A 115,343-nucleotide genomic window follows, 5' to 3' on the forward strand; every position below is an offset into this window, starting at 1 on the left:
GCTAAAACCCTGTAACCTTTACTCCTGTTACAGAGGGAGTACCTCTGTGCCGCCCCTTTCCCGCGGCATCTACAAAACTGACAACCACTTTTCAGTGGCGATCCCCTACCGCGTCAATAGCGGCGATTAATTTATAGGCAGTTCCCCACCCCCGTGCCAGTAACACAAGGAGGAGGCTGTAGAGTTTTTTGTTGGGAAATGAAATGGGAATATTTCAGTTAGTTATGCAGATTTTTGCGCCTGCACCGATAGCAGGTATTTCAAACAAAATAGATAACAAAGATGGGAGGGAAGATAGCGGGACTTATCAGAAGTGCATATAAAGCCCCTTGCGGGGCTTATGATACTCAATCGCTACGTTATGAAAGAGTTATCAAACAGGTTACACAGCTTCGCTACCGGTTTCACCGGTACGGATACGAATGACTTCTTCGAGAGCCGTGATAAAGATTTTGCCGTCACCGATTTTGCCGGTTTGCGCCGCCTTGGTGATTGCCTCAACAGCGGAGTCCACCATCTCATCATCAACAGCAAGTTCCAATTTTACTTTCGGTAGGAAGTCCACCACATATTCGGCGCCACGATAAAGTTCTGTATGGCCCTTTTGACGCCCAAAACCTTTTACCTCGGTGACGGTCATTCCTTGCACGCCCACTTCAGACAGGGCAGTGCGTACATCATCCAATTTGAAGGGCTTTACTACAGCCGTAATCAATTTCATCTTGAGTATTTCCCCTGATTCGTCCTCGTCGAGAGAACCTTACCCAGGCCACTGCCCCGCCTATGGGGCAGCACCGACACTGTTAACTTACTTGTTCATAAATTCCGGGTAAGCTTCCATTCCGCATTCGGTCAAGTCAACACCCTCTTGCTCCTCATCTTCGCTCACACGGATACCAGTGACGAGCTTGAGCAGGTACCACACTGCGAATGAACTGACGAATACCCAGCCGAAGATGGTCAGTGCACCAATCAATTGCCCGCTGAAACTGGAATCATTGTTAGTCACAGGTACCAATAGCAAACCGAGCAAGCCGACAACGCCGTGTACAGAGATAGCGCCCACCGGATCATCAATTTTCAGCTTATCCAGGGTGATGATAGAGAAGACCACCAACACACCGGCGATCATACCGAAGAGGGTTGCCTGCAATGCAGTCGGGGTTGAAGGCTCCGCAGTAATTGCTACCAGACCGGCCAAGGCGCCATTGAGCAACATGGTCAGATCCGCTTTACCGAACAGGATACGGGCGGTGATCAGTGCAGCAATAGCACCACCGGCAGCAGCGGTATTGGTATTCACAAAGACCATGGCGACGGAGTGTGCACTGGCAGCATCGCCCAGCTTCAGTACGGAGCCACCATTGAAGCCAAACCAGCCCATCCACAGGATAAAGGTACCCAGGGTTGCCAACGGCAAGTTAGCACCGGGAATGGCATACACTTGGCCGTTGGGGCCGTATTTGCCTTTGCGCGCGCCCAGTAGCAGAACACCAGCAAGCGCAGCCGCTGCACCCGCCATATGCACGATACCGGAACCGGCAAAATCAGAGAAACCGAGATCGCCCAAGTTATACAGGCCGAAAACCTCTTTACTACCCCAAGTCCAGGCACCTTCCAGTGGATAGATGAAACCGGTCAAAACTACTGCAAAGGCCAGGAAGCTCCACAGCTTCATACGCTCGGCAACCGCACCGGATACAATGGACATAGCGGTAGCTACGAAAACCACCTGGAAGAAAAAGTCTGAAGCTCCGGAATAAACGGAGTCACCCTCAAAACCATTTTCTGCAGAATCGCTGAGTACGCCTTCCAGACTAAACGCCTCAATACCGGACAATGCCCAGCCACCATCGTACATAATGGCGTAGCCAGTCAGCAGATACATAATGCAGGCAATCGCAAACAGGGCCACATTCTTGGTGAGAATTTCCGTGGTGTTTTTGGAGCGCACCAAGCCGGCTTCCAGCATAGAAAAGCCGGCGGCCATCCACATTACCAAGGCGCCGCACATCAGAAAGTAAAAAGTATCAATTGCATACTGCAATTGAAAAATTTGGTTCTCCATATTCCTCTCCGTTCAAATCTGGATATTTATTAAAATTATGTTTTCGGTTTTTAATTAAATTGCTGCATTACCGGTTTCTCCGGTACGTATGCGCACGACCTGCTCAAGCTCTGCGACAAATATTTTTCCGTCACCGATCTTGCCACTCTGCGCGCTGGAACCAATTGCTTCGATAACCGCATCCAGTTGCGAATCTGCCACCGCTATTTGCAGCATGGTTTTCGGAAGAAAATCCACCACATACTCTGCGCCGCGATACAACTCCGTATGCCCTTTTTGGCGACCAAAGCCCTTCACTTCAGTGACCGTTACACCATTAACCCCCGACTCCCGCAGGGCATCTCTCACAGCATCCAGCTTGAAGGGTTTAATGATTGCAGTGATTAATTTCATGGTATTCCCCTAAAGAAAAACGAGCCCTCGCATTAACGAAGGCCCTTTTGTATTACCAGGTATAAGCCGCGCCGGCGAGCAATGTAGGTTCGCACCAGTCGGTCTCGTAGCACTCTTTATCGCTGACATCGGTGCCCACGAAAGAAGCGCTCAGGCTCAAGCCGCCAAATTCTTTACTGAGGGAAACGGAGTAATCGATATAGGAATCAGATCCATCGAGAAAACCTTCTTCTTCAAAAAGGTTTAATCCCAGATGTAGATCGAGAGAAAGATCTGAGGGAAGAGCGAAACTATATTCCGCATAAGGGTAATAAAACTCACCGGTATCCGCCCAATAATCATCGGAATAGGCAAACCCCAACGTTAAGTCTGAAAAACTCAGGCTGCCGTATATTTCCTGATAATCTTCATCTTCACTTCCGCCGTGATAGGCGTAATAAATGTAGCCAACATCAAAGCTAACGCTGTCATTGATATCCGCACTATAACCGCCGTAAAAATCCTGTTCGTAGTCGGTTTGATCAGTCTCGTAATCAAAATCCACTTGGGATGCCCAGGTGCCAATATAAATGCCGTTTCCAAAATCGACATCGACACCACCCTGTAATGCGGGGCCTCCATCAGTCTGGCTAATACCACGGAATCTATAGTCAGAAACTAGACCCACATTGGCACTAATGCTGGGACCGCCCTCGGCAGCCATCGATAAATTTGCAGCGCCCAGTGCGAGAACGGCACCGGTGACGAGAGTGGCAACTTTATACATTTTATTTTCCACTTTGATCCTCCAAGGCTTTTGAAGCTGTTTTTTCGAGTGCTTTTATGGCGCCGCCTGCAATCAGTCCTTCACTGTCGGGTGTGACAGAGGGTCGCTTGCGTCTCGTGAACTGCTACTTTCCCAGACTCCCAATGATCGTTAATGGGACACCTGCACAGATTGTTTGCAGACTTGATGCCAACACTGCAACCGCAAGCAAAATCAATAAGTTAGGAGTAATTGAATTAGTAAAATTCGTACGAATAGAAACTCGGAGGCAAAGTGCTGCACCAACATGGAACTGCCTTTCTTCCTTTGCACTGAAGTGGGGAGGTAAAGATTAAGGTGCGCTCAGAACGGTGCGCTGTTAGGCTGCTTTTTCCAAAAAATGCACTGGGTTACAATCCCGTGCTATTCAAATCCATCTTATTTAGCGAGGAAATGCCCGTGGCAGCAGATAAACTGCAACAGCTGCTGAAAGAGCTACAACAACAGGGCGCCGTGGTGACCAGTGACTTGCGCAGTGCTCTGGAGGTATCACTGGATAAATTGCCATTGGTCTCCCAGCGAGAGTTCGACACTCAGGTGGAGATACTGCGCCGGACCCGGGAAAAGCTGGCACGACTCGAAGATAAGGTCGAAATGCTGGAGCAAGCCCTGGCGCAGAGAGACAGCGCCGCCAAGGACTAAGCCCAGGGAGCCACTTCAAGGATGAAATCGTGAGCCTCTCAGTCACCTACTCCCGAGCTCAGCTCGGGGTCTCTGCACCTCTGGTTACCGTAGAAACCCACCTGGCAAATGGCCTCCCTGCTTTTCATATTGTGGGTTTACCGGAAGCGGCGGTGCGGGAGAGCCGCGATCGTGTCCGCAGCGCCCTAATCAACAGTCATTTCGACTTCCCCCAGCGCCGTATTACCGTGAACCTCGCCCCCGCCGACTTACCCAAGGAAGGTGGCCGCTACGATCTGGCCATCGCCATCGGCATTCTCAGCGCCTCGGGACAGGTTCCCACCGAAACTCTGGAACGTTATGAATTTATTGGCGAGCTAGCACTCACTGGCGCCTTGCGGGAAGTAAGTGGTAGCTTACCGGCAGCCGTAGCCTGCACCAATGAAGACCGTAAACTCATTGTGCCTACCGAGAACGGTGCGGAAGCCGCGCTGGCTACCGGCGAAGTCAGCATTGCCAACTCCCTGCTGGAAGTTTGCGCCGAACTTCATGGGCGTGAATCTATGCCCAAAGCTGTTGCAGAGCCTATTGCCGAAGAGCACCTTTGCGCAGACTTAGCCGATGTGCGCGGCCAACTAAAGGCCCGCCGCGCTCTCGAAGTGGCAGCAGCCGGGAGCCACAATCTGCTTTTTTACGGTCCGCCCGGCACCGGCAAAACCATGCTGGCCAGCCGCCTGCCAGGAATATTGCCCCCGCTGACAACTGAAGAGTCATTAGAGGTAGCGAGCGTTTACTCCAGCGCAGGCCTCCCTCACCAGAGCCTGCGCCCTTTCAGGGCCCCGCACCACAGCGCCTCACCAACAGCGCTGGTCGGTGGTGGCAGCACCCCAAGGCCCGGTGAGATATCCCTCGCGCACCGGGGAGTACTTTTCCTCGATGAAATGCCCGAATTTCCCAGGCACGCTCTGGAGATACTGCGAGAACCCCTGGAGAATGGTGAAGTGCGAATCTCCCGCGCCCGAGCCCAAGTCACCTACCCCGCCCACTTTCAGCTGGTTGGGGCTATGAACCCCTGCCCTTGTGGCTATTTAGGCGAGCCCCGCTGTCGCTGTACCCCAGACCAAATAGATCGATATCGCAACAAACTCTCTGGCCCCCTGCTGGATCGTATCGATATGCAGGTGGAGGTGGGCACTATGAATGCTGTGCAATTACAGGATTCAGCTCCCGGAGAAACTTCCGATACCGTGAGAGAGAGAGTTTGTGCCGCACGCCAGCAACAAATACAGCGGCAAGGTAAGACAAATAACCTGTTAAAAGGCGCAGAGCTGGAAAAGCACTGTGCCTTGGGGGAAAAGGAAAAGCACCTCTTACGACAGTCGGTGGAAAAACTGGGGCTATCCGCGCGTAGCTACCACCGTATTCTTAAAGTAGCTCGAACCCTGGCAGACCTCACTAATTTTGAACATATAAGTACTACTCAAATTGCTGAGGCACTAGCCTATAGAAATCTCGACCGAAGAAACATTAAGTCTCTAATAAATTAATGGAACAACTAAATACTGAGTGATATTTCTTATCAAAAAAATAAGTTGAGTGACTCGCTTATATTACCGTATCTTATCCAACTAAATTTATTTTTGTGAGCACGCTATACCGAGCAATTAAGATTGCTATTGCAATAAAATTCAAAAAATATATTTACCATTATAACTCTCCTAAGAGCACAATTAAAATTTTAAACTCCATCTATTTACACATACAAAACGTTTACTTCGCTAAACAAAAGAAGGATAATTTTTTTGATAGATAGTCGAAAATTATCTTTTATCGGAAAATATGTATGGTTTGAGGAAAATACAATTCCTCCAAATTTGTGGGCTCATTCTTCAATTATTCATACTTTTAAACAGTCTTTCGGTATAGTTATCCTGTAATTCAGTAAGATATTCTGCTACATAGGCGCCTTTTATGTTGCTATATGCAAAGCTACTGGTATGATTGCGAAAATTTTCTATAACGACGCACTATAAATGACTTCGGCAAATGAACTGGAACAGTTTGTCGCAGATAACTTTGGCAATGAAGCACTAACTAAGCTAAAAAATCAATGCCAAGGTGGCGGCAACAACTCTAAAGGAAATAGGCACGAAGAGCGTTTCGCAGCGTTCAAGATTGCCAAGTTTTACGGTGAAGCTAAAAATGACGCTCCCAACATTAAAGTAGGAACACAGAAAAAAGCATTTGTCGATGATTTTGTATTACACAATGAATCCACAGGCGAAAAGCGTAGCTATCAACTAAAGGATGCCAATGAAGTTTATTGGCAGGGAAATAATGGTATTGCCACGCCCTTTCAACGTCAATATAAAATCGATCGTGAATTTAATAAGTTAATCGACCCAAAAACAATATTGGTACTAGCCAATAAAAGCGTGTACGAACGTCGCAAAAGTGACATTCCAGATGAAATTAATAGCCACACTAACTGCCTACACTTCAGCAATCCTGAGTCCATTAATAGATTATTTTTGGAGCAGCAAGAGTTTCGTGATGCAATAACGCAGCTATCTACATCTCCAGAGCTTGATAAACTTTCTGTGGTAGTTCAAAACCTACTTGGAGCCTGGAAGCTACTTAGTACAAGTGACTCAGTAAGCATCGAAGAAGTGATTGACAGGGCTAGAGAAGGTGCAAATCCAGACTTCTTCAAACGAGAAGACGAAGTGGATCTCGATATTGATGATGAATTAAAGGCTGTACTTGACAATATTGATGGGTTAGATTACGAAGTAGTTGAGGGATATCTTAAATATTCGTTTCGCGGCAATATGTTTAGCGGTATCGTTAAGCCCAGGTTGCGGGACGAGAAATTTTGCGCCATAAAACAAGAAATAGTTGAACAACAACCCGTCACTATTATTGATCTTGCTAAGATCTTAATGAGTACAGGGGAATAAGCATGAGAAGAAGCTTTAAAGATAACAATGACTTTCGTGCAAAAAGTCTACTCGAACAGCTGTTAAAAGAAGATCTAGAAGCCAAAGATTATCGGCGTGTAATGCATGATATTGGCGAGCATCTCGGCGCTCGATTTGACGATGCGCAGATGTCTCAAAAATCCTACTGCTTAGTCGTTACAGCAGAAGATGCAGACTTCCTCGCAAAAGGAATTATTGAGTCACTATCAAGTAGAGTAAAGAATGTTTATTTAGTGTGCTTATGGAATCAACGCTCTACGGTAAATGATGTTAGCGTCGCACCAATTTACAATCGTTTTTATGAAAAGGGTTATGAAAAAGCTGATGAATTTATAATTGTTAAGTCAATTATATCAGGGTCTTGTGTTGTAAAAACAAATATAACAGAGCTATATCAACACATTAACCCCAGATCAATTCATATAGTTGCGCCAGTAATACATGAAAAGTCAGAAGAAAAATTAAAGATCGAATTTTCAGAAGATATTTCTAGAAAATTTGATTTTATTTATTTTGCGAAAGACTATACTCGAGATGAAGCATCGGGAGAGGTCAAACCTGGTGTTGGTGGAAATGTATATCAGCGATTAGGCTTTAGGGACCAGCTTGATAAAAATACATATCTCCCTGAGATTGTTATGGAACGAATGGCTGCCTCCGCATAAGAGGCAGCTTAAAATATGCATGATAACTGCAGCGCCTATAAGCCATATAGCCTATTATATTTACCCCAAGGTCCCCTGAAAGTCTTTATAATACCTCTGTACCAGTGGCAAATTTCAAGCAAATCTTAATGTTAAAAAACCGCTTTGTGAGTTAAAAATCTCTTAAGAGTCACTTATTATACTCCAAGCACTGACGTAAATGATCGAAGCTAAACTAACCAGTAAAAAGCAAATATTGCTTAGGTTAATTTCACTATAGTGTTAGAAATTTTTATATCAGAGCAACCTCCTCAGAAACCTAAATCGAACTTAACTAAACACAATCTTGCTGTTAAATAACTACTGTTTACCTCTACAAAATCCGCAGTCACTAGAAAAGTTGACAAAACCGTCTTTGTAGTTATCATGATAACCATTATTATTTAGGGCACTATCTATGGAGCACTTGTTCATTATTGCCAAGATTTCTCCCAAAACAGAGTTCTTCGACCAAGCCAAGTGGGCCATTCTTTCTATAGTGGCTGATACGTTGAAGGAGGAGGGCTGCCTGCAGTTTGTTGTGCACGAGGATAGGGAAAACCTGTTTTTATACGAGGAGTGGCGCAGCCAGGAAGACTTAGACAAGCATTACGTTATGCCCTATATCGCTCCGATATTCGAAGCCTATCAAGAGTGGCTAAAAGAGCCTGTGGAGATCAATAAGCTGGAGAGGTTGGCTTAATACTCTTATGTTTTTTCTCAAAGAACTTCCCTCACAACAGATGGTTGAGGGATATTCCAAGCGATTTTCTGTAAAAGATCCCACTGCCGTTCAGGGCGCCCTTACCATGATGCGCAATGCGAGTCTGTTATTGCGGGAGCTGGAGGGGTATTTTTCTGAACACGGAACCTCCCAGCTGCGCTTCCTGGTAATGATCGTTATCGACCGGGAGCCTCAAAGAGATAGTTTGCTGGCTTCAGAAATCGCAGAGCGCATCGATGTTTCTCGACCGGTAATGACGCGAACCCTCAAAAGTATGGTGGAAGATGAGCTCATCGTTATGGAAGCAGACTCCAGCGATGGTAGGGCAAAATGTGTAGCACTATCCAAGAGTGGAAAACAATTTTTACAGAAAATCTTACCCGGGTATTTTAAGACAATTTCTAAATTTATGGAGGAATTGAACAAATGAAGAAACCGATACTGCACGCCCTGTGCATCTGGGCATTGGTTTACCCTATTGTCACTCTATTACTTCTAGGGATGCGGGCACTGGAATTGCAAATTGCAATTAGTTTAAAAGCGCTAATAATGACCGTTATTCTGGTCCCACTAATGTATTTCTATCTTGTGCCAAAGGTGCATCAATTTTTGGCCCGGCATTAATATGCCGAGCCATGTTTTGTAGCGCAAATATCTAGTCAACTGGATCTTTCTCAGCTTCCAGCTTTTCACTTAATTTTTCTTCCGCTTTCTCTGCATATTGATGACAGCTTACTGATTTTTTCTGTATAGCTTTGTTTTTAAACTCCCAGCCGCTGGCAGGTGCATGAGGGGTAAGTAGTAAATCACAAGGTAAATCCCGCACACGGGCAAAGCTTGTGCGGAAGTCCTCGACGATATTTGGATAGCGGCGATTATCAATCAGTTGATAACCGGGCGCTGTAAGGCTATCCACATAAGCTATATCTTTAGTTTTACCATCAACTTTGTCTTCCCAGGTCCAGGCCATACTGCCTGGTGTATGACCTGGGATAAAATGTACGCGTAGACGCAAATCCCCTAGAACCACTTGCTCGCCATCGTGCAGGATACGATCCGCCTTTATTGGCGGATATAAAAGTTCGTCGGCAAAATGAATATCATTGGCACCACCGCGAGCCATTAACACCGCTGACTCGGCATTGGTTACCACCTGTGCACCAGTTACGCGTTTTAGCTCCGCTAAGGAACCTATGTGGTCTGCATGGGCCTGACTGTGCAAGATTAATTTGAGATCCGAGGGGGCGACTCCCAACCTGCGCATATTCTCCAATAAATGCTCAGCCGTTTGTTCCATGCCACCGTCAATTAGAATTGATCCCTCTTTGCCTTTTAACAACAGTGAGGTAATTCCCTCGGTACCTATTTGCCACGTGTTACCTGCAATCTTTAGAGGCGCTACTGGCTGACGCCAGGATTCTGGTACTTTGTAGGTTTCCAGTTGTGGTAAGACAGCATAGTTTTCCGCTGCCGAAAAACTGGAATAAGCTGCCATTACTATTGCGGCTAATTGGATTCTTATATTCATTGATCAGTCTCAACTTTTACCGGCACCAGAGATACACCCGGGAGCTCCATTTAGTGCAGTCTTTTTGATCCATCCAGAAATTCTTTCAAAGACTTCTCCCCGGTGATTTACGCCATCCCTATCTGTCATATAGTGATCGTAACCGGAGTACTCCCAATAAGTCAGCTCACAACGTCCGGCTGATACATAGGCATCTCGTGCTGCTCGGCCGGAACTGACCGGGGCAGATTTATCTTCTGTGCCCTGGATCAATAATATGGGGGCATGGCTGTTCAATAAATCGTTGACCGGTACCCGATCGACGACATCGGCCCACCAGCGCATAGAGTTTCCACCCCAGACTTCCGCGCTTTCTGGGTTAGCTCGGGCATAGGCGAGTTTGGCATCTACCTCTTTAGCTACGTGGGGCGGAACCAAACTCTTTAGCACTTGAGCAAAGGATTCCCCCAATCCACTTGAAAAGACCACAGCCGCATCGGGATTTAGCCTCGGCGCCAGTCGTGCAACAAGATCACCACCCTCGGAACCGCCGAACAAAACCAGCTTGCCATTCCACCAATCAGCGCCGCGCAGCTCCTCAACAATTTGCTCTACATCTACCGCACGCTGCTCAACGGTATGGTTAGCTACATACGCTTTTGAACAATCCTTTAATTGCTCTTCCGGGCTGTCAGAGTGAGTTACACCATATTTTTCTACCAGCAAAACAGCATATCCTGCCGTCATCTCTTTAGCCTGTTGAATAGTAGTATTTTTAACAGCAGGTAGGCAGCCAGATCCCTGGGCTATCAGGAACAAGCCATATTTCCCTTTATTTGATGGTTGCTCTAAAGACCAGTAAAGCGCTGACCCATCTGGGCGTTTACTGACTTTAAGTAGTGGTTCGGCGGACACGCCGATATGCAAAGCCGCTAGCAGAAAACCAGTTGCCGTTATAAAGGCCGATTTAAGAAAACCCATAGCGAGAACTCCCTGCCCTCACCTGAAATTAATGATGGGGCGATATTTGCTTGGTTATTGTTGGTGAGGGGGTGAACCTCATATTCACCCCCCTATCCGAACCCAAGAAAAAGTAATGGTTCCCGAGCTAACTGAAGCTAATCACATCAAGATTTTTTCCAATCATCAGCACTTAAGCGATAAAGGCAGTGCCGCTGTAGATGGCTTTCGCTGGGGACCAGTGGATGTTCAAAGACGAGAGAATCCCGCCGCATACCCAGTCGCTCCATCACCCGCTGGGAACGAAGGTTTTGTAGTGCAGTAAAGGAAACGACTTCGCTGAGATTCAGGGTATTAAAAGCTACATCCAAAGAGGCTTGTGCAGCTTCACTGGCATAGCCTTTTCCCCAGTGAGGAAAGGCCAAGCGCCAGCCAATCTCTACCGCTGGAGTGAAGGGCAAATCTTCGGTCACATTTTTCATGCCGACAAATCCAAGAAGCTCTTTAGTCTCTCTCAGCTCCAAGGCCCAAAAGCCCCAGCCGTATTTCTCAATATGCGCAATACTACGATCCACACCGGCGTCGCTCTGTTGTCGCGTCAGCAAGGAGGGGAAGAACTCCATCACCCTGGGGTCGGCATTCATTTCTGCAACTACAGGCTTATCTTCCTCTCGCCACTGGCGCAGCTGTAAGCGCTCTGTCATAGGTTGTATTAATTCAGGCATGGAATATTCGCTATTCAATATTTTGTTTCTGCTGAAAATCTACAGACGGTGCGACCATAAAATCGCACTGACCCAGCCATTTTCGCTGCCCTGGATAAGCTGCTTCCTCAAAACCCAATTTCTGGTAGAGAGTCCGTGCCGCTAGATTAGTACGCAGGACAAATAAAGAGCACTCGATTGCATCCAGGGCTCTGGCTCCTGTTTGTGCAAGCTGTACTACCAGCGCACGTCCTAATCCGGCTCCGCGATGATTGGGGGAGACAATTAAGCGACTTAAGTGGCAGCGACCCAGGTGTTGGTAATACTGCCCAAAAGCCAGCACATCGCCGCTACTGTCCTGAAGTGCGTAGCTGGGCAACTCCGGCCAACGACAATCCTCCAAGAAGGACTTCCCCTCGAACGGAAACCTGAAATCGGGACCACCCCACTGTTGGCACTGCTCCCTATCAGGTAGCCAAGACATCAATGTTGGGAATTGCCACTCTTCCATTGGCTTCAGTCTCAAGTTCTCCACGGCAATTCTCCTTAAAGTTACTTGCGACTCTTTGCCAACCATCGATCTAACTGATCGGCAAAAGCTTTGCGGTCCGCCTGGCTAAGGGCCGGTGGCCCGCCGGTATGCACGCCGCTGGAGCGCAGGGTATCCATAAAGTCCCGCATATTCAGGCGCGCGCGGATATTGGCTTTGGTATAGCGCTCCCCACGAGGATTAAGGGCTTCAGCACCCTTGTCGATCACCTCTGCTGCCAGTGGGATATCGCTGGTAATAATCAGGTCCCCCGCCTCGCAGCGCTGCACTATCTCGTTATCCGCCACATCAAAACCCGCTGTCACTTGCACGGAGCGAATATAGCGCGACGGCGGCACCCGCACCGCTTGGTTGGCCACCAAAGTCAGTTCTGTGGCTGTGCGCTCAGCGGCACGAAACAGGATTTCCTTGATGGCGACCGGGCAGGCGTCGGCATCGACCCAGAGTTTTGTCATGGCTATACAACCTTTTCGAGCGTATCGGGCGGTGCGCCCTCATCGCATTTCTTGCAATTGAGCTGGAATCCCAGCATGGACTCGCGCCCTTGTTCAGTGATCACCCAGGGCCGGTTGGTCCAGGGAGGATTGTGGCGTACATGTTGGAAGTGGCCACAGGCGAGCTCCGCCACCCAGTGATTCTCTTCATCCAGGTGGTAGCCGGCGATGGGTTGTTGCATGGGGTTACACAAGCAGGGAATAAGGCGCAGTTATAGCCAATCCCAAGGGCAAAGTATACGTGTGGCCGGTGGTTCGCACTGGTACTGGGATGATTCGAGCCAAGACTGCTAGAATCTCCCGCTTTTCCGCGACGCGAAGATGCAGCCCCATCTATGACCCAGCTCAATCCCCGCCAATCCGAAGCCGTGAAGTATGTCGATGGCCCCTGCCTGGTACTGGCCGGCGCCGGCTCCGGCAAGACCAGCGTAATTACCCGCAAGATCGCCTACCTGATCGAGCAGTGTGGCTACGCCGCGCGCAATATCGCCGCCCTCACCTTCACCAACAAGGCGGCACGGGAGATGAAAGAGCGGGTCAGCAAACTGCTGGCAGGCCCGGATGGCAAGCGCTCCAAGGCGAGTCACGGTCTCACCGTATCCACCTTTCACAACCTTGGGCTGAATATCCTGCGTAAGGAATACCGCGCCGCCGGCTTTAAGCCCGGTTTCTCCATCTTCGATGCGGAAGACGCCCGCGCCCTGATCAAGGAGCTGATGCTCAGGGATGGCGACCTGGATACAGACCTGTTGGATCGGGTACAAAACCAGATCTCCAACTGGAAGAACGATATGCTCACCCCGCGCCGTGCCCTAGAGCAGGCACAGAGCCCCGGTGAGCAGGCCATCGCGGTTGCCTACGATCGCTACTGTGAAGCCCTCAAGGCCTACAATGCCGTCGACTTCGACGACCTGATCCTGCTGCCGGTACAGTTGTTCGACAAAGATCCAGAGTTGCTGCAACGCTGGCGCAAAAAGATTCGCTACCTGCTGGTGGACGAATATCAGGACACCAACAACTCCCAGTACCTGCTGGTGAAGCTGCTGGTGGGTGGGCGCGGCGGCCTCACAGTGGTGGGAGACGATGACCAGTCTATCTACGCCTGGCGCGGCGCGCGCCCGGAGAATATGAGTGCGCTGAAGACCGACTTCCCCAACCTTCGCCTGATCAAACTGGAGCAAAACTACCGCTCCACCAGCCGCATCCTCAAAGTGGCCAACCACCTGATCGCCCACAATCCTCACGAATTCGACAAAGCATTGTGGTCCGATCGCGGCCTGGGTGAGGAGATCCGCGTGCTCAAGGTGGCCAATGAAAATGAGGAAGCGGAGCGGGTCGCCAACGAGATATTTCTGCAGAAGAGCCGTCGCGGCTGCAAGTTTATGGATTTTGCCGTGCTCTATCGCGGCAACCACCAAGCGCGCCTGATCGAAATGAAACTGCAGGAACACCAGGTTCCCTACCAGATGTCCGGCGGTACTTCCTTCTTCGCCCGCGCTGAAATCAAGGATGTGATGGCCTACCTGCGCCTGTTGGTAAATCCGGATGATGACAACGCATTCCTGCGCATTATCAATACCCCGCGCCGCCAAATAGGTACCAGCAGCCTGGAAGCCCTGGGCAACTACGCCAAGGGCCGCGAGATTTCCATGTTCAAAGCCTGCTCGGAATTGGGCTTTAAGGAGCATATCAACGAGCAGGGCTACGAACGCCTGAATCGCTTCGCCCTGTGGCTCGAAGGGGTACAGCGCAACTGTCGCGATACCACCGCCAATGGTGCCCTGCGTGAAATGCTGGAAGATATCGACTACGCCGGTTGGCTCTCGCAAAACGCCAGCAGCGAGAAGGTGGCCGAGAAGCGCATGGAGAATGTGTATTGGCTGCTGGAGAGCCTCAACAAGATTATGGAGGGCACCGACGATGAGCTGGAGCAGGATATTCGCCTGGAACAGGCCATCTCCAAACTGATCCTGCGGGATATGCTGGAGCGCCAGGAAGAAGAGGAAGCCACCGATAAGGTCAGCCTGATGACCCTGCACGCCGCCAAGGGCCTGGAATTCCCCCACGTATTTATGATCGGTATGGAAGAGAACTTACTTCCCCACCGCAACAGTATTGAAGACGACAATATCGAAGAGGAGCGCCGCCTCACCTACGTAGGCATTACCCGCGCCCAGCGCACCCTCACCATGACTTTGGCAGGCAAGCGCAAACAGTTCGGCGAAACCCAGGACACCACGCCCAGCCGCTTTATTGACGAATTGCCAGAAGAAGATGTGTTGTTGGAAGGGTTTGGTAAGGCGACGCCGGAGCAGAATCAGGCGAAGGGAGAGGAAACTTTGGGGTCGTTGTTGAGTATGTTTGATTAATTTCTTATTGATTAAATATTTTCAAATATTGCCGTAACTGCAAAAACAGATACTAAAAACAAAAAAGGCCGCTCAATGAGCGGCCTTTTTCCAATAGTGAAACAGCTTACTTGCTGTTATCCACCATGTAATTCACAGCAGCTTTGATCTCGTCATCGCTACAGTCCATACACAGGCCTTTGGCCGGCATGGCATTGATACCGTTAATGGCATTGTTGTAGAGAGTGTCCATGCCCTTGGCAATGCGGGGTGCCCAAGCTGCGGCATCACCGAATTTAGGCGCACCTGCAACACCCATTGCGTGACAAGTCTGGCAGCTTGCATTGTAGATATCCTGACCACTGCGAGCAGCGCCGCCGCTAGCACCCTCAGGAGCTGCCGCTACTGCCGCTGCACACTCTTCACCTTTCATGCAGGTTTCACCTGCCGGAGCAATTCGCTCTGCGATTTCTTCATTAACAGACTGCTGGGCCACTGCCGTAGCCGCACTGACGGCCAATGCCGCCACAATACCCAAAATACGCTTCATCATATTCCCCCAAAAGGACCGAAGTGAGTTGGCCCACAAACGTTCAAAATATCGTCGCAAACTCCTACGCCGCGCATTATAAGCACTGCGCCGCCACCTGCCAAAGACTATATAAGCCAACAGAATGTCCTTTAACCCGCCCCCCAGCTTCTGTATAATCCGCCTCCCATTGGCACTGATAGCCAATTAAACCGCCCGTAGCTCAGCTGGATAGAGCGTCGCCCTCCGGAGGCGAAGGTCAGAGGTTCGAATCCTCTCGGGCGGGCCATATACAAAAAAAGCCCGCTTATGCGGGCTTTTTTTGTATATGGCTAACTCCCAGGGTTTTGTTCGAACTCAGGTTCGACTCGAAGGCAGCAAAGCTGCCGTAGAGCAGCGAGCCCAAAGGGCGAAGCTAATCCTCCCGCACACCACCCACTCATGCGGGCCTCTTTGTATATGGCTAACCCCCAGGCTTTGTTCGAACTCAGGTTCGACTCGGAGGCAGCAAAGCTGCCGCAGGGCAGCGAGCCCAAAGAGCGAAGCTAATCCTCCAGCACACCACTCGCAGAAGCGGGCTTTTTAATATAGCGAACTCTCTAATTCACAATATTCTATGCAGTCGATCCTATTTATATTCACCTACTTCATGATCTACTTGAACACAGATTCAACTTGGAAGTAACTCAGCGGCTAAAGATTCGCCTACCCACAGGGAGAAACGACCTACTTAAAACACAACCGTAAATATTTTCTCTTTATATTAATACTGATGAGGAATCGGTCATCTCTATACAATGAGAAAAGGAACCTTATCAAATTAAAGAGGTTTCATAGCTGGCTTAGTCCTTAAGTTAGCCTCATACTTAGATTTATATAAAGCAACAATTTTGTAAATCAGAGAGGAGCATTATGCATCGGAAAGTAAAATTCGGTCGCACTATGCCTTTAAGCGAGTTCAAAACTAATCCAAGTGCCGCATTACACGAAGCAGAAGGTGACGCCATAGCGGTGACTTCAGATAATAAAGTCCAGTTTTATGCTGTACCCAGTCAACTGTTTGAAGACATGACTGAGTTCTGTGAAGTCGCCCAGCGTGGAACCATGGAAATGAAAGATTTACCTCCCCAAGCGACGGGAGATGCAATGGACATGGAAAAAGTGACTCGTAAAATGGCGAAGAAACTGAAAGATTCGAAGCCAAAAGATATAGGAAGTTTTGAGGAAGAGTAATGAATAAAGACTCAAGACATACCGAAGGTCGAAACCTAAATTTTCAATCTACTGAGTTCTCTGAAGAGATTATCGAGCCAAGTACTCGAAATTTCGAAATTCAAGAAAGTGAATTGAAGAAAATAGCACAGAAAACAACCCAGCACGCAAGGCTACGTCAACCCAAAAAGGATACTGGCTGGTGAAAGAAATTAGAGTCTTCACCCATACTTGGTTACGCGAGTCCATGGATGAACAAAAAAGAAAGGCACTAGTTGCGGAGTTTAAATCATATAAAGGGGAGGAAGGGATGCTTCCCCGTTCCTTTGGCCGTGATGTACCTTATGATCGCACCTTTAGGCGCTCTTCCTTAGAACTGATGCATCTCCATTATAAAGAGCAAGGCTTTCCCGTGAGACTATTACAGTACCGCCGTACTAGTGGTTATGTTCTGGCCTACTGCCCTGGTTTTATGGAACCGGATACTTATCTCCTTATTGGGATAATAAAGCATTTTGATCCAAGAAAACCTGAAGAAGTAATAAATACAGATAGAGACAATAATTTGATGGCAAAACTAGAGGATATTGCTGAAAATTTTCGAGAACAGTATTAGAAATTATTCAGTCTAATTACTTTACATAGCTTGGGACCTATTACGCAATACTATTTACTACTGCCAATTGAATTTCATCAGGAAATGTTATATCCCATAATTACTTAATATTTAAAATAATTATGGGATGCTTAACTTTACCTCTCTCAAGATCAGCCTCAACTGTTCAAGCAGCTTAACTTCACTCTGTATATTTACTCAACCCAACGGCACCCTCAAAGGCTCAATCACCACCTGCTCCCCAGCCTCTACACTGCCACTCTCTCGCGCCAAAACGATAAAGCAGTTAGCAGCAGCCAGGCCGGAAAGAATATGGCTCCCTTGGGTACCAACCGGTTCTACTACCAATACCCCGTTTTCATCACTGCGATATACACCCCGCTGGAAATCGGTACGGCCCGGCTTTTTCTTCAGCGGTTTTAACAGTTTTGCCTGTAAGGTCTGCGGGCCAGTCCACTGATCGCCTTTCATCACACTCAAGGCGGGAACGGCCAGTTGGTAGAAAGTTACCAGGGCGGAAACCGGGTTGCCGGGTAGGCCGAAGAAGGGCGTTCCCTGTAGGAAACCAAATGCAAAAGGTTTGCCGGGCTTCATCGCCACTTTCCAGAAGCCGATCTCTCCCAGTTCTTCCAACACTTCACGGGTGTAATCCGCTTCACCAACGGAGACTCCACCGGAGGTAATAATTGCATCGGCCTCTTCGGAAGCACGCTGCAAGGCATCGGTAATAGCCTGTTTGTTATCGGGCAATATACCCAAATCCAAAATATCCAGGTCCAGCTGGTCCAGGGCTGATAACAGGGCAATGCGGTTGCTATCGTAAATATCGCCCTTACCCAGGGCGTCGCCGGGCTGACGCAATTCATCGCCGGTGGAGAAAAGTGCGATTACCGGTTTGCGCACTACAGTCACTGTGCCCACACCGGCAGCGGCGAGCAGGGCAATATGTGGAACGCTGATGCGCTCTCCGGCCTTGAGCAGGCTAGCTCCTTCAGCCACATCTTCACCGCAGCGGCGAACATGGTCGCCAGCGCGAACTTCACAATTTATTCGTATCGACTCCCCTTGGGCATCGACATTTTCCTGCATCACTACCGTATCGGCACCTGCGGGTACTGCGGCTCCCGTCATAATGCGCACGCAAGTGCCGGGGTTCACCACACCGTCAAAAGGTGCACCGGCAAAAGATTTGCCGATCAGTTCCAGCGGCAAGCCACTGGCCAGGTCTTCAAAGCGCAGGGCGTAACCGTCCATTGCGGAGTTGTCGCAGGGCGGTAGGTTTACTGTGGAGATAACATCCTCAGCCAATACTCGACCGGCGGCTTGTGCCAGGGGCAAAGTCTCAGTGCCACTGATTGGGCTCAGTGCCTCGAGAAGTTTTTCGCGGGCGCTTTCGATGGGCATCAGGCCCGGTTGGCTACAGCAGTCGATAGTGGGCATGGACAATATCTCTTACTTCATTCCTTTGCGGTTGGGACAAACTAGTGGCTGCGGTTTTGGGATTCCGGTCGCTTCTGATTAACCATCCACACAGCAGCTTCCACCCGGGAGCGCATGCCCAACTTTTTCAATAAGTGTTTAACGTGAACCTTTACAGTGGCATCACTGATATCCAATTCACGGGCGATTAACTTGTTACTGAGGCCATCGGCGATCAATTGCAAGATCTGGTATTCGCGACTGGTGAGCGTCGACAGGGTATCCGCACCGGAATTGTCCGGTTTGCGCAGAGCGGAGGCGAGGATCTCGGTAAGGCGCTGGCTGATAGCGAGCTTGCCGTGTGTGGCCTGGATAACCTGATCGAGAATATCTTCCGGCTCCATATCCTTGAGCAGGTAACCATCGGCACCGGCACGAATACAGGAAACTACGTCCGCATTGTTATCGGAAACCGTGAGTATCACGATACGTGAGGCTACATCGGCTGCACGCATTGCCCTCAGGGTATCCAGCCCGTCCATACCGCGCATATTCAGGTCCAATAGAATAAGGTCCGGCTCGTGCTGTTTGGCCAGCTCCAGCGCTTCCTCCCCGCTGCTGGCCTCGGCTACCAACTCCAGGCTGGGCTCCATAGCAAACAATTGCTTGAGACCTTTACGAAACAGAGGATGGTCATCAACCATCATTACCGTGGCAGAAGAAGTCATGGGGTGTCCTGCTTCATTGCTGTAAGTTGTACTAATTCTGAACAGTGACTTTAACACAGGGCTCAGTGCCTGCGCTTACCCCCAAATGGGTAGCTATTACGCGCGGGGGCAAAGGGGTTACTTACTGTTGGTAATTGAGCAGGGATAAGCACCGGCCCATAGTGGCCGGACGAATCATTTCGAGGAGGAGTGGCCGCCGTGTCTGACATCTACGAGTGGGCCCCAGAGGACAGCAAGTTCTGGCAGTCCAAGGGCAAAAAAATCGCAAACCGGAATTTGTGGATATCCATTCCCAGTTTGCTGTGCGGCTTCGCCGTGTGGCTCTACTGGGGCATTATTACCGTTCAAATGCTCAACCTTGGCTTCCCCATTGCCAAAGCCGACCTGTTTACCTTGATGGCAATTGCCGGCCTCACCGGCGCCACCCTTCGAATACCCAGTAGTTTCTTTATTCGATTATTCGGTGGGCGCAACACCATTGTCTTTACCACGGCCCTATTGATGGTCCCTGCCCTAGGCACGGGTATCGCCTTGCAAAATCCTGAGACCCCATTGTGGGTATTCCAGCTGCTGGCTCTGCTGTCAGGTATTGGCGGTGGTAACTTCGCCTCTTCCATGTCCAATATCAGCTTCTTTTTCCCCAAGGAAAAACAAGGGTTGGCGCTTGGCCTGAATGCGGGCTTGGGTAACTTCGGTGTTACCACCATGCAGATCCTGGTACCGCTGTTTATGACCTTCGGTGCCTTCGGCGCTGCCGGCGGCGACCCCATGATCCTGGTGAGCAGCTCTGGCTCCCTGATTGGCAAAGTACCAGCCGGTTCTGAAGCGTGGATTCAAAATGCCGGTTTTGTATGGCTGCTATTCCTGATTCCACTGGCCTTTGTAGGTTGGTTCGGTATGAACAACCTGCGCACCGATGAAGTCACCCCGGATGTGGGCAGCTCTATCGGCGCGATGTTGAAGATGACCATGATGTTGGGAATCGGCCTCTTCACCGCAGTTACAGGTCTGTGGCTGTTGCTTCCCGAAGCGGCCAATGGTTCAGGCTGGGGCGTGCCCAAGGAAATCGTGCTGGTGCTGGTAATCACTGCTACCGTGTTCGGCTTGAAGCTGCTGCCCGGTGAGATCAAAACCAGCTTGCAGCGTCAGTACCGTATCTTCAACAACAAGCACACCTGGGTGATGAGTGTCATTTACACCATGACCTTCGGCAGCTTTATCGGTTTCGCAGCGGCCTTCCCCCTGGCTATCAAGGTGATCTTCGGATACAGCCACGTAATGGTGGATGGAGTTATGACTCACGATACCATCAACAACAATGGCCCCAGCGCCCTGATGTACGCCTGGATGGGCCCGTTTATCGGCGCTCTGATTCGCCCGGTAGGTGGTTGGATCTCCGACCGCATCGGCGGAGCCCTGGTTACTCAAATCTGTGCTGCAATCATGGTGGGTAGTGCCCTGGGTGTGGCTTACTACATGAAGGCCGCCTACGGCTCAGCCACTCCGGAAGAGTTCTTCCTACCCTTCTTCCTGCTGTTCCTGGTGCTGTTCGCCGCTACCGGTATCGGCAATGGCTCTACCTTCCGCACCATCGCCATGGTGTTCCCGAAAGAACAGGCAGGCCCGGTATTGGGATGGACTTCAGCAGTTGCCGCCTACGGTGCCTTCTATATCCCCAAGGTCTTCGGCGAGCAGATCAAAGCCACCACTCCGGAATACGCTCTGGCAGGCATTGCCATCTTCTACGCAGTTTGCCTGGTAGTTAACTACTGGTTCTACCTGCGCAAAAACGGTGAATTCTACAATCCATAATTTGGTCTCACGGGCGGGGAACCGCTGTTGCGGGGAGGTTTAACCTCCCCTTTTTTATTTCACCTGAACCAATATCGGCGTTATATCCGAACCTTCAAGCAGGCTGGAAATCAGCTGCCTATCAGTATCCCTGCGATAGTAGATCGTCACTTCATCCAAGTCTTCAACGGTCGGCATCGTCGGGCATAGATGCCTGGCAATAGCCATACACATCTGCTCATAAAAATCTAAATCGTGCAGCTTATCCAGATAGATATGGCCCCCTGCGATATCCTCAGCACTAACCGTATGGTTGTAACCTACGGGAGCCTGAAAATAGTAGGCCTGCACAGTAATAGATCCATCTGCACTTTCAGTGACTTCGTATTGGACAGGTCTGCCGCAGATACTCTGTTGGTACCCAATAAGATCCTCCGCAACTGAGGCAAGACTGTCATCCGTCTCAATGGTGCTCTCAATTTCACTGTAGGCTTGATGAATAGCTTCAAAGCAGCTCAAGCAAGACTTAACACCCGCTTCTTGCAGCTCTGGCAGCAGTTCTGTCGCCATATCTTCTAGCAATTGCACCAGCTTTTCTGCCGAGATAGCGTCGCGAAAATAGTAAGAGCCTTCTCCCTCAATCGCCGACTGGAAGATTTTTAGCTTGCGCTCCGGGCAATAGAAATCGAGGTGGTAGAGAGGCTGTTCTGGATCGGAAGTGTGGTTACTCAGCTCTACCTTGCCCAAATACGGAATAAAGAAGGTAAAGGACCAATACTCCGGGCAGTGTATAAATCGCCGGCAGTGCTCTTCGATATAACCTGGCAAATATTGAAGGTCGAAGAAATTGGCCAGATGGTAGTTACCACCCTGGTATTCCGCTATGGAGTCATAGTTATAAAACGGGTGCTCGCCGTGGAAATCTATCTTAACGCTCTGCCCACTGGCTGCGCGGCAAGCCAGATGAAAGTACAAGGCATCGTCTTTGTAAGTAGAGTGGATAACGATAGCGTCGCCCTTTCGGCGAAGCTGATAACGGAAAGCATCGACCCGGTAGGGCTCACAATCCTCAAGTAGCTCGGCAATTTCCAGCTCACCCGATTCCAGGCGGCTTACTCGATAGTTGTGCCCGCCTTCTTCTATGCAACGAGTAAGTACTGGATGTAGATCCTCAATGGTCACAGCTTTCGCTACAGGTAAGCCCTCGACCTGTGCTTTTTCCCGGTAAAACTTATCGCCCTCGTTGAAGAGGGAAATTCCCAACACAACGCCCATAGGAGCACCAATTATTAGCTAGTATTCAAACTTAGCAAAAAAATTGCTGGGGTTTTAGGGGGCGAAGAAATGCACTTTCAGAAATTGCCCTGGAACTACTTACAAACCGGCAAGACTACCAGCCTTAAACTGGGCAAAGTAGGTAGTGCCTTCACGCAGTTCTAGGCGCTCGCAGGAGAGACGGGAAATATCTGCGTAGAACACCTGATCAGCAGCGGCTAACTGTAAACGAATGCGGCCATCGGTAAGGTTCTGCTTGGCAACTAAAGTTACCGGCAGGCAATTGAGGATACTGGACAGGCCCGGCTTCTCTACACTGAGGCTGATATCTCCGGCTTCCAGCAGAAAAGCGGCGGTATCGCCTTTTCGATAACGGCCTGCCACCCTATCTGCAAAGATGGAAATCCCACCTAGATCCAAAGTGAGCAGACCATCGCTTAGGGATTCCACTCGCGCTTCAATCCGGCTGCGACAGCTATCCCCTACGCCGTGGCTATCCAGGCGCTGGGCAACTTCAGGTAAAGAAAGTGGTGCAGTCAAATTGGCAGAATCCATCCACAAACAGCGCTGGGCCAGCAGCTGGATTTCATCAAAGTCGTGACTGGTCCAGATTACCAGTGCCGGATATCGGGCCCAGAAATCCCGTAGGGTCGGCAATAGGCGCCGCAGTACTTGGGCGCGGTCAACCGCTGAAAGCGGCTCATCAAATAATTGCAGCGGCGCATTGTTAAAAAGCTGGCGTAATACAGCCACACGCTGCGCTTCTCCGCCAGACAATAGCTCTACCGGCTGATGGAGTAGCGGATCAATACCAAAAGCCTTTAGCAGCCGATCACACTCTTCCTCGGGCAGTGGCCTGCGGCTGTAACGGCGGGCCAGTGCCAGGTTATCTGCCACCGACTGACCGGCAAACAAGCGGCTATCTTGAAAGCCTAAAGAAAGCGTTCTTTTGTGGGTAGCCAGGGCGCGGCGTCCGCGCTGCCAAACTGTATTAGCAAAAGTGATATTGCCACGGCAATGGCGCTGGCCCGCCAAAGCAGCCAGTAATGTGCTCTTGCCGCTGCCGGAAGGACCGGTAAGGCCAAAAACTCCAGAAGCAGGCAGCTCTAATTGCCAGGGATTCGCAGCGTTAAGCGGAGTCACCAGCCCTGCAACACTCAGTCCGGTGGAATCAGAAGTGGTAGACGCAGTACCGAATAGGGGTAAGGTGATTTCCATTAGCCCAGCACCCCCATTACCGGTTTAGCGCGCTCACTGTTTAATCCACGCGGGGCCAATCTATGTCCCAGCCAACGGGTAGCGAGTAGCAGTACCGTAGTAATTCCCATCAACATCAAGGCCAGCCGGTGCGCCGCACCGTATTCCATCGCCTCCACATGTTGATAAAGAGCGATAGAAACCACCTGGGTCTCACCGGGAATAGAGCCACCAATCATCAGCACTACCCCGAACTCACCCAGGGTATGGGCAAAGGTTAAAGCGCAGGCACTCACAATAGCGGCGCGACTCGCCGGCAAAAGAACTTTTAATAGTGCCGCCCAGGGCGGTATACCCAGTGCTGCGGCAGCCTGGGTCAGGCGCTGACCATTGGCATTAAACGCGGCTAGCAGCGGCTGCACCATAAACGGTAGGGAATAAATTACTGACGCAAATACCAGGCCAGTAAAGGAAAACACCAAAGGGCCATCAAAAAGTTGTGACAGCCACTGCCCGGGGGCATAGTTGGGGGAAAATAAAAGCAGTAAATAAAAACCCAACACCGTGGGTGGCAGTACCAGCGGCAGGGTAATTAATACCTCTATGCCATGGCGCCAGCGGCTCTGCCATTGGCTCAATTTCCAGGCCAAGGGCACGCCGATAATAAACAGGAGTAAGGTGGTTAATCCGGCCAATTTTAAAGTTAGCCACAAGGCCTGCCAGTCGGCAGTGGCGATATTCATAAGCCACTCCCTCCATCTCTACTTCGATCTTGAGTCGGCAAAACACCGTAACCCAAGTGCTGTAGCTGCACCTGCACTTCCGCTGAACGCAAATAGTCAGCGAGGGACTGCGCTTCTTTAGGCCGACGGCTCTGGGTGGGAATCAGCAGCTGCTGTTCAATGGGTTTGTACAAATGCTGCGGCAACAGCCAATAGTTGTCGCGGCCGGCTGCTTGCATCTGGCTGGCGGCGACAAAGCCCAGCTGCGCATTGCCGGAATCCAGCATTAAATAGGCTTGGCCTGCATTGTGGGCCCGGGCTAATTGAGTTTGTTTTTTCTTCCACAAATCCAGGCTTTGCAGCGCTTGCCGTGCGGCACTGCCGAACGGCGCTACTTTCGGATCGGCTAATACAATTTTATCGGGCCAGGTTTGCAGTAACTGCTCGATATTCGATTCCGATTTTGGGTGCCAGAGAGCCAGTAAACCCAGGGCGTAAGTCTGACGACTGTTGGCCAGTGCCCCACCCTGCTTTTCCAACAGTTCAGGTCGCTCACGATCCGCAGACAGGAATAAATCGAAGGGCGCGCGGTGCGCTATTTGTTGGTAGAGCACCCCGGAGCTGCCGCTACTGATTTGCACCACACAGGCATGGCGACGCTCAAATTCCGGCAGTACCTGTTCCAGTGCCGGTCGGAAGCTGGCCGCTACCGCCACCCGCAAGGTGCAGTTATCCGCATTAACCGGCAGCACGATGGCCACCAGTAAAGCGGATAGCAGCAGGCTCAGCCGGCGGACCACTTTTCCATCTCCGCAGCATCACTGGCCCGAGCTTCGACCCAGCGCTCTGAAGGCTTACCGGACTCATCCGCAACCGCTTCGCGCTTCCAGAAAGGCGCCTCAGTTTTGAGGCGATCCATGATGTATTGGCAGGCGGCAAAGGCAGCCTGGCGGTGGGGGCTGGTAACGCCGACAAAAACAATCTCATCATTGATCTGCATGGGGCCAATCCGGTGGACGATAGTCACACGCCCCAGGGACCAGCGATCGCGGGCATCATTGATAATCCGTTGCAGGCTTTTTTCGGTCATGCCCGGATAGTGTTCCAGGGCCAGGCCGCAGACATCACTACCGGCATTGAAATCACGCACCGAACCCACAAACAGGGCGCAGGCACCATCACCACTGTTGCCTTGCAGCGCAGTATATTCAGCCGCTACGTCGAGGGGCGTTTCACAGACTTCAATACGATCAACGGCTTTCATATTGGCACCACTAACCGCCGGTAACCGGCGGGAAAAATGCAACTTCATCCCCAGCCTTCACCTGGGCTCCGGTTTCTGCCAGCTCCTGATTCAGGGCCATACGAATATCGTCTCTTTGCAGATGCGGGCTCCAATCCGGGTGCTGTTCACATAGGGTTTTGCGCAACTCGCTGAGACTGCCGGAAAAGCCCTCCAGGGTAATCTCGCCCATGCCCAATTGCTGGCGCAGACGCGCGAAAAACAGAACCTTTACCATCGCTTTACACCTCTGAAATTTTTACGCCTTGTCCGCAGCATCGCCGCGCCAGTGGCCGCGCTTACCGCCGGTTTTTTGCAGCAGGCGGGTCGGGCCGATTTCCATCGCCGGGTCCACGGCTTTACACATATCGTAAATGGTCAGCGCCGCTACCGAAGCTGCGGTTAACGCTTCCATCTCTACTCCGGTGCGACCGGCCAAGCGGCAGAAAGCGGTGATATGCACACTGTGCTTTTCCGGCTGTAATTCGAAATCCACCGCTACTTTGGTCAATGCCAGTGGATGGCACAGGGGAATTAAATCCGATGTTTTCTTGGCGGCCTGGATGCCGGCGATACGAGCTACAGAGAGCACGTCGCCTTTTTTGTGCGCCCCTTGGCTCAGCAGTGCAAAAGCCTCTGCACTCATACAGATGCTGCTCTCGGCCAGGGCACTGCGGTCAGTGATGTCCTTCTCGGTAACATCCACCATGCTGGCTTCGCCGCGCTGGTTTAAGTGGGTTAACTGGCTCACAAATTACCCCCGGCTCTCGCAGGGTGCGCTGGCAAAGCGCACATGGGGGATAAAGTTGCAGGGCTTGTGGCGGGCATCCAACTGCTCCAGCAATATGCCTTCCCAAGCTGTGCGGCAGGCTCCGGTGGAACCGGGCATACAGCATATCAGTGTGCGGTTAGCGAGGCCGGCGAGCGCGCGGGATTGCACGGTGGAGCTACCGATATCCCCCAGGGAAATATGGCGGAACAGCTCGCCAAAGCCGTCGACGGTTTTATCGAACAACGGGCTCAGGGCCTCCGGCGTGGAGTCGCGATCGGTAAAACCAGTACCGCCGGTCACCAATACCACCTGCACTTTCGGATCGGCAATCCAGGCGGAGACCACCGCGCGCATCTGGTAAACATCGTCCGGGGTAATGCGCTTATCTGCGAGCTGATGGCCGGCAGTTTTGAGGGCTTCCACCAGGTACTGGCCAGAGGTATCAGTCTGCTCGTTGCGGGTATCGGATACGGTAAGTACCGCGATATTGAGCGGTACAAATTCTTTGCTAGCGTGTGCGGACATAATCAGTGGTCTCTCAAAAAACTGTTTTCTGGAGTTTTATCCGGCGTACTCAAGCCGAGATAATCTGCCGGCGTATTGATATTGCGATGCCAATCGCCGGCACTTTTTATGGGTATGGATTTGGCCCCCAGGTGACGCAGCAGCGCGCCGACAGAATTGCGCGCACTGCCCTCAACGGCACGGCGCAAATAATCCAGGCAGTCGCCATTTAAAGGCAGCCACAGGGGAAAAAAGAAGTTTTCAAAATAACAGGGCCGGCCACTTGCCTGCCCCTCCGCCAATAACTCTGCGAGGTGCTCCCGCCCGAGCAGGGGCATATCTACCGGGATCACCAGGGCTGCATCGGCACCGGTTGCCAGGGCTACCGAATAAAGGCCGCCCAGTGGACCCCGCTCTGGCACCAGGTCTTCAATCGCTCCGGGGCGGGCGCCGCTGGTGACGACTTTTTCCAGCGGAAGCTCACTCAGCAATGCCTCAGCATGCTGCAAGAAATTGCCCTGCTGGGGGTGGGCCAGCAGGGCCTTGTCTCGGCCCATCCGGCTGGAGCGGCCGCCGGCCAGCACCACGCCGATTGTCGATTTACTAACAAGAGCCCTGGCCATAACCCTAGCCCCCCAGCATCGCCAGGTTGCGGGTAGCGCCGGTAAAACCTTCGTGCAGCTGGTGGCCTGCGGTCTTATCCACAATCAACTCGCGGATATGAGCTGCCAGCGCCTCGCTATCGCCATCGGCGATGATTTCGCGCATATCAAAGCCCTGGTCGGCGAACAGGCACAGGTGCAACTTGCCCTGGGCCGATACCCGCAGGCGGTTGCAGCTTGCACAGAAGTCCTTGCCGTAAGGGGTAATCAGGCCGATACGACCGGCGTAATCCGGGTGGAAATACTCCCGCGCCGGACCGGCATCGCGGGTGCGGATCACCTGCTCCCAACCTTCCCGCAGCAGCAGGGTTTCTATATCGCCACCAGAGACATGATTGCTGGCGAAGAACTCGCGGTTATCGCCGGTGCGCATCAATTCAATAAAACGCAGGGTCACCGGAGTCTCGCGAACCCAAGCGAGGAAGTTATCCAGCTCGGCCAGGTTGTACTGGCGCATCAGCACTGCGTTGACCTTGGTATCGATACCCAAGGCCAGAGCGCGATCCAGGCCTGCTAAGGCTTTATCCAGGCGATTGTGGCCGGTGATATGGTGGAATTGAGCCGGGTCGAGGCTGTCGATACTGACATTCACCTGATCCAAGCCCGCGCGGTGCCAGTCGTCAATCTGACTGGGCAGGCGGTAACCATTGGTGGTGATGGCTAAGCGGCGAATCTTATCGCTAGCGCGCACGGCTTCGAGCAGCGGCACCAGGTCTTTGCGCAGGGAGGGCTCTCCGCCAGTAAGGCGTACCTTTTCCGTACCCAGTGAAGCGAAAGCGCGCACTAATGTGCCCACTTCAGCGACTGAGAGAGGATTTTCCCCTTCCAGGGAACGTCCGCAACCGATGCCCTCGGGCAGGCAGTAGTTGCAGCGGTAATTGCAGATGTCCGTCACGGACAGGCGCAGGTAGTAAAACCTACGGCCAAAATTGTCTTGTAACATTAAACGCCTTTCCAATGTCGGGAGGCCGCGCAGTTTCCCGCTAGACCCTGGTGGCCGGTACGGCCACGGTCCCGGCACCTTGCAACGTCAATAAAAAACGACGCGGTTTAGGTAGCGGGACTCGGTGTTTAAACTGATGTCAGTGTATCAAGCTGGTTAATTTATGCTTGGGGCAAAGGTGGTACTCCCTTGGTGCTCGAACTGATGCTCCTCGAGGAGACATCAAAACGTGGAGCTTCAGTCGATTAAAATTTATAAATTATAAAAACAGGTTCAAGGTGCGGGGAAAACCCCGGCCAAAGCCGGGGGCCTCGCTAAGGAGTTCTTTCAGCCGCTTAGAAATTAGCGGTTACCATAACCCAGAGCTTATCGGTGTTAGTAAGCCCTGTGGAGTCATCATCGGCATCAAACGCGGCGTACTTAACCAGGGCGGAAATATCCTTGGTGAGTTTGTATCCGTAGCTCAAGTTCCACTCGTCCCCGTAACTTGTAGAGCCTTCAGCTGCCTCAAAGTTGTGATAGGTCAAGCCCAGGTTGCCGCCGGCAAGTTTAATAGAGCCGCCAACATATAAATCTTCGATACCGTCAGCGGGGGTTGCCAGGAATTTGTCGGCAAAGCCCTGGAATTTGTGCAGGGTTGCCAGCGGGGTTTTAAAACCAACGCCATTATCGGAACCCAAAACTTCATAACCAAGTTTTGTCGCAACCGGACCCAAGTCGGCCCCCAGCTCCGCCAAATAGTAATTAGCGCTATAGTCCAGATTACTATCACCAATTTCAGACTGGTGGGCATAACTGAGGTTGGTTTTTACCGGACCAAATTTACCTTTGTAATCTATTCCATAAGTGCGGCTGGAATTATTGACAGAATCTTCCAAATCCAGATTGTAAACAAAAGCGCTGACTTTGTGATTTTCAGCTACTGGATAAATCGCGTGTAGCAGTTGGATATCACCGCCCATATCGGAATTGGAACTGTCTTCACCAAAAATACGGTTAACGTTGTACACATAGCTGTAATCCAACTGGAAGCTATCGGCACTGCCGTACTGATAACGAACACCATCGTAGGTCTGCTCGTTTTGTCTCCAGCCAACACCGCCGACAAATCGCTGTCCATCCAGATTTATACGCTGGCGACCTGCGGTAATTATGGAGTTCCCACCGCTATAGCGAATATAGGCCTGGTTAATTTCAGTTCCTTCTGGATCAACCACCACCGGGCGGTCGATATTGCCATTGGTGGTGGAGTTGTAACTGTCATTACCAATCGCAGTAACATCATCCATTTCCAGGAAGCCGGTAAAGCCACGGTAGCTGCCACTGCGCCAGTTGAGGCGGGTTCTTAACGTGGATGCAACAGCTTCCTCTTCCATATCATACTGATCGACAGTATCGTCAACTAAGATATCTTGATCGACAACTTCTACTCGGTAACGCAGATTCAATCCGACTTCACCGGATTTCAACGCATCCACCAGAGTGGCATTTTCACTTTCCTGCGCAGCGGCCTGCAATGCAACAGTGCTGCATGCCCCCAACAGTAAGGCACCGAGAATTTTTGGGAATTTGGAAACGGTCATGACGCTTTTCCTTTGCAACAACGGAGTGAACAGTGACAAATTACAATTTTTCAGACTCGACTGAAACCATATATTTTTTCCTGCTTAATTAATCTTTACTCCCTAGCCTTTACTCAGGCGTAATCCCTTATTGGTAGTGGGCACTACCTATCCGGCAAAGCCTCGGTTTCGCTGGTTTCCTCAAGCAGGAAATTATTTTGCTGTGCGTACTGTAAACGCTGCATATAATTTTCTCTTTGAATCGCCAAATACATAACCAACATACAAATAGCGAGCACACCGTAGAGCAGCATAAAGGCCGCACTGTGGATACCTACTAAGTCCTGAGCGATACCAAAAAGAACAGGCAGGGTAAAACCACCGAGGGCACCAATAGTGGCTACGGTACCGCCAACACTCCCCATATGCGCGGGGAAATTATCGTGCAGCGCTTTGTAAACAGACGCGCGGCCAAATCCCTGGGCGATACCGATAACCAGTAGCAGTAAAGTGAACAGCTCAATACCCACTTCAATATTTAAATGCACATCCCGTTCCACCCCGTGAATTGTCATGCTGGTGGGCGGGTAACTGAGGAAGAAAAGACAGACCAGGCAGGTCCAGAAAACACTCCAATTGACGGTGCGCGCACCGTAGCGATCGGCAAACCAACCCCCTAAAGCGCGCAGTGAACTGGAAAGGGCCACAAACAGCAGGGTGAGTGCCATTGCTACTGGTGTGCTGACTTGGTACACCGACAGATAGTAATTCGGCAACCATAATAAAAGCGCGAGAAAACTGCCAAAAACAAAGTAATAGTAGAGCCCATAACGCCAAACCCGGATTTGCGTTAACGGCTTTAAATGACTGCGCAGATCCGGTTTTCCCCGGCTGCGCATATAGCGGGTTTCCTCTGGTGCAAAAAATTCGAATAAAACCATCATCAGGATAATCCCGGCTCCATAAGCCGGCCCTATCCACTCGCGCCCAAACCAATTTTGAATGGCTGGAGCCAATGCCAGGGTAATTGCAGCTCCGGCATTTCCTGCACCAAAAATGCCCATCGCAGTACCCTGCCGCCCTCTTTCGAACCACGGGCTGATATAGCGAATCCCCAAAACAAAAGACACCCCGGAAATACCCAACCACAGCCCCGCCAGCAAATGGGCCCCGTAGCTATCGATAAAGGGCAACAAAAATAGCACCGGCAGCAACAGCAGCATCTGCAATAAAATCAGCTTTTTCGCAGAAAAATATTCCACCAGTAATCCCACCGGAAAACGCAACAGCGCCCCGCTCAAAATCGGCGCAGCCAGTAGAACCCCGTATTCAGTTGCAGACAGATCCAACTGCCCACGAATCTCTACCCCCAATACCGCGTAGAGCGTCCAAACAGAAAAGTTAGCGGCGAACATGGCCGAGGCAAATATCAGCGCGCGCCCGGCGAGTTGCTGTGTATATTGCACGGCAGGCATCTCCAAAATATTGGCTGTCGAAAATTAATTACCACCCCGGTTATGCACCGCATTGAGCCCCCGCCCTAGAAAAGTGATCACAGAAATACAGCGGGGGCGATAAATCTACAGAGGCAAGCTATTGGCAAGATGCACAAAAAATCGGCTAGCGACAATTACTCCCAAAAACCCTTTTTAATCATTATCAATTTCCGCCAACTACCCCCACAGGGGTAGAAACGCACTAAAAACCGCCCCTACCCACTCCGAGCTACTAACCCCAAGGGGTTACTCCCTTCCATATACAAATCGATTTCCCTTCCACTTACCCCTTTTGCGCACTTTCCCTCTGGCGCTGCTCAAATACTATCGGTCATGACCCTATCCACCTCTAAAAATTTCTGAGAAGCCGGAGAAAATAGTCATGAGTCAATCCAGCGGCCTCAATTTATTTAATTGGGGCGATCCCAAAATAAAGACGCTGCACGTTACTTGGTTTGCGTTTTTCCTGACTTTCGTGGTGTGGTTCTCCCACGCTCCGCTGATGGTCTTTATCAAGGAAGCGTTCGACCTCACCAGCCAGCAAGTAAAAGCCCTGTTAATCCTCAACGTGGCACTCACCATCCCCGCCCGTATCATTATCGGTATGCTGGTGGATAAATTGGGGCCGCGCCTGGTGTACAGCGGGCTGCTGATGACCTCATCTTTAATCTGTTTGGGCTTCGCCACCGCAGACAGTTATGAATCCCTGGCCCTGTTCCGCTTCCTACTGGGATTTGTGGGTGCCGGCTTTGTAATTGGTATCCGCATGGTGGGTGAATGGTTCCCAGCCAAACAAGTTGGCCTGGCAGAAGGTGTTTACGGCGGCTGGGGGAATTTCGGTTCTGCTGCCGGTGCCATGACCCTGCCCACCATCGCCCTGCTGTTCGGCGGTGAAGACGGCTGGCGCTATGCCCTGGGCCTTACCGGCATCATCGCCGGCCTCTACGGCTTCATCTACTACCGCGTTGCCCGCAACACTCCTAAAGGTTCCACTTACTTCAAGCCGAAGAAGAGTGGCGGCCTGGAAGTCACCAGCAAGCGGGATTTCTACTTCTACCTGCTGATGAATGTGCCCATGTACCTGGCACTGGCGGCGCTGGCTTACAAACTGTCTCCCAGCGGCGTAGCCCTACTGAGCCAGAATGCCACTTACGTGATGTGGGGACTGCTGGTAGTACTGTTTGCCTTCCAGACCCGCATGATCTGGAATGTAAACAAAGACCACCTGCGCGAAGGTGTGCCCGAGCTGGAGAAATACAACTTCAAGCAGGTAGCCATCCTCGACCTGGCCTACTTCGTCACCTTCGGCTCAGAGCTGGCCGTGGTTTCTATGCTGCCCCTGTTCTTCCTGGAAACCTTTGAAGGATTGAGCCCGGTGAAGGCCGGCCTACTCGCCTCTGGCTTCGCCTTTATGAACCTAGTGGCTCGCCCAACCGGTGGATACTTCTCTGACAAACTGGGACGCCGCCGCAGCCTGATGTTCCTGATCGGCGGCCTGGCAGTGGGTTACTTTGTTCTGAGCCAGATCAACGGCGGCTGGTGGATTCCCGCTGCGGTAGTTGCCACCATGTGCTGCTCTTTCTTCGTGCAGGCCGGTGAGGGTGCCGTATTCGCCGTCGTACCCCTGGTGAAGCGCCGTATGACCGGGCAGATCGCCGGTATGGCCGGAGCCTACGGCAACGTGGGTGCGGTTACTTTCCTTACCGCCCTGTCTTATGTCAGCTACAGCCAGTTCTTCCTGATTATCTGCGGCGCAGCAGCGGTGATCTTCTTCGCCTGCCTGTTCCTGGAAGAGCCCAAAGGCAATATCGCCGAAGTGCTACCGGATGGCACGGTGCAGCTGATCAGCGTGGAGTGATTGGAAAGCAGTTATCCAGCAACAAACGCAAAGGAGGGCCAATGGCCCTTCTTTGTTTTTCGCCGTTGGTCTGAGGGGACGAAAAGAGATAGGAGAAAGCTGTGAGCGAAACCAATTCCGGGGTGCAAACAGAAACCGAGGCAAACCCCGAAGCCCAGACACCGCGATTGAGCCACGGCCTCTGCACCAGTGCCGGCATCAAACCCCAGAACGAAGATGCCGCAATCTATCACTGGCCAGACAACCCGCACTTACAGGAATACCTGGGCGCGGTAGCGGCACTGGCAGACGGCGTCAGCTCTGCCGAAGCCGGCGCCCTCGCCAGCCTCACCGCCACCGAGCAGTTTGTGCGGGACTATTACAAGGTGCCGGATACCTGGTCTGTGGCCCACGCCGGACAGAAAATCCTCGCCTCAATTAACAGCAAGCTATACCGCAAGAGCCACGACTTTCCCCAACAGGAAAAGGGCTTCCTCTGCACCTTCTCTGCCCTGATTTTTAAATCCCGCACTGCCCACTATTTCCATATCGGCGACAGCCGTATCTATCACCTGCGCGGTGACAACCTTAAATGTCTCACCCGGGACCACAACATCACCCTGGCCCACCGCCAGCAGATGCTATCCCGTGCGCTGGGCATGGATACCGGCCTGCAAGTGGATTACGGCCAGCTCAGCCTGGCTAAGGACGATGTACTGCTGATTACCAGCGACGGCGTGCACGACTTTATCAAACAGGATGTGCTGCGCGAGCTGCTGGCAGATACCCAACTAAGCGAACAGGAAACAGCGGAAACCCTGGTGCGCCTCGCCGAGGAAAACGGCAGTGACGATAATCTCTCCGCATTAGTGGTAAAGGTAAAAGCATTGCCACAAACCACCCTGGACGACTACAGCCGCCAGCTTACCCGCCTGCCCTTCCCCCCGGAGTTGGAACCGGGCATGGTATTGGATGGTTACCAGGTGGAACGGGAGCTGTTCTCCTCCCAGCGCAGCCAGCTGTACCTGGTGCGCGACAGTGCCACCGGGGAAATCCTGGTAATGAAAACTCCCTCGATAAATTACGAGGACGATATCCACTATATCGACCGCTTTATTCAGGAAGAGTGGATAGGCCTGCGTATTCGCAGCCCCCAGGTGGTGCGCCTGCACCGCCAGACCCGCCCGCGCACCGCGCTCTATTACCTGATGGAGTATGTGCAGGGCAGCACCCTGGAGCAGTGGATCACCCACAACCGCTTCCCCAAACCCGCAGAGGCGTTTCGCATCCTTAAGGAGATTGCCACCGGGCTACAGGCCTTCCACGATCAGGAAACTATTCACCAGGACTTGCGCCCGGCCAATATCATGATCGACGATGATGGGCGGGTAAAAATTATCGACTTTGGCTCGGTCTATGTCGCCGGCAGTGCCGAGATTTTCCGCCCCCTAGAGCACCCGGAAGCGCTGGGCACCGCCAGCTACTCCGACCCCCACTATATCCTTGGGCACAACAGCGGTATTCGCGGCGATGTCTATGCTCTCGCCACCATTGCCTACGAAATGTTTACCGGCGAACTGCCCTACGGCGAGGAAATTGAAAACTGCCGCTCCCACGCCGACTTCGAACGCCTGCGCTACCGCACCGCCAGTCAGTTTAATCCGGTAGTCCCCATCTGGTTCGACCGCGCCCTGGAACACGGATGCAGTATCGACCTGGAACAGCGCTACTCCACCCTAACGGAATTTATGCGCGATCTGGCCAATCCCAACCCGGATTACCTAAGGGAAGATCCTGCTGAGAAAGGGGATGCTTCTTTGTTTTGGAAGATCCTTTGTGGGATTTGGGTGGCTACTTTGTTGGCGGTGGCGGCGTTGTTTTCGTCTAGCGCATAAAAATCGTGTTTTTGAAACGATAGTTCTAGTTAGGAAATAATCTGACTTAGAATATCCATTCAAGATACTCAACTTAAGCTAATAATCCCCCATTACGAAATATTTTGACTGTTTTCATATACCCTATACCATTGGGTAATCACATAAAAAATTTAAAAACAAATATCAAACACCATTTCCTAGATCTATAAATATGACTCTTAATTCCATTGATTATTATTGACAGGCCTTTAGCCCAAAATAAGATATCTATTACAGAGTCAAAATATTAACAGCGCAACCATATGCCATAAATGACTAATATGCTTATTATTCATGCTCAACAGACTGCCACCCATTACTGGGCCATATTGAGAAGTGATATTATGAAGAACACACTATTAAATAGGCTTTGACAATTTAAAATTTAGGCCAATTAAAAATTATTCAGAAAAATTAATAAGGAAATTACACAGTGTCAACATTAAGAGAACAGGCTTTAAAGTTTGGCAAGATTAAAGAAGTTGATGGAAGTGAGATAAAACTTCATGCTGAATCTCTGGAATGTGAATTTGAAAATATCAAACACTGCGCCGAAGTTGGCGCTTATGTGAACTGTGGCGGCGCACATGGCAATACTATTTGCACAATTAGTAAGGTGCAAATAACTGAGATTGAAAAAACCCAAAGGACAGATTATGGCTTTGATATAGTTAGAGAAGAGAGAAAGGTCGTAACGCTTTCGATATTGGGTTGTGCAGTGGAAGGAAAATTCAAGAGAGGCACCAAACGTCTTCCTACAATTAATTGCGATACATACTTTCTGAGTAGTGATCAAGTAAATCAATTAATAGGTATAGATCAGAGAGAAGATAAGGAACATTTTTGTGTTACTGATGAAATTGATGATAACCAGACATACTTAAATCTGGATAAACTCATGGGTAGACACACTGCAATATTAGGTACAACCGGAAGTGGAAAAAGTTGTACGGTAGCATCGATAGTCCAATCTATATTATCTAGCTATGAGCATCCCCGCATATTGTTTTTTGACATCCACAATGAGTATCCATCGGCATTTGGTTATGGAAAAGATACACAAAATGAGATCTTTAGAAAAAAGACAAGTGCCATCCCCTGGTCAAATTTTTCACTTCCATATTGGTTCTTAGATTTAGAAGAGTTTTTTGGGGTTTACAATCTTGAGCCAGGCTCAAATCAAAAAGCAATAATAAAGAGACTCATAACAAAACTAAAAGAGGATGAAATCAAAAAAAGAAATATTGATGAAGTAGTAGTCTCTGCAGATACACCAATCTTTTTCAATATTGATGCTCTTTTAGATAAACTAATAAATGAAAGAGAATCTCAAGCAAATGCTACTGCCAAGAAACCATATGAAAGTGTCATCCTAAAACTCGAAGCAGTTCGGAGAGATACAAGGTATTCATTTCTGCACAACAAAATTAATAACGAAACGTCAATAGCAGAATATTTCGAATTTTTATTAGGCTTGACTAAAAATCAGAGCTATCTAAATATACTTGATTTAAGTGGATTACCGGCTGAAGTAAGAGCTGTATGTGTTGGAGTTATTTCAAGGCTATGTTTTGATTTTAAGTATTGGGATTTAGATCCTGAAAACATCCCCCTTAATCTAGTTTTAGAGGAGGCTCATACCTACATTCCTGAGGATAGTAGCTCAAAATTCAACATTTCAAAAGAACGTGTTGAACGAATTGCTAAAGAAGGTAGAAAGTATGGTATTGGTTTGACAGTTGTCACTCAACGTCCATCAAATGTTTCTACGACCGTATTATCACAATGTGGAACATATATAGCTCTTAGGCTTACCAATGATCTAGACCAAAACAAAATTAAAAGATTATTACCTGACACATTAGCTGGTCAAGTTGATGTCTTACCTAGTCTTCGAGACGGTGAAGCATTTGTTTCCGGTGACTCTATTTCTTTACCAAGGAAAGTTCAATTTAGGGAGCCTAACCCAATGCCTAAAAGTAATGATGTTAGGTACCATCGATCTTGGAAATTAGGAAAACCTGAAAACTACTCACTTAAAAATCTGATGAACTCCTGGCATAAGCAGGATAAATTAAAATGAAAATTGACTCTATAAAACTTTGTGGCTGGCGATCATATGATTTAGATGGAGTCGATATAAAAGATCTAAAGTCGATAAATCTACTAATTGGGCCAAACAATTCAGGAAAATCGAATTTATCTAAATATTTTAATTATTTGAAAAGTATAGCCCATGAAAAGCTTCTCACTGGAAAACCGATTACAGTTGCCACTGAACTTGATGAAAGCCAAACCTGGAATTGGGGCAAAAATAAAATAGAATGCGAAATTATCCTTTCAAAGGATAATAACTTTACCGAAGATGATAATGTTTCTTATAGAACGAATGAGAGTAAAGTATCTCTAGATTGCTGTCACAACGTTAGCTCCAACACTTCAGTCTTAAATATAAAAATAAATGATAAACCAATCTTCAATGACCGAGATCAAATTTGTTCAAATTTGGAGGCAGATATATGGGTAGATCCCACTGATGATGTGGCCGGCTTTAATGATAACGAATTCTATTGGAGTCGCTTCTTAAATTCCTTAGTATTTGTCGACCCTATCCGACATCATTCGCGCAATTCAAACAATGAAAAAAACTACTATTTTGATGGCGCAAAAATAATTAAGGAATTAGATAAATTAAGACTTAACAGGGCAACCCCATCAAACTGGGCCGGATATAAAAAACAAATTAAACAATGGCTGACCGATATTCTAGCTGAAGAAATAGTCAACATCGATATTGTGGATACAGATTTGAGTATTGAATTCAGATCGGGATTATCTTTTTCATTAGATCAGTTAGGTACAGGTGTTTCTCAAATAGTGATGCTACTATCACACCTTTGGATTAATAAAGATAAAAATTTAAACGTATTTCTGGAGGAACCAGAAGCTAACTTACATCCAGAAGCTGTCGTTAAACTAGTGAACATATTTGAGAATGAACTACATAGTCACAGATTCTTTATTACTACTCATTCCCCATCCCTGATTGACTGTCTTAATGAAAACTGGGCCATATATAGAACTTTAAAATCAGAAAATGGTGCTAGCCTGATTACCCCAAATGATAATGTAATCAAGCACTATGAAACATTAGACTCCCTAGGCGTTAAAGCTTCTCAAATTCTGCAGGCCAATACTGTTATTTGGGTTGAAGGACCCAGTGATAGAGTTTATCTGAAAAAATGGATAGATTTATTTTCTGATGAAAAACTTAAAGAAGGCAAGGACTATTCTTTTTTATACTTTGGCGGAACAAACCTTGCATCTTTTACAGCGCTAGATGATATCGATCAGAACATGATAAACATTTTAAGCACCAGCAGAAAAGCGTACTTAATAGCTGACTCTGATTGTTCCTCTCAAGAAGAACGGGATAATGATACCTTTAAAGCTTATTTAACTTCCATGTTAGGTAGGCTTAAAGAAGCCAATACTGATAACACTGGCCTAGATTCATCTGTTGAAGATTATATCAAAGTTTGGATTACGGAAGGCCGTGAAATTGAAAACTATATTGATAAAAATTTATTATTTGAAGTTCTAACGCAGAAAGGTTTCAAACGTGAATCCATTGGCAGGGGGAATAATCATAAAAAATTAGAATTAAAGGGAACACAATCCTCCGACTTTATTTTTGAAAAATTTTCCTCATTCGATATGGCTATTTCCAATTGCTATCAATACCAAAATGAAACCAAAATAGATAACACCTCAATTAACAATATCGCATTGAGTTATGCAAATAAGAAAGTCTCAATTGCTAAATCTGTCGTTAACAAATTAGATAAAACCCACTGTTCAGTTCTTGACTTGAAAAACAGGATGGAGGAGTTAGTTAATTTTATTAGAAGGTGATTCAGTTAATAATAGTCTTTTTAAAGATTTAAATAAGCGGGCAAATTACTCCAATTTCGACACTGTAATTTGCCACAGCTTCGGTCATACAATAATCGTGATAAGTTTCTTAGAGAATTCTTTTTCTCATGGCCCACTCCTTTTTAATTCGCACATATATTTCTTCACGATGAACGAATAGAGATTTGGGAGCACGTATTCCTATCTTCACCTGATTACCCTTAACTTCCAATACAGTGACTGAAACATTGGCTCCAATCCTTAGGTTCTCACCTGTCCGGCGCTTTAAGATCAACATATTGATTTCCTACTGATACTCAAATCATGGGTAAACCTTCTCTGATGGAAGGCTGAGAAAGTAACGTTGTGAGGAAATACGGGGTGGTGCGCGGGAACGGTAGGCATAGAAGAAGAAAAGGCAGGCACAACGCTTCCAGAGCTTGGGGAATCGCTCCAAGCCGCTGGATGTACTCCACTTTATTGAAGACGAGCGGGGTTCTAGCGTATGATCCATATAGCCAGTGCGTCCTGAGTATTTTTTTTAATTTATTTTTTATAAATAAAAAAAATAAATAAATACGTGCTATCCAGGAGATGGAGGTCGGCCCTCCGTTATCGCTTTGCAGGAAGTGGTAACAAACCGCCTCAAGGTGATCGGAGTAAAGAGCTTTGGTTAGAAGCGCTTGAGGAAAAGGCGTACGAGATACGTCAGGTATGTTGTGTAGAGACGAATGCAAATGAACCGCTGATGAGGTGTCGAAAGCGGATTACCAAGATGATGTCAAAACCCGTGCACTGGCTAAGTGCGGGGATAAGCTTGGAGGTTACCTGTTTACCGACCAAGTGACATCCGGCATAAAGGCGGCGTGAACACACAACAGGCTTTTGGGTGGAACAGGAGAACCTGTCGTCCAGGTGTTAAGGAAGAGCGTCAAGTAGAGGCCCTACAAGACGTTGAGTACCAAGACTGGGCACAGGGGCGGAACAACCCGTAGTAGTGGAGAAGTGACTGTAATGGTCGTGGAGCGAAGGGGTTGTCGTATTCGGCGACTAACCGTGTAATCAACCCAGAGGGGGAGGAATTAACGATTAGCGCAAAGCCATTCAATATTCCCAAACGGGCGGTTTGGGAAGCGTGGAAGCAGATCAAGGCCAATGGAGGCGGTGCGGGGATTGACGGGATAACGATAGAGCAGTACGAATCGAATCTCGCCAGAAACCTGTACAAGCTGTGGAATAGAATGTCATCTGGCAGCTATTTTCCATCAGCCGTCAAACGAGTGGATATTCCGAAGCTCGATGGCAGCCTGCGACCACTGGGTATTCCCACAATCGAAGATCGCATTGCACAAATGGTGGCTAAGCAACTGCTGGAACCAGAATTGGAGAAGGTCTTTCACCCTGACTCCTACGGTTATCGACCAGGTAAGTCTGCTATAGACGCAGTGCGCCGAACTCGACAACGATGCTGGGATAGAATCTGGGTGGTTGATTTAGACATCAAAGGTTTCTTTGACAATATTAATCACGAACTCCTACTGAAGGCATTAGATAAACATAATGATCATCGGTGGGTCAGACTCTATGTGCAGCGCTGGTTGACGGCTCCGGTACAGCATCAGGATGGACAGTTTGAAGAGCGAACACAAGGCACTCCACAAGGGGGCGTAATCAGCCCACTGTTGGCGAACTTGTTTTTGCACTACGCGCTGGACGTCTGGATGGTAAGAACGCACAAAGAAATTCCTTTTGAGCGTTACGCTGATGATGCGGTTTACCATTGTCGTAATCCCCGGGAAGCAGATCGCTTACTGGCAGCGCTGAAGGCACGCCTGACTTCCTGCGGGCTTGAAGCTCATCCAGAGAAAACCCGCAAGGTTTATTGCAAGAACAGCAACCGCAAAGACAACCACCCTGTGATTCATTTTGACTTTCTGGGTTATCGATTTGGTCCCAGGAAAGCAAAGAATCGCCATGGACAAACCTTCACCGCCTTTGGTCCATCAATGAGCCCTAAAGCTTTCAAGAGGATCAAGGATAAGGTTAGGCAGTGGCGTGTGATTAACTGGGTGGATCGATCACTATCTGAAATGGCAAAGGTACTTAATCCCGCAATACAGGGTTGGCTGAACTATTATGGTCACTTTGGGCGGAGATATGGTGTTTATCGGCTACAGAAGTATCTTGATCAAACGCTGATGCGTTGGGCTAGGAAGAAGTTTAAGCATCTGAAGCGAAGCTGTTTCAAGAGTTGGGCCTTTATTGGTAAGGTTCGTCAACAAATGCGCGGCTTGTTTGCACACTGGAGAATGGGAAGATTGAAAATGTGCTGAATACGAAGAGCCGTATGAATTGAGAGGTTCACGTACGGTTCTGTGAGAGGTCGAAGGGGAAGTTCCTTTGGTCTACTCGACTTTTGATAGGTTGCTTATCAATTTGGTCAGCTGGCCCCTGGTGTTGCTGCACCTTGGGTCAGCGCCTTTTACTCTCTCTTACGTCACGCTACCGTTCTCCTGTGAGAAGATGGTTCTTTAGAAAACTCTTAGAGGTCTTGATTCTCTCGAATCCCTTTGGTCCTTGGTCATCGGCCCACAAAAGGCCACCCAATTCCGGCCAAAATACCAATAAATATCAATCGATTTTACGCAGCTTTGACACTAAAACAAACTGAATAAAATCTAATAAGATCATTTTTGTGCCTATATTTTTATGCTCCTTAGCTTAGATAATTTGCGTTATCCATAAGAATGATAGTTTAGGTGGTTACTCTTTACTCGCTTTCACATGAGAAATAAAAGCAATTAATCATAAAACCACCACTCCGTGTGTCATTCTTGTGTCGATAGAAAAGATCCAAATAGCCTAAGGGTTGAAAGTATTGCAGTGAGACACGAAAGATTGTCTCTTTTTAGTCGCGATGCCGTTTTCATAAAGTCTTTAAAATTCCATTTAATCGGTACACTTGTTCCTATCTCTGCATAGGTGTTTTTTCGCCTGTACTGGATAACTTACCGATTGATATATCGGTTCTAAGTATAGTTGTTTGCCATTTTGACATTGGTCGACAAGTGATATGATCCAGCTTCAGTTGAGCACACTATTAAAGCTCTTTGGCAGGAAAGCATGAACTATAGAAATCTACTGTTAAAAAGAGGGTTTGGTTTCCATTAGCAATTCATAGCTAATGGAGATCCATATGGGGTATTTTCGACACCCTAAAACCAAGAACGAGATGAAGCAATACTATGCTTCGTTGGAAAATGAACTAGAGATCCCAATAAAGATTAGAAACCGTCGTCAACCAAAATGTTTACCAAACGCTTGGGATGACTATTTTCCTAGCAATATCTCTAATCATAATTGGAAGCTGTTTCGAAGGAACCAGTGGAAAGGGTAGTTATCCACTTTAACAGGACGCTCCTGCTGAAAATCATAAGCCCCAGCTTTGACTCTACTTATGTTTTCAGCAGAGCTTGGTGCTGTATACAACCATGGTTCAAATTTCGACAACAGCCACCTTGGGCACCATGAACTGTCCGAGTAAATCTAGAAACTGGATCAAACTTTGCGGCATCTTACCAACTAAGAGAAAATAGCTCTTTGAATATAGTGGAAATATTTTGATTTAAGTATAGGAAATACTATGGAAGATTTAACTTTTCACAATTACCCTTCTGTTATTGGATACTACCAAGCGCTCAGAGAAGAGGTTTGGTCTATTACACAGGAATCATGGCCTCAGTCATCAATAAAGGGCATTAGTTTGAAGACAGCAAGACTGGCTGACTCTTGGAAAGAGATGAGAGGAGCAAATCTAAGATCTTCGAGAGCCAGTTGGGACTGGGAGCCAGAATTTAATGCATATCAAAAGAAGCCAAAAAGATATGAAATGTCAGTTTGGTATGAGAATCAACTTTGTGGGCTTTGTTATGGCTTTGCATCCAAGCATGGCACAAAGGTAAGAATGAACCTTATAGAATCCACACCGGTAAGACCAAATCCTTTGGGCGAAGGTGTCTTTCCAATATTATCTTTTGGAGCTACTGTTTATGCCAACTTGATTAGTGCTGATGAGGTTTGGGTTTTAGACCCTGTAAAAGGTGCAATAGATTATTACGAAAGCCAAGGATTCTCAGCGCCTGAAATCTATCACGGAAAAAGAGTCGGAATGAAAAAATTATGAGTGACTATAAATTCTCACAAGAAGAGAAGGATCGAATTAATAAAATCCGCTCAAAGATGAAGAAACATGCTGAAGAAGTGAAAAAGAAATCAAAAGATACAACAATAGAAGAACCATCGGGAAAACAAACAAACCCAACTGAAATCGACCGTATGAGAGATCGAAAAAATGACGATTAAAGACAAACAGATTAGTAAGGAAGATATTAGAAAGTTTGTTGAGAAAAACAAATCTAAAATATTGAAAGAAGCTAAAGAGGTTGAAACGGCCATAAAGTCAAATAGATTAAAAAACCAGAAGAAACTATGAATCTTATATATAGTAGCTCTGTATGACACAAGGTAATAAGCTTGGACATGTATAGATTTGTACTTCAACACCTTGTAAGTACATGAAACAAAAGGTGTAAAATGCCATTTAATTACAAAGATCTTACCTATATTAGAGCTTCTATTCAGGCCTATGAAGGCATTCTAAACCAAACAACAGAAGAAGAATGTGAAGAAGAAAAATTCTCAGAAATTCAAGATGATATTGTGTATTTAGGACGCTTGTTAGCTCTGGTTAATCGAGAAATAGAAGAGGCTGAATCTTCGGGACCATCTTTAAATCCGGTAAGGTCTAAGGGTTGATTTATAGCTATCTATCGCAAAGGTTAGAATCTGTTTCTTAGCTATGATTACTTATAAGTTTCCTGAAGAAAAAGAATACGCAGAGTTCTATGCAAAGAAGTTAGATGACGAACTTAGCCTACAATTCCTTCAAAATGGCATTATTTTAAACAAATCTCAAGCTGAGCATATCTGTCGTTTCTTTTGGGCTATGGTAGATGCATCAATTGAGGACGAAAATAACGGAGTAAAGCTTCAATGGAATGAAGGAGCTGAATTTTGGAACGAAAAATTAATGAACTCCATTTCGGCACACCTTGAAGCCTTAGGCTATGAAGAAGAGTGGGAAAACGAAGTCGATAAGCAATAGACATAGCTAGGAAGGAAGGATAGAGCGCGCGCAGCCGCGATCTATCCAGATGTTGACGTCCTTAGCTCTCCGAGTAGATAGCATCTATGAGTATTAATGATTTTCAATCCTGCTGATATATTTTATAACCAAATGAAGAAGATAATGATCTTATTTTTAATGATTTTAAGTTTGTATACGTTAGGCTTCTTTACTCAAGCCTTAGCTTATTCTCAACTGGGTATTAATCTTAATAAGTATCTATATGCTCCATGGATCAAACATTTAGAAATGGACAACCCTATAAAAGTAACTTACAACAAAAGCGTAGAGTTCTGGTGCTCTCGTCTAGAAGGATGCAGTTATCAGAATCCTAATCTTTGATTGGCCACAGCATTTGAATCCATTTGTCCGTGAGATGTTAATGGTAATTAGGAGTATCCCCCAATGAAATGGAGCAAGCTGAAATCTCTAGTTGAAGAAAAGTTTTCTCCATCCCTGGATAGCCGCATCTCTATTAACAGTACCAGTTATGGAAACTGTTCATGTGGACATGCCTGGTTGACACTTGATAAGGAAGTCATAGCAAATTTCTGTACAAGGGCTTTTTGGAATAGAGCGAGTGGTGATTACTATCGAAAGGATAATCGCTGGGTTACTGATTCCGAAGTGCCTAAGCATGTAAGTGAAAAGCAGAAAATATCCTATGGTGAGATGGAATATGGAGAGTTATCTCGGCAAGATGCCTATCAAGCCTGCTGGGAATTCGTTCATACCCTCAAAATTGATGAAGCTATAAACTCCGAGAATCCATTGATTCAGTCCCTAGCCACACTGGATAAGCGTTTAGGTAAGCGTAGACTCAAAGAGATTGATGCAGTAACTTTGCATCCATTAGCAAAGAAATTATTGAGCATAAGATTGGAGTCTGAAGGTATTAAAGCCCCGGCAATCACAGAACAAACCTCTTCAACGCAACACCCATAGATTATTTAATTATCTAAGTATCCAGCAAGCCATCAAGATAATATTACAATATTTAGATAGCGGGACTGTTTACTCCAACACTTAATACCAAGCATACCCGGTACGATAGTCCACTTTGCAGAAGTGTAGTTCCAAATATGGATCACGCGCTATGATTTAACAGAAAACTTTGGGCGAAGATTATCTATCACACCCCACTTTTGTATTTCTTATACTCTGTGTAATGCTTTGTTATTTCTTGCGTTAGTAGCATCAAGGTTAAAAGGCTTCCAAGTGTATACCTACTATTCACCGTACTAACTTTCTGATTCTTAATGATTTATGTCGGTGATTGATAAATATCAAAAATAGAATATGTGAAGTAGCTCCGTTTTTAGAGCGATATTATCAGCCTAAAATACACTATAACAAACTCAGCAGTACAGGATCTCTATTTTCACTTCCTTGACCCTAATTAGCTATTGTCATCTAATCAAATCGTTCTCGATAAGGAAATTCCACAATAATAACAACTGGGAAGTTAGGTATGACAAAGACATTTTCACAGCATGCTGTAGACAAGATTAATTCTATTATGAATGATCACAGCAATCATGTTGGTAGCCAGCTTAAAATTGGTAACCCCACAAAATATAAAAATCATATTTCTAGCGATTGTATAACAATGGCAATTTGGGTTCTTAAATATAGTTTTGAGAAACTTGGAAAGCTTAATTCCAGCAAGCGAGTGGGTGGACTTGGAGAAAAAGGTACCGAGTTAGCAAAATACTTAATTAATACTCATAACTGGAAAGGAGTATATTATAATCCTGATATTAACCACCCAAGCGATGGTCTGGGTGAACATATTGCAAGCTACTACAACCAGGTAAAGAAAAGCTGTACTTATAGTGTCAGTCGTGTGCCTATAAGCAATACTCTTATTAACTATAATCCGAGTAAAAATAAAGTAACTACTTACTTGAATCTAACAAAGAAAAAAGACGCAGATTACAACACGTTTACAAATATTCCATTTGGTCTGGGAATGTCAAGTGGCGGTAGGCATGTATGGCTTTATTCAAAAGAGTTTGTGTACGAATCACACTGGGAAAAAGAAGCTGGCGATGGATTATATACTAAGACACAATTAAAAATGTTTCCCTGGCTCTCAGGAATTATCGTTGTACCGCCAGACACACACAACCTTTTAACTATTACTTCCACCAACTGTAAGTAATTATATTTATGCTAAAACCTATAAAAATCCTACTACTATTTTTAATGACATTGTCATCCTTCACCTGTGCCAGCACGGAAACGGATGATGTTAAACTAGACAAAGCTCAAGTTGATGTTGTTTTACGAGAGTGGAACAAAAAAGGATTCGGCGATAAGATTGAAACAACTACATTAACGATAATAACAGCTCCAGATTACAAGGGTGATATCGTTATTTTACGTGAAAATGAGCCAAAACGTGGTTTCACTGCGGAAGTTTATAAACCAAAGCCAAATGCACTGAACCCTGAGCTATGGGAATTTGTATCTGGTGATATTGAAAAATCCATAGTAAAACAACCTAACGGTAAATTCCATTTATCCGAGATGGTTGATAAAGGGGTAAGAATAGAAGTTATCGACCTAAGCGATGAAAATAAATAGCTGTGTAATTTAGAGTAGCAACCCAGAACCCCATAGATTTGTTGTTTGCATTACTACTTTCTATGGAATTTGGATAGCTACTCTATTTATCATAGCAAGACTATATTCATCCGGTTTAAGATCAGCTCTATTTCTAGACCATCACAAGTTTCTAATGGTTGGGTACATTATCCAAGAGATAAGACAGAATCATCAGAATCTTCTGTAAATTTGATTTTAACGTAACCAGTTTTAGGAGATATATTTCATTGAGCGATAAGGTGAATATGAGAAATAAAGCACGTAGTTTTGCTATTCAGGCACATGGGGACCAGCAGTATGGTAGCTTCCCATACTCGGTTCACCTTGATGAAGTAGCTAAAATCGCTAGCGAGTATGGTGAAGAGGCCGAAGTGGTAGCATATCTTCACGATGTAATTGAGGATACCAATGTAACAGCTAAAGAGATTGAAGATATATTTGGCGAGCTGGTATCCAGGTGTGTGTGCATACTCAGTGATGAGCCGGGAGAAACCAGGAAAATAAGAAAATCTGCAACATATCAAAAAATGGCCAAGGTATCGGGATCAGAAGAGCTTGCTTTACTAGTAAAGGCCGCTGACCGCCTAGCTAACATGAGAGCTTGTCTTCGATCAGGTGATAAAGCTTTTCTTAATATGTATCGAGGAGAATATGAAGTCTTTCGTCGATCAGCCTATCGGCCAAACCTCTGTGACAAAATTTGGTCAGAAATAGAAGAAATACAAAACTTATAACACAGTAAGTAGGAGAGATGATTTTGAAGATCACAGGGAGATGTATAAGATCATCAAGGTAAAAATATTGTTAATTTACTTACAGTTTATAAATTGATAATACAATCTCAGCAAAAATACTCCTACACGATTTATGATAAAAGGACTTCTAAATGACCCCGCTGATTCATCCTACTCAGCCGCTCTTGGAGCACAATATCATTTCTAGTTTGCTATCCAGCTTAATACGCTAGTTCGTAGGTAGCATGCTGATCTGATATCTGACAGTTTACATTCCTGCTTGCTTTGCCCTTTTCGCTAAGCTATAAGAGAGTTGCTCCTTACTAAGGGCGACTAAGTAAAAGGTCATATGTATCAATGAAAATGCTGCTTAAAATATCAACGTTTGTTAGTTGCTTTGCAGTGTTGTTAGCTGGGGGGGCATTTCTCTTTTCACCCCCCATAGCCTGCAGCACAGATTACGAGTTCCAAAAATCGCTTGTTGTAAAACATATTGAGTCTAAAGGTTGGTCAGTAAAGCATCTGACTCCAACAGATAATCCTAATAACAGTTGCCAAGCAAGCTTTCTTTATAAATCCGATACCCAACATATAAAGTTTGTTGTTGTCGCCGGCACTAAAGTAACATGGTGGGACTTCAGTGAACGCAGTTAATAGAAATTCCAAAACAATGGCACTATTGAATAGCTAAATCTTAATCAGTTATTAACACCAGACCTAAACTAAAGAAAAATGAAATATCTACTCCTGATTCTTATTTTCCTTACCATTGGTGGCTGTACTTCTCAAGAGCCAAAGGAAATTTTGTTACCTAAAATCATGAATATTGATGGTAAGAATTTTATTTCTGCAAATATATTCAAAGAGTATGAATTAGAAATTAGCAGGCCAAATAGTGGCGAATTCTGAGTAAATATACCGGAAAAAGAAGCACCCAATTACTATGCATGTGGTGGAGTTTACTGGGACGATTCCCTATATGCTCAAAAGATTCTAGAAGAAGCAGATTTAGTATTGGATTTTAAGAGCGTGAAAGAAGTTTGGGTCCCAATTGAAGGCGAGCCTAAAAAACTATATATTTTCGAAGTTCGGTAGCATAGCGAGTTCCTGTATCCGATTGTGTATACTCTTTTCGCCATACTGAAGCAGGACGGTTTCATTCCGATAAGGCAAGAAGGAATCAATACGTTATGAGAATAGCCACATTATTTATATTGCTTTTTTTCGCTACATTTAGCTATTCTGAAGAGATTACCAATTGCCCCCAACAACTTCAACGAATTGAAGAATATGACCCTAGTTATCCAATCCGAGAGAACCGACAATCTGTAGATGGATGGGTAGTTCTAACCGCTCGGCTTAATCCGGATGGAGAGTTAGAAGAGATAAACATTGTAGAATCAGTGCCAGATAAATTTTTTGATCGATCTGTTTTAACAGCTGTAAGAAGTTGGAAGTTAGACTGGTCGGGTAGCTGGTGTAAATATAAAACTAAGCTTAGCTTCGTATTTAGTGGCTGACCATTTTATGATTAAGTCACTTACAAGTAAGTTATATAAATTATGAAAAGATACGGCTACAAATTCGCCAAAGATGATGGTGGGCTATCTAGATTGAGTGGGCTCCGCTTCTTTATCGGGCTATGTGCTTTTTTCAGTACAATCGCCAGCTTGATTTTTTCTGGTGAGAGCCACTTAAAGTTATATTTAGCCTCACTCTTCGCTTTTTGGCTTGCGGCCTTCTTGGCAGAAGTTACCCCCAAAGTAAGATCCTACCCAGTAGTATTTTTTGCAACAGTGGCATCTATCATTTTTTGGCGTGATCCGAGAAATGTTTTTATAGTACGTCAATGTGAAAAATGGCAGTGTGTTGATGTTGAAGATTTAAACGGTAAAATAATATATTTGGGTTTTTGCGGATTAGTGATAATTGCTTCTCTGTGGTCTTTGCGACGGCACTCAGGGTAGTTATTTTAGATAGGAGAGTATTACTCTCCTAAGAAGTTAAATCCCAGTCATAATAGCAAGAACGCTTACATGAATTATTGCCACTTATGCTAAGGATGAATGCTGGCACCAATTTGTAAATGATGTATTTACTAATACTTTTGGTACTTCGCACCATAATTCCGCACATTAATTGCAAGGTTATCAAGCCATTCATGAAGATAGTTATACTTTTTATAGCGCTAATAATTTCTATAAATTTATCAGCCGATCAGCCACCTGATTGGCAGGACTATGTTGTTACTTCAAAAAATCGGAAATGGACTGCATTAATAAGTAGAGACCATACTACCCAAGAGCCCTGGAGAGATAACTGGACGCTTTCTGTCTACGAAGGTTTTAAATATCCATTCCCTAGACCAGATTTTGTTCCCGTTTGGTCTAGAACCTATGAGCACCATGGATATTCAGAGGGAACACTGTCAGATAACGGTGAGATATTTGTCTATGTTGAATTTTGGTATAGAGAAAACTACCCCGTCTTAAAGATCTATAAAAAGGACTGTACTTTGTCAAAAAATGGTTCTTTTTTTAATATTGGTGAACATTTAGAAAAAAGCATATCACATCAACTCTGGCTTAATCATGGTGGCAAAATAGAATTCCTTTCTATAGGCTCCAAGCCTTACATTAAAGTTCAGACTTTGGCTGGAGATCGATATGTGTCAACAACCTGTGGGGAGTAGGCTTTATAACCTCAAGCAGGTTAGTTTGACTTTTCAGGGACTTATAATGTCTCGCAATGCTAGTGTAGGCGTTACATATCAATGATCGCGATCAATGTAATAAACAAGTGACAAAATTAGAATGTCCTTGTACGGTTTCTACCCTGGCGGGGGGTAGAAATTGCAGATCGATCATGTTTAGAGGGGTATCGGTGTGGGGTTCTTGGATCGGCCCTCTCCATCTATATTTTAATTCTCAGACCGAATAACAATAATAATTCTTACCTATGCTGTCTTGAGACCATTTCTTATATTCATAGCCTTTCGCTTACCTGTTAGCCGTTTAGATTCACAACACAACTCTTATTATTTTTTATAGAATCTATGTATTAACAGTACCAGAACTTAATTCTGAGACTGAATTAAATGGAACTTTGTATAAATATACCTATAGATATTCCGGTAATATCTTAATCGTTATTCATTTATTATGCGGTCCTTTTTCCGGTGCATTCTTCTTTTTTTGCCTTGTTATGAGTTTCACCTCTAGTCAATTTCTATAACTAATTATATAGATACTGACTAACCATTCAGGCACGGTTTTCAACGCTCAGACTTCAATTGTGCCCAATTCTTGTGCGTTACTTAGAAAAAGTAAAATTTTTAAACTTTTAACCTCTTTTTTACCCCCCCTAATATCATTTTTTTACGTCTTCAATCTGGTTGGGCCCCAAGGAAGGCAGTTTTGGCCTTGAAAAAAAATAATAGTGAGCATAAGAGAGAGAAACTCAGTATGATGATGCGCCTTCGTAAACAAAAAAATTTGATTGCTCAAGCAATCCCCGCCGCAAACTCAAGCGATTATTCAACCCCCTGGTACAGTGTGGCGATTGCCTGTTTGGTAATAAATACTGCATCTGTGGCAGCATTTGCCCAGGAGGGGCAAGGGGACAAGCCCAGTAACTATTCTGGTTCGGCTATTGAAGAAGTTACGGTTACAGCACAGAAAATTGAGGAAAGCATTCAGGATGTTCCTATTGCAGTCTCTGCGCTATCTGGGGATAACATGGATGCTTTAAAGATCGAAGGGGGCAATGAACTGTTGCGAGCCGTTCCCAATGTTAACTTCTCCAAAACAAACTTTAGCTCATACAATTTCTCTATTCGAGGAGTGGGAACTCAGGCAATTTCTGCCAGTAGTGATCCTGCCGTTGCAGTAAGTTTTAATAATGCTTCTTTAATCAGGAATCGTCTGTTTGAGCAGGAATTTTTTGATGTACAGAGGGTAGAAGTTCTGCGTGGCCCTCAGGGCACATTATATGGCCGTAACGCCACCGCTGGTGTGGTTAATATGTTACCAATCATGCCGGAGGATGAATTCGCCTCAGAGATTGAGGTTGAAGTGGGCAATTATAATAGTAAGCGTACCAAGGGTATGTTGAATATACCGCTCGGTGAAACTATGGCTTTCCGCTTTTCTGGAGCCATGACCAAGCGGGATGGCTTTGATTACAATACTTATACCAAGAATGATGTTAACGACCGGGATCTCTATTCTACGCGTGCCATTTTTGAATGGACTCCCAGTGATAAGTTTAATGCTAATTTGATTTGGCAACACTTTGATGAAGATGACAAGCGATCCCGCACTGGTAAGCAGCTTTGTACTACTGACCCCGGTGATGACATGGTCGGGAACACAGAGACAACAAGTCTATCAAAAGGTATGACAAGTCAGGGCTGTTTGCCTGGTTCACTATACAGCGCAGATGCTTTTGATGCACCCAATGGAACGGGACTCGCCTATATACTTTCAGCAGCGGGGCTGATTGACCCATACCTCTTTGGAGGTAGTTTATCAGACTGGAAAGATCCCTACAGCGGTGTAGAGCAGTCGCGAGATTTACGTGAAATATCTACTAGTTTTGACCCAGTATTTCGTGCAGAAAATGACTTGGTACAGCTAAATTTTGAATGGGCTTTATCTGATACCCTCACCTTTTACTCCCAGTCTACCTATGCTAAGGATGATTACTATTCTTCACAGGATTATAATCGGTTTACCACTGGCGCGGTCTTTAATGACCTAGCAGAAATTGGTGATCAGTGGTCATTGGGCCCCACCCCCGGAGGCATTTATACTGACCCACAACTTGGTCCTTCTGACGGTATTTTGGGAGTTGATATCAGCCGTTCCGATAATGAACAGTGGAGCCAGGAATTCCGGTTGCAGACTGCATTTGATGGGCCCTGGAATTTTTCCTTCGGTGCGAACTACCTGAATTTTGAAACCCAGGATGACTACTTTGTCTTTAATAATATGTTCACCATGATTGCTGAATATGTTTACAGCCGGGGAACAGATGAGGATGGCAATAATATTCCGATCAATTGCGTTGACCCCACCACAGATTTAGTTGGGTCAGACTGTATATATATCGACCCTAATTCCCTGGAAAATATTGATGAAATGGGACACAACTACTTCCTCAGTCGTAACTTAGTAGATACCCGTTCCTGGGCTGTATTTGGGGAGGCATATTGGCAAATCACGGACGATGTAAAACTTACCACAGGCCTCCGGTATACTGATGACGAAAAAACTACCACCCCTATATCCAGCCAGTTATTACTTGGTACGTATCATGAAGATGGTATTACTGTTCCAGGTAACAGCTCAGGTGGCTATACGCATATGGGATATCCTGAAGGGGAGAAGTTTTCTCAAAGCTGGAAGGAGTATACCGGACGAGCGGTGCTGGACTGGCGAACAGATACCCCCTTTACCGATGATACAATGTTCTATGTTTCTTTTGCTCACGGTTATAAAGGAGGCGGCTCCAACCCACCACGGGCGGAGATTGACCCTGCGCGGGTTCAATATCAGCCACTAGACAACACTTTTGAGCCGGAATTCGTAAATTCCCTTGAATTCGGCACCAAGAATGTTTTGCTGGATGGCCGCCTAAACTTAAACGCAACTGCCTTCTATTACGACTATACCGACTACCAGGTTTCCCAGATTGTTGACCGTATCGCATTAAACGAAAACTTTGATGCAGAAAGTATGGGATTGGAATTGGAACTCGCCTGGCAGATGACGGATAATACCAGGGTTAATATGAATGTGGGTTACCTGAGGACCCGCGTTGCGGAGGGGGAGGAATCCATAGATGTCATGGATCGTACCCAGGGGAATGAAGATTGGACCGTTCTGCGGCCCTCCTTACAGGTACCCTCCAACTGTATTGCCCCAGTCGAGTATGTTGAAGCTGCTATTGCTTTGGAGCCTATGTTTTTCATGACACCCTTATGGGCATTATGTGCAGGCTCAAGGCAGTGGGGCTCATACTCTGATGCGATTGAAGCTCCCCTAAGATATGATCAAATTTTAGCTCTTTTCGGTTACAATTTGCCCCAATATAACCCCCTAACAGATGCCCCAAATGGCGGGCGTGGTTTTTCTGCTGATCTAAGTGGCAATGAACTACCGAACTCCCCTAATTTAACGTTTAATTTAGCAGTGGAGCATGTTATTCCCCTAGCAGATTGGGAATTAGCTTTACGCGCCGATTACTATCGACAGTCTGAAAGTTATGCACGGATTTATAATACCGAGTATGACCGCTTAAAAGCCTGGGATAACTTCAATGCGTCAGCGACCCTGACCCATCCTACTTCACAATTGCAAATGCAGTTGTATGTGAAGAATATCTTTGATGATGCGCCAATCACAGGCGCCTTTACCAATAGTGATGATTCCGGCCTTACTACCAATGTATTTACCTTAGATCCGCGTATTATAGGCTTTAGTCTAAATAAGCGTTTCTGATTTTTATATTTCCAGTAAGACACTAATAGTTCTATAGTGTCTTACTGGTGTTTCAGACTGGCTATGTTTAAAAATACCTCCATTTCTATTCTTCTTTTCACTCATATAAATCATCGATCAATCGTATAGCGGGCGGTTGATGATTGTTTGCTAGGGCTAGCCACACACCTCCCAATTGTACTTTATTTTGGGAATACCCTAGTCTCCCTACATTGTCTTCTTATTAAGACTTAAAGTAACTTTGAGCCGAAATGCAAGTTTATACATTCTATAGACAAATAGTTTGGCAAGAACTATATATCTGTACATTTGGTAAATTATTAACGTGCCGAGTTAATGAAGCGAACGGGTCAACTAATGGCAGGCATATTAAAAAAAGAGGATAAGAATTTTTTTGCAGATAATGATTGATCTTTAGAAACAGATATCTTGGTTTTTTTATGAATATACAAATGTGGCAAAGTAGAGTAGCCAGTACTTTCTGGCTACTCTACTTTAGATATTGGACTTTTAAAGGTTACTTATGGCACGAAAGATGCCTGGGGATTTGTGGAGATAGTACCGGTTATTTTGCAGTCGCTACCAAAACCTACGCTTGGGAGTACCGCGGCATTAAAAGTAATTTCTCCGGTAGATTGGTTAAAACTACCGGTAATATCACCAAAACAATTGCCGGTAATAGCTGCAACAGTTACATCTTTTAGGGTAACGGTATTCCCTGCATTACCTACCAATGTATAGGGCAGATTGGTAAAGCTAACTGACCCACAAAGGAAACCAGTATTCAGTGACAAGCTGCCCACAGAGGCGTTACCAGATGAATTTGTAGTAGAACTACCAGATAGACCACAAGTAAGGTTTATACCCTTAGATACTTTTATATCACCGACATTGGCCAGGCCAATGGTACCTTGGGGAGACCAGGTGTCAGCGGCTGCGCCGGTGCTAACAATTGCCAGGGCGAGCGCGGTAAGGATCTTTTTCATGTTCATTATTTCCTGTTTTTAGTAATTAGAATAGGTAGAAGCTTGAATACGCTGGGTATTCATCCCTTACGGGTAATGCATCTACATTAATCATCGCTGGAGAAGCAAAAAATTGGGCCCACTTAAACTGCAGTAATATTCAACTTCCAAGTCCTCTTATCTCCACTCCTATAAGACGCTTTTCTCCGTCAGTTCGGAGGGATACAAATTTTGATAAACATGGTATTTGATGCCAGTTTTAGTTATATTTTTTTCGTGAGGATAAATATCGGAAGTGTTTATTAATTTTATGAATTAATAAATTACTTAATGATTTCCATTTATTCGCAAATATATTTATTTATAATAAGTAAGTCACAATCTGGGGGGGGGGGGCGCAAAACTCTTTATCTTTGCCTGCTTATCTTTAATTTCTTGTTACTAAATTTGAATATTTTTTAAATATTGAGCTTTCAGTAATCGAAGGTTTTAAGATAAATCTTTTTGTCTCCTATCGATGTTCGAATTTAGATAGACTTCAGGCGATAAAGTGGCATAGAAAGTAGCGTTTTTAGGAAAAGCAGAGTGCTACGGGGAGGGCAAGCGCAGAGTAGAAGAAAGATAGATTTTAGCGTATGACACACATATCCAAATTGATGTTCAAATGATCAATTTGGTTTTGTACTTCTAAAAGTTGCTCCGCTCGTTCTAGAGTTTAGCCTTCTGTTTTTGCCAACAGATTATCTCCTCACCAAAATCTATCTCTAACTCTTATTACGCCAGTATCTTGTGTGCGTTGGCTTTATTTCGCAGCTTGGGAAGTTCTGCTATTTGAGGGCCCTGTCAGTAATAAACCGCTCTCTATTTATCATATTAGGGATTTAGTCGCTGTGCCTTGCACTCAGTGCAGTATTGGGAATTAGAAGAAATAAAGATAAGCATGAGTCGAACATGTGATTGAGGATAACGGTATTTATGATTACCCTCTTTGCAGCTTGGAAAGACAAGGCGGTATCGCTCCGCCCCACCTGATGCTGATAGCCGTCGGCTTTAGCAGAAGCGAAGTGGAATCAAACGCTGCATTTCTAAAAATATTTAAACGCAACTGCGCTATTTATACTTATGGTCTCGAAGGGAATAAAGCAGTTATAAACTCACCCCTCCTCCTGCACTTCACCATAAACATGATAAATCTCCGGCACCTGGCCGCGATCATCCATCCGCATTCCCAGATCTCTAATCAGGCCATCGCGAATATCATAGATCCAGCCGTGCAGGCTGAGGCGTTGGCCTCGGTCCCAGGCGTGCTGGACTATTTTGGTCATGGCCAGATTTTGTACCTGCGCCATTACATTTAATTCACAAAGGCGCGCTGAGCGGGATTCTTTATCGAGGGATTCCAGCTCTTGCCGGTGGCGGGCGTAGACATCCTTTATATGGCGCAGCCAGTTATCCACCAGGCCACATTCGCTGTGGCCCATGGCGGCCTGTACTCCGCCGCAACCATAGTGGCCACACACCACCACGTGTTCAACCTTGAGTACTTCCACTGCGTATTGCAGCACCGAGAGGCAATTAAAGTCTGTGTGTACCACCACGTTGGCAATATTGCGGTGAACGAACAGCTCCCCCGGTGCCATGCCCACAATCTCGTTGGCGGGCACGCGGGAATCGGAGCAGCCGATCCATAAATACTTGGGTACTTGCAGGCGGCTCAGGCGTTGGAAAAACTCCGGGTCCTGTGCCGTCCTATCCTCCGCCCAGGCGCGATTGCGTGCAAACAGCTGGCGAATTTCTGCCACCTCAGTGGGCCTCCCCCGATAAATCCAGCCCAGAGATTTGCGCGGCCTGCACCATTTTTTGCAGGTAGTCGCTGGTCATCTGGCGGCGGCGTTTTTCGGTCAGGTATTCCTCGATGCGCTCCGAGACATACTCGTATTCCAATGGGCGGCCCGGTTCGCATTGCTCTACATAAATCAGGTGCACACCGTAGGGAGTCTCCACGGGTTCCGCTACCAATCCGGTGCCCTGCTCGAACACTGCGCGCTCGAAGGAGGCGACGGTATCACCGCGCCCTACCTGACCGAGGCTACCACCGGCTTCGGAGGAGGAGCAGGCTGAGTGGGATTGGGCCAAACGAGCGAAAGATTGCAGCGGATTGGAGTCGGCGCGAATCTGTTCCAGCATATTCTCGGCTGCGGTGCGTGCCTTGGCGCAGGCCTCGGAGTCATCCGGTGCGGCCGGGATCAGGATATGGCGCACTTCTGCGAGGGGATCGGAGCGGAACTTATACGGGTGGGCTTCGAAGTAAGCGCGGCACTCGGCATCGGTTGCCGGGTTCACCTGTAGCTCGCCTTTTAATAGATCTGAGACTGCGCGATCGAAAGCCTCACTGTGCAAGTCTTCGTCAGCAGCGCAGAGGCCCTGCCCTGCAGCTCGATCTCGTAGCAGCCAGCCGATAACCAGAGCGCGCGCGGCGCAGTAGATCGCCTGACGCGGAGAATCGGCAGGCTGGTACTGCATCTCTTGGTAGATCAGGTCGGCGGGGATTTCAGTTCCGTTAACGGCCACTACCTCGGCCATCTCAAATTCGCCGCCGGCAGCATCAGTGGCCAGTAATGTATTCATGACTCAACTCCACACTGGGCCCGCTCATGGCGGGCCATTTAATAGTTGCAGGGATTAGCGCGCGGCTTTGGCGCGGACTACCTGGTAATTGCGGCGGAAGTACTGCACCGGAACACTCCATACGTGTACCAGGCGGCTGAAGGGGAACAGCAGGAACAGGGTCATGCCGAGGAAAATATGCAGCTTGTAAATGATGTTCACTCCGCTGATTGCAGCAGCTGCACCGGCACCATCTAGCGTGACAATGGACTGAGCCCAAGCCATCAGTTTGAGCATTTCAGCACCGTCCATATGGCCGGCAGATACCACAATACTGATCAGGCCGAGGATCAATTGCGCGTAGAGCATCAGCAGTATGGCCAAGTCCATTTTGGAAGTGGTGGCGCGTACGCGCTTGTTGGTGAGGCGGCGCTTCACCAGAATGGTGAGACCGATAAAGCAGATCACCCCGAAGAAACCACCGATCCCCATTGCCATCATCTGTTTGGTGGAAGCTTCAATGCCGAGGAAGTGCCACACTGCCTTGGGTGTGAGTAGGCCGACAAAATGGCCCGCGAGAATAGCGATCACCCCGATATGGAACAGGTAACTGCCGATGCGCAATTGCTTGCGCTCCAGCAGCTGACTGGAGCCGGTGCGCCAGGTGTACTGATCCCGGTCGTAGCGGATCAAGCTACCCACCAAAAATACCGTGAGGGCGACAAAGGGGTAGATGGCGAAGAGCAGCGTATTCAGATAGTTCATCTTGTTACTCCTGTGGTGCGGGCTGGGCAGAATTCTGCGCGGCGTTGGCCCAGTTGAGGGGCTGGCCGTCGCGCAGCTGCGCATTGCTGGGCCGCGTTATTGACTGGTCGCAATTGTTGGCGCCGCTAAAGCTAACGGCCTCTTCCTCCCAGATCTTGTCCAGCGCCTCGGGGGTATCGTCACGTTCTTCGTTGGCGACTTCTTCCTTGAGTGCTGTCAGATCGACATATACCCCTGCCATCTGCAAGAGCGCATCCATCAACAGGTGGTAGGGACTCTCACGCTTGGACAAGCGCGCGCTCAACAGGGCAATCACATGGGTAATATCGTGAACCCAGCCGTAGGCTGCGTCCCCCTGGGTGGCACAGAACTCTAAGTAGGTGGGCAGGTAATCCGGCAGTTCGCGCTCATTCAGCTCAAGGCCGGCGCTGCGATAGCGCGCGGTCAGGTCTACCATGGCTTGGCCACGATCACGGGATTCGCCGTGGATATGCTCGAAGATATGCAGGGATACAGCGCGGCCGCGCTCGAACAAACCGTCGTATTCGCTCTGCCAATCGAGCGCATCCATACGCTCGTAATGAGAGATAAATGCCAGCAGCTTGTCGCGCAACGGAGCATCCAGATCCTCTGATTCAGCCAACCAGCTGGTCAGCTCATCCAGGTGCGCCACCAGCTCATCGGACGGGTAATCCAGCAGGCGGGCGATCAGGTTTAGTACTTTCATCGGTATTCTCCGCTCGACCTTAGTCGACTACTTTGGCGGGTATTACTTCGCGCACTGCGTGCTGCTTGCCACCGAAAATATTGGTGCTGTCGTTGCCGGTGCTACAGCCGTTGCCGAAGCTGAAACCACAAGAGGACTTCATGTCGTAGGCGTTTTCGGCGTAGGCCTTATGGCTTGAGGGCACCACGAAGCGATCCTCGTAATTGGCCAGTGCCATGTAGCGATACATCTCTTCTACCTGGGCTACGGTCAGGCCAGCCTCTTCCAGCAATTCGCGCTCCTGAATACCGTCCACATGGATGCCGCGCATATAGGCGCGCATCACAATCATGCGTTCCAGGGCACGGGCCACTGGCTTCTCGTCGCCGGCGGTGAGCAGGTTGGCCAGGTATTGCAGCGGGATACGCAGGGTGGAGAGATCGGGGATCTCGGCGCCGCGACCCACGGTAACGGTTTCCACTTGGCCGGCCTGTACTGCGTTCTGGATCGGAGACAGGGGTGGCACGTACCAAACCATGGGCAAGGTGCGGTATTCCGGGTGCAGCGGCAGGGCGATCTGCCAGTCGATAGCCATCTTGTACACCGGAGATTTTTGCGCAGCTTCGAGCCAGGCTTCGGGGATACCTTCGGCGCGGGCAGCTTCCTGGACCTTCGGATCGCTGGGGTCGAGGAAGATATCGCACTGGGCCTGGTAGAGCGCTTTTTCGTCTTCTACAGAAGCGGCTTCCTCGATGCGGTCTGCGTCATAGAGCAGTACGCCCAGGTAGCGGATACGGCCCACACAGGTCTCGGAGCAGATGGTTGGCTGACCCGCCTCGATACGTGGGTAACAGAAGATACACTTCTCAGATTTACCGGTTTTCCAGTTGTAGTAAATCTTCTTGTAGGGGCAGGCGGATACGCACATGCGCCAGCCGCGACATTTGTCCTGATCGATCAGAACAATGCCGTCCTCTTCTCGCTTGTAGATGGCACCGCTGGGGCACGCAGAAACACAGGCTGGGTTGAGGCAGTGTTCGCACAGGCGCGGCAGGTACATCATGAAGGTGTTTTCAAATTCACCGTAAATGTCGGCCTGCACCTGCTCGAAGTTTTTGTCCTTTTTACGCTTCTCGAATTCGGTGCCGAGAATCTCTTCCCAGTTGGGGCCCCATTCGATTTTTTCCATACGCTCGCCAGTAATCAGCGAGCGCGGGCGGGCTACCGGCTGGTGCTTCTGCTCCGGTGCTTTGTGCAGGTTCTGGTAGTCGAAATCGAACGGCTCGTAGTAGTCGTCGATCTCCGGCATATCCGGGTTGCCAAACAGGTTGGCTAGTACGCGGTGCTTGCCACCGATCTTCGGCTGTAATTTACCGTTCTTCTTGCGGGTCCAGCCGCCGTTCCATTTGTCCTGGTTCTCCCACTCTTTGGGGTAGCCAACACCGGGTTTGGTTTCGACGTTATTGAACCAGGCGTATTCAACCCCCTCGCGGGAGGTCCACACATTTTTACAGGTCACCGAGCAGGTGTGACAGCCGATACATTTATCGAGGTTCAGCACCATGCCTATCTGGGCTCTAACTTTCATTGCTACACCTCCTCTCGCGTCGGCTCTTTGACATCTTCGCCATCCAGCCAATCGACCTTGTTCATTTTTCTCACCACCACAAACTCGTCGCGGTTACAGCCCACAGTGCCGTAGTAGTTAAAGCCGTAGGACTGCTGGGCGTATCCACCGATCATGTGGGTGGGTTTCATCACTGCGCGGGTTACGGAGTTGTGGATACCGCCCCGGGTGCCTGTAGTTTCCGCTCCCGGTGTATTCACGATGCGCTCCTGGGCGTGATACATCATCGCCATACCATCGGGCACTCGTTGAGATACCACTGCGCGGGCAGCAATGGCGCCGTTGACGTTGAAGATTTCGATCCAGTCGTTGTCTTCAATACCTGCCAACTTGGCGTCGTACTCACTCATCCAAACGATGGGTCCACCACGGGACAGGGTGAGCATCAGCAGGTTGTCGGAGTAGGTGCTGTGGATGCCCCACTTTTGGTGCGGGGTGATCCAGTTCAGCAGGATCTCCTTGTTACCGTTGGGCTTCTGGTTCAACACCGGTTGCACGGTTTTCAGGTTGATCGGCGGCTTGTACACACACATGTTCTCGCCGAAGTCACGCATCCACTCGTGATCCTGGTAGAACTGCTGGCGGCCGGTGATGGTGCGCCAGGGGATCAACTCGTGCACATTGGTGTAGCCGGCGTTGTAGCTCACATGCTCATCTTCCAGGCCAGACCAAGTGGGCGAGGAGATAATCTTGCGAGGCTGCGCCACGATATCGGCAAAGCGAATTTTTTCGTCTTCCTTGGGCTTGGCCAAATGGGTGTGATCGCGACCGGTAATCTCACCGAGGGCTTCCCAGGCCTTCACGGCTACCTGGCCGTTGGTTTCAGGGGCCAGTGACAGGATCATCTCCGCAGCATCTACCGCACTGTCGATACGGGCGCGGCCATCGCGAGCAGTCTCATCTTTCCAAGTGCGATTGAGCTTTTTGAGGAAGTCCACCTCGTCATCAGTATTCCAGCTGATGCCCTTACCGCCGTTGCCGAGTTTCTCCAGCAGCGGGCCGATAGAGGTAAAGCGGTTGTAGGTGTTGGGGTAGTCGCGTTCCACCTCAATCATGCTCGGCGCGGTAACGCCGGGGATCAGGTCGCACTCGCCTTTCCACCAAGCCTGTACACCGAACGGCTGGGCGATTTCTCCGGGGGTATCGTGGTGGATCGGCAGAGTCACCAGATCCTTTTCCACCCCCAGGTGGCCATCGGTCAGGTTGGAGAATTCCTTCGCTATGCCTTTGAAAATTTCCCAGTCACTTCGCGCTTCCCAGGCCGGGTCCACCGCCTTGGTGAGCGGGTGAATAAAGGGGTGCATGTCTGAGGTGTTGAGGTCGTCCTTCTCATACCAGGTGGCCGTCGGCAATACGATATCGGAGTAGAGACAAGTGGTGGACATACGGAAGTCCAGTGTCACCAGCAGATCCACTTTGCCCTCGCTGGGGGCGTCATGCCAGGCCACGTCTTCTGGTTTTTTGCCTCCCTCTTCACCCAGGTCTTTGCCCATCAAACCGTGCTTGGTACCGAGCAGGTGGCGCAGCATGTACTCGTGGCCCTTACCAGAGGAGCCGAGCAGGTTGGAGCGCCAGATAAACATATTGCGCGGGAAGTTCTGCGGGTTATCCGGGTCCTGGTTGGCGAATTTGAGCGCACCGCGCTTGAGCTGCTGCACCGTGTAGTCTTTGGCAGACATACCGGCGGCGGCGGCATCTTTAGTCAGTTGCAGAGGGTTGATCCCCAGCTGCGGCGCGGAGGGCAACCAGCCCATGCGCTCGGCGCGGCTGTTGTAGTCGATGATGGAAGCCTGCCACTTGCTCTTGTCGGCCAGCGGCGAAACCACTTCATCCATCTCCAGCTTCTCATAGCGCCATTGGCTGGCGTGGTTATAGAAGAAGGAGGTGCCGTTCATATGGCGCGGTGGACGCTGCCAGTCGAGACCGAACGCGAGTGGGGTCCAACCGGTCTGCGGACGCAGTTTTTCCTGTCCCACATAGTGGGCCCAACCACCGCCGCTCTGGCCGATACAACCGCACATCATCAGCATATTGATGATCCCGCGGTAGTTCATATCCATGTGGTACCAGTGATTGAGACCCGCTCCCAGAATTACCATGGAGCGTCCACGGGTCTTGTCGGCGGTGTTGGCAAACTCACGGGCTACCTGGATGACATTCTCACGACGACAACCGGTCACCTTTTCCTGCCAGGCGGGGGTGTAGGGCTTGTCTTCGTCGTAGCTCTGAGCACAGTTGGGGTCGTCGAGACCGTGCTCAACACCGTAGTTCGCCAGGGTCAGGTCATAGACGCTGGCTACTTTTAGAATCTCGCCATCTTTGTTTTGAACAAGCTTCACCGGCACCTTGTAGTCGATTACTTCATCGTGTTCGGTGTGCTGGAAGTAATTGTGCTCGTGGGTCTGGCCTCCGAAATAAGGAAAGGCGACCTGGGCGATTTCATCAGCGCAGTCTTTAAGGCTGAGCTTCAGCTCCAACTCTTCGCCACTGCGACCATCGCGCTGCTCAATATTCCATTTGCCACGGCCTTCTTTCGCTGAGGGCTCTCCCCAGCGATAACCCATGGAGCCCTGAGGGGAAACCAGCTGGCCATCGTGATTAACACCGATAGTTTTCCATTCCGGGTTGTTATCCTGGCCGAGGTTGTCCGCCAGGTCAGAGGCGCGCAGGAATCGGCCCTGTACCAGCTTGCCGTCGCGCTCTTCCAGGGTCACCAGCATCGGCATATCGGTGGTGGTGCGCACATACTCGGTGAAGTAGGCGCTAGGTTTGTCGACGTGGAATTCTTTCAGGATCACATGGCCAAAGGCCATCGCCAGAGCCGCATCGGTACCCTGGCGCGGTGCCAGCCAGGTGTCGCCAAACTTGGAGCACTCTGAGTAGTCAGGAGTGACCACACAGGTCTTGGCACCCTTGTAACGTACTTCACTGAGGAAATGCGCATCCGGGGTACGGGTTTGAGGCACATTGGAGCCCCATACGATCAAGTAGTTGGAGTTGTACCAGTCGGCGGACTCCGGCACGTCGGTTTGCTCACCCCAAACCTGCGGTGAGGCGGGCGGCAGGTCACAGTACCAGTCGTAGAAACTCAGGCAGTTGCCGCCGATCAGAGACAGATAACGGGCACCAGCGGCGTAGGACACCATGGACATGGCGGGAATCGGCGAGAAGCCGGTCACCCGGTCGGGACCGTATTTCTTTGTGGTGTAGACGTTGGAAGCGGCAATCAGCTCGTTAACTTCATCCCACTTGATCCGCACAAAGCCGCCCATACCGCGGCGCTCTTTGTAGGACTGCGCCTTGGCCGGGTCTTCGACAATACTGGCCCAGGCCTCCACCGGATCGCTGTGTCTCAACTTGGCTTCGCGCCAGAGTTTTACCAGACGTTTGCGGATCTTCGGGTACTTGAGGCGGTTGGCCGAGTACATATACCAGGAGTAGCTGGCACCACGGGGGCAGCCACGAGGCTCGTGGTTGGGCAGGTCCGGGCGGGTGCGCGGGTAGTCGGTCTGCTGGGTTTCCCATGTGACCAGGCCGTCTTTGACGTAGATCTTCCAGCTGCAAGAGCCGGTACAGTTCACCCCGTGAGTGGAGCGCACAATCTTGTCGAACTGCCAGCGACGACGGTAGCCATCTTCCCAGCTGCGGTCGTCATTCGTCTTTTCCCCGTGTCCTCCGGAAAAGGGCTCTTTTTGTTTCTTCAGATATTTCAGTCGGTCCAGGAAATGGCTCATGCGGTACTCCCAGGGCATCGGCATGCGGTTAAAGCATCGGTTTACCGGGAATATAAAAGGGAGGGACGGCGGGATCACCTGACCAAAAAGGGGTAGAAAAGCGACGAACTACCCCCGAATAGGTAGGGAAACGACGCCAGGGGGCCGCTATGGTGGAGCCCTATCCCAGCAATAACAGGGCCTCTGTGCAAAAAACAGGCGTCAGGTTAAATTATGTGCAAAACTGGCGATCTTTAGTGGTACCCACAACTTTGTGCGCCAATGGACGGCACAATAGAGATCAGCCATCCACAACCGCCCCAGGGCGAAGTGAATCCGATATGCTGAACCGAATTCGACAGTCCATCGTCTACCGCATCGGCACCCTGATGCTGCTCACTGTGCTGGTAGCACTGAGCTCTATGGTGGCGTCCTATATTATCTCCGATGCCGCTGAAAATGATGCCGCTGCCGTTAACTTGGCCGGCTCATTGCGGGCTATGAACTACCGACTTGCGGCCACTGCACCCTCTGGGGATGTCGAAGCCACAGCTGAGTTGGCAGACGAGGTGACCGCACGCCTGACCCGGGTGCTCAGCATTTCCGACTTCACTGCCAGCGATAACCTGCCCGCAGCGCGCAATTACCGCAAGGTAATCGAAAGCTGGGAGGGCGAAATCCGCCCACTGCTGGAGTCCATTGCCGCCGGGCGCACCTCCATGGACTCCTTGCAGTTGGCCAACCGCCTAGAGCCCTTTATCGGTGATGTGGATACACTGGTGTTCGATTATCAGACCATCGCCGAGGAAAAAATAAGCCTGCTGCGTTTGGTGCAGGTGGGCTCACTGTTTGCCATTGTGACCCTGGTATATCTCTCCCTGTGTATATTGCACCGCTCTGTGGAGCAGCCTCTCAAGCAGCTGACCAATCGCTCCCTGAGTATCGCCCAGGGAGACTTCAACCAAAACCGCCTGGAGATTAACAGCGAGGACGAGCTGGGGGTTTTAGCACGCACCATCAATTATATGAGCGATGAAATTCATGCGACTCACCGGGATCTTGCCCATCGCGTGGAGTTGAAAACCTCACAGTTACAGAAGAGCCATGAGGCATTGGACTTCCAGTACCGCTTGGCTCGACGGATCAGCGAGGGTCCCCTCTCGGGAGCGGAATTGGGCCAGTGGCTGGGAGAGTTCGCCAATGTCGCCAGCCTGGACAACCTGGATCTGTGCCTGATGACCCCGGAGGGCGAAGCACCCTATGAGCATCTGGTACAGGGGCTCGGCAACACTCAGTGCACGGGTAGTGAATGCCACATCTGCGTAAACACCTGCGGCCCCTCTGATGAAGACCAACAGCGCGTGTACCGATTCCCGCTGGAAGTGGACAAACGCAATTACGGCGTACTCACCTGCACCCTGCCCCGAGGTGAAAGCCTTGATGAAGAACAGCAGCAACGCCTGGCTACCTTTGCCGACAGTGTCACTGCGGCCATCGCCATTAATGAGCGAGAGGCTCAGGAGCGCCGTGTTGCCCTACTAGACGAGCGCGCGATCATCGCCCGGGAGCTACACGATTCCCTGGCCCAATCCCTGTCCTATCTGAAAATTCAGGTTACCCGACTCAACCGCGCCAATCGCAGTGAGCAGGTGGACAAGTCCAAGGTAGAGGAGATTATTACCGAACTGAAAGAGGGACTGGATTCCTCTTACCGCCAGCTGCGCGAACTGCTCACCACCTTCCGCCTGCAAATAGGTCCCGGCGGCCTGCGCAGTATCCTGGAGCAATCTATCCTCGCTTACCGGGAGCAGCACCCGCAAATTAATGTGCTGCTGGATTACCATCTGGACGAGGTGCCCCTAACTCCCCACGAGGAAATTCACCTGTTACAACTGGTGCGCGAGGCCTCGCAAAACGCTGTGTACCACTCCCAGGGCGATATGGTGCAGATCAGCCTGACCCAGGCCGACAACCACTCCCTCAATGTACGCATCCTCGACAACGGCATCGGTATCAGCAACGCGCCGGAGAAACGCAATCACTTCGGTATGTCGATCATGCAAGAGCGCGCCAGCAACCTAAATGGCAATCTGAATATCCGCCGCCGCGACGAAGGGGGCACCGAAGTGCGTTTCAACTTTATTCCCCTCTACGCCCGCGAGCGGGAATTGGTGTGGAAAGACGTGGGGTGATAACTCTCTACCTTTATGAAAGGTCACTTGGGGCGAGCACATAATTGCCGCCCCTATCATTCGAAATCCGCCAGTATCTTTATTACTAAAAAGGGAGAAGGAGAAAATACACCCAAGTAGTAACTATCTTCAACGACCTTATTACCTATCCAAGCGCTCTTCCACCCTGAAGCCCCTCCGACACCCAAGTAGCTATCGTCAAAAATACTGACTCTTAAATTGACCCCCAAGGGCCAATTGCTAGCCCATATGCTACAAGTACTTATCGCTAGCCTATCCCGTGATTCACACCGATTACATTGGTGAATATCAGCTTCCTCGATGGCCTGGCATCCAACCATTCCATCAAGCAATGACTATATCGATTTAATAGAGAGGAGAGGTTTATGAAGCTGAGTTCATTGCCCAGAGCCACTTTCTTAATGCTGGCAGTATTTCTGCTGGCCTATTCTGCATTCACTGTTTCCGATAGCCATAACAAAAAAGAGAAAGATCCATCAGCTGCCAAGCATGGGGCTGGTGGTGAGAAAGCCTGGTCCAAAGCGGGCAATGACAAGATGTTCACCATCTTTAAATCTGACTTAACCACTGCTAATGAGAATATGCTCGGCAAGAAGGTGAATCCACAAACCCCTAAAGATGCCGATGGATTCTTTATTGGCGCCTACGACAAACAGTCACATATGCTGCACTTTATGGTGGGCTACAGCGATCTATCAAAGGGCGGGGTGGCAATGTCGCACTTCCATATGCAATGTGCAGGCGATGGCAAAGAGCCCCCTATTTGCAAGCCGGGTAAACCCAGTGGCCCAATTATTCAAACTATCTGCGGAATGCCCAATCACCCGGGTATGATTCCCGACTGGCCAGAGACTAAAACTGACAAGGGCAAGCACGGCCTGGCAAAAAAATGTGCTGAAGGCACCAGTGGATATATCATGGGCAAGTGGATGGTGGAGGAGCCCTATCGCAAGGCGCTAATGGATGGGAAGGTCTTTGTTAACTTGCATACCCAGCTGGACCCCAAAGGTGAGGTTTCCGGCCTGCTAACAATGGATAAGTAGATTGCAAATTTACTGGCGCATCTATAAGCCAGAGTTTACTGCTGAGACAAGAAAAGCTGGGCTTCGTTATGTACAAGCCCAGCTTTTTTATATCTACCTAAAAATTGTTAATTAACAAAAATCAGAATTTTGCTGTAAGCATCAACCAGAGCTTATCGGTATCCTCACTGTATTCATCTGCATCGTAAGCGGCATACTTTACCAACGCTGAGAAATATTCATTAAACTCGTGACCGTAACTGATATTCCACTCAGTCCCGTAATCTGCTGAACCTTCATTGGCCTCAAAACTGTGGTAAGTAATTCCCAAATCTCCCCCGGCAAGCGCCAGGCTGGCACCGATATATAAATCTTCAACACCATCTGCTGGAGTTTCAATGAACTTATCTGTGTAGCCTTGGAATTTGTGTAGTGTCGCCAGTGGTGTGCTAAAACCCACACCGTCGTCAGAACCCAGAACTTCATAACCCAACTTGCCTTTTACTGGCCCCAATGGCGCGGCAACTTCAGCTAGATAATAATCCGCCGCAAAATTATTGGGATTATTGCCGATATCCTCCTGGCGGGCATAACTCAGCTGAGTTTCGAACAGGCCAAAATCTCCCCGGTAAGCGGCACCGAAAGTACGGGATGAGAAACTCTCAGCGTTATCCAGGTCCAGGTTGTAGAAGAAGGCCGTTAACTTATGCGCTTCTACCAGTGGATAGCTGGCATGAAATAGTTGAATATCCCCATCCAGGTCCGATAAGTCACTGTCTTCACCAAAAATACGGTTTACGTTGTAGATATAGCTGTAATCCAGCTGTAACTCCCCTTCCCCGCCAAATTGGTAACGCAGGCCGTCATACGTCTGTTCATTCTGGCGCCAGCCCACGCCACCGATAAAGCGCTGATCATCCAGGTTAATTCGCTGTCGACCAGCAATCACCATGGAATTAAAACCACTGTACTTTAAGTAAGCTTGATTAACCTCTGTGCCCTGGGGATCGGCAACCACGGGGTGCTCGGTATTGCCATTCACTGTGGAATTGTAATTGTCGTTGCCAATTTCACTAATGTCATCCACTTCAAAAAACGCATCAAAACCACGGTAGTTGCCACTGGTCCAGTTCAGCCGGGTTCTCAGGGTCGAGGCGATAGCAACATCATCCATATTGTCCTGGTCAACGTTTTCTACCCGGTAACGAAGATTCACCCCCACCTCTCCTGAAGTCAGTGCATCAGTGAGTGTGGCGCTTTCATTCTCTGCTGCGATAGTCTGGTAGCTGGAACTCCCAAGGATGATGGCCGCGATTACGGTGGACAATTTCTGTTGTTTCATTCGCCGTTCCTTTGCAAAAGATTAAGTAGAAGGCAACCGCTGAAATAAGATTTATTCCATAAAATAATTCCAATATTCAGCAGCCATCCCAGGTGCGAGGGCATTATGCAGCTCAAGTAGCAACTTAGCTATTGATATAAATCAGTGAAATTGCCTTCTTCTAAAAATATGAAGCTTTTTAAAATTTAATTTAATTGAGAAACATCAACCACTTGAAATAAGATTTCCCATAGTTCAATAAAATAGGCAAAATCAGCTTAATGGAGCATTTTGAACAAATTTAACTAATATAGGCATTCAAAAATTATTATGGACAACGGTCACTATGAGTGGAACAAAAGAGGGATACCATGAGGCCATCTCAATAAATCAAATAATTTCAGCTTAAACACTTGCAAGAATAGTTTTCAACGCTAAAACTAATAATCTAAATCTATCCAAAGAAAAACCTAAGTGGGAGAGAGTTATGTCTGACTACACCGTATCTTTCTTTAGCCCAGTTACACAAGAAAGAGCTTATCTGGCAGTAACTAAACAAATGCCCAAGTGGTGGACTCCCACAAGTGCTCCTTTCTTGGCCGTTGACGATGTCGCCAAAACTGGTTTTAAAGGGAAGTCATATTGGATATTTCGCGCCAAAAGATTAATACCTATGCAGCTGATAGAGCTCGAATGTATACAGTCTTTTATGATCTCAGAATTTGTTGATGATCCTAAAGAGTGGGAAGGAACCACACTACGTTTTGAATTTAGCAGTGCCAACAATGGAACCGAAATCATATTCACTCATATTGGCCTATCCCCTGACATTAAATGCTGGGATATGTGTAAGAGTGGTTGGGACCACTATCTACTCGGCAGCTTGAGAGACTTCCTGGAAAGTGGTGATGGCAGGCCAAATAGTTATTGATACTACTGGGCTGAGTTCGTGACGTCGTTTACGTATTAATACCTGAGCTAACCTGACCGTAACAAAAGAAGAGATCAATAACTACGAAATCCAATAGTCAGTTATTGATTTTGACAACTGTAAAAACTATGGAATTTTACACGGATTTGACTACTTAAACGGTATTTCAAAATCCATGCTATGCATTATTTTTAAAAATAAAAGTAGATAGGTGCTTAAACTTGTAGCAATCCCCATCAGGGATAGGGATTGCCAAACTTAATCAAGTGTACTTGAGTTTATAACTCTTCAAGGGCCTCCGATAGCACACCCAACTCCATATCTACGTTTTTCACGTCCATATGAGATGGTCCTGCACTCACCGGATCCCAGCCATCCTCACCTTCTAAACGCTGGCAGAGTTCATCTATCTCGCAGATAACACCATCATTATCGACATCAGTACCAGCCATCACACCAAAGCCTGATTCCGAGGTCGCATCCAATGATGGTGAAGTGTAACTATAACTTCCCAGCTCAGGATCATAAGTTGCCATCACCCGACCAACAGCTTCGCCAGTTGCAATATCTACAAACTCCACATATATGGCACCAGCATATGAATCTGAAGCAACATCCTCACTGATAACCTGCACCGACACCCACAGATCAAATCGGGTATCTGTAGATGCTGTAAAACTCACGGTGCCGGTATAGCGTCCGGCTTGCATGGCATCGGTGTCTACAGCAACTCGATAACTACCAAGTCCGCTTGATTCCTCATCCAGGTAAGTAGCACTTAACCAAGAGTCTGACACGCTAACTTCAGCCACCGAAACTCCCGATGTATCGGCGAGCAGATCAATATCCAGCTCGGTCTGGGTCCACAACTCTCGCTGGTGGCCATTCTCGACATAAAGGCGACCAGCCATAGCCGAGCCAGTGGCTTGGGCTCTGGCCGAGGCCACAGCGAGCTCCGCATCAATTTCACCATATCCGTAAAAGGCATCCGGTGTCTCGCCGTATGAAACCTTGAAGTCTGTGACTAGCCCATCAAAGTCGTCGGGGGTCATTGACTCCCACTCCTCTTTCATAAGAGCAATAACACCAGCCACGTGAGGTGCGGCCATGGAAGTGCCCTGCATCCCCGTATAGGTAAATTCTATTTCCCCACCTTCGGTTTCTTGCCCGACCGTGCTAATCACACCACCGTCGGCATTGAACCTTCCTGTCTCCCCCCCCGGGGCAGTCAAATCAACAACGGACCCATAATTGGAGTACCAGGCAGATTCGCCTCCCTCTCGAGTCGCAGCTACCGTCACAACCCCGTCTAGGCCTGCTGGTGAGTAATTAGTAGCATCATCTGTAGAATTACCGGCAGCCGCAACCACTATGACGCCCGCCTCACGAGCTGCACTTACCGCATCCTGCATAGTCTGGGAATAGCCCCACCCACCGAGACTCATATTGATAACATCTGCTTTGCGATCAGGGACTGTACCGGAATCATTGGTAAGGCCAGCCGCAAAATATATCCCTTGAGCGATATCATAATCGCTCCCGCCACCGGAACCGAGTACACGCACAGGCATAATTTTTGCGTTATAGGCAACCCCAGCGATACCAACTCCGTTATTTGTCGCCGCTGCAATAGTCCCTGCAACATGGGTCCCATGCCAGGAGTCAAAAGTGCCACCTGGATCATCTCCCGGATCTTCTGGATTAGGATCAATACCATCCCCATCCACCGCCATATCACTGTCACTGATCATATCGTAACCAGCAACCAGTTGGCCCTGCATATCCGGGTGCCCGGATAAAATACCCGTATCCAATACCGCGACAATTGCCCCTTCACCCGTGGAAGTTGTCCATGCATCTGATACAGCAATTTGCGAGTAGTGCCACATCCTGGGGTAAAGTGGGTCATCAACTGACTGATTTTGGCGAATACGGTTTAATTCCACATACTCAAACTGACCGCTGGCATGAAGGCCCTTGAGTGCATCAATGGTCTCCAACTTGATCTGCACTTCACTAGGAACTTTTATTCCAATGCGGCTTAAATCTGTAACAGTGCCAGTTGCCTTAGCCTTACCAAACCCGATTGCAGCCTGATTAGCATCTAATAGCATTGGTCGATGCGCTCCGGAACCTCCCTTAATCGCACCCATTAAGTCCAGTGCTTGAATACCCGTAGCCTTAACACTGGGCTTAAGACGAGCTACTAGCTGATTGGCCACAATATTGTCACTAGCCCGGATTCCTTTTCTTGCGCCAGCAACCGTCGGAACTGAAGACAATCGCATTCGGTATGCTGAGGCACCCCCGTAAGCATATGCAACTACATAGTAAGTACCGTCTTCAGGTACCAGCACAGACTCCTCATCTTCAATACCATATGAACCATCTACCAAACTTCCAGATTCATCGATGAGAGACAGGTCAATATCTGCACTGCCGCCATTCCATTCCTGCATGTGGAGGAATACTTCCTGATTTTGTTTTAGGGTAGCGAGATAAAAATCGTATCGATTTTCCTCTGAGCTTCTGTCTAATCGGCTTACAAAACCAGACACTTCGCTAATACTTGAAATCGCCTGTGCATCTTTCATGTAATTATTAGGCGTGTGCTCGGTGTTTGAATCATTGGTGTCGCTATCAACAAATACACCCTGCAAAAGCGACAGCTGGCCCGAGATAAGAAACTCTCCATTGCTAACGATTACGCTAATAGACTGTTCACTAGTCAGCCCCGTTTGATCGTCCACCACAAGATGAACTTCATATTCTCCATTTTCTTGGTATTCATGCTCGGGCTGTATACCCTCACCGGTATTACCATCACCAAAATCCCAGGTGTAGAGTAATTCGCTACTTTCCTCATCTGTACTTTCTGATGCGTCAAACTTAATTGAACGAGATTTTGCATTTGGTTGACTGTACGAAAACTTTGCAACCGGTTGTGAATTTTTTAGTGCTGTAAACGTTATCTCAGCTGTATCTGTGGCTCCATCATTATCAGTTACGGTCAGCTTAATCGTGTACTCCTGATCGACGGTGTCGTCCGCATGAAAAGTATGCTCGACATACTTCCCGCTCGCGCTACTACCATCACCAAAATCCCAGCCGTAGCTCTTGATACTGCCATCACTATCACTGGACGCAGACGCATCAAATGTCACAACTGCCGGCGAGAGCCCAGACTCAGGAGATAAAGTAAAACTGGCTACTGGTGCCTGATTCTCTTCAGGTGTTGATGACCCTCCGTCACCACCACTTCCGCCACATGCGGTTGTTATCAGGGCTAGCAGTGGAACTGCTAGCTTTAGGAAATTAGTACTCATTCCTATAAAGTCCTTTTATAAGTTTGTAAAAAGTTCATCAAGAAAAAATGTCACAGAAAGATAAATTTAAAAAGATATTCACAAGTCTGAGTATTGATGCCAAAGTCAGTACAGAAGCACCACTAACACTTGCGGAAATCTCCTTTATGTTCCTTGCAATATGAGTAAGCAAAAACTTCTATGAAGGGGGCCTATAATAACCTAAATATATTTTTATTTGATAACTTAATATTTTCTTTGCCCCGCCTTAATTACAATCAACTAAAACCTCCCAGCCATTGTCACCAAATTCCATTATTTGTATTTCCGTACCGGTAATATTCCGGATTACCTGGATATTGGTCAGAAGGTGTTGGCTAGGATTTAATGTTCGAAAACGACCACCCGCCCCTAGGACCATTGGCAGCAACAACTGATCAGCCAGATATTCACCGACCGGCACACCAGAATTTAAATATCCCTGCATCTGTGAGATTCCGCGCTGAGCAACTCGCTCGGCACTCACCCCAAGTTCCCCCACAGACTCAAAAACTTCTGTAACATTTTCAAATTGCAACCGCAGCGACAGTAAATTACCCGGCCCCTGAGATTTCACCCGCTTTTGGTACAAGCGATCCGATTGCCAGTCGCACTTCTTGCGCACCTGCGCTAACTCCCGCTGGGCTACATGAGCGGGAATATGGGCAAAGGTAGCCACTGCTTCGCAATCCACAATTTCACCACGCTCTGTCAGCTCCAGTTTTGACAATTGCGAGAGGGGATGGATTCTAGCCCTCCAGGAGCCCCCCCCGGCAGGATAAAAACCGTAATCATCCAGGGCCACTTCCACACCGGCGCCCATACGAGCCAATAGGGGCAAATATGCATGAGCAATAAAATCAAAGCTGGGAGCCTTTTTATTGTGAGTGCCGCCTTCAAGACACAGCTCACTGACACCATCAGATAATAACAACGGTAGCAATACGGTTTGAAACACCAAACTGGTACTACCGGCCGAGCCAATAGAGAAGTGGTATTTACCGGGACGCACTTTTCCCGGTGCAAAAGTTATTTCCGAAGCACCCAATTGTTCGCCGCTAACTTCGGCATGGCTAATCGCTTTGGCTGCTCGCAAGCAGGCTAGGTGCTGACGCAACAAACCGGTTTTTTTACGACCCGCTCGAATATTCTTAATTCGAACCGGTACCCCTAAACAAACAGACAAGGTGAGGGAAGTCCGCAAAATCTGTCCGCCGCCCTCCCCCTGGGCGCCGTCTATCTCAATCACTGTTTAATTCCTTAAAATTTACATCTTTTTTTGGTGAGTGGCGCCTTTAAGCCGTAGGACGTAACTTCACCAACTCATTCATCACTCCATCGAGACCGCCATATACGGAAATTTTATCGATGCGGGTACTGACCCTCTCCAAAGCCTCCAGTTCTTTCAAGCGCAACAGTACCGGGTTGTTATCCATCAGCTTGGCGGTATTGTGCAGAGATCTCATTGCTTGGGTTTCTTCTCTACGCTTAATCAGATTTGCCTCAGATTCCTTCTGCGCTTCTACAACCTGATTAAGGATCATCTTCATATCACCGGGCAAAATAATATCCTTGACTCTCACACTGGTAAGCTCGATACCATATTTCGCCAGCTTGTCGCGGATGCCGGTCGCAATCACAATATTCAACCTGTCCTTATCAGCCAGAAGGCTATCCAGGGTTTGAGTACCCACGGCCTCGCGCAAGTGCAGCTGCAATTCGCGATAAATAAAACCTGTACTATCGCTGAGCTTTAGCGCTACTTTTTTTGCATCGGCAATTTTGTAAGCGCCAGTCAAGTTGATACGCAGGCTGACCCGATCCTTGGTCAGAATTTCCTGGCCGCTAACTTCGATGGTTTTCAACCGCAAGTCCAGTACCTTGACCTCGATAGAGCGGTTGTATTTCCAGTAGCCATAACAGCCGGGCTGTAACACCTTTTCTAACTTACCGTTGACCATTAACAGGCCCACGTGCTCATCGGGAATCTCGTTGTAGTTTACCGCCTGAAGGGCGGTGCGCATTTGTCCAGCACGTACACCTCGCCCCAGTAAGCCCAGGACTTTTTTATCGATGGCGTATTCCTCAGAGATATCCACGATTTCCACCCGCACGGATTCACCGCCCTTCCACACAGCGCGAAAAGTTCCCGGTGGCAAAATATCGACCAAGTGATTATCCCGGTAAAACAATCCCACCTGATGGTCTGACAATTCATAGGATTGCAGGTATTCACCAAGGATCTCACCATAGGTGTTTAACAAAAATTTGGCTTTGATTTCACCGAATACCACATCGGTAATATCGTAAGTTTCTGCCCGTACATCACCGGACAATAGGGATATACGATGGCTGCCAGGTGGCAGCACCCCTTCAAAACGGTTGCGGCGAAATAGCAACACTCGCTCGCTATCCGCAACATCCACGTTCTTCCATATTTTGAACAGAGATATCATGGTTCTTATCTTTTATTCCATTTCCATACTGCGCTACCCCATTGGGCCGCAAGGGTGGGGCCCGTCCAGCGACAGGTGGTAAACCGTTTGTGCCGAGCGGGGCCCAGCGGCAGAGGAATTACGATTTTCCCCACTTGGCTCCCCCTGAGCCTGCAGCCAAAATCCTTGGCCTGAAGACACAATCATAAATCTTGCCGCTGGATCGCACAGGGCAGACCCACGATTAACGACACAGTTGCCAGAATGCCTCCGCAGTAAATCGCTAAATCCTATTTACCGTATCGAGAGGCTATCGGACCCCAGGTAGATTTTTAATGGGGAGTCGAACCCCAGGCTCTCGCCTCTTTCCAGGTCGTTTGGATAACGATGGGACTTTGGCAGGAATCGAACCTGCTACCAATCGATAAGTTATCGACTGCTCTACCAAATGAGCTACAAAGTAGGCGTTTGAACTTCTATCCCGTGGGTACACCTGCCGCCATAGGCGGTGGTGCCGGGCCGGGATTCAGAACCGGCTCCGCTGACGGGCTAAAGGCCTCAAACTCGGTTGCGGCAACCCGGCAAATTCGCCCGGCAACCTGCATGCTTTGGCAATTGCTTTAGTTCGGCCGATCCCTGGCCTAAAACGCGTCAGCCTTTGACGCAAACCACTTGCTTGAGGGTGTAGACGATTTCCACCAGGTCTTTCTGTGCTGCCATAACCTTTTCAATAGGTTTGTAGGCCGATGGGGTTTCATCGATCACGCCCTCGTCTTTTCGGCATTCCACATCGGCGGTGGCCGCTCGATGCTCTTCCAGGGAGACCAGCTTTTTGGCCTTGGTGCGGGACATCACTCGCCCGGCCCCATGGCTACAGCTACAGAAGCTTTCTTCATTACCCAGCCCCCGCACAATAAATGACTTGGCGCCCATACTACCGGGAATAATGCCCATTTCGCCGGTACGCGCTCTTACAGCGCCTTTCCGGGTCACCAATACATCCTTGCCGTAATGATGCTCGCGGGAGACATAATTGTGGTGACAATTCACCGCTTCCATACGCGCTTCAAAATCCATCCCCAGGGCCTGCTTCACCGCGGTAATAGTGCGTGCCATCATCACTTCGCGATTGATACGGGCAAACTCCTGCGCCCACTCCACCGCCTGCACATAGTCATCAAAGTGCTCTGTACCTTCCGGGAAATAGGCCAGGTCACTGTCCGGTAAGTGGATATGCCAGCGCTCCATATCCCGCTTGGCTTTCTCAATAAAGTAAGTGCCTATTCGATTTCCCACTCCCCGGGAACCGCTATGCAGCATCAACCACACGCTTCCCTGTTCATCCAGGCACATCTCGATAAAGTGATTGCCGGTACCAAGTGTCCCCAAGTGATTGATATTATTGGTATTTTTTAATACCGGGTGCCTCTCTTTGAGCAGTTCAAACTGGGCGGCCAGAGGCACCCAACCGGCAAGTGCATCGTCCGGTGGATTCTCCCAGGCCCCCTTGTCCCGCCCTCGCCCCCGGTGTCGGCCAGTACGTCCGTGGGGCACGGCTCGTTCGATGGCGCTGCGCACTCCAGCCAGGTTGTCCGGCAGTTGCGCCGCCGTCAGGCTGGTGCGAACCGCCATCATGCCGCAGCCAATGTCCACCCCTACGGCAGCGGGAATTACTGCCCCCAGAGTTGGGACCACACTGCCAATGGTGGCGCCTTTGCCCAGATGTACATCAGGCATCGCCGCCACCCATTTATGGACGAATGGCATCTGCGAGATATTTTTGAGCTGCGCTTTGGCTTCATCTTCAAAAGGCACACCCAGGGTCCAGGACTTAATCGGCACCCCACCTGCCTGCATTACTTCATATGGCATTGGTTTCATCTTCCACTCCTTTTGAAACCGCGCTTGGTATTCATGTGTTTCATTTAGTTATTGATATAGCGAATTGGGTGCCAACTTTTGCAGACAACTGAAAAATACTTGTAACCTATTGTTTTTTAACGATTTATTTTTTATCTCAGGATTTTTTAGTAGATTTCTTGAGACAGGAGATTCATAAATTTCTATCTTTTTTGATAGTTAAATCATATTTTAGATAGCATGAAGACAATCGCTATCAGTATTCTCGGTACCAGTAAGGACCGGCGCGGCAAAGGCGACAAGCGCTGGGATAAGTGGCGCCCAAACATTTCCATGTGCCAGCACGATGATCTATTGATCGATAGGCTGGAGCTCCTTTTCGACAACCACTCGAGAAGCCTGGCTGACCAGGTCACAGAAGATATTGCGCGGGTCTCTCCAGAGACCGAAGTGGTCCACCACCGGGTAAACTTCAATGCCCCTTGGGATTTCGAGAGCGTGTATAGCAATCTGCTGGATTTCGCCCGCGCCTATAGCTTCAAGCCGGATGACGAGCAGTACCTGGTGCATATCACCACCGGTACCCATGTAGCTCAGATCTGCTTGTACCTGTTAACAGAGGCGGGGTATTTCCCCGGGCGTCTGCTGCAAACTTCCCCGGCGCGAAAGAACAGTAGCTTGCCGGGCGAATACCAAATCATCGATTTGGACCTGTCCAAATACGACCAGATTGCCTCGCGCTTCCAGAGGGAACACCAGGAGGGCACCACCTATCTGAAGGGGGGAATCGAGACCAACAATCTCGCTTTTAACCAGATGATCGAGCAGCTGGAGCAGGTATCGATTCGCTCCGACGCCCCCATACTAATTACCGGTCCCACAGGGGCAGGTAAATCCCAGCTGGCCCAGCGTGTCTTTGAACTACGCAAGCAGCGGGGCAAGCTGGAGGGTGGCCTGGTAGCCGTTAACTGCGCCACCCTGCGCGGCGAAAATGCCATGTCCGCCCTGTTCGGCCATCGTAAAGGCGCCTATACCGGTGCCACCACCCACCGTCCAGGCTTGCTAATGGAAGCAGATAAGGGCCTGCTGTTTCTCGATGAAATCGGTGAGTTGGGACTGGACGAGCAGGCCATGTTATTGCGTGCGATTGAGCATAAACGCTTTATGCCTTTCGGTTCTGATAAGGAAGTAAGCAGTCACTTCCAGCTGATCGCCGGTACCAACCGGGATCTGGTACAGCTCTGCCAAGAAAGTAAATTTCGTGCGGACCTGCTCGCCCGTATCGATCTATGGACCTACCGACTGCCCTCTCTACGAGAGCGCATTGAAGACCTGGAACCCAATATAGATTTTGAGTTAGAGGCTTTCTCCAGGAAATCCGGGCATCTTGTCAGCTTTAATAGAGCAGCACGGGAAAAGTACCTGAGTTTTGGGCGCTCCCGCGAGGCCAGCTGGTCTGCGAACTTTCGCGATCTTAACGCCAGTATCTTGCGTATGGGTACCCTCGCCGACGGTGGGCGTATCACGACTCAAGTGGTGGAAGAGGAACTCCACAGGCTGCGAATTAAATGGCAAAATCCACTAACAGATTCATCACTACCTCTTGCCCACATTGAAGCACTGTTGGGCCCTGATCAGATCGAACAGATGGATTACTACGAGCAAATCAAACTTGCTGGGCTAATTCAAGTTTGTGAAGAATCCAACTCGATGGCCGAGGCCGGACGCAAATTATTTCAAGTGAGCCGCACCTCAAAAAAATCCAACAACGACTCACACCGGGTACGCCAACTTTTAGATAAATACGGTCTTAAATTCGACCAGCTGAATAAAACATAGAGGCCACTTGGCATCATTTTTTGTTAGTCTGATTCCAATAGCCGGATGCTGGATCATGGAATGAAATACACCTATTTAACGCCGCTTATTTTCTTTCTCAGCGCCTGTGAGCCAACCCAATTCGCAGGTGGTACCGCCTTGCCAGATGGCTCTGTTTACAAAGGCGAGATGCTTAACGGTCTGTTTCATGGACGGGGTCAGCTCGAATGGCCCAACGGAAGCCATTATCGTGGCGACTTTCAAAAAGGTCGCATGACAGGTGAAGGTGAGTTAACTGGAAGTGATGGCTGTAGCTATGAAGGGGAGTTCCTAAACGGAGAATTCCATGGCAAAGGCCGCTATAACTGTGATGAAACCGAATGGGCGGGAGAATTCCATGAAGGGGAGCTGCAAAGCGGTACTTTAAATTGGGATGAAGATGGGAGCTATCATGGTGAGTTTTTAGACTTTGATCCCCACGGCGAAGGCAAACTCACTGCGGAAGATGGCAGCCTTTATTTGGGCACCTTTGAACACGGATATTTAATACAGGGCAGCTACTCAGATAGCGATGGCTATCGCTATACCGGCAGCTTCGAGTACGGCTCCTATTCCGGCGAAGGTGAACTCACCCAGCCTGACGGTACGATTATCCGTGCCACTTTTCGCTATGGAGAAGCAGAAGGCGAAGGTGTACGAATAAGTACGGATGCAGAAGGAAACACTGTCGAGGAGTCTGCCTATTTTTCCGGTGGTACCTATTACCCCAGCGAAGACGCCTGGCGCGCACAGACGAATATTCCCGGTGCCCAGGCAGAAATCCGTCTCTATAGCGAAAGTGAGCGCTTACATGACGCTATAAAAGCCCTCCCCTCGCAGAGGCCCGGCGTGCGCGATATTTATACCCTACTGATAGGTGGTGATGGCACCTCTCCAGTATTCGCAAGGGAGCTGGACTGGGTGGCAGAGCGCCTCGACGAAGCCTTTAGCATTGACCAACGTATGCTGCGCCTCAGTAACGGCGGCGGATACGGTTTCCCCCTAGCTACCCGCACCAGTATCCAGGAAAGCCTCAATGCTATTGATCAGTTAATGGACCCCAAAGAAGATTTACTTCTTATACACCTGGTCAGCCATGGTGCTCGAAATGGAGATTTCAAAATTGCCGAGGGGGAGATTCCCCTAAATGATTTCTCACTGAAAGATGGGCAACGATTGCTGAACAATATTAACGCCCAGTACCAGTGGATCGTTGTTTCAGCCTGCTTTTCCGGTCAATGGGTAGAAGCCCTACATAGCCCCAATCGGGTCATCTTTACTTCGGCCGCTGCGGATCGCAGCTCCTTTGGATGTAGCGATGATTCCGAGCGCACCTGGTTTAGTTCCGCGCTTTACGGTGAAGCCCTCAATCAGGGAGTGAATAATCCTGAGGCATGGTTTGAAGCCGCCAAGTTAAAAGTAACCGAGATGGAACAGGAACAGGGGATTAAAAGAAGCCGCCACTCCCTGCCCCAATATTCAGTGGGAGAGAATTTCCTAATGTGGTGGCATGGAAAAAAATCGATTTATTAATTTTGGAATTCCGGTGCAAACCGACTAAAAAATTATTTTTGGTACTAATCACTATCTACCATAATACCAAGCGAAAGGAGATACCTTCTTGGAGTTCGCTAGCCTCTCTGTAGAGTTATTGTTTATATTGTTTTTCGTCGCCGTTATTGCGGGCCTACTTGATACACTAGCAGGTGGGGGCGGCCTGATAACTGTACCGGCCCTTATTCTTAGTGGCGTCCCGCCACTAGCTGCCTTGGGCACCAATAAATTACAAGGCAGTATTGGTACTGCAACTGCTACCTACATGATGCTTAAAAACAACAAGATCAGTTGGGATGGAATTAAAAATCTAATGTTATTTGCCTTTATTGGCGCAGCCATGGGCACAATAGCAGTACAGTTCATCAATACTGATGTTTTGTCATTTATTATCCCTGCTGTTCTTTTATTTATCGCTATTTATTTTATAGTTTCTCCATCCTTTACTCATAGTAGTACTAAACCCAAGGTCTCAAGGAAGAAATACCAATATGGCGTAATCCCATTTATTGGTTACTATGATGGTATGTTTGGCCCCGGAACTGGATCATTTTTTGCCTTATCAGGCGTTGCCTGTAGGGGACAGGATTTACTAACCTCCACGGCCAATGCAAAACCTCTCAACTTTTCCACTAATATCGCATCTTTAATCGTATTCTTATTCGCCGGTCAAGTTTTATGGGCTGCGGGAATCTTAATGATGATTGGACAAGTTATAGGTGCCTGGCTGGGATCTCATTTTCTATTTAAAATTAATCCTGGTTATTTACGGGGAATGGTAGTTCTTATGTGTGGTGGAATGTTAATAAAATATATCCACTCTATGGGATGGATAGATTATATCTTCTGAAAGGTAAGGAGGTGGCTGGAACTCAGAAAAATCAGATTAAATATTAAGACTTTGGATTGTTTTATGGAGCATCTAAAAAGATCTTTAATGAACTTCTTTTTTAAGCTCCATCAACTCCTTCTTGATCTCGGTGACTTGATTCGATAGCTTGCTTTCAAAATCTTCATTGATTATCGACATATACTGCTCAAACCGTCCCTGTTTTATTAGATATTCTAATCTCTCTAGTAATTCATCATTGGAAACTCTTCTCTTGGCTCTTTTCCTGGTAAATTTTATCAGTGACTTTACCCAGTCAGGCAGTCGATAATAAGTATTTTGAAACCCTCTGCTCATGGAGTATCTAAAACCATTATGTCGTATATAGCTAGATAGCTTTGATGGCAGCAACCTATAAAATAGATTTAAATATTTATCCATCTTATTGCAGTCAGAATACCACTCTCTCACCAAACTCTGCTTATCTCTGTCTAACTTCAGAGCGCCTAAAGCTTCATTAAATTCTCTTTCTGTATATTTCTCTATTAATTTTGACTTAATTAATAGAGAAATTACTTTTTTATCACCATAAAGCGGTCGTAATTCTATCAAATACAGCAACCAACATCCCAGAAGATCATTCTTATAATCCGCATCTCTAGCATTTTTTGTTAAGTAGTCAAATACAAAATGGTATTGATTCACCAATCGCTGAATCATTAGATCACTTTTCTTTTCATCTATGCTGACTAAACTATACGACCCAATTTCTGGCAAAACTAATATTGATTTAGCCTTGACGGTTGTTATCCAATGTAGAGAGTGACCATTAACGCAGGAACCCAAAATAAATTCGGATATTTTATTTCCACAAACAAAGTCCCTGCGATAAAACCTCCTGACATTTATAGAATTTATTTTTAAAACAAACCTGGATTTATCACCAATGGATTCTGAGAATTTTTGTAGGGGTTTATTATGGCTAAAAAATACTATATCCGGATTCTCGCTATTGACTATATCCTGTAATTTAGGGATCAATGTAGGGTACCAACAATCTCCCTCATCGATAAATCCAACATACTCGCCAAAAGTATTTTTTATCCCAAATTCAAAAATTAACTGGTCATCAACCTGTGAAGTACTCGGAATATGAATACTTCGAATTCTGGGCATTGAACCTGTAAATTTATTAATTCGACTGCGCTCATAATTTTCGCAAAAATGAAGAACAAGAATCTCTATGTCCTTGTATTGCTGTCGAATAATACTCTGCAGACAGGTATTGAGATAGACACCGCTAGACTTTGAAATAACGACAATCGAAATCATGCGCATACCACTGAAGTTCGGTAATCTAATACTGAATTAGCAGTATCTGGATCTTTATCAAAGAGTATTCTCAAATCCGCATTACTCAATGATAGAAAAGATCTTGTAAACTGAGATTGAAAGCTCCCCCTATACTCTTCGTCAAGATTACGCCAGCACCAGTTAAACAATGCTAACTTGCTTTTGACATACAAGTGGTAAAACCTATCTCTAAGATTAATATTCTTATTAAAGAAGTCTTCAATCTCATCAAAAACCTGTAATACAGATATACGCCGTGCATCTGATATATTTGACAACCTATTTCCTGTGGAGTCGACATTATGAATACAGAAAGGGGATTCAAATAATGCAATATCTTTAGCATTTGTGAGCAAATTCCAATGTGCTAATACATCATTATGTACAGGCGTTTGTGAAAATCTAAGGAAAACCCTTTTCGCATAACTGGTTTTAATCAATCTATTCCAAGGGAAGGGTGTTAAACATAGAATGCCATCATGATCAAAAGCGGAGAAAGTCCTGTTACCAAAGGCTCTAAGCGCTCTGTAGAAAATGGAATTGTCATCACCTGCCATACCAAGATTAATAGTGCTTCCTGGAAATCTACACTGATAGGCCATCAACAAAACATCACTGTTAATTTTTGTAGCAATTGAAACAGATCGATCCAACATATTTGGGAGGATTAGATCATCGGCATCAAAAAATAAAGTCAGCGGTTCAGCTATTTGATCGAGAGCACTATTCCTACAATAGCCTGCCCCATTGTTACCATCGTTTAAAATAATTTTATATGGGATTCTATTTTTCTGAAGAAAATCAGCGGCCAACCCAACCGTGGTATCTGAGGAATTATCGTCAGATAAGTAGATTTTTACATCAGTCGTATTATTATGAACAATAGAGTTCAACGTATTAACAATATTATTTTTTTCATTGTATGTTGGTATTACCACCCCAACTTTACTGTTAGGCATACAAATTCTCTTTACAATTCTCTCTATTATCCCAAAACAGCAGAGTTAAATATAAACACGATAAGCAAATTAATTTGAATACAATCAAGTCTGATAAACGCTGTATCACTTAAAGTAGACAGCTATACACCTTTTTTCAAACTTATTAATCGATGATTTTCTTAAGCTAGATGCTTTCGGGAAGGCTAGAGTATGTAACAAGAGAATTAGACGCCTACTCAAGGCGCCTAGATTTGCCAGAACCAACTCTTAGAGTTTTGATTAGGTGCTATATGGCAAGAATAATATCTTCAATCGGCTTATCAAATATTATTAAATCTTTATTTTTCTCATCTTTATAAAGCTTAATATAGGCTTTAAACATAGCTGAAGGTGATTCCTCCAAAAGTGAAATCAGATAATCCCTACCCTTTAACTCTTCGATTCTGTTACCGATATAGAAACCTACAAAATACAGAGGACTATCCCATACTGCAGAAAAACCCAAATGATAGATTTTGTTGAAGTCTAAACTTGAGTCACGGCATGCACGAAAAAGCATTGTTTCAAATAAAACAAAGTTACTATCTATTCGCTGTAAATTTCTTTTAAATTTTTTCTTAAACCATTCTGTGTACTCTTTTCCGTCTGCAACACTTAATGGAGAACCCACAATAGAGGCTATCCCCTCCAGGCGGGTTTGATTTAAGATTTTCTCACAATTAGAGCCTGGATTTTTTTCCTTCCCATAAAAATTTGACTGCGCAACATGATACAATTCATGTGTAGAAAGTGTCAGTAAACCTTCATAATCGCCTTTAAAATACTGCAGCGCAATATAAAAGTTATCATCATGGGCCCAACCGTCAGAAGTTCCCCCGACTACCATAAAAATATTGGTATCAAAGAAAATATCTTTAGGAGAATAATCACCAATTCCCCTCTTTACACTATTTAAGTATTGCTGAGGATTGCGCTTTATTATCTTGAGTATATCTTTAACTTCGGACAACCGTTCATTTAACTGTTGAAACCTAAAGGGATCATTTTTAACTGGATTACCTTCAACAACATCGATCAAACTAGACCGAAATGACTCTGCATTCGCTTTATTGTCAAATCTTGAGGTTTGATGGATCGTTGCTTGTATACCCTGCAAACTCATTAGCTGATCTAATTGGTCATCAGATACTTTGTCTCCAGATAAAATATCAACTAATCTATCAGCACTCTCAAAATCAATTGTTATATTATCAGTTACTTTCGCTGAGGAAAAAGCCGCAAGGCTTATCAGTAACAAGCCTAAAAAAATCACGCACTTAAAGATATTCATTTTACCCCTCGTAAAAATGTAAAAGAAAAGAATAACTAGGTATTTAATCTAAAAAGAATGCTTATTGTGTGATTATTAGGCCTTTATTGTCTACACAACCTCCACTCCAAATATGAGACAAAAATATTGCATTTTATGCCACTAAAGGGGCTTGTGTTTTTCAGCTATCTAAAAGAAAGTTTTGCTTACGACAGAGGATATCTTGAAAAGATTGAATCCCACCCACAGATTGTGATGGGATTCAGGGTAGGCTTAGGCAGACTTCTGTTCTTCAATAAAGCGCTGCATCTGCTCTTCCAGCATCGAAAGAGGCAAAGCACCATTACTTAGCAGTGCATCGTGAAATGATCGCAAATCAAACTTATCGCCAAGCTCTTTTTCCGCAAGGGCTCGCAGTTGTCGAATTTTAATTTCCCCCATCTTGTAAGATAGCGCCTGCCCCGGCCAGGATATATAGCGATCTACTTCTGCACGTACATTAGCCGGAGAGAGGGATGTATTATTGGAAAGAAAGTTTAATGCCTGCTGTCGTGACCACCCCTGAGAATGAATGCCAGTATCAATTACAAGCCGCGCGGCACGCCACATTTCATAGCTGAGCCGGCCAAAGTGCTCGTAGGGAGTGGTGTACAGTCCCATCTCTTTACCTAGTCGCTCTGAATAAAGGGCCCAACCTTCTCCATAAGCGCTCAGGTAAAGGTTGCGACGAAAGTCCGGTACATTCTCAAGCTCTTGCGAGAGAGCATTCTGTAAATGATGGCCCGGCACAGCCTCATGCAAGGTAAGAGCAGGTAGCTCATACAAGGGACGCTGGTCCAGCCCGTGAGTATTCAACCAGTAGGCACCACCGCGAGTACCACCAATGGCGGCTGGATTATACGAGGCCGTAGTGTAGTTAGGTGCTATTTCACTGGGAACTGGTACCACGCCATAGGGAGTACGCGGCAATAAGTTAAAGAACTCTGGCAATACATAGTCAATACGCTTGGATATATAGGCCGTTTCCTTGAGCAACTGTTCCGGCGTTTTAGCATAAAACTGTGGGTCTGTGCGCAGGAATTGGGTGAATTCTGTAAAGCTGCCTTTAAAGCCTGACTCCTTGATCAGAGCTTTCATTTCCGCACGGATTCTCTTCACTTCGGCAAGGCCCGTGCGATGAATCTCCGCAGGGCTCAGATCCAGGGTCACGTAGTAGCGGATGTTGTGGCGATAGTAATCGCTACCACCAGGCATCTGTTCAGCACCCAAAGTCTTTGTGGCCGCCTTTAGATATTCTCCCTCCAAGAAGCTCGCTAACCGCTCAAAAGCAGGCATAGCCACCCGCTCAATGGCAACACGTCCCTGCTCCTGCAGACGCTTCTGATCAACGGTACCTATGAACTGGGGGATCTCAGTAAATGGCTTGTAAAGACTACTTTTAGTCGGGTCTTTGTATACCTGAGCCCGCACGGTCGGCGCTATGCCCTCGACAACAATTTTGGGTAGTACAAAGCCTGTACGAATCCCCTCGCGCATATTCGCAATATTCTCGTCGAAGTATCGACCAAACTGACCTATACGAGCGATATAGTCTTCGTAATCAGCAATATCCCTCATCGCCACTCCATTGTTTGCTTCCAATGCAGTGGTGTAAAAACTCGAAAATGTATTTAGAGGGATTCGCTCGAGGTACAGTTCTTTTGACTCAATCGCACTGCTTAAGACCCAAGAAAGTAGTTCACTATTTACTCGATCAGAAGCGCTCAATTTACTGTTGTCGATAGCTTCGAGGCGCTTAATAAAGGCCTGCTCTGCTTTAATACGGCGCTGACGATCTTTGGCAGTTACCCCGGGGAGCTCGTGGTTATAATCGGAAACGCCAACCCGGCCGGCGGTTATCGGATCCTCTCTCAACGTGTACTGCCAATGATCGGCAATCACACTTTGTAGCTCTTCGGTGGCATTCACGGCCCAGGCCGGGGAAGTCATCAGGCTCGTGGCAATAATTGATCCTACGAGGGACCTTAAGTAACAGATAAAAGATCTCTTGGATTTCACCCTGGGCTCCGTAGCACTGTTAGTGTCATAGAAGAACAATAGAAGTTGTTCATTTAGTACTTTATAAAGATTGTAGAAATGACAAGTTTGTACCAGCACTATACACGAAGGAAGCTCGGCGGGGGCTATAGGATAAAAATACTGCCATAGAAACGGCGGAGGAATAAAAATCTCTCCGCCATACAATCAAGCTATCTATTAGCCGTTAAGTTGCATGCGCATAACAACGCACATCATAGCTCCCACTCAGACCAATGGCATACATAGATGTATTCCAGAAAGAGTTTACAAACCAGTTGCGGAATGCGTTCTTGGTTGGGAACCAGAATTCTCCAAAATTTGGGTCGAAAAACAGTACATCTTCCGCAACCCAGGCTGCCATAGCGTGGGCACCCACCTTACCTGAAATACCGATTTTCTTGTAAGAGCCAGCGCTTCTCGTCGGCTCCCTAATAATTTCATCGGCAAGCGCTGCAGAGTTGCGCATAGTAGTTTGCCCTCGATCTAAACGAGGGCCTGTGACCACGTGAATTTGGCGCTGACCATTTGGCCCAGCGATACCCACACCGCCATTATTCTGAAGAGGCAGAATATTGTGAGATTGCAGCCACGTCTCTGAGACCTGATCCTGGTTTGGTGCATTTCCACCAATCTGGTGCAAGGTCATCACATGAAAAAGATGTTGCTCACTCAATGTATTTTTGGGGAATAGCCAATTCCAAAGGCTTCCATCCTCTGCGTGAAATTTAATCCAGTGGGCACTCAGAGATTCACAGACTCCGCCAGCAGTATCCTGGTGTATGGTGATCTGTGCCTTCACCGGGTCCAAACACTGACTGAAGTTATATTGAAGTGTGCCACCGTGCTGGGCCACAGATCTCTGAACAGGACCAACCCTTGTCCCGGTAAGTGCAAGTACTGTTTTATCAAACCAAATCGGCATGTCCATCTCCCCTGTATTCACAATGTAGAAACACTTATTCAGCGATTAGTTAATTGCTTCTGAGAAGTGCTTTCCGGTATATGCATTAGATTGAAACAGAAAAATTACAGAGCAGATAGGTGTCCATTTTTTTTTAAAATCGGCTCTGGCACTCTTTTCTCAGGCCATAGATAGCAGTTCGAAATAGATTGAGGCGCAAATATTTATTTGACTCTGGCACTATTTTTTATGGGTAAGAATATCATGGCTATTTAAGATTAATTCCATGCTAAAACAGACCCAGCTACGCTTGCCAGTCAGATTACACAGGTCCTTTAATTCGACTCTGGTACTATTTTTGGTGCAAAAAAATTGACCTCTGACATGGAAACTATCTAAATAGAAATATTTTTTTGCAGTTGGCGACAATTGGTTTTATCTTTCCAGAGATAGAGCTTATTACCTCCAGATAATTACGACTTGAAAATGAGTCAATGATAAGAAGTGAAATAGGTAGAAGTGGTAACAACTAAAAAAGGCAGCCGGGTGAACCCGGCTGCCGAGCGCCCATGGGGGGAGGGCTAAGAGGAAAAAATTGGTAGTGGATTGCTAACCACTAAAAACAGCTACTGCCAATTTATGTGCGGCGAGCGTAAGAGCGAACTTCATATCCACCGCTTAGCCCTACTGAATACATAGAGTTATGCCAAAATGATTGGGTAAACCAATTAAAGAAGGAATTTCTGGATTCAAACCAGAATTCACCAAAGTTGGGGTCAAAGAAAGTAATGTCCTGCGCAACCCAGGCAGCCATTGCATGACCTGCAAAAGTGCCATCAAGGCCTATCTTCTTATAGCAACCAGCACCACCCGTCTGATCCAAAATAATCTCCCTGGCCAATGCATTGGGAGAGAAAACGCCACTCTGGCCTTGTGCTCTACGGGGATTGTGAATACCCCGAATAGTATTTCCTCCCCGGCCATTCGGGAAAGCTCCACCAAATACATTTTGACTTGTAGGGAAGATATTTTGTGTGCTCAGCCAGGCTTCTGTAGTTCTGTCCTGGTTATTCTGTGTGCCCGCCTGTTGCAGGGTCATTACGTGAAATAAGTGTTGCTCATCCAGTACACCCGCAGGCATTAACCAATCCCACAAGCTCCCGCCATCAGAGTGATGCTTGATCCAAAAAGCGGAAAGCGCTTCACAAACACCACCGGAAGTATCTTCATGAATAGTGATTTGTGCTTTTACCGGATCTTTACACTGGCTGAAGTTGTATGTCAGTTGACCCCGATGATTGGCTACAGATTGTTGTACGGGGTTTACGCGTGTTCCAGTTACAGCGAGAACGGTTTTATCGACCCAAATAGGCATATTCGATCCCTCATTTTATGAGATAAAAACGCTGCACAAATCCTTTTTTAAAAACTGAAAATTTGTAGCGCCTGTGAATTGGGCGGGCATTGAACCAGAAAAGTTCCAGGGCCAACAGAGTATAAAAGCGCTTTTTAAATCGACTCTGGCACTATTTTTTTATCTAGCGTTAATCTTGCCTGAATCCTACTTTGCTGAAATCTATTAGCCGAAAATAATCTGGCAACAAACAATATTTATCCATTTCCAACTGCGAAGACAAAATAAAGATAAGAAGATATTTTTACTTATAAATATTTATCATTCTTAATCTCAAATAGGACGCATAGCAATTTATAGAAAGTACACTTTTACAAAACTCATCAGTTTAAAAAAGTGGCTTGTAACAGCAAACTGCTAGAGTAGGTGTGCAAGTAAAAAGCTATGCAATAAATTGCATAAAAAACTAAGCAACAACGTCTGTGCCGGTCTCGTTGCCAGCACACTTTTAGCCACTCAATACAGCACTATAAGTTAGTTGTGAAAAATTTAGGCAGGAATGATTCAACAGCAAAGTGGTAGGTAAGATGCCTCGACCAAATTCTGTCCCTAGGTCGTTAACTCCAGGGGATGAAATCCGGTCGAGGTTTGGCTAAGCGGTGTTAAACCTGCTCTACAGTCTGCTCAATACGTCCAAAGATAGATTGCCCTTGATCATCGAGCATTTCGATTGAAATGGTATTTCCAAAGTCCATAAATGGCGTGCTTGCAGAGCCATTCTGGATGGTCTCAATCATGCGAATCTCGGCAATACAACTGTAACCAACACCACCTTCTGCTACAGGCTTACCGGGGCCGCCATCCAACTTATTGGACACCGTTCCAGAGCCAATAATGGTGCCTGCGCAAAGTGGACGAGTTCTGGCCGCGTGGGCGACCAGTTGCCCGAAGTGGAAGGTCATATCCACACCGGCATTGGGCTCGCCAAACTTCTCACCATTCAGATGGGAAACCAGTGGCAGATGCAATTTACCCTCGCTCCAGTTTTCACCCAGCTGTTCAGGGGTTACGCAAACAGGGGAGAAAGCACTAGAGGGTTTGGACTGGTAGAAACCAAATCCTTTGGCCAGTTCCGCAGGTATCAATCCGCGCAGGGATACATCATTGACCAACATTACCAACTTGATATGGGTTAGTGCATCCTCAGCGGACACCCCCATAGGAACATCGTCGGTGATCACGGCAATTTCTGCCTCGAAGTCGATGCCAAAGCCATTGCTTTGCGGCATCTTTACCGGCTCGCGTGGGTCCAGGAAGGTATCGGAACCACCTTGATACATGAGCGGATCGCTGTAGAAGCTCTCCGGCACCTCGGCACCGCGGGCTTTGCGCACCAGCTCAACATGATTCACGTAAGCACTACCGTCGGCCCAGTGATATGCGCGCGGTAAAGGCGAAGCACACAGAGTTTGGTCAAAGGCTTCCCCTTGAATCTCGCCACTTTGCAGGCGCTCGTGTAGCTTCTCCAACTCGCTGCTGACTGATGCCCAATTGTCCAACGCACTCTGCATGGTGGGGGCAATATCGCCAGCTGGCACCATACGGGTAAGATCGTCGCTAACAACAACCAATTGGCCATCGCGGCCGGATTTAAGGCTGGCTAACTTCACTGTGCCTCCCCTTCAGTTTTTTCCACAAATTCTTCTTCCCCATGCATCCAGGCGGCGTGCCTTGGGGCTTTTTTAGTACGTGACCACTCTTCCAACATATCCTCAGCAACCCGCTTCAGCTCTTTATGCATTCCGGGCTTGGCGGTATTGGCGGCCAGCTCGATACGATGGCCGTTGGGGTCGAAGAAGTAGATCGACTGGAAGATAGTGTGATTGGTAGGGCCGAGTACGTCGACCCCGGCCGCTTCCAGTCGCGCTTTGGTCTCAAGCATTTCTTCCATGGACTCTACTTCGAAAGCGATATGCTGCACCCATTTGGGTGTGTTCTCATCGCGCCCCATCTCCGGGGAGTTGGGGATTTCGAAGAAGGCAAGCACATTCCCCATACCCGCATCCATAAAGACGTGCATGTAAGGGTCCGGCTCACCGGTTGAGGGTACCTCGTTTTCGGCAATGGCCAGCTGGAAGTCCATGCCGAGAAGATCGCGGTAGAATTCCACTGTCTCCTTGGCGTCCCTACAGCGATACGCCACGTGGTGAATGCGCTTAATGCCCATTGAAGCCTCCGTTATTATTCCTTTTCTTTAATGACGCCACGCTTGAGCTGGTCGCGCTCAATGGATTCGAACAGGGCCTTAAAGTTACCCTCACCAAACCCTTCATCTTCCTTGCGCTGGATAAACTCAAAGAATACCGGGCCGAGCATATTAGCGGAGAAAATCTGTAGCAGCAGGCGTGGTTGGCCGCCCTCAGTGGTGCCATCCAGCAGGATGCCACGGCTCTGGAATTCTTCAGTAGGTTCACCGTGCCCAGGCAGGCGCTCTTCCAGCATTTCGTAGTAGGTGTCCGGCGGCGGGGTCATAAACTCCATGCCGCGCTCTTTCAGGCGATCCCAACAGGCAATTAAGTCATCACAAGCAAAGGCGATATGCTGGATACCTTCGCCGTTGTACTTCATCAGGAACTCTTCGATCTGGCCGCCGCCACCAGCTGCTTCTTCGTTCAGCGGAATACGGATCTTGCCATCCGGTGCAGTCATCGCCTTGGACAGCAGGCCGGTGTATTCGCCTTTGATATCGAAGTAACGAATCTCGCGGAAGTTGAACAGGTCTTCGTAATACTTGGCCCAGTAATCCATACGGCCGCGATACACGTTGTGGGTAAGGTGATCCAGGGTGTGGAAACCACAACCTTCGGGGCGGCGCTCTACGCCCTCTTCCCAGATAAAGTCGATATCGTAGATGGACTCACCATCTTCGTAGCGGTCAATCATGTACAGGGTCGCACCGCCAATACCTTTGATTGCCGGCAGGTGCAGTTCCATCGGGCCAGTATTCACATGAACAGGCTGTGCACCTTTACGCAGGGCCTCTTCGTAGGCGAACTTGGCATCTTTTACGCGGAAGGCAAGGCCACAAGCGGAGGGACCGTGCTCTTGGGCGTAGTAATAGGCGTGGCTGTTGGGCTCGTAGTTAGTGATGAAGTTGATATCACCCTGGCGCCACAACTCCACTGCCTTGGAGCGATGACGGGCGATTTTCTCAAAGCCCATGGCGGTAAAAACGGTTTCAAGGATGCCTTTTTCCGGCGCTGTAAACTCTACGAATTCGAAGCCGTTAAGTCCCATCGGGTTTTCAAATAAGTCGGCCATGCGGTCCTCCATTTCTTATCATCGCAGCACTTCAAAGCGGGGCTGCGGATTGTGGATTTAAAGCGCAAACGAAGTTAGTTGCAGATGTAACTAATGTCAAGGAACTCTGGATCAGCTAAAAAATGAGTACTAGAAGAGTGTTTTTAGTCACCAGCCTCCAAAGCTAGCGCCTGGGAGAATAACCAGCTGGCAACGGGTCCTTGGACAGGATCGGGAGAGTAATCGGGAGCCGGGTGCGACACAGTGGTTGCGCCACACCCGTGCACAGCCGACCTTACTTACGCGTGCATTTACCGGTATCGGTACGACACATATGATCCTTGTGAAACTTGCCGGTCATCTGGTCGCACTGGGATTTGCTCACATCTCCAGCACAGGCATTTTCGGCATGCTGGCAGCAACCGGTTTCAGCGGTGCCCATTCCTTTATTGCCGTCCATCCCTTCATCTTTCTTGCGCTGTTCGCAGGCAGACAGGGTCAAAACCATCGCCGCGGCCAGTATCCCAATTGAAGCTTTGAGTCTCATAAAGGCCTCCTAAATACCCGGCTTAGCGGCCGGTGACATGGATATCGCGGAATCTGCCGCGCATTGCTTTGTGCGACCCGCGTAGATTTACCCGACATCTCCACCAGCTCAGGGATTTTGCGATTAGGCGCGCCATCCCATTACCACCCTGCAGATTTACCGGGCCATGCATTGACTGTAGCCCACACTGGCAGCGAAACCATCTGACTGACGGGACATTTACGTTAATTTGCCCCTGACAGCCCATCCAAATAACTGAATACCTTTTTGTATTTGTCAGAGCCGGTACAATCGGCCCCCGTTTGTCGGGTAAAAACCCCGCCTGAATGTATTTATTGAGGACCCCCTATGCTTCTCGCCGCTGCTGCCATCATTGCTGGCTTTATTGTGCTGGTCTGGAGTGCCGATCGTTTTGTGGATGGAGCTGCCGCCACTGCTAAACATTGCGGCATGCCCACACTGTTAATAGGCATGGTGATTGTCGGCTTCGGTACTTCCGCTCCGGAGATGGTGGTCTCAGCCATTGCCGCCTTGAATGGCAACCCCGGCCTCGCCCTGGGTAATGCCTACGGTTCCAATATTGCCAATACCGGTTTGATTCTCGGTTTCAGTGCCCTGCTGATCCCACTATCGGTACACTCAAAGATTGTGCGTAAAGAGCTGCCACTGCTGCTGGCAATCACCCTGCTCAGTGGTGCCTTCCTGTGGAATGACCGCTTGGAGCGCTGGGAGGGTATTGTTCTGTTATTCGGTTTCTTCGCCTTGATCGGCTGGAGTATCTTTTCTGCCATGCGCAATAAAGGTGACCAGCTTGAGGGAGAAGTAGAAACTGAGCTGGAAGACAACCCTATGCCACTCGGAACTGCCATATTTTGGTTGGTAGCGGGGCTGGTACTATTGATTGTCAGCTCCCGAATCCTCGTATGGGGAGCAGTAACCATTGCCGAATCTTTGGGGGTCAGTGACCTGGTGATAGGCCTGACTATTGTTGCCCTGGGAACCTCACTGCCGGAACTGGCCGCAACTTTAGTGGCCGCACGAAAAGGTGAGCACGATATCGCCATCGGTAACGTTGTCGGCTCCAATATGTTCAATCTGCTGGCGGTGGTTGGCATTGCCGGCACCATTGCTCCCATGAACAACGTACCCCACGAGGTGCTGTCCCGGGACTGGCCGATGGTTCTGGGCCTCACAATTGCCCTGTTTATTTTTGCCTACGGCTTCAAAGGCCAGGGCCGAATCAATCGCTGGGAAGGCTCCGCGCTGCTAATGGCTTACCTCGTATATACCGGCTACCTGGTAGGAACCATTACCAAAGCTGCACTCTGATAATATTCGGGGTGGTGCCGCACCACCCCATAGTTACTGCCTGAATTCACCATAATTCGCCACCTCTGCGCCCATTTCTCTTCCCAAAAACTGACTAATATCTGCAACACCTACCAAGGAAAAGTGCAGAGCAGCTTGATGAAGAGAAGCACCATTGGCAAAACCGTAGCGCTAACAGCCCTATTTGGACTCGGTGCAATTTACCTACTCAATGCCTCTTGGCTGGCGACAGCCCAGCAAGGGGAACCGATCCTGATTGCCCATCGCGGCGTCTACCAAACTTACAACCGGGATAATTTGACCCGTGACGAATGCACCGCAGTCCGTATCTATACCCCGGAACACCGCTATCTGGAAAACACTATTCCTTCTATGGAAGCTGCCTTTTCTCATGGCGCGGACATTGTCGAAATCGATGTCCATCCCACCATTGATGGCGACTTCGCAGTATTTCATGACTGGACCCTAGACTGCCGCACGGATGGAACAGGTGTCACCCGGGAACAGTCCATCAAGGACTTAAAAAAGCTGGATATTGGTTACGGCTATACCTTTGATGGCGGCAAGACATTTCCCTTTCGTGGCCAGGGGGTGGGTTTACTTCCCACTTTAAAAGAGGTCTTGCTGCACTTTCCCGGCAAGCAGTTTCTGATCAATATTAAGAGTAATGATCCAACAGAAGCAGAGCGATTGGATAACTATCTTCGGCAACACCAATTGCCTATTAATTCCCGGCTTATGGTCTACGGTGGCGATCGCCCAATTGAAAGGATGCGCCAGTTACGGCCAAATGCATTGGCCTTCAGCAAGACAAGCGCCAAACAATGTGCTCTGCAATATGCACTATTCGGTTGGAGTGGCTACTTTCCTGAGTCTTGCCGGAACAGTATTGTTGTTGCACCCAATACCTGGCGATGGGCTTTGTGGGGTTGGCCCAATCGCTACTCTGAACGAGTGACCAAAGCCAATAGCTTGGTGATGGCAGTGGACCATAAAAATGGCAAGCGGGGCTTGCCCGGTATTTACACACCGGAAGAACTCAGTTTTCTACCCGAAGGGTACAGCGGAGCTATTTGGATTGAGAAGATCGAACTGATTGGCCCATATCTACAAGCAAGACAATAGATAACCTTAGCGTTTTCGACCTTTCTCCAGCCGTGCCAGATGCGCCTGAAGACGCTCTATTTCTTCCAGCAGCTCTATCGCTAATGCAGCGCCGGCAAGATTTACCCCCAGATCTCGCTCCAGGCTGTAAACCCGGCGCACCCGGCGCACACAAATTCCGCTAAAGCGCCACTGCACTTCCCTGCTACGCGGCTCAATAATTCCCTCCTCAACCAAGGCAATGATGCGCTCCGCCGGCACACCACAAGCCCGACACAGTTCACTCAAAGTTAACTCACTCTCTTCATCCAGGAGAACACCGCTAAGCTGCTCAACCTTTTTAGGCATCACAATTATCCTCCCATGGACTGACGCGGATTGAAGTTGAATGCGTCGCCAAACTGACGGTATGCCTCGCGTTCATTATCAGTAGTGGCTGGCGGCGTAACAGTTTGCATCACTATATACATATCCCCCGGCTGCTTTGCCGGGATACCGCGGCCCTTGAGGCGCAGTTTTTTACCGTTGGTGCTGTTTGCTGGAATGGTCACTTTAATGGGACCATCGGGAGTGGGTACCTGAACCTTGGCTCCAAGCATTATCTCCCAGGGAGCCAAAGGCAAATCCAGGTAAACCGTTTTACCTTCTGTATGGAAAAGGGGATGAGAGTTGAAAGCAATTTCCAGGTAGAGATCACCTGGCTTACCTTCTCCAATGCCAGGCTCACCCTGTCCAGCCAAGCGAATCTGTTGCCCTTCAGTGATCCCCTTGGGAATTTTTATATTAAGAGTGCGCTCACGCAGTTGCGGTCGCCCATCTGCACCCAATACCGAGTGCTTTAAGGTTACTTGGCGTGTACCGCCACGATAACTATCTTCGAGATCTACTGTGATGCGGGCATAGGTATTTTCACCCTGGGCACTGTAAGAGCGGCGCTGCCCCTGCCCATAAGCCTGACGAAACCCGCCACGGCCAAACAAGCTTTCAAAGAAGTCACTAAAAGCTTCAGGATCAGCTTCGGTATATCCACCACCGTGAAACTCAAAACCCTGGTCCCAATTGGGGGGCGGTCGAAAATCCTGGCCAGACTGAAAACCACTGCCGAGCTGATCGTAAGCAGCTCGCTTCTCTGGGTCCTTCAATACTTCATAGGCCTCATTTACTTCCTTAAAGTGTTCTTCGGCGCCCTCCTCTTTACTGACATCCGGATGATATTTACGTGCTAATTTTCGATAGGCACGCTTAATCTGTGCCTGATCCGCACTCCGATCCAGGCCAAGTATTTTGTAATAGTCCTTGTATTCCATGGCTTTAATAAAAGCCGATGGTGACGGGATTCGCCATATATTTATGATATAAAATCGGTAAGAAGGTTAGTTGAGATCCTCCCCCTTCAACTAAGATTTAATAATATGGCGCCGATTAGATAAACGACGCCAAGCTGCAGTATTAATAACCAGTCTCGTAAAACATTGATCCATCTAGATACTCGATAGACCCATCGGTATAGTGAATATAGACCTCAGCAGGGTTTGAGGCATAAGCTCGCACTGTCACAGAACAGTACAAACCAGAGCTACAACCTTTAATCCAATTCACATAATCTATAGATTTTGTAATATTTACTATTTCCCAGCTTCCTGAAGTCGAGGTTCCAAAACTAAAATCCAAACCACCACAACGATTTGTTCCGTTGCCAATTACTTGCCCCCCAGCTTTGACGTTAAGGTTGCATTTAAGATCAGCAGAAAATGCAGGCAATGCAACGGCGGAGCCAACCAGCAAAGACAGTACTATTAATATTTTTTTGACATTCATTTGTAGAACCTTAAGATTATTTATTATTAATTGATAAACCAAAAACAACAAACCTCGTTAATGATGCTATCACCGCCAATAAACACTTCCCATAACAACAAAAATACAAATTAGATAAATAATATGAACTGGCTATCAATATAATTAAACTAATATCCAATAGCATGAAATTTCAAAGGAGACACTTGTTCCGGATACTTGGAATCAATGAACAGCCAAAAAAACTGAGATCCAAAGCCACTTTATAACTAACATTATTCGAATAAGGCAAGAATAAAGAGGATAGATATATAGATAAGTTAAAGGAATTTAACTACAACTACTCAACTTCTACTTATAAAAAATATATTAATGTATTTAACAGAGAACCAAATTTTCTTTGGTTCCCCAAAAAACAACCTCTATCGGAGACTATCGTTCAGCCGAGTAAGGATCTTCCGCATTTAAATAGGCCAAAACATCTGCTTTCTGTTCGGTTGAATTCAGCCACTTGCGAACTTCTTTAGCTTTATCATATAAGTCATCTCCAAATTTACTCCGATACATTTCAGAAAAAGTCTCTTGGGCCTTGTTCTCCCTGATCTTTTTCTGCCATTCATGAGTAACTAAAAAGTTAAGTGAGCCAGCAAGCCCTTCAGCTTTTAGTAAATCCCATTCGCCTTTATCTAACCAGACTCCACCGACAACAGTACTGTAATCAATACGATGTTCACTACTAGCTATAATTTTTATCTTTTGCATTATGGAGCCAGACACCGGGCACAAGATAGCTCGCTTAGTATCTTCGGAAACTACATCATTCAGATTACTAATATCTTCTGAAAATTTGTATTCAGGATTTTGTCTTTTCCAGCTTAAGTAATCTTCAATAAGAATCCAGTTACCCTCACAGGAAGAACAAGTATATCCACGAAATAACTCTTCGATAAATCCTGGTTTAAGAACGCCATCTTTACAGCTGGTACAGCGCTTCATATTTTGCACCTTAATAAAAAATAACCCGGATCTACCTATTTAGATCCGGGCTATAAGAATCATTTATTTCCAAAATAATAGTGAGTTTTGTACTATATAATTTAAAAAAATGTACGTTGCTCTAACTATCAATCTCAGTGGTCTTATTCAGGTCACCAACTCCAGCTTCTTTTAAGAGTGAGTCTACCAGTGGAGCCATAGCCCGATGTTTTAGAGCACTACCAACCAGAGCTTCAGGCAAGCTTTGTCCTTTGGATTCAGCATCACCATCTAAAACTCCGCTGCTTGCTCTACCATCAATACCATTTAAGCCCTCAACAGAGATAATTTTCATTCCCTCAATACTTTCCATCGGCTTAACGCTTTCACGGATAATATTGGGCAGATTTTCGTGCAGACTGAGGACCTTCTTAAGGGCAATTTGGGCTTCATTGAGGCTGTTATAGGCTTCATTCATCAGGCGCTGACCCTCAGCGTCCACTGCATATTTTTCACGATCAGCTTCAACTTTAATACGAATAGCCTCAGCTTCAGCTGCAGCCTGCAAGCGCAACGCTTCGGCCTTATCTTCAGCAGCCGCTTTCTCCGCATCGGCCATTACTTTAATACCCGTGGCCTGACGTTCCGCTACTTTTTGAGCTTCAATAATTTCAATGCGCTTATCACGCTCGGCAACTTCAACATCCTGAGCTGTGCGAACTTGCTCTTCGGCTTTTACTGCTTCAGCTCGAGCTACGTTAGCCTGTTGGTCCGCAAGAGATTGCTCTTTAGACTTTTCTGCAACAGCAATTGCACGTTCCTGCTTGGCAATTTCCACTGATTTCTCTTTGGAAATACGCTGCTCATCGAGAATACGCTCACCTTCAATCTCTTGCTCTTTCAAGCGACGCTCTTTCTCGATTTCCAGTAACTTAGTTGCCTGTTCCGCAGCAATTTGAGATTGGCTCACTTCGCGCTGAGCTTCAATTTCAGCCTTGCGTGCTGCGCGCTCCTGCTCAGCTAGTTCACGGGCAATATCCGCCTTCTGGGCAGCTTCGCGATTTTCCAGCTCGCGCTGTTGCTCCAGACGTGCGTAACGTTTTTCTTTTTCAATTTCTAATTTCTGGCGTTCAGCTTCGAGGTTTTTCTTCTCGATCTGTACCATGGTTTCCTGTTCTACATCATTGACCTCTTTACGGCGCACCTCAATAGAGCGGGTCATGCTGGCGAGGCCCTCGGCATCAAACACATTATCCTGATTGAAGAATTCTTTATGGGTTTGATCCAAACCGGTCAAAGATACAGCCTCGAGTTCCAATCCATTTTTTAATAGATCTTCGGAAACTACCTGCTGAACTTTTTGTACAAACTGGCTGCGCTGCTCGTGTAGCTCCGCCATTTCCATTTCTGCAGCTACCGAGCGCAATGCATCAACAAATTTACCCTCGATCATTTCCTTTAACGCTTCGGGGTCTAAAGTACGCAGCCCCAAAGTCTGTGCAGCATTAGCTATCGCATCTACATCCGGCTTTACTCGCAGATAAAATTCAGCAAGTACATCAACACGCATGCGGTCCTTGGTAATCAGCGCTTGATGCTCTTTACGGGAAACCGCCAGACGCAAAGTGTTCATGTTTACCGGAATGATTTCATGCAAAACCGGAAATACAGGTGCGCCACCATTCATAATAACCTTTTGCCCGCCCATACCGGTCCGTACAAATGAGCGCTCTTTCGAGGCTCTGGTATACAGGCGTGCAAATATAGCCCCGCTAACAATCAAGGCCACTAATATGGTACCGCCAATAAATAATAAAAACGAAAAATTTCCTATCACTGCTAGCTTCTCCATTTAGTTATTCTCTATAAGATGTATGCTGCTGGGGCGTGTTACTCGAAAATGTGCTCCCAGCTCTTCAACCAGTAACACCTTATCCCCCTGATTAAATGTTTCACTTTCATCCGGTTCCACCATCACATAATGTGTAGTTCCGTATTCATCACTAAAACGTGCTTCTGCTGGTGAACCGATTTCTGCTTTACCGATCGTAATAATAGCTACGCGGCCAATAAAGGAATTTCTCTTAACTGCCTCGGATTCATCACCCACAGCAAAGCGCCGCATAATGTTGCCAACAAAACGTACTTGAGGTAACGCAAGAAAAAAGACTGCCACAGCAAGTAAACCGCCTGGCAATAAATATCCAACAAGAGACTCTATGAGCATTTGGGCTACTAGGCCGGTCACTCCAAAGCTAACCAGAAAAGTTACTAACAGTATAAGTGCAGGAACTTCACCGAAACGCAACCACCCAAGCAGCTTAGTCATCTCCCCAGACAACCCTGTATCTGGCACGTCAACATCAAAATCTGGTAATAAATTATCCAGTAAATCTGAAATACCAACACCAATCAATGTCATGACGCCTTCAAGAAGCGCTATCATAAACATTAAAATCAGCGCACCGGTAAAGATCAGGTTTTGGTCTTGCAATAAAAATATCATCAGCCCCCCGATTTAATCTTGGCTAAACGTTCTTTCACACGATTATTTCGCGCGAACTCCTCAAGTTCTGCTAATTTGCTGGCATCTATCCCAGAGTCGAATGTCGATATAGCTGTATTACCTACTGCTCGATTAAATGCATCGGTAGCTTGTTCTACCTGGGCTTTTGGCTTTCTATCTCTGCCATATTCATCCGCAGTAACTCTACTACCTACCTTTTTATTGATTGCAATAAATTCTTGTAATTGTTCACGCATTTCACGTTTCTTACCTTGCAGGGCAAGAATATAGGAACCTAGTTCCTTTATTTCTATCTCATTTTCATTGATCGCTTTTTCTAAAATTGGAAGTTGCGCCTCAATATCCATTTGTTTGGCAATCGCGACTTCAGCCAAATCATCACGACCTTCATTTATAGCAATATCAATTTGTTCAGCTAAACGCTTATGACGAGCATTTTCATCGCTTAACGCTCTACTATTTAGATACTTGGATGCCTCAACTTTCCCTAGCTGATCTCGCACATCTGCAATTGCATCATCCACCTCCCGAATTGCCTGCTCCATCACTGACTCTGGTGCAGTGGCTTCAACCGAGTCCACGACGGCATTGGCGGACACAGAGATTAAACGTGATATGCGCTTTATAAACCCTTCACTCATAACTTATCTCCTGCTCCCAAATACAAGAATCCACCTTATCATTAGCTACAAATTTCAAGTGATGTCGAAACAGTATCCAATCTCTCACCATGGATACTGTTTATGTTTTCCTGCTGTGACGACAAGACAATTTTTCTGCAAAGTATTAGGAGTCTGCAGCAGAGTTTTTATAAGTAGCTCAATAGGATTGGAATCAATACTAAATTATATCAATGCCGTATTCTCTACGAGCAATTCCAATATCATTCCAATAAGTAAACTGCGATGACTTTTTCCCAAACAACAAGTCATTAATGGAAGGAGCGCTTCTACACAGGAAAGTTATGACCGGGCAGATTTTTTGCTCTGCCGAACCTCTCTCTACAGCAACCAATTTGCGCATTTTTTACTTTGTGTGACAGCGCTACTGTGATCGATCGACACCAAGGTAGGCATAGTCATCCACCGGTAAACACGCCAAAATTTACTGGATTCCATTGAGCATGACGTTCCTTTGCCTCACATGCATATAAATGTACACACACCAATAGAGTAGGTCAATCAATAGGAGGTAAAGTGAGTGGATGACGAGTTTTTAATCGTGGGTCGCTTGCTTTTATGCTTTGCTAAAGTAGCAGCTATTAGCGCTGTAAAACTGAACATTGTGGTTGGCATACAATTCAAAAATCAATTACACGCTATAACAACAGGCAAATAGTGGCATAAAATCGACGCCAACTTATGGTTTTGGAAATATGAACGCGCCCAGTTCTAATTTATCCTTTCAGTGCTTGGGAAATCCTATTCTCAATGTCGATAGCTATAAAACTAGTCATTATCTGCAGTACCCCCCAGGAACATCACACATTAGTAGTTATGTAGAGTGTCGTGGTGGTGAATTTGCGTCGACGGTATTCTTTGGCTTGCAGGCGTTTATCAAGCAGTACCTGAGCACCTCCATCAGTTCTCATCACATTGATGAAGCTGAAAATATTTTAAACCCCCATGGACTACCATTTAACCGTGATGGATGGAATCATATTTTAAATGACCATAATGGTTTAATGCCTCTTGAAATTACAGCGATAGAAGAAGGACAAGTCATTCCAGTAACCAATGTTTTAGCTCAGATTGTCAATACCTGCCCTTCATGCTTTTGGCTCACTACTTATATTGAGACCGCACTTTTACGGAGCATCTGGTATCCATCAACCGTAGCTACCCAGAGCCGAGAAATAAAGAAAATTATCTCACAGTATTTATTTGAAACAGCGGAAAATCTGGATACGCTGGAATTTCGTTTACATGATTTCGGGGCTCGGGGAGCCAGCAGTCTCGAAACAGCCATGCTGGGAGGTATGGCTCACTTAGTTAATTTTAAGGGGACTGATACGATATCCGGAATATTAGCCGCAAAAAGATTTTACAACGCCGCTGTACCTGGAGCTTCCATTCCCGCCGCTGAACACAGCACAATTATCGCTTGGGGACAACAGCATGAGGAAGATGCTTACCATAATATACTTGAGCAATTTTCTGGGGAAGGAAAAACTGTGGCTGTTGTCAGCGATAGCTACGATTTGTGGAATGCTATAGAGAATATCTGGGGAAAAAAATTAAAGGATAAAGTTACTCACAGTGGCGGCACATTAGTAATAAGGCCTGACTCCGGCAACCCAGAAGAAGTCGTGATAGAAGCAATAGAAAGGTTGATGCGGATATTTGGCTCGCAGAAGAATAAAAAAGGGTATCGATTACTACCCCCCTTTATTCGCGTTATACAAGGAGACGGTATCACCCGCTTTGTAATCCCGAAAATTCTCCAAGCAATGAAAGAAAACAATCAAAGCACAGAAAATCTGACCTTTGGTATGGGCGGAGGATTACTACAAAAAGTTGACCGCGATATGATGGGATTTGCAATGAAAGCCAGCGCTATCTGTATCAATGGCAGTTGGTACGATATTTTTAAGAATCCGAGAACCGGACCCGAGAAAAGGTCCAAGGGTGGCCGCCTTGCCTTGATTCGCGGCGATGATGGTGCACTTCGAACTATTGCGCAGAGCGACCTAAAATCAGAGGCTAACCTGCTGAGGCCCGTTTACCGCAACGGTATCCTGCTAAAGGATATTACTTTCGACAAAGTTCGAAGAAATGCTGACCTTTGAATCCCTTTCCACCCTCACAACGTCTTACCCCTACGAAACTTCACTTTACCGAGCGAGTACTTTACAACTTTAGGTTGGTCCTGTTAGTTGTGCGTATCCAAAGTCTGACCTCCGTGCACACAAGGCCTCCAGCGTCAGTCGTAATAACAATAAGTACCCGCAGAGAGTGCTCGTGCTCTCGTGGGGTAAAGGTAGCCAATGGAAAGAAGAAAATTCCTCAAGATCGCCGGTGTCGGCTCCAGTGGTATTTTGTTGCCTCTACAGGGCATTCAGGTCAGCGCGGAGCAGCTGCTCAATGAGGGCATGCACAGCTCTCATAAAAGGCACTTGGCGGATGTAGTCCTGAATACGGCGCGCAAGGTCGGGGCCAGTTATACCGATGTGCGCATCGGCCGCTATCTGAACCAGTATGTTATGACCCGCGAAACCAACGTGGAGAATATCGTCAACACGGAATCCCTTGGCGCTGGTATTCGTGTGATCGCCAACGGTACCTGGGGCTTCGCCGCCACCAACGACCTTACAGCGGATGGCGTTGCCCTTGCCGCGCGCCAAGCAGTTGCCGTAGCTAAGGCCAATGCCAAGTACCAAACTGAGCCCGTGCGTTTGGCACCAGTAAAAGGGGTGGGCGAGGTTTCCTGGCAGACACCTATCGAACAAAATGCCCTGCAGGTCCCCATCAGTGAAAAAGTCGATTTCCTGATGGATGTTAACAATGGGGCACTCAAAGCTGGGGCCAGCTATATCCGTTCTTCCCTGTATCTGGTCAATGAGCAGAAGTACTTTGCTTCTAGCGACGGCTCCTATATTGACCAGGATGTCCATCGCCTATGGGCACCTATGCAGGTGACCGCTGTTGATAAGCAGAGCGGTGCTTTTAAGACTCGCAACGGTCTCAGTGACCCAGTGGGGAGAGGCTATGAATACCTGGCCGGTCACGACAAAGACAAGATTCGCGGTCAGACCACTCTCTACAAAGCTTCCTATGATATGGCCGAGGATGCAGTGCTTGCAGCCGAGCAAGCCCAAGCCAAGCTATCAGCCAAGTCCATCGATCCGGGCAAGTACGATTTGGTACTGGAACCCTCGCATCTGTGCCTGACCATCCATGAATCTGTGGGTCACCCATTAGAGCTGGACCGCGTGCTGGGTTACGAGGCCAACTATGCGGGAACTTCCTTCGCCACCCTGGATAAGTGGCGCAGCGGTAAATTTCAGTACGGCAGCGATAAGGTCACCCTGTTTGCCGACAAGGTGCAACCGGGCTCCCTCGGCGCCGTCGCCTATGACGACGAAGGGGTTAAAACCAAGCGTTGGGACTTGGTGAAAGACGGCATCCTGGTGAACTACCAGGCTACCCGCGATCAGGTGCATATGATCGACCAAAAGGAATCCCACGGCTGCAGCTATGGCGATAGCTGGTCCAGCGTGCAATTCCAGCGCATGCCCAATGTCTCTTTGGCGCCAAGCGAAAAAGAATACTCGGCAAAATCCATGATTCGCGATGTGGAAAAAGGCATTTACATTGTCGGACGCGGTTCTTATTCCATCGATCAGCAGCGCTACAACTTCCAATTCGGCGGGCAGCTGTTCTATGAGATCAAAAACGGCGAGATCGTCGGCCAGGTTGAAGACGTCGCCTACCAGTCCAACACCCAGGAATTCTGGAATTCCTGCTCGGCGATTTGCGACAGCAGTGATTACCGCTTGGGCGGAACCTTCTTCGATGGCAAGGGCCAGCCGAGCCAGGTGAGTGCAGTCTCCCACGGCTGTTCCACCACCCGTTTTGACCAAATTAATGTAATCAATACCAAGCGCAAGATTTCCTGAGCGGCGCACAAGAATAAGTAATTGGAGAAAAGGCAATGGCCATTCTGAGTAGAAGTGAAGCGAAGCGTATTCTCGACAAGGTTTTAAAATACAGCCGCGCCGATGAAGCCAGCGCGCAGCTGGCCGGCAGCGAAACCGGCAATATTCGCTACGCGCGCAACAGCGTTTCCACCAGTGGTATCGTCAATGATATCGAGCTGGCCGTAGAGGCCCGTTTCGGCAAGAAATCCGGTGTGGCCACTATCAATGAATTCAGCGATGCCTCCCTGGAAAAAGTGATGCGTCGCGCCGAAGAGTTGGCCAAGCTATCTCCGGAAAACCCGGAAGCCATGCCGATGCTGGGACCGCAGAAATATGTCAGCGTAGACGGCTTCGCCAAGTCCACTGCAGATATCACTCCAGACCAGCGCGCCAAGGCTGCGGCAGATTCCATTATTGCAGCCAAAGAAAAGAAAGTGGTTGCCGCAGGTTACCTGGAAGACCAGCGCTCTTTTGCTGCAGTCGCCACCAGTAAAGGCTTGTTCGGCTACCACGCTTCTACCTCTGCCAATTTCACTGTAACCATGCGCACCGAGAATGGCCTGGGTTCTGGTTGGGCCGAAAGTGACGTTACCGATTTCGGTGCAATGAATACCGGCAGCACCTCCTCTGTCGCCATCGACAAAGCGGTCCTGTCCCAGGAAGCCCGTGCCCTGGAACCGGGCAAGTACACCGTGATCCTTGAGCCCAATGCGGTGTCCGGCCTGGTGGGTTACATGATGAGCGGCTTCGATGCGCGCAGTGCCGACGAAGGCCGCAGCTTTATGAGCAAAAAGGGCGGCGGCAACCGGACCGGCGAGAAGATGTTCGACAAGCGCGTAAATTTCTACTCCGACCCCACCAGTCTCGATGTGCCGGCTCAACCCTGGACCGACGGTGACTTTATGCAGCTGGGACGCACCGAATGGGTGAAAGACGGCGTAGTGAAAAACCTGGCGCGCAGCCGCTACTGGGCGGAGCAAAGCAAAGGCAAAGTGGTCCCCGAACCCAACAACCTGATTATGATCGGCGGCGATAAAACCACCGAAGAACTGATCAAAAATACCCGCCGCGGTATTTTGGTATCCCGCACCTGGTATATCCGTATGGTCGATCCACAGTCCATGCTGCTCACCGGCCTCACCCGCGACGGCACCTTCTATATCGAAAACGGCAAGATCAAATACCCGGTGAAGAACTTCCGCTTCAACGAGAGCCCGGTAATCATGCTCAACAATATCGAAGATATGGGCGTCCCCCAGCGAGTGGGTATGTGGGGCATGTCCGCCATGATTCCCGCACTGAAAGTACGCGACTTTACTTTCAGCAGCCTTTCTGACGCCGTTTAACCGCCAGCACCACTTGAGGATAACGAAATGGATAGAAGAAAATTTCTCCAGCTCAGCGGTGCCGGCCTGGGGGTTTCCATGTTGCCGCTGTCCGGCAATCTGGTGGCCGAAAGCAAACTGACGCAAAGCGGTATTGATCTCTCGGTAAAAAAAGAATTTGCCGATGTCGCCCTGAATACCGCCACCAAACTCGGGGCCACTTATGCCGATGTGCGTATTGGTCGCTACCTGAATCAATACGTGATCACCCGCGAGATGAAAGTGCAGGACGTGGTGAACACCGAATCTATCGGCATGGGGGTTCGGGTTATTGCCAACGGCACCTGGGGCTTTGCCGCCACCAATGACCTGACCGCCGATGGCGTCGCCCGCGCCGCCCGCCAGGCAGTAGCCACGGCCAAGGCCAACTCCAAGTACCAGCAGGAGCCAGTACAGCTGGCTCCGGTAAAAGGCCACGGCGAAGTCAGCTGGCAGACACCGATCCAGAAAAACGCTATGCAGATCCCCCTGGCCGACAAGGTGGATCTGTTGATGGATGTGAACAAGTCCGCCCTGGATGCCGGCGCCAGCTATATCAACTCCATGTTGTACCTGGTGAATGAGCAAAAGTATTTTGCCTCTACCGACGGCTCCTATATCGACCAGGATGTTCACCGTTTGTGGGCGCCCTTCTCGGTCACCGCAGTGGACAAGAAAACTGGCGGCTTCCGTACCCGCCAGGGCCTCAGCCAGCCGGTAGGACGCGGCTTTGAATACCTGGATGGCCGCGCCGAAGACAAGATCCAAGCGCAGACAGTGCTCTACCGCGATTCCTACGATATGGCCGAAGACGCACGCCTGGCGGCGCAACAAGCCAAGGAAAAGCTCACGGCTAAATCGGTCAAACCGGGCAAGTACGACCTGGTGTTGGACCCCAGCCACCTCTGGCTCACCATCCATGAATCCGTCGGCCACCCACTGGAACTGGACCGCGTGCTCGGCTACGAGGCCAACTTTGCCGGAACCTCTTTCGCCACTATCGATAAATGGCGCAGCGGCAAATTCCAATACGGCAGCGACAAGGTCAATCTGTTTGCCGATAAGGTACAGCCCGGCTCGCTCGGCGCCGTCGGCTACGACGATGAAGGCGTGAAGACCCGCAACTGGGATCTGGTAAAAGACGGTGTGCTGGTGAACTACCAAGCCACCCGCGACCAGGTACATATGCTGGGGCAAAAGAAATCCCACGGCTGCTGCTACGCCGACAGCTGGTCCAGCGTGCAATTCCAGCGCATGTCCAACGTTTCGCTGTTACCCGGCAAGGAGGAGCTGGGTGTTGACGATATGATCAAGGATGTGGAGAAAGGCATTTATATTGTGGGTGCCGGTTCCTTCTCCATCGATCAGCAGCGCTACAACTTCCAGTTTGGTGGACAGCTGTTCTACGAGATTGAAGACGGCAAGATTACCGGCATGGTGGAGGACGTCGCTTACCAGTCCAACACCCGGGAATTCTGGAATGCCTGTTCGCAGGTCTGCGACAAAGATGATTACCGCCTGGGTGGTTCCTTCTTTGACGGTAAGGGACAGCCGATGCAAACCAGTGCGGTATCCCACGGTAGTTCCACTGCACGCTTCGACGGTATCAATGTGATTAACACCAAGCGCAAGCTGGGCTAGCCATTGATCCAGGCGGGAGCTGGCCAGCAAACCAGTCAGCTCCCAGCATTGAAAATAAATGGGTAGAAGGAAAGAAGGTGCTCCGTTCGAGACCGTATGAGGCATGGATGCCGATTACGAGCGTACAGGGATGTATTTACAGCGTGTATCGAACGGAGCACCTTCTTTCCTTTCCTCTCAACAATAAAAACCAACGCAGTAACAGAGTTATCCCGTGTCCCTCACCCGCAAGGCTTTTCTCCAGCGCCTGATCCTGGGTAGCTGCGCCGCAGCGCTGCCGCTGGGCACACGCGCACAAAATACCGCACCGGGTAGTGCGCAGGAGCACTACGATTTTTATTTCACCCGCTTGATGTACGAGTCTGGTGACTGGGATGTAGATCAGCGCATGCCTTCCAACCTGCTCAATTCACTGGTGGAATACACCAATCTCAGGGTTGATCCCAAAGAGCACATAGTGCCGCTGGCCGATAGGAAAATGCTGCTGGCGCCTTTCTGCTACCTGGCCGGACACAAGCTGGTGCAATTCACCACGGAAGAGGCAAAGAATTTTCGCGACTACGTCAATCGCGGTGGCTTTGTATTTGTCGACGACTGCAACCACGATATCGACGGTCTCTTTGCCAAATCCTTCGAAGCACAAATGGCCGAGCTGTTTGGCGAAGACTGCCTGCAAAAGCTCCCAGACGATCACGACCTCTACCGCTGTTTCTTTCAATTCGATGAATTGCCGGTAACCAGCTTTGAATTAAATGGCTGGGGTGATGATCTGGTACATGACTACCTGAAAGCCATTATTGTTAACGGCCGTATCGCCGTGCTCTACAGCAACAAAGATTTCGGCTGCGAATGGGACTACGACTACCGCAACAAACGCTGGCTCGCCATCGATAATACAAAATTTGCGGTGAACATTGTTATTTACGCACTGACGAGCTGATTATGCTGACCACCCTGGAAAATAGTATCGAAGAACAACTGCACAGCCTCGACAATCTTCAACAGGAAATTGCGCGGGTGATTGTCGGCCAAAAACCCGTAGTGGAACAGATGCTGATCTGTCTGTTGGCCGGCGGCCACGCCCTACTCGAAGGGGTGCCCGGGCTGGGTAAGACCCTGCTGGTAAAAACCCTCGCCGATGCCAGTGCGCTGGATTTTAAGCGGGTGCAGTTCACCCCGGATTTAATGCCCGGAGATATTCTCGGCAGTGAGATCCTCGAAGAGGATCACAGCACCGGCAAGCGCTTTTTTAAATTCCAGCAGGGCCCGGTTTTCACCAATATCCTGCTCGCCGATGAAATTAACCGCACACCGCCGAAAACCCAGGCAGCCCTATTGGAGTCCATGCAGGAAGGCTCGGTAACCGTGGGCGGTAAAACGCTGAAGTTGCCCGATCCCTATTTCGTACTGGCCACACAAAACCCCATCGAACAGGCCGGCACCTATCCGCTGCCGGAAGCTCAGCTGGACCGCTTCCTGTTAAATATTCATATCGACTATCCCGATGAGCGGGATGAAGTGGAAATCCTGCGCTCCACCACCGGGACCAGCAGGGTCAAACCCAGCCCCAGCCTGGATGCGGAGCAATTGCGCGAAATGCAGCAACTGGTGCGGGAAATTCATGTTAGCGACGATTTGTACCGCTACGTGGCGATACTGGTGCGCGCTACCCGTATGGAAACCAGCGGCAGCGATACCCTGCAACAGTGGATCAAGTGGGGCGCCGGTCCCCGCGCGGGGCAGGCTCTGATTCTAGCCGCCAAGGCACGCGCCCTGTTGCAGCGGCGCCTCGCCGTCACCCGCGAGGACATCCGCAGCCTGTTACTGCCAGTACTGCGCCACCGGGTGCTGCTCAGCTTCCAGGCACAGGCCGATGGCGTGCAGATGCCACAGCTGATTGAAGAATTACTGGCAGCGGTGCCGGAACCGGGCCGGGACTGATCAGCGTGGAATACCTGTCCCCCAAAACCCTGGCCAGCTGTCGCGATCTGGTATGGCTATCGCGGCATATTGCCGAGGGCGTGATGCTCGGTGTGCAACACAGCCAGCGCCGTGGCACCGGCCTGGAATTTCACCAATACCGAGGCTATCAAGCGGGTGATTCCATCCGCCATATCGACTGGAAACTGTTTGCCCGCAGTGATCGCTACTATGTGCGCGAGACCGAGCAGGAGAGCCGTATGCATGTGTGCTTTGTGCTCGATAGCAGCGCCTCCCTGGGCCAGGCGAGCTTTGTCGAGCCCAGTCTGAATAAACTGCATTACGCCAAGTGCTGGATTGCCAGCCTATGCTGGCTGCTCAACGCCCAGGGAGACAGCTTTTCCCTATTGGCGTTTAACAGCAGCCGGACCGTTTATGTACCCGAAGGCCAGGGCGAGAGCCACCAGCGTCAAATCACCCTTCAGCTACAACAACTCGACGCCAGCGGCCACTGGCCAGATCGCGCTCAACTGGCGCCGCTGTGGCAATACTTTGAACGCCCCTGTCAGGTGGTGTTGCTGAGTGATTTTTTTCAACAGGGCAATGAGATCGGCGATTTTGCCGCACGCCTACACGCCGCCGGTCGCCCCTGCCTACCGCTGCAATTGTTAATTGAGGCAGAACAGACTTTTCCTTTTGGCGGAGAGCTAAAGCTGCTCAATCCAGAAGTAAGCGCCAGTACTCCCGCTACTTTAGAAGTGGATGCCGAGCGGCAACGCCAGTCTTACCTGGATGCTTTTGCTCAAGCGCAGAGCGAGTTAAAAGCACGCTTTGCCACACAGGAGTGCTCACTACAGACCGACCTTATCGAGCAGCCTGTGGAAAAGTCACTGCGGCAATTTATTCAACTGCACGGCAGGTTGTGCTGAGATGTTGTGGATAAATAACTTATTTCAATCCCCACAGTGGCTATGGCTATTCACAGCCCTGATTATCCCTGTCGCCATTCATTTGCTGCGCCGAAGTAATCCACAACAGGTCTCCTTTGCTGCGCTGCAATGGGTACAAAGATATTCACAGAGTCGCGCGCGCCGCCCTATTGTGGATAACAAGTGGTTGCTGCTATTGCGCCTGCTAATCGTCGCCCTGCTGGCAAGTTTATTGGCAAAGCCGCTGATTAAACGGGAAATTTATCCCCAAGAGGGCGTGATACTGGTAGACCCCAGAATTGAATCAGGGGAAGCGAATACATTTATCCACAATTCACTGCCGCAGCTTGTGGGGGAAGGTAATAAAGTACTGTGGTTATCCCCAGAAACGCCTTCCGTAACCTCACCCCCACCACAAAATGTGGACCTGTGGAAAACTCTATCAGCACTATCACGCCGGGCGGATTTGCGCAGGGCTCATATCCTGTTGATAAACAACGGGGTTCCAGCATCCCACCAGGCACTAAGAGTCAGTCCCCATTGGCAGTGGCACGGCCTCGACAAAACATCCACAGCTACGAGCCCGGTATTACCGGGTATCGCTTTAATGGGCAAACCGCCCAGCTGGTGGGCGCCTGTGCTGGAAGACTGGCAAGGCAATATGCCGGGACTATCGGTGCATATTCAGGAACAAGAAGAGACACCCAATGCCGAGCAGGCAGATTGGTTGATCTACACGGGCCCCGCTCCCCTGCCACAAGCCGTGCTGGAATTTGTTTCAGATGGCGGCCTGTTAATCACCGACAACAGTATCCCCCCTACCGATAATCTCAACTTCGTTGCTGTGGATAACAGCCAGTCAGCTCAAGCGGCCTCAATGGGACGGGGAAGTTGGCTGCGCTACGAAAGTGACTGGTACAGCGAGGCCTTTTATCGCCGCGCAGATTTACCTGAACGCTTATGGCTGCACTGGTCTGGGCAAGACTGGGCTCTGCAACACCAAAATCGTGGCCACTGGTCTGCCAATAAAGTAGTGGCAGGCCTTCCTGTAGAAGACAGCGAGGTAGAAAACCGCCGTATTGAACAACTGCAACCCTGGTTAATAGCCGCCCTACTGTTACTTCTGGCTTTTGAACGCCTAATTGTCCTATCGCGACCCGCAGTCATCATGGCAACCGATAGTAACGGGGAGGCCGACCATGGATAAGCGTGAGTCCACCCTTAACGCTGTGCGCAGGCGCTGGCAACTGACAGCCCTGCGGCCCTATCTCTGGCTTGCCACTGGCCTCAGCCTTCTGGCTGGCTTGGGCATTTTTGTATTCGGCTGGCCACAGTGGCTATTGCTCGCCTGGCTCGGAATTATTGTTGTAGCAATTCTATTGGATCGCAGCTGGCGCCCAAGCCCTGAAAGCCTATGTCGACAGTTGGATGGACAATATCCACAGCTGCAAGACAGCAGCCAGTTGCTTAGCCAACAGAAAACCAACCTAAGTCCATTGCAGCAATTACAGCGCGCGCGTATCGAAACAGAGCTGCAACAACTGCTGGAAAGTGGCGACCGGTCGTTTTTCGGTCCAAAAAAACTCCGCAGTACCCTGACAAATGCCTTCGGTGCCTGCCTGGGACTATTGTTATTTGTGCTGAGCGATTCTCACTTCACCGGGGATAAAACTGAGACCACACCAGCTATTCCCGTTGCCGAAAAGCTCGCCATAATCCGCGCGGCAACCCATATCCAGCCACCCGCCTACACTGGGCTCGCAGCCGACAGCCAATCCCTACAAGTCGATGTGCCGGAGCAGTCTGCGGTCGAGTGGCAACTTGAATTGAATCAGCCGGTGCAAGGACTGGAAATGCTGGCCGAAGCTGAGCGCTTCGCCTTTTCTCCGCTAGGTAATCTACCCAGTAAAAAATGGCAATTACAACGGACGATCGCTAAAGCAGACTTTTACCAGCTCTCAGTGCAACTCGCGGAGAGCCAAATGCTATTGCCGGAAATTCATAATATTCGGGTGAAAAAAGACAGTGCCCCGGAGTTTACCTTTGAGGCACCCAGCTTGCGCGTCGATACCATTCAAGGCAGCGCTCAAAGTATTCCCGTGAAAGTAATCATTAATGATGATTACCAGGTGAGTTCTGCGGATTTATTGGTCACCCTCGCCAGCGGCACCGGGGAAAATTTACGCTTTCGCGAAGAGCGTATTCCACTCACCAGTTTGCAATCCACTGCTTTATCAACAAGCCCCTCGGAAGATAAGAAAGCAGCTCGCTACGATTTCACCCTGCCCATCCACCAGTTTTCCATGGAAGCGGGAGATGAACTCTACTGGTATCTGGAGGCCAGGGATAACCGCGAGCCCAGTGCCAACGTTGCCAAGAGCCAACACTTTATCTTGCGCTGGCCGCAAGAGGAGATTTTCGGGCTGAGTGACAGCGAGGGGATGGCGATTAAGATATTACCGGAGTACTTCCGCAGCCAACGCCAGCTGATTATTGATACCGAGGCCTTGCTAGCCGAGCGAGAGCAGCTGCATCCGCAGGAGTTTCGCAAACGCTCCGAGGGTTTAGCCTATGAACAGAATTTGCTGCGTATGCGCTACGGCCGCTTTCTCGGCGAAGAGGATTCGGAAGCGGAGCATTCTGGCGCAGAAAGCGAGAAGCACGATGATAAAGAGGAGTCCGAACACGGCCATAGCCACGATCATACAGAACAAGGTGAGCACCAGTCACATGGCGAAGAAAATGCCACTCCCTTTGCACAGCGAGACTCCCATTTCCAACAGGCAGAGCGCATAGCTGCTTCTGCCGGACACCGGCATGACAGCTCAGAGCATGCCACCCTGTTCGACCCCCAAACCAAGGAGCTACTGCGCAATGCGCTGAATGCCATGTGGAGTTCCTGGCGCGACCTGTCGGTTATAGAGCCCCAAGCCTCCCTGCCCCACCAGCACCGGGCTCTGCGCTTTATCAAGGAAGTACAGCAGGCTTCGCGTATTTACTTACAAAGAGTCGGGTTCGAGGCGCCCCCCATAGACGAAAGCCGCCGGCTTAGCGGTGAACGGGAAGACGTAACGCCAGAAACTGTCGACAGTGCCTTTGAACAAAAACAAAGAGCACAGGTGCTCGCCCTAATGGCCCAAGTAGACTCTGGCGCCGAACTCGATACCGATCTGCTGGTGCAGATAAATGAGCTAGCTGCAGAGCAATCAATAGATCTCGGCCTGGAACTGTCCAAACGGCTGCGTTTATACCAGCAGCGCCACCAGCAACCGAATTGCATTGATTGCACAAACTCCCTGAATCAGCTGCTCTATCAGCTACTGCCAGCACCGGAATC

The 115,343-nt window shown here is 48.3% G+C and carries 105 protein-coding genes, 2 tRNA genes and 1 riboswitch (1 of these 108 running past the window's edge); of the genes, 50 read left to right on the top strand and 57 right to left on the bottom strand.

Annotated features, from left to right (window positions below; translation table 11 throughout):
• Positions 1 to 382: 382 nt before the first annotated feature.
• The 4 genes from ACJJI6_RS15770 to ACJJI6_RS15785 form a co-directional block, all read right to left on the bottom strand.
• The gene (locus ACJJI6_RS15770; protein ID WP_108731383.1) at positions 383 to 721 is read right to left on the bottom strand and encodes a P-II family nitrogen regulator; all 339 of its coding nucleotides are present in this window, start codon (positions 719 to 721) and stop codon (positions 383 to 385) included.
• A gap of 87 nt (positions 722 to 808) precedes the next feature.
• Positions 809 to 2,068: an ammonium transporter AmtB gene (amtB, locus tag ACJJI6_RS15775; protein WP_282930335.1), complete on the bottom strand. Its 1,260-nt coding sequence runs from the start codon at positions 2,066 to 2,068 to the stop codon at positions 809 to 811.
• A gap of 54 nt (positions 2,069 to 2,122) precedes the next feature.
• Positions 2,123 to 2,461 (bottom strand): P-II family nitrogen regulator, encoded by a 339-nt coding sequence (locus ACJJI6_RS15780; protein ID WP_282930336.1) that lies wholly within the window; start codon positions 2,459 to 2,461, stop codon positions 2,123 to 2,125.
• A gap of 52 nt (positions 2,462 to 2,513) precedes the next feature.
• Positions 2,514 to 3,239: a TorF family putative porin gene (locus ACJJI6_RS15785; RefSeq protein WP_475711157.1), complete on the bottom strand. Its 726-nt coding sequence runs from the start codon at positions 3,237 to 3,239 to the stop codon at positions 2,514 to 2,516.
• 420 nt (positions 3,240 to 3,659) lie between these two features.
• On the opposite strand from ACJJI6_RS15785, the gene ACJJI6_RS15790 reads away from it, so the two are divergent.
• The 7 genes from ACJJI6_RS15790 to ACJJI6_RS15820 all read left to right on the top strand — a co-directional run bounded on the left by ACJJI6_RS15790 (position 3,660) and on the right by ACJJI6_RS15820 (position 8,899).
• Positions 3,660 to 3,908, top strand: coding sequence for an accessory factor UbiK family protein (locus tag ACJJI6_RS15790; protein WP_282930338.1), 249 nt, complete (start codon positions 3,660 to 3,662; stop codon positions 3,906 to 3,908).
• A 29-nt stretch (positions 3,909 to 3,937) separates the two neighbouring features.
• Positions 3,938 to 5,434 (top strand): YifB family Mg chelatase-like AAA ATPase, encoded by a 1,497-nt coding sequence (locus ACJJI6_RS15795; protein WP_475711158.1) that lies wholly within the window; start codon positions 3,938 to 3,940, stop codon positions 5,432 to 5,434.
• Between the two features lie 486 nt (positions 5,435 to 5,920).
• Positions 5,921 to 6,847, top strand: coding sequence for a hypothetical protein (locus ACJJI6_RS15800; protein WP_475711160.1), 927 nt, complete (start codon positions 5,921 to 5,923; stop codon positions 6,845 to 6,847).
• Positions 6,848 to 6,849: 2 nt separating this feature from the next.
• A complete protein-coding gene (locus ACJJI6_RS15805; RefSeq protein WP_475711162.1) occupies positions 6,850 to 7,533 on the top strand; it encodes a hypothetical protein in 684 nt (227 codons plus the stop codon).
• A gap of 436 nt (positions 7,534 to 7,969) precedes the next feature.
• Positions 7,970 to 8,254: a putative quinol monooxygenase gene (locus ACJJI6_RS15810; RefSeq protein ID WP_475711164.1), complete on the top strand. Its 285-nt coding sequence runs from the start codon at positions 7,970 to 7,972 to the stop codon at positions 8,252 to 8,254.
• Positions 8,255 to 8,261: 7 nt separating this feature from the next.
• A complete protein-coding gene (locus ACJJI6_RS15815; RefSeq protein WP_475711166.1) occupies positions 8,262 to 8,705 on the top strand; it encodes a MarR family winged helix-turn-helix transcriptional regulator in 444 nt (147 codons plus the stop codon).
• Positions 8,702 to 8,899, top strand: coding sequence for a putative antibiotic biosynthesis monooxygenase (locus ACJJI6_RS15820; protein WP_444906660.1), 198 nt, complete (start codon positions 8,702 to 8,704; stop codon positions 8,897 to 8,899). The genes ACJJI6_RS15815 and ACJJI6_RS15820 overlap by 4 nt, the downstream gene beginning before the upstream one ends.
• Before the next feature lie 31 nt (positions 8,900 to 8,930).
• Here ACJJI6_RS15820 and bla read toward each other — a convergent pair whose 3' ends face one another.
• The 6 genes from bla to ACJJI6_RS15850 all read right to left on the bottom strand — a co-directional run bounded on the left by bla (position 8,931) and on the right by ACJJI6_RS15850 (position 12,672).
• Positions 8,931 to 9,797, bottom strand: coding sequence for a subclass B3 metallo-beta-lactamase (bla, locus tag ACJJI6_RS15825; protein ID WP_475713465.1), 867 nt, complete (start codon positions 9,795 to 9,797; stop codon positions 8,931 to 8,933).
• Between the two features lie 15 nt (positions 9,798 to 9,812).
• Positions 9,813 to 10,763 (bottom strand): alpha/beta hydrolase family protein, encoded by a 951-nt coding sequence (locus ACJJI6_RS15830; protein WP_475711168.1) that lies wholly within the window; start codon positions 10,761 to 10,763, stop codon positions 9,813 to 9,815.
• 146 nt (positions 10,764 to 10,909) lie between these two features.
• Positions 10,910 to 11,467, bottom strand: a complete 558-nt coding sequence (locus ACJJI6_RS15835) for a GNAT family N-acetyltransferase (RefSeq protein WP_475711169.1) — start codon at positions 11,465 to 11,467, stop codon at positions 10,910 to 10,912.
• 10 nt (positions 11,468 to 11,477) lie between these two features.
• Positions 11,478 to 11,981: a GNAT family N-acetyltransferase gene (locus ACJJI6_RS15840; protein ID WP_475711171.1), complete on the bottom strand. Its 504-nt coding sequence runs from the start codon at positions 11,979 to 11,981 to the stop codon at positions 11,478 to 11,480.
• Between the two features lie 17 nt (positions 11,982 to 11,998).
• Complete coding sequence (locus ACJJI6_RS15845; RefSeq protein ID WP_152450565.1) at positions 11,999 to 12,451, bottom strand: YaiI/YqxD family protein; 453 nt, start codon at positions 12,449 to 12,451, stop codon at positions 11,999 to 12,001.
• 2 nt (positions 12,452 to 12,453) lie between these two features.
• Positions 12,454 to 12,672: a DUF3565 domain-containing protein gene (locus tag ACJJI6_RS15850; RefSeq protein WP_252084134.1), complete on the bottom strand. Its 219-nt coding sequence runs from the start codon at positions 12,670 to 12,672 to the stop codon at positions 12,454 to 12,456.
• Positions 12,673 to 12,825: 153 nt separating this feature from the next.
• Here ACJJI6_RS15850 and rep point away from each other — a divergent pair, with 153 nt between their 5' ends.
• A complete protein-coding gene (gene rep, locus ACJJI6_RS15855) occupies positions 12,826 to 14,859 on the top strand; it encodes a DNA helicase Rep (RefSeq protein WP_252084133.1) in 2,034 nt (677 codons plus the stop codon).
• A 106-nt stretch (positions 14,860 to 14,965) separates the two neighbouring features.
• Here the strand turns inward: rep and ACJJI6_RS15860 are convergent, their stop codons facing one another.
• The gene (locus tag ACJJI6_RS15860) at positions 14,966 to 15,388 is read right to left on the bottom strand and encodes a c-type cytochrome (RefSeq protein ID WP_413665824.1); all 423 of its coding nucleotides are present in this window, start codon (positions 15,386 to 15,388) and stop codon (positions 14,966 to 14,968) included.
• A 191-nt stretch (positions 15,389 to 15,579) separates the two neighbouring features.
• Between ACJJI6_RS15860 and ACJJI6_RS15865 the strand changes: the two genes are divergently transcribed.
• The 4 genes from ACJJI6_RS15865 (at position 15,580) to ACJJI6_RS15880 (ending at position 17,195) form a co-directional block, all read left to right on the top strand.
• Positions 15,580 to 15,656, top strand: a tRNA-Arg gene (locus tag ACJJI6_RS15865).
• Between the two features lie 623 nt (positions 15,657 to 16,279).
• On the top strand, positions 16,280 to 16,600 hold the full coding sequence (locus ACJJI6_RS15870) for a hypothetical protein (RefSeq protein WP_444906665.1): 321 nt from the start codon (positions 16,280 to 16,282) through the stop codon (positions 16,598 to 16,600).
• Complete coding sequence (locus ACJJI6_RS15875; RefSeq protein ID WP_444906666.1) at positions 16,600 to 16,785, top strand: hypothetical protein; 186 nt, start codon at positions 16,600 to 16,602, stop codon at positions 16,783 to 16,785. Before ACJJI6_RS15870 ends, ACJJI6_RS15875 begins: the two co-directional genes overlap by 1 nt.
• Positions 16,782 to 17,195 (top strand): type II toxin-antitoxin system YafO family toxin, encoded by a 414-nt coding sequence (locus ACJJI6_RS15880; protein ID WP_444906667.1) that lies wholly within the window; start codon positions 16,782 to 16,784, stop codon positions 17,193 to 17,195. Before ACJJI6_RS15875 ends, ACJJI6_RS15880 begins: the two co-directional genes overlap by 4 nt.
• A 198-nt stretch (positions 17,196 to 17,393) precedes the next feature.
• On the opposite strand, the gene moeA is transcribed toward ACJJI6_RS15880, so the two are convergent.
• Positions 17,394 to 18,635, bottom strand: coding sequence for a molybdopterin molybdotransferase MoeA (gene moeA / locus ACJJI6_RS15885; protein WP_475711173.1), 1,242 nt, complete (start codon positions 18,633 to 18,635; stop codon positions 17,394 to 17,396).
• A 41-nt stretch (positions 18,636 to 18,676) separates the two neighbouring features.
• Complete coding sequence (gene narL / locus ACJJI6_RS15890; RefSeq protein ID WP_108731363.1) at positions 18,677 to 19,342, bottom strand: two-component system response regulator NarL; 666 nt, start codon at positions 19,340 to 19,342, stop codon at positions 18,677 to 18,679.
• A gap of 198 nt (positions 19,343 to 19,540) precedes the next feature.
• Between narL and ACJJI6_RS15895 the strand changes: the two genes are divergently transcribed.
• Positions 19,541 to 21,154, top strand: coding sequence for an MFS transporter (locus ACJJI6_RS15895; protein WP_475711174.1), 1,614 nt, complete (start codon positions 19,541 to 19,543; stop codon positions 21,152 to 21,154).
• A 54-nt stretch (positions 21,155 to 21,208) separates the two neighbouring features.
• Here the strand turns inward: ACJJI6_RS15895 and ACJJI6_RS15900 are convergent, their stop codons facing one another.
• From ACJJI6_RS15900 to ACJJI6_RS15955, 12 genes are all read right to left on the bottom strand, one after another.
• On the bottom strand, positions 21,209 to 22,408 hold the full coding sequence (locus tag ACJJI6_RS15900) for a hypothetical protein (RefSeq protein ID WP_475711176.1): 1,200 nt from the start codon (positions 22,406 to 22,408) through the stop codon (positions 21,209 to 21,211).
• Positions 22,409 to 22,507: 99 nt separating this feature from the next.
• Entirely contained in the window at positions 22,508 to 23,626 is a 1,119-nt protein-coding gene (locus ACJJI6_RS15905; RefSeq protein ID WP_475711177.1) for an ATP-binding cassette domain-containing protein, read from the bottom strand.
• Positions 23,626 to 24,348, bottom strand: coding sequence for a molybdate ABC transporter permease subunit (modB, locus tag ACJJI6_RS15910; protein ID WP_475711179.1), 723 nt, complete (start codon positions 24,346 to 24,348; stop codon positions 23,626 to 23,628). The genes ACJJI6_RS15905 and modB overlap by 1 nt, the downstream gene beginning before the upstream one ends.
• Positions 24,345 to 25,127 (bottom strand): molybdate ABC transporter substrate-binding protein, encoded by a 783-nt coding sequence (gene modA, locus ACJJI6_RS15915; protein ID WP_475711180.1) that lies wholly within the window; start codon positions 25,125 to 25,127, stop codon positions 24,345 to 24,347. Before modA ends, modB begins: the two co-directional genes overlap by 4 nt.
• Positions 25,112 to 25,639 carry a molybdopterin synthase catalytic subunit MoaE gene (moaE, locus tag ACJJI6_RS15920; RefSeq protein WP_475711181.1) on the bottom strand — a complete coding sequence of 176 codons (528 nt, stop codon included), beginning with the start codon at positions 25,637 to 25,639 and terminating at the stop codon, positions 25,112 to 25,114. The genes modA and moaE overlap by 16 nt, the downstream gene beginning before the upstream one ends.
• Positions 25,602 to 25,847: a molybdopterin converting factor subunit 1 gene (gene moaD, locus ACJJI6_RS15925; protein WP_475711182.1), complete on the bottom strand. Its 246-nt coding sequence runs from the start codon at positions 25,845 to 25,847 to the stop codon at positions 25,602 to 25,604. Before moaD ends, moaE begins: the two co-directional genes overlap by 38 nt.
• A 21-nt stretch (positions 25,848 to 25,868) precedes the next feature.
• A complete protein-coding gene (gene moaC / locus ACJJI6_RS15930) occupies positions 25,869 to 26,360 on the bottom strand; it encodes a cyclic pyranopterin monophosphate synthase MoaC (protein WP_282951931.1) in 492 nt (163 codons plus the stop codon).
• Positions 26,361 to 26,363: 3 nt separating this feature from the next.
• On the bottom strand, positions 26,364 to 26,906 hold the full coding sequence (gene moaB, locus ACJJI6_RS15935) for a molybdenum cofactor biosynthesis protein B (RefSeq protein WP_108731355.1): 543 nt from the start codon (positions 26,904 to 26,906) through the stop codon (positions 26,364 to 26,366).
• A gap of 2 nt (positions 26,907 to 26,908) precedes the next feature.
• Positions 26,909 to 27,508, bottom strand: a complete 600-nt coding sequence (mobA, locus tag ACJJI6_RS15940; RefSeq protein ID WP_475711184.1) for a molybdenum cofactor guanylyltransferase — start codon at positions 27,506 to 27,508, stop codon at positions 26,909 to 26,911.
• 4 nt (positions 27,509 to 27,512) lie between these two features.
• Positions 27,513 to 28,490, bottom strand: coding sequence for a GTP 3',8-cyclase MoaA (moaA, locus tag ACJJI6_RS15945; protein WP_413664021.1), 978 nt, complete (start codon positions 28,488 to 28,490; stop codon positions 27,513 to 27,515).
• Positions 28,479 to 28,629: riboswitch (molybdenum cofactor riboswitch) on the bottom strand. (Overlaps the previous gene by 12 nt.)
• A gap of 196 nt (positions 28,630 to 28,825) precedes the next feature.
• Positions 28,826 to 30,073, bottom strand: a complete 1,248-nt coding sequence (locus tag ACJJI6_RS15950; RefSeq protein ID WP_413664020.1) for an alginate export family protein — start codon at positions 30,071 to 30,073, stop codon at positions 28,826 to 28,828.
• Between the two features lie 143 nt (positions 30,074 to 30,216).
• A complete protein-coding gene (locus ACJJI6_RS15955) occupies positions 30,217 to 31,518 on the bottom strand; it encodes an MFS transporter (protein ID WP_444936850.1) in 1,302 nt (433 codons plus the stop codon).
• Positions 31,519 to 31,930: 412 nt separating this feature from the next.
• On the opposite strand from ACJJI6_RS15955, the gene ACJJI6_RS15960 reads away from it, so the two are divergent.
• The 4 genes from ACJJI6_RS15960 to ACJJI6_RS15975 all read left to right on the top strand — a co-directional run bounded on the left by ACJJI6_RS15960 (position 31,931) and on the right by ACJJI6_RS15975 (position 39,216).
• Complete coding sequence (locus ACJJI6_RS15960) at positions 31,931 to 33,406, top strand: NarK family nitrate/nitrite MFS transporter (protein ID WP_475711185.1); 1,476 nt, start codon at positions 31,931 to 31,933, stop codon at positions 33,404 to 33,406.
• Positions 33,407 to 33,507: 101 nt separating this feature from the next.
• Positions 33,508 to 35,280: a bifunctional protein-serine/threonine kinase/phosphatase gene (locus ACJJI6_RS15965; protein ID WP_475711187.1), complete on the top strand. Its 1,773-nt coding sequence runs from the start codon at positions 33,508 to 33,510 to the stop codon at positions 35,278 to 35,280.
• A 454-nt stretch (positions 35,281 to 35,734) separates the two neighbouring features.
• Complete coding sequence (locus ACJJI6_RS15970; protein ID WP_475711188.1) at positions 35,735 to 37,384, top strand: ATP-binding protein; 1,650 nt, start codon at positions 35,735 to 35,737, stop codon at positions 37,382 to 37,384.
• Positions 37,381 to 39,216 (top strand): ATP-dependent nuclease, encoded by a 1,836-nt coding sequence (locus ACJJI6_RS15975; protein WP_475711189.1) that lies wholly within the window; start codon positions 37,381 to 37,383, stop codon positions 39,214 to 39,216. The genes ACJJI6_RS15970 and ACJJI6_RS15975 overlap by 4 nt, the downstream gene beginning before the upstream one ends.
• Before the next feature lie 109 nt (positions 39,217 to 39,325).
• Here the strand turns inward: ACJJI6_RS15975 and csrA are convergent, their stop codons facing one another.
• On the bottom strand, positions 39,326 to 39,514 hold the full coding sequence (gene csrA / locus ACJJI6_RS15980; protein ID WP_475711191.1) for a carbon storage regulator CsrA: 189 nt from the start codon (positions 39,512 to 39,514) through the stop codon (positions 39,326 to 39,328).
• Positions 39,515 to 39,538: 24 nt separating this feature from the next.
• Entirely contained in the window at positions 39,539 to 39,730 is a 192-nt protein-coding gene (locus tag ACJJI6_RS15985) for a hypothetical protein (RefSeq protein WP_475711193.1), read from the bottom strand.
• Between the two features lie 520 nt (positions 39,731 to 40,250).
• Here ACJJI6_RS15985 and ltrA point away from each other — a divergent pair.
• From ltrA to ACJJI6_RS16060, 15 genes are all read left to right on the top strand, one after another.
• Positions 40,251 to 41,549, top strand: a complete 1,299-nt coding sequence (ltrA, locus tag ACJJI6_RS15990; protein ID WP_475711195.1) for a group II intron reverse transcriptase/maturase — start codon at positions 40,251 to 40,253, stop codon at positions 41,547 to 41,549.
• 1,310 nt (positions 41,550 to 42,859) lie between these two features.
• The gene (locus tag ACJJI6_RS15995) at positions 42,860 to 43,399 is read left to right on the top strand and encodes a hypothetical protein (RefSeq protein ID WP_152450519.1); all 540 of its coding nucleotides are present in this window, start codon (positions 42,860 to 42,862) and stop codon (positions 43,397 to 43,399) included.
• On the top strand, positions 43,396 to 43,578 hold the full coding sequence (locus ACJJI6_RS16000) for a hypothetical protein (protein WP_475711197.1): 183 nt from the start codon (positions 43,396 to 43,398) through the stop codon (positions 43,576 to 43,578). Before ACJJI6_RS15995 ends, ACJJI6_RS16000 begins: the two co-directional genes overlap by 4 nt.
• The gene (locus tag ACJJI6_RS16005; protein ID WP_475711199.1) at positions 43,568 to 43,708 is read left to right on the top strand and encodes a hypothetical protein; all 141 of its coding nucleotides are present in this window, start codon (positions 43,568 to 43,570) and stop codon (positions 43,706 to 43,708) included. Before ACJJI6_RS16000 ends, ACJJI6_RS16005 begins: the two co-directional genes overlap by 11 nt.
• 101 nt (positions 43,709 to 43,809) lie before the next feature.
• Positions 43,810 to 44,031, top strand: a complete 222-nt coding sequence (locus ACJJI6_RS16010; protein WP_475711201.1) for a hypothetical protein — start codon at positions 43,810 to 43,812, stop codon at positions 44,029 to 44,031.
• A gap of 43 nt (positions 44,032 to 44,074) precedes the next feature.
• Positions 44,075 to 44,380, top strand: a complete 306-nt coding sequence (locus ACJJI6_RS16015) for a hypothetical protein (RefSeq protein ID WP_445355285.1) — start codon at positions 44,075 to 44,077, stop codon at positions 44,378 to 44,380.
• A 426-nt stretch (positions 44,381 to 44,806) separates the two neighbouring features.
• On the top strand, positions 44,807 to 45,346 hold the full coding sequence (locus ACJJI6_RS16020) for an SF0329 family protein (RefSeq protein WP_475711203.1): 540 nt from the start codon (positions 44,807 to 44,809) through the stop codon (positions 45,344 to 45,346).
• 526 nt (positions 45,347 to 45,872) lie between these two features.
• Complete coding sequence (locus tag ACJJI6_RS16025) at positions 45,873 to 46,565, top strand: hypothetical protein (protein ID WP_475711204.1); 693 nt, start codon at positions 45,873 to 45,875, stop codon at positions 46,563 to 46,565.
• An 8-nt stretch (positions 46,566 to 46,573) separates the two neighbouring features.
• Positions 46,574 to 46,990 (top strand): hypothetical protein, encoded by a 417-nt coding sequence (locus tag ACJJI6_RS16030; protein ID WP_444926398.1) that lies wholly within the window; start codon positions 46,574 to 46,576, stop codon positions 46,988 to 46,990.
• 248 nt (positions 46,991 to 47,238) lie between these two features.
• Complete coding sequence (locus ACJJI6_RS16035) at positions 47,239 to 47,745, top strand: HD domain-containing protein (protein ID WP_475711205.1); 507 nt, start codon at positions 47,239 to 47,241, stop codon at positions 47,743 to 47,745.
• A gap of 357 nt (positions 47,746 to 48,102) precedes the next feature.
• Positions 48,103 to 48,399, top strand: coding sequence for a hypothetical protein (locus tag ACJJI6_RS16040; protein ID WP_475711206.1), 297 nt, complete (start codon positions 48,103 to 48,105; stop codon positions 48,397 to 48,399).
• Positions 48,400 to 48,935: 536 nt separating this feature from the next.
• Complete coding sequence (locus ACJJI6_RS16045; protein WP_475711208.1) at positions 48,936 to 49,265, top strand: energy transducer TonB; 330 nt, start codon at positions 48,936 to 48,938, stop codon at positions 49,263 to 49,265.
• 42 nt (positions 49,266 to 49,307) lie between these two features.
• Positions 49,308 to 49,712 carry a hypothetical protein gene (locus ACJJI6_RS16050; protein WP_475711210.1) on the top strand — a complete coding sequence of 135 codons (405 nt, stop codon included), beginning with the start codon at positions 49,308 to 49,310 and terminating at the stop codon, positions 49,710 to 49,712.
• Positions 49,713 to 49,906: 194 nt separating this feature from the next.
• Positions 49,907 to 50,437 carry a hypothetical protein gene (locus tag ACJJI6_RS16055; RefSeq protein WP_475711211.1) on the top strand — a complete coding sequence of 177 codons (531 nt, stop codon included), beginning with the start codon at positions 49,907 to 49,909 and terminating at the stop codon, positions 50,435 to 50,437.
• A 724-nt stretch (positions 50,438 to 51,161) separates the two neighbouring features.
• Entirely contained in the window at positions 51,162 to 54,248 is a 3,087-nt protein-coding gene (locus ACJJI6_RS16060) for a TonB-dependent receptor (protein WP_475711212.1), read from the top strand.
• Positions 54,249 to 54,769: 521 nt separating this feature from the next.
• Here ACJJI6_RS16060 and ACJJI6_RS16065 read toward each other — a convergent pair.
• The 7 genes from ACJJI6_RS16065 to ACJJI6_RS16095 form a co-directional block, all read right to left on the bottom strand.
• Positions 54,770 to 55,234, bottom strand: coding sequence for a PraA/PraB family alkane oxidation protein activator (locus ACJJI6_RS16065; protein WP_475711213.1), 465 nt, complete (start codon positions 55,232 to 55,234; stop codon positions 54,770 to 54,772).
• A gap of 1,133 nt (positions 55,235 to 56,367) precedes the next feature.
• Positions 56,368 to 57,015 (bottom strand): carbonate dehydratase, encoded by a 648-nt coding sequence (gene can, locus ACJJI6_RS16070; RefSeq protein ID WP_282930420.1) that lies wholly within the window; start codon positions 57,013 to 57,015, stop codon positions 56,368 to 56,370.
• A gap of 1 nt (position 57,016) precedes the next feature.
• Positions 57,017 to 57,841, bottom strand: a complete 825-nt coding sequence (locus tag ACJJI6_RS16075) for a peptidylprolyl isomerase (RefSeq protein ID WP_282930421.1) — start codon at positions 57,839 to 57,841, stop codon at positions 57,017 to 57,019.
• A 54-nt stretch (positions 57,842 to 57,895) separates the two neighbouring features.
• Complete coding sequence (gene narI / locus ACJJI6_RS16080; RefSeq protein WP_282930422.1) at positions 57,896 to 58,585, bottom strand: respiratory nitrate reductase subunit gamma; 690 nt, start codon at positions 58,583 to 58,585, stop codon at positions 57,896 to 57,898.
• Between the two features lie 4 nt (positions 58,586 to 58,589).
• Positions 58,590 to 59,312, bottom strand: a complete 723-nt coding sequence (narJ, locus tag ACJJI6_RS16085) for a nitrate reductase molybdenum cofactor assembly chaperone (RefSeq protein WP_475711215.1) — start codon at positions 59,310 to 59,312, stop codon at positions 58,590 to 58,592.
• A gap of 19 nt (positions 59,313 to 59,331) precedes the next feature.
• Positions 59,332 to 60,879, bottom strand: a complete 1,548-nt coding sequence (narH, locus tag ACJJI6_RS16090; RefSeq protein WP_282930424.1) for a nitrate reductase subunit beta — start codon at positions 60,877 to 60,879, stop codon at positions 59,332 to 59,334.
• Positions 60,880 to 60,881: 2 nt separating this feature from the next.
• Complete coding sequence (locus ACJJI6_RS16095) at positions 60,882 to 64,676, bottom strand: nitrate reductase subunit alpha (RefSeq protein ID WP_444906697.1); 3,795 nt, start codon at positions 64,674 to 64,676, stop codon at positions 60,882 to 60,884.
• Positions 64,677 to 64,972: 296 nt separating this feature from the next.
• Between ACJJI6_RS16095 and ACJJI6_RS16100 the strand changes: the two genes are divergently transcribed.
• Both ACJJI6_RS16100 and ACJJI6_RS16105 read left to right on the top strand, forming a co-directional pair.
• Complete coding sequence (locus ACJJI6_RS16100) at positions 64,973 to 66,823, top strand: histidine kinase (RefSeq protein ID WP_475711218.1); 1,851 nt, start codon at positions 64,973 to 64,975, stop codon at positions 66,821 to 66,823.
• Between the two features lie 386 nt (positions 66,824 to 67,209).
• A complete protein-coding gene (locus tag ACJJI6_RS16105; RefSeq protein WP_445355292.1) occupies positions 67,210 to 67,887 on the top strand; it encodes a CHRD domain-containing protein in 678 nt (225 codons plus the stop codon).
• Between the two features lie 121 nt (positions 67,888 to 68,008).
• Here ACJJI6_RS16105 and ACJJI6_RS16110 read toward each other — a convergent pair whose 3' ends face one another.
• Positions 68,009 to 69,208, bottom strand: coding sequence for an alginate export family protein (locus ACJJI6_RS16110; protein WP_475711220.1), 1,200 nt, complete (start codon positions 69,206 to 69,208; stop codon positions 68,009 to 68,011).
• A gap of 466 nt (positions 69,209 to 69,674) precedes the next feature.
• On the opposite strand from ACJJI6_RS16110, the gene ACJJI6_RS16115 reads away from it, so the two are divergent.
• On the top strand, positions 69,675 to 70,118 hold the full coding sequence (locus tag ACJJI6_RS16115; RefSeq protein WP_475709003.1) for an SRPBCC family protein: 444 nt from the start codon (positions 69,675 to 69,677) through the stop codon (positions 70,116 to 70,118).
• Between the two features lie 278 nt (positions 70,119 to 70,396).
• On the opposite strand, the gene ACJJI6_RS16120 is transcribed toward ACJJI6_RS16115, so the two are convergent.
• From ACJJI6_RS16120 to ACJJI6_RS16140, 5 genes are all read right to left on the bottom strand, one after another.
• The gene (locus ACJJI6_RS16120) at positions 70,397 to 73,444 is read right to left on the bottom strand and encodes a S8 family serine peptidase (RefSeq protein WP_475711222.1); all 3,048 of its coding nucleotides are present in this window, start codon (positions 73,442 to 73,444) and stop codon (positions 70,397 to 70,399) included.
• A gap of 247 nt (positions 73,445 to 73,691) precedes the next feature.
• Positions 73,692 to 74,711 (bottom strand): RNA 3'-terminal phosphate cyclase, encoded by a 1,020-nt coding sequence (rtcA, locus tag ACJJI6_RS16125; protein WP_475709005.1) that lies wholly within the window; start codon positions 74,709 to 74,711, stop codon positions 73,692 to 73,694.
• A gap of 46 nt (positions 74,712 to 74,757) precedes the next feature.
• Positions 74,758 to 75,918 (bottom strand): slipin family protein, encoded by a 1,161-nt coding sequence (locus tag ACJJI6_RS16130; RefSeq protein WP_475711223.1) that lies wholly within the window; start codon positions 75,916 to 75,918, stop codon positions 74,758 to 74,760.
• A gap of 369 nt (positions 75,919 to 76,287) precedes the next feature.
• Positions 76,288 to 76,359: transfer RNA gene (locus ACJJI6_RS16135), tRNA-Ser, on the bottom strand.
• A 189-nt stretch (positions 76,360 to 76,548) separates the two neighbouring features.
• Positions 76,549 to 77,778, bottom strand: coding sequence for an RtcB family protein (locus ACJJI6_RS16140; protein WP_475711225.1), 1,230 nt, complete (start codon positions 77,776 to 77,778; stop codon positions 76,549 to 76,551).
• Positions 77,779 to 77,997: 219 nt separating this feature from the next.
• On the opposite strand from ACJJI6_RS16140, the gene rtcR reads away from it, so the two are divergent.
• The 3 genes from rtcR (at position 77,998) to ACJJI6_RS16155 (ending at position 82,018) form a co-directional block, all read left to right on the top strand.
• Complete coding sequence (rtcR, locus tag ACJJI6_RS16145) at positions 77,998 to 79,596, top strand: RNA repair transcriptional activator RtcR (protein ID WP_475711227.1); 1,599 nt, start codon at positions 77,998 to 78,000, stop codon at positions 79,594 to 79,596.
• A 60-nt stretch (positions 79,597 to 79,656) separates the two neighbouring features.
• Positions 79,657 to 81,147 (top strand): C13 family peptidase, encoded by a 1,491-nt coding sequence (locus ACJJI6_RS16150; RefSeq protein WP_475711228.1) that lies wholly within the window; start codon positions 79,657 to 79,659, stop codon positions 81,145 to 81,147.
• 88 nt (positions 81,148 to 81,235) lie between these two features.
• The gene (locus ACJJI6_RS16155) at positions 81,236 to 82,018 is read left to right on the top strand and encodes a TSUP family transporter (protein WP_444918730.1); all 783 of its coding nucleotides are present in this window, start codon (positions 81,236 to 81,238) and stop codon (positions 82,016 to 82,018) included.
• An 84-nt stretch (positions 82,019 to 82,102) separates the two neighbouring features.
• On the opposite strand, the gene ACJJI6_RS16160 is transcribed toward ACJJI6_RS16155, so the two are convergent.
• The 10 genes from ACJJI6_RS16160 to ACJJI6_RS16205 form a co-directional block, all read right to left on the bottom strand.
• Positions 82,103 to 83,329, bottom strand: coding sequence for a glycosyltransferase family 2 protein (locus ACJJI6_RS16160; RefSeq protein ID WP_475711229.1), 1,227 nt, complete (start codon positions 83,327 to 83,329; stop codon positions 82,103 to 82,105).
• The gene (locus tag ACJJI6_RS16165) at positions 83,326 to 84,309 is read right to left on the bottom strand and encodes a glycosyltransferase family A protein (protein ID WP_475709010.1); all 984 of its coding nucleotides are present in this window, start codon (positions 84,307 to 84,309) and stop codon (positions 83,326 to 83,328) included. The genes ACJJI6_RS16160 and ACJJI6_RS16165 overlap by 4 nt, the downstream gene beginning before the upstream one ends.
• A gap of 268 nt (positions 84,310 to 84,577) precedes the next feature.
• Entirely contained in the window at positions 84,578 to 85,621 is a 1,044-nt protein-coding gene (locus tag ACJJI6_RS16170) for a DUF5700 domain-containing putative Zn-dependent protease (protein ID WP_475709011.1), read from the bottom strand.
• A gap of 252 nt (positions 85,622 to 85,873) precedes the next feature.
• Positions 85,874 to 87,658, bottom strand: a complete 1,785-nt coding sequence (locus tag ACJJI6_RS16175; protein ID WP_475711230.1) for a DUF885 domain-containing protein — start codon at positions 87,656 to 87,658, stop codon at positions 85,874 to 85,876.
• Between the two features lie 205 nt (positions 87,659 to 87,863).
• Positions 87,864 to 88,601: a YopT-type cysteine protease domain-containing protein gene (locus ACJJI6_RS16180; protein WP_475711232.1), complete on the bottom strand. Its 738-nt coding sequence runs from the start codon at positions 88,599 to 88,601 to the stop codon at positions 87,864 to 87,866.
• 616 nt (positions 88,602 to 89,217) lie between these two features.
• Positions 89,218 to 89,955: a YopT-type cysteine protease domain-containing protein gene (locus ACJJI6_RS16185; RefSeq protein ID WP_444915058.1), complete on the bottom strand. Its 738-nt coding sequence runs from the start codon at positions 89,953 to 89,955 to the stop codon at positions 89,218 to 89,220.
• 641 nt (positions 89,956 to 90,596) lie between these two features.
• Positions 90,597 to 91,604, bottom strand: coding sequence for a fumarylacetoacetate hydrolase family protein (locus ACJJI6_RS16190; protein ID WP_475711233.1), 1,008 nt, complete (start codon positions 91,602 to 91,604; stop codon positions 90,597 to 90,599).
• Entirely contained in the window at positions 91,601 to 92,161 is a 561-nt protein-coding gene (locus ACJJI6_RS16195) for a VOC family protein (RefSeq protein WP_252084079.1), read from the bottom strand. The genes ACJJI6_RS16190 and ACJJI6_RS16195 overlap by 4 nt, the downstream gene beginning before the upstream one ends.
• Before the next feature lie 14 nt (positions 92,162 to 92,175).
• Positions 92,176 to 93,255, bottom strand: coding sequence for a 4-hydroxyphenylpyruvate dioxygenase (gene hppD, locus ACJJI6_RS16200; protein WP_444906715.1), 1,080 nt, complete (start codon positions 93,253 to 93,255; stop codon positions 92,176 to 92,178).
• Between the two features lie 274 nt (positions 93,256 to 93,529).
• On the bottom strand, positions 93,530 to 93,781 hold the full coding sequence (locus tag ACJJI6_RS16205; RefSeq protein WP_413663971.1) for a hypothetical protein: 252 nt from the start codon (positions 93,779 to 93,781) through the stop codon (positions 93,530 to 93,532).
• Between the two features lie 348 nt (positions 93,782 to 94,129).
• Here ACJJI6_RS16205 and ACJJI6_RS16210 point away from each other — a divergent pair, with 348 nt between their 5' ends.
• Together ACJJI6_RS16210 and ACJJI6_RS16215 are read left to right on the top strand one after the other, a co-directional pair.
• Positions 94,130 to 95,110, top strand: coding sequence for a calcium/sodium antiporter (locus ACJJI6_RS16210; protein WP_413663970.1), 981 nt, complete (start codon positions 94,130 to 94,132; stop codon positions 95,108 to 95,110).
• A 138-nt stretch (positions 95,111 to 95,248) separates the two neighbouring features.
• Positions 95,249 to 96,235: a glycerophosphodiester phosphodiesterase family protein gene (locus ACJJI6_RS16215; RefSeq protein ID WP_475711235.1), complete on the top strand. Its 987-nt coding sequence runs from the start codon at positions 95,249 to 95,251 to the stop codon at positions 96,233 to 96,235.
• 6 nt (positions 96,236 to 96,241) lie between these two features.
• Here ACJJI6_RS16215 and ACJJI6_RS16220 read toward each other — a convergent pair whose 3' ends face one another.
• From ACJJI6_RS16220 to ACJJI6_RS16250, 7 genes are all read right to left on the bottom strand, one after another.
• Positions 96,242 to 96,562, bottom strand: coding sequence for a chaperone modulator CbpM (locus tag ACJJI6_RS16220; RefSeq protein ID WP_413665909.1), 321 nt, complete (start codon positions 96,560 to 96,562; stop codon positions 96,242 to 96,244).
• 5 nt (positions 96,563 to 96,567) lie between these two features.
• Positions 96,568 to 97,521 (bottom strand): DnaJ C-terminal domain-containing protein, encoded by a 954-nt coding sequence (locus ACJJI6_RS16225; protein ID WP_475711236.1) that lies wholly within the window; start codon positions 97,519 to 97,521, stop codon positions 96,568 to 96,570.
• A 142-nt stretch (positions 97,522 to 97,663) separates the two neighbouring features.
• Positions 97,664 to 98,032 (bottom strand): hypothetical protein, encoded by a 369-nt coding sequence (locus ACJJI6_RS16230; RefSeq protein WP_475711238.1) that lies wholly within the window; start codon positions 98,030 to 98,032, stop codon positions 97,664 to 97,666.
• A gap of 411 nt (positions 98,033 to 98,443) precedes the next feature.
• Positions 98,444 to 99,007, bottom strand: a complete 564-nt coding sequence (locus tag ACJJI6_RS16235) for a TFIIB-type zinc ribbon-containing protein (RefSeq protein WP_475711240.1) — start codon at positions 99,005 to 99,007, stop codon at positions 98,444 to 98,446.
• Positions 99,008 to 99,128: 121 nt separating this feature from the next.
• On the bottom strand, positions 99,129 to 100,838 hold the full coding sequence (locus tag ACJJI6_RS16240; protein WP_475711241.1) for a flotillin family protein: 1,710 nt from the start codon (positions 100,836 to 100,838) through the stop codon (positions 99,129 to 99,131).
• On the bottom strand, positions 100,839 to 101,492 hold the full coding sequence (locus ACJJI6_RS16245; RefSeq protein WP_475711243.1) for a YqiJ family protein: 654 nt from the start codon (positions 101,490 to 101,492) through the stop codon (positions 100,839 to 100,841).
• Positions 101,492 to 102,154, bottom strand: coding sequence for a PspA/IM30 family protein (locus ACJJI6_RS16250; protein WP_475711244.1), 663 nt, complete (start codon positions 102,152 to 102,154; stop codon positions 101,492 to 101,494). Before ACJJI6_RS16250 ends, ACJJI6_RS16245 begins: the two co-directional genes overlap by 1 nt.
• A gap of 559 nt (positions 102,155 to 102,713) precedes the next feature.
• On the opposite strand from ACJJI6_RS16250, the gene ACJJI6_RS16255 reads away from it, so the two are divergent.
• From ACJJI6_RS16255 to ACJJI6_RS16300, 10 genes are all read left to right on the top strand, one after another.
• The gene (locus tag ACJJI6_RS16255) at positions 102,714 to 102,851 is read left to right on the top strand and encodes a hypothetical protein (RefSeq protein WP_475711246.1); all 138 of its coding nucleotides are present in this window, start codon (positions 102,714 to 102,716) and stop codon (positions 102,849 to 102,851) included.
• A 37-nt stretch (positions 102,852 to 102,888) separates the two neighbouring features.
• The gene (locus ACJJI6_RS16260) at positions 102,889 to 104,301 is read left to right on the top strand and encodes a nicotinate phosphoribosyltransferase (RefSeq protein ID WP_475711248.1); all 1,413 of its coding nucleotides are present in this window, start codon (positions 102,889 to 102,891) and stop codon (positions 104,299 to 104,301) included.
• Positions 104,302 to 104,499: 198 nt separating this feature from the next.
• Complete coding sequence (locus tag ACJJI6_RS16265; RefSeq protein ID WP_475711249.1) at positions 104,500 to 106,131, top strand: TldD/PmbA family protein; 1,632 nt, start codon at positions 104,500 to 104,502, stop codon at positions 106,129 to 106,131.
• A gap of 35 nt (positions 106,132 to 106,166) precedes the next feature.
• The gene (locus ACJJI6_RS16270) at positions 106,167 to 107,498 is read left to right on the top strand and encodes a TldD/PmbA family protein (RefSeq protein ID WP_475711250.1); all 1,332 of its coding nucleotides are present in this window, start codon (positions 106,167 to 106,169) and stop codon (positions 107,496 to 107,498) included.
• Between the two features lie 27 nt (positions 107,499 to 107,525).
• Positions 107,526 to 109,157: a TldD/PmbA family protein gene (locus ACJJI6_RS16275; RefSeq protein WP_475711252.1), complete on the top strand. Its 1,632-nt coding sequence runs from the start codon at positions 107,526 to 107,528 to the stop codon at positions 109,155 to 109,157.
• Positions 109,158 to 109,371: 214 nt separating this feature from the next.
• Positions 109,372 to 110,097: a DUF4159 domain-containing protein gene (locus ACJJI6_RS16280; protein ID WP_475711254.1), complete on the top strand. Its 726-nt coding sequence runs from the start codon at positions 109,372 to 109,374 to the stop codon at positions 110,095 to 110,097.
• A 2-nt stretch (positions 110,098 to 110,099) separates the two neighbouring features.
• A complete protein-coding gene (locus ACJJI6_RS16285) occupies positions 110,100 to 111,098 on the top strand; it encodes an AAA family ATPase (RefSeq protein ID WP_475711255.1) in 999 nt (332 codons plus the stop codon).
• Between the two features lie 5 nt (positions 111,099 to 111,103).
• Entirely contained in the window at positions 111,104 to 112,006 is a 903-nt protein-coding gene (locus ACJJI6_RS16290; RefSeq protein WP_445359252.1) for a DUF58 domain-containing protein, read from the top strand.
• Between the two features lies 1 nt (position 112,007).
• The gene (locus ACJJI6_RS16295; protein ID WP_475711257.1) at positions 112,008 to 113,213 is read left to right on the top strand and encodes an N-terminal double-transmembrane domain-containing protein; all 1,206 of its coding nucleotides are present in this window, start codon (positions 112,008 to 112,010) and stop codon (positions 113,211 to 113,213) included.
• Positions 113,206 to 115,343, top strand: partial view of a hypothetical protein gene (locus tag ACJJI6_RS16300; protein ID WP_475711259.1) — the 5' portion only. Its footprint extends 82 nt past the window's final position; only the first 2,138 of its 2,220 coding nucleotides appear in the window; the start codon lies at positions 113,206 to 113,208; its stop codon lies beyond the right edge, outside the window. Before ACJJI6_RS16295 ends, ACJJI6_RS16300 begins: the two co-directional genes overlap by 8 nt.

The sequence above is a fragment of the Microbulbifer maximicatervae (SeqCode) genome (assembly GCF_056232625.1).

Excerpts from the sequence above, each read along its gene's own strand:
- ACJJI6_RS16130 (WP_475711223.1), bottom strand. The coding sequence starts at position 75,918 with ATGATATCTCTGTTCAAAATATGGAAGAACGTGGATGTTGCGGATAGC.
- ACJJI6_RS16245 (WP_475711243.1), bottom strand. The coding sequence starts at position 101,492 with ATGATATTTTTATTGCAAGACCAAAACCTGATCTTTACCGGTGCGCTG.
- ACJJI6_RS16065 (WP_475711213.1), bottom strand. The coding sequence starts at position 55,234 with ATGAAAAAGATCCTTACCGCGCTCGCCCTGGCAATTGTTAGCACCGGC.
- csrA (WP_475711191.1), bottom strand. The coding sequence starts at position 39,514 with ATGTTGATCTTAAAGCGCCGGACAGGTGAGAACCTAAGGATTGGAGCC.
- ACJJI6_RS16205 (WP_413663971.1), bottom strand. The coding sequence starts at position 93,781 with ATGAGACTCAAAGCTTCAATTGGGATACTGGCCGCGGCGATGGTTTTG.
- hppD (WP_444906715.1), bottom strand. The coding sequence starts at position 93,255 with ATGGCCGACTTATTTGAAAACCCGATGGGACTTAACGGCTTCGAATTC.
- ACJJI6_RS16195 (WP_252084079.1), bottom strand. The coding sequence starts at position 92,161 with ATGGGCATTAAGCGCATTCACCACGTGGCGTATCGCTGTAGGGACGCC.
- narL (WP_108731363.1), bottom strand. The coding sequence starts at position 19,342 with ATGACTTCTTCTGCCACGGTAATGATGGTTGATGACCATCCTCTGTTT.
- mobA (WP_475711184.1), bottom strand. The coding sequence starts at position 27,508 with ATGGCCAGGGCTCTTGTTAGTAAATCGACAATCGGCGTGGTGCTGGCC.
- ACJJI6_RS16120 (WP_475711222.1), bottom strand. The coding sequence starts at position 73,444 with ATGAGTACTAATTTCCTAAAGCTAGCAGTTCCACTGCTAGCCCTGATA.
- ACJJI6_RS16115 (WP_475709003.1), top strand. The coding sequence starts at position 69,675 with ATGTCTGACTACACCGTATCTTTCTTTAGCCCAGTTACACAAGAAAGA.
- ACJJI6_RS16210 (WP_413663970.1), top strand. The coding sequence starts at position 94,130 with ATGCTTCTCGCCGCTGCTGCCATCATTGCTGGCTTTATTGTGCTGGTC.
- ACJJI6_RS16220 (WP_413665909.1), bottom strand. The coding sequence starts at position 96,562 with ATGCCTAAAAAGGTTGAGCAGCTTAGCGGTGTTCTCCTGGATGAAGAG.
- ACJJI6_RS16025 (WP_475711204.1), top strand. The coding sequence starts at position 45,873 with ATGACAAAGACATTTTCACAGCATGCTGTAGACAAGATTAATTCTATT.
- ACJJI6_RS16265 (WP_475711249.1), top strand. The coding sequence starts at position 104,500 with ATGGAAAGAAGAAAATTCCTCAAGATCGCCGGTGTCGGCTCCAGTGGT.
- ACJJI6_RS15870 (WP_444906665.1), top strand. The coding sequence starts at position 16,280 with ATGCATCGGAAAGTAAAATTCGGTCGCACTATGCCTTTAAGCGAGTTC.
- ACJJI6_RS15905 (WP_475711177.1), bottom strand. The coding sequence starts at position 23,626 with ATGGAAATCACCTTACCCCTATTCGGTACTGCGTCTACCACTTCTGAT.
- ACJJI6_RS16020 (WP_475711203.1), top strand. The coding sequence starts at position 44,807 with ATGAAATGGAGCAAGCTGAAATCTCTAGTTGAAGAAAAGTTTTCTCCA.
- rtcR (WP_475711227.1), top strand. The coding sequence starts at position 77,998 with ATGAAGACAATCGCTATCAGTATTCTCGGTACCAGTAAGGACCGGCGC.
- ACJJI6_RS15860 (WP_413665824.1), bottom strand. The coding sequence starts at position 15,388 with ATGAAGCGTATTTTGGGTATTGTGGCGGCATTGGCCGTCAGTGCGGCT.
- ACJJI6_RS16240 (WP_475711241.1), bottom strand. The coding sequence starts at position 100,838 with ATGGAGAAGCTAGCAGTGATAGGAAATTTTTCGTTTTTATTATTTATT.
- ACJJI6_RS16040 (WP_475711206.1), top strand. The coding sequence starts at position 48,103 with ATGAAAATGCTGCTTAAAATATCAACGTTTGTTAGTTGCTTTGCAGTG.
- ACJJI6_RS16050 (WP_475711210.1), top strand. The coding sequence starts at position 49,308 with ATGAAAAGATACGGCTACAAATTCGCCAAAGATGATGGTGGGCTATCT.
- moeA (WP_475711173.1), bottom strand. The coding sequence starts at position 18,635 with ATGCCCACTATCGACTGCTGTAGCCAACCGGGCCTGATGCCCATCGAA.
- ACJJI6_RS16005 (WP_475711199.1), top strand. The coding sequence starts at position 43,568 with ATGACGATTAAAGACAAACAGATTAGTAAGGAAGATATTAGAAAGTTT.
- ACJJI6_RS16285 (WP_475711255.1), top strand. The coding sequence starts at position 110,100 with ATGCTGACCACCCTGGAAAATAGTATCGAAGAACAACTGCACAGCCTC.
- ACJJI6_RS15810 (WP_475711164.1), top strand. The coding sequence starts at position 7,970 with ATGGAGCACTTGTTCATTATTGCCAAGATTTCTCCCAAAACAGAGTTC.
- ACJJI6_RS15805 (WP_475711162.1), top strand. The coding sequence starts at position 6,850 with ATGAGAAGAAGCTTTAAAGATAACAATGACTTTCGTGCAAAAAGTCTA.
- ACJJI6_RS16110 (WP_475711220.1), bottom strand. The coding sequence starts at position 69,208 with ATGAAACAACAGAAATTGTCCACCGTAATCGCGGCCATCATCCTTGGG.
- ACJJI6_RS16015 (WP_445355285.1), top strand. The coding sequence starts at position 44,075 with ATGATTACTTATAAGTTTCCTGAAGAAAAAGAATACGCAGAGTTCTAT.
- ACJJI6_RS16105 (WP_445355292.1), top strand. The coding sequence starts at position 67,210 with ATGAAGCTGAGTTCATTGCCCAGAGCCACTTTCTTAATGCTGGCAGTA.
- ACJJI6_RS16180 (WP_475711232.1), bottom strand. The coding sequence starts at position 88,601 with ATGCCGATTTGGTTTGATAAAACAGTACTTGCACTTACCGGGACAAGG.
- ACJJI6_RS15850 (WP_252084134.1), bottom strand. The coding sequence starts at position 12,672 with ATGCAACAACCCATCGCCGGCTACCACCTGGATGAAGAGAATCACTGG.
- ACJJI6_RS16270 (WP_475711250.1), top strand. The coding sequence starts at position 106,167 with ATGGCCATTCTGAGTAGAAGTGAAGCGAAGCGTATTCTCGACAAGGTT.
- ACJJI6_RS16140 (WP_475711225.1), bottom strand. The coding sequence starts at position 77,778 with ATGAAACCAATGCCATATGAAGTAATGCAGGCAGGTGGGGTGCCGATT.
- ACJJI6_RS16000 (WP_475711197.1), top strand. The coding sequence starts at position 43,396 with ATGAGTGACTATAAATTCTCACAAGAAGAGAAGGATCGAATTAATAAA.
- moaB (WP_108731355.1), bottom strand. The coding sequence starts at position 26,906 with ATGTCCGCACACGCTAGCAAAGAATTTGTACCGCTCAATATCGCGGTA.
- ACJJI6_RS16165 (WP_475709010.1), bottom strand. The coding sequence starts at position 84,309 with ATGCCTAACAGTAAAGTTGGGGTGGTAATACCAACATACAATGAAAAA.
- ACJJI6_RS16235 (WP_475711240.1), bottom strand. The coding sequence starts at position 99,007 with ATGAAGCGCTGTACCAGCTGTAAAGATGGCGTTCTTAAACCAGGATTT.
- ACJJI6_RS16045 (WP_475711208.1), top strand. The coding sequence starts at position 48,936 with ATGAGAATAGCCACATTATTTATATTGCTTTTTTTCGCTACATTTAGC.
- ACJJI6_RS16075 (WP_282930421.1), bottom strand. The coding sequence starts at position 57,841 with ATGAATACATTACTGGCCACTGATGCTGCCGGCGGCGAATTTGAGATG.
- amtB (WP_282930335.1), bottom strand. The coding sequence starts at position 2,068 with ATGGAGAACCAAATTTTTCAATTGCAGTATGCAATTGATACTTTTTAC.
- ACJJI6_RS16215 (WP_475711235.1), top strand. The coding sequence starts at position 95,249 with ATGAAGAGAAGCACCATTGGCAAAACCGTAGCGCTAACAGCCCTATTT.
- modB (WP_475711179.1), bottom strand. The coding sequence starts at position 24,348 with ATGAATATCGCCACTGCCGACTGGCAGGCCTTGTGGCTAACTTTAAAA.
- ACJJI6_RS16185 (WP_444915058.1), bottom strand. The coding sequence starts at position 89,955 with ATGCCTATTTGGGTCGATAAAACCGTTCTCGCTGTAACTGGAACACGC.
- ACJJI6_RS15875 (WP_444906666.1), top strand. The coding sequence starts at position 16,600 with ATGAATAAAGACTCAAGACATACCGAAGGTCGAAACCTAAATTTTCAA.
- moaD (WP_475711182.1), bottom strand. The coding sequence starts at position 25,847 with ATGGTAAAGGTTCTGTTTTTCGCGCGTCTGCGCCAGCAATTGGGCATG.
- ACJJI6_RS15790 (WP_282930338.1), top strand. The coding sequence starts at position 3,660 with ATGCCCGTGGCAGCAGATAAACTGCAACAGCTGCTGAAAGAGCTACAA.
- ACJJI6_RS16275 (WP_475711252.1), top strand. The coding sequence starts at position 107,526 with ATGGATAGAAGAAAATTTCTCCAGCTCAGCGGTGCCGGCCTGGGGGTT.
- ACJJI6_RS16095 (WP_444906697.1), bottom strand. The coding sequence starts at position 64,676 with ATGCCGATGCCCTGGGAGTACCGCATGAGCCATTTCCTGGACCGACTG.
- ACJJI6_RS15950 (WP_413664020.1), bottom strand. The coding sequence starts at position 30,073 with ATGACCGTTTCCAAATTCCCAAAAATTCTCGGTGCCTTACTGTTGGGG.
- ACJJI6_RS16100 (WP_475711218.1), top strand. The coding sequence starts at position 64,973 with ATGCTGAACCGAATTCGACAGTCCATCGTCTACCGCATCGGCACCCTG.
- ACJJI6_RS16225 (WP_475711236.1), bottom strand. The coding sequence starts at position 97,521 with ATGGAATACAAGGACTATTACAAAATACTTGGCCTGGATCGGAGTGCG.
- moaE (WP_475711181.1), bottom strand. The coding sequence starts at position 25,639 with ATGAAGTTGCATTTTTCCCGCCGGTTACCGGCGGTTAGTGGTGCCAAT.
- ACJJI6_RS15820 (WP_444906660.1), top strand. The coding sequence starts at position 8,702 with ATGAAGAAACCGATACTGCACGCCCTGTGCATCTGGGCATTGGTTTAC.
- ACJJI6_RS16295 (WP_475711257.1), top strand. The coding sequence starts at position 112,008 with ATGTTGTGGATAAATAACTTATTTCAATCCCCACAGTGGCTATGGCTA.
- ACJJI6_RS15960 (WP_475711185.1), top strand. The coding sequence starts at position 31,931 with ATGAGTCAATCCAGCGGCCTCAATTTATTTAATTGGGGCGATCCCAAA.
- ACJJI6_RS16150 (WP_475711228.1), top strand. The coding sequence starts at position 79,657 with ATGAAATACACCTATTTAACGCCGCTTATTTTCTTTCTCAGCGCCTGT.
- ACJJI6_RS16260 (WP_475711248.1), top strand. The coding sequence starts at position 102,889 with ATGAACGCGCCCAGTTCTAATTTATCCTTTCAGTGCTTGGGAAATCCT.
- narI (WP_282930422.1), bottom strand. The coding sequence starts at position 58,585 with ATGAACTATCTGAATACGCTGCTCTTCGCCATCTACCCCTTTGTCGCC.
- narH (WP_282930424.1), bottom strand. The coding sequence starts at position 60,879 with ATGAAAGTTAGAGCCCAGATAGGCATGGTGCTGAACCTCGATAAATGT.
- ACJJI6_RS16250 (WP_475711244.1), bottom strand. The coding sequence starts at position 102,154 with ATGAGTGAAGGGTTTATAAAGCGCATATCACGTTTAATCTCTGTGTCC.
- ACJJI6_RS15995 (WP_152450519.1), top strand. The coding sequence starts at position 42,860 with ATGGAAGATTTAACTTTTCACAATTACCCTTCTGTTATTGGATACTAC.
- rep (WP_252084133.1), top strand. The coding sequence starts at position 12,826 with ATGACCCAGCTCAATCCCCGCCAATCCGAAGCCGTGAAGTATGTCGAT.
- ACJJI6_RS15800 (WP_475711160.1), top strand. The coding sequence starts at position 5,921 with ATGACTTCGGCAAATGAACTGGAACAGTTTGTCGCAGATAACTTTGGC.
- moaA (WP_413664021.1), bottom strand. The coding sequence starts at position 28,490 with ATGTTACAAGACAATTTTGGCCGTAGGTTTTACTACCTGCGCCTGTCC.
- ACJJI6_RS15780 (WP_282930336.1), bottom strand. The coding sequence starts at position 2,461 with ATGAAATTAATCACTGCAATCATTAAACCCTTCAAGCTGGATGCTGTG.
- ACJJI6_RS15975 (WP_475711189.1), top strand. The coding sequence starts at position 37,381 with ATGAAAATTGACTCTATAAAACTTTGTGGCTGGCGATCATATGATTTA.
- ACJJI6_RS15835 (WP_475711169.1), bottom strand. The coding sequence starts at position 11,467 with ATGCCTGAATTAATACAACCTATGACAGAGCGCTTACAGCTGCGCCAG.
- narJ (WP_475711215.1), bottom strand. The coding sequence starts at position 59,312 with ATGAAAGTACTAAACCTGATCGCCCGCCTGCTGGATTACCCGTCCGAT.
- ACJJI6_RS16055 (WP_475711211.1), top strand. The coding sequence starts at position 49,907 with ATGAAGATAGTTATACTTTTTATAGCGCTAATAATTTCTATAAATTTA.
- ACJJI6_RS15845 (WP_152450565.1), bottom strand. The coding sequence starts at position 12,451 with ATGACAAAACTCTGGGTCGATGCCGACGCCTGCCCGGTCGCCATCAAG.
- ACJJI6_RS15900 (WP_475711176.1), bottom strand. The coding sequence starts at position 22,408 with ATGGGCGTTGTGTTGGGAATTTCCCTCTTCAACGAGGGCGATAAGTTT.
- ACJJI6_RS15770 (WP_108731383.1), bottom strand. The coding sequence starts at position 721 with ATGAAATTGATTACGGCTGTAGTAAAGCCCTTCAAATTGGATGATGTA.
- ACJJI6_RS15815 (WP_475711166.1), top strand. The coding sequence starts at position 8,262 with ATGTTTTTTCTCAAAGAACTTCCCTCACAACAGATGGTTGAGGGATAT.
- ACJJI6_RS16030 (WP_444926398.1), top strand. The coding sequence starts at position 46,574 with ATGCTAAAACCTATAAAAATCCTACTACTATTTTTAATGACATTGTCA.
- ACJJI6_RS15985 (WP_475711193.1), bottom strand. The coding sequence starts at position 39,730 with ATGGATCATACGCTAGAACCCCGCTCGTCTTCAATAAAGTGGAGTACA.
- ACJJI6_RS16230 (WP_475711238.1), bottom strand. The coding sequence starts at position 98,032 with ATGAATGTCAAAAAAATATTAATAGTACTGTCTTTGCTGGTTGGCTCC.
- ACJJI6_RS16170 (WP_475709011.1), bottom strand. The coding sequence starts at position 85,621 with ATGAATATCTTTAAGTGCGTGATTTTTTTAGGCTTGTTACTGATAAGC.
- ACJJI6_RS15830 (WP_475711168.1), bottom strand. The coding sequence starts at position 10,763 with ATGGGTTTTCTTAAATCGGCCTTTATAACGGCAACTGGTTTTCTGCTA.
- ACJJI6_RS16010 (WP_475711201.1), top strand. The coding sequence starts at position 43,810 with ATGCCATTTAATTACAAAGATCTTACCTATATTAGAGCTTCTATTCAG.
- ACJJI6_RS16160 (WP_475711229.1), bottom strand. The coding sequence starts at position 83,329 with ATGATTTCGATTGTCGTTATTTCAAAGTCTAGCGGTGTCTATCTCAAT.